This window comes from Mangrovimonas aestuarii (genome assembly GCF_028767185.1).
In the GTDB taxonomy this organism is placed as follows: Bacteria; Bacteroidota; Bacteroidia; order Flavobacteriales; family Flavobacteriaceae; genus Mangrovimonas_B; species Mangrovimonas_B aestuarii.
The window spans coordinates 115344-230686 of the sequence record NZ_JARACK010000005.1 but is presented as its reverse complement, the minus strand read 5'-3'; the positions used below and the strand labels follow the sequence as shown (position 1 = coordinate 230686).

The window sequence follows — 115343 nt, the reverse complement described above, 5'->3', positions numbered from 1 at the left end:
ATTAGTCAATTTATGATTTTTTCCAACTAATTCACCTCCACAATGAATAATCAACCCTTTTAGAATTAGTTCTATTCCATGGAAAAAGTTGAAAAGAATAGGAATACCAATGTTCAGGTCATTCCATTTCGTTCGTTCCGCAAATTCTAATTCAGCATCTTCATCTGATAAGTTTCCATCCATGAATATTGATGTAGCATTTCCTTGCTTATTCATTTCTTCAATTGCATTAATAGATAATTGAAGGAAATTAAAGCCTATTGAAGTAAAATTTGTTCCTTTCATTTTGAATTGGTCATAACTTGGAGTTAAACTATTTCCTGAGAGTTGTTTTTTTAAGAAAGTTTTACTTGACCTACAATATAGCCGATACCCCTTATTAATGGTCAATAGATTCCTTAAATAATTAATAGGAGGTTATTAATGCGAATGCCCCAAATGGCCATTTTTGGATTTGATTGCCTTTAATGCATACACCATTGGGATTTTGTTTTCGAGATGTTTTATACGGTATTTTCCAGGACTATATTCTTCGGTATGGTTAAAACAGTTGTAAGGAGAGTAATCGAACTCTTTAAATTGCTTTAATTCCAGCCTATGGTTTATGAGGGCTTGCAGTACTTCAGCTAAACCGTGGTTCCAACACACATAGTTGTGTTGTGCAGTAGAGGAGGTATCGGCGTAGGTGCCCGTTTCCTGTCCGCTTATGGTTTCTTTATTATCGTAGTTGTAGGCTATTGTATTAAAGTCGTCATCGAACATCCATACTACGGGGTGAAATTCAACGAAAACAAAGGTCCCTCCGGGTTTTAGGAATTGTGATACAATATTAGCCCATTTATCCAGATCGGGCAACCACCCAATGGTGCCATAGCTGCTAAAAACTATATCGTAGGTTTTGTTTAAATGGTTAGGAAGTTCGTATAGGTCACAACAAACAAACTCTGCGTTGAGGTTTATTTCCTCGGCAAGGTTTTTAGCAGCATCAATAGCTTTGTCTGAAAGATCTACTCCGGTTACCTGAGCACCCATTCTTGCCAACGACAAGGTGTCTTGCCCGAAATGGCATTGTAAGTGTAATATACTTTTCCCGCTAACATCTTCTAATAGTTCCTGTTCTATAGACTTTAATGAGGATTCTCCTTTTTTAAACCCTTCAAGATTGTAAAAATTCGATTTTAGGTGACTGCCTACTTTATTGTTCCAAGCTGTTTTGTTGATATTGATGTAGTCTTTCATGGATTTATCCCTTTTGGCATTCTAAATTTAATAACAAACGAGGACATAATAGTTAAGGAGGCAATAAGTAAAATAGCGTATTCAATGCCAAATATATCGGCTGTAATTCCTGAAACTATTGCTCCAAAAGCATAGCCTAGATCGCGCCAAAGTCTGAATGTTCCAATACTTTCTGCCCGCTGTTTTGGACTGGTGGCTTCGGCAATTGTTGCCAAAAAGGTGGGATATACCAATGCTGTACCAAGCCCTAGAGTAGCTGCTAATGTTGCCAGTGTCCAGAAATGACTGGTATATGGAATAAATAAAATGGCCACACCTTGAAACAGCATACCCCAAAACAGCATACCTTTTTTAGAGTAATGATCTGCCATTTTCCCGGTGAACAATTGTCCAATTCCCCATACGGTAGGGTAAATGGCTGTAATGACTCCAATTTTTTCAGTATTAAAGCTAATGTTAGCTAAAATAATTGGTAAAAGTCCCCATATCATTCCGTCGTTAAGGTTGTTGATTAGTCCGGCTTGAGTGACAGAACTAAGGGTTTTGTTTTTAAAGGTAGTTTCCATAAATACATTTCCAAGCTGTTCTGATTTGTTGGTTTTGCTTTCGTGCTTAACAAACCCTCGTGTGTCCCTAACCCAAAGTACAGTTAGTAGGAAACCTATAATAGAAATGCCTATACCTATATAAAAAGGGTAGGGTGTAATACCGTAAGCATTAGCAATATATCCGGAAAGAAAGGCTACTAGCCCAACAGCAAAATATCCAGCAAATTCATTGAGACCCATGGCAAAACCACGATCCTTTTCTCCAACTAAGTCTATTTTCATCACTACAGTGCTGCTCCAAGTCAATCCTTGGCTAATACCCAATAACACATTGGCAAAAATCACCCAACCCCAACCATTGGATAAAATAAGTAGAAAAGGCACCGGAATAGCAATAAACCAACCTAAGAGCAATAAATTGCGTCTCCCAAGTTTATTGGCCAGTTTACCAGTATAATAATTGGCCAGAGCTTTAGAGATTCCAAAAGCGGTGATAAAGGAAAGAATTGCTGTTTTGGAAGCGACACCAAATTCCGATTCAGCAAATTCAGGAAAAATTGTACGTTCCATACCAACCATACCGCCCACAAAAGCGTTTACAATGACAAGTAGGGTGAACTGTTTCCAATTTTCTTTAAGGCCAAGTTGAATGGGCTTATGCTTAGTCATATATAGTTGGATAGTTAGTAGGTTTTTTCAGCCCCAAATATAGAAGATAATAGTTAATATATCACCTCACCGACTTTGTAGGGGTTTATAGTCGGTTAGTTGTGAAGAGAAAAGTGTTTTTTTACTCTATTATATATGATTGGTGTTAAATAAGCTGATTGTCTAGATGACATTATGATTTGAGGCTTTAAACGCTTGTATGTCATGTTTTTAGTTTGGGTTATTCAATGTTGTTATTCGATATTTCCCTAAATTTATAGGAACAAACTTCTCTATATGTATCGATTGAAACTACTTTTCTTAATCTTATCGATTATAATAGTTTCCTGTAAGCAAAAGGATAAACAACAGGTTGCTGCAATAACGCCCATTAATGTTGTGGCTGTTAAAACACAGGAAGTACCAATTTATAAAGAATTTGTAGGGCAAGTTTACGGTATAAAGGATATTCCCATTAGGGCACGTGTTGACGGGTTTCTGGAAGGTGTTTATTTTGATGAAGGTAGCCGTGTAAAAAAAGGGGAGTTGCTTTACAGTATAGATCCCCAACCATTTCAAGCAGAAAAATCAGCACGGCAAAGTGAGGTATCTGAGGCTAGAATATTATTAGCAAAAGCTAAAAGCGACTACAATAGGATAAAGCCTTTAGCTGATTTGAATGCTGTTAGTAAAAGTGATCTTGATGCAGCTACAGCCCAAAGGGATGCTGCCCAGGCACAGCTTCAAGCCGCCCTTGCAGGATTGGAAATTTCTGAAATTAACTTAGGATATTGTAAAATTTATGCGCCTTTAAGTGGAATAATAGGAAAAACATCTGCAAGGGTAGGAGAGTACGTTGGTAAACAACCCAATCCGGTAATCCTTAATACAGTTTCGGATATTGACACGGTTAGAGTTCAATTTTTTCTGTCAGAATCAGAATATCTTAATTTTATGAAACGGTTTATCCGTGAAAGCGGTGACTCCGAGGAAAAATTTAAGGCCTTAACCAGTAAGCAGATTTTAGAGTTAATTCTTTCAGATAACTCTATTCATAAATATAATGGGCATCTAGACTTTATTGATCGTAATATTGATCCTAATACTGGATCTATATTAATTCAAGCATCATTTCCTAATCCAGACAGGCTAATTCGTCCAGGTCAATTTACAAAAGTGAGGGCACTTGTAAAGGATAGAGAGAATACGATTTTGATCCCTCAAAAGGCAGTCAAGGAAATTCAAGGTCAGTTTATGGTTTTTGTGGTCGGTGCAGACGGGGTAGTCGAGACAAGAAATATAGAAGTGTTCAGAAATTATAAAGATTACTTTATTGTCGAAAAAGGTCTTCGGCCAGGAGAACAAGTGGTGATTGATGAAGTTCAAAAAGTAAGATCTAAAATGAAGGTTGCTCCTAATTTAATAGAGTATCAAACTAAGGTGGAAAACTAATTTAAAGTTTATGTCCGATTCTAAGGGGAACTTATTTGTACGTCGTCCAGTTTTGGCCATGGTGATTGCCATTATTATTACGTTGGTTGGAGCCATTACCCTGACAGGACTTCCAATTGAGCAATATCCCAGTTTGACTCCTCCCCAAGTGGTTGTTCGCGCTATGTACCCTGGAGCTAATGCGGTAGACATAGAGGAATCGGTTGCGACTCCTTTGGAACAGCAGATTAATGGTGTTGATAATATGCTGTACATGAACTCCACAAACTCCAACGATGGTACGATGGCCCTAAGAGTATCTTTTGATGTTGGTACAGATCCGGATATGAATGCTGTTTTGGTTCAAAATAGGGCTGCAGCGGCTACTGCAAGACTACCAGAGTCCGTTAAGAAATTAGGTGTTACTACAAAAAAGGCTATGTCTAACGTAATGATGGTTCTTACTTTATCTTCGGATGGTACTTTTGACCAAGACTTTTTAGGGAACTATGCGTTGATAAATCTTCGAGACGAATTATTAAGACTTTCTGGAGTTGGAGATGTTACAGTATTTGGATCTGATTATTCTATGCGGATTTGGGTAAAGCCCGACAGACTTTCCCAATTAGGTGTTACGGTACCTGAAATTGTTAAAGCTATTAACGAACAAAATGTATTGGTTCCAGGGGGGCAACTGGGAGGGGAGCCAGCTCCTAAAGGCACGGAATTTACCTATACGGTAAGAATGCCCTCCAGATTTAATTCGGAAGAGGAATTTGGAAATATTGTTGTTCGAACAAAACCAGATGGATCTCAAATAAAAATTAAGGACATTGCTGAAGTTGAGCTTGGTATAGAAAAGTACAATGCATTTACAAGGTTAAATAAGGAAATTTGTACAGTTATTGCCATATATCAAGCTCCAGGTTCTAACGCTCTAGAAGTTGCTAATGAGGTAAAAGAAGCTATGGCGTTCATGAGCAAACGTTTTCCTGAGGGCATTAAATATGATATTTCTTTAGATACAACCTTGGCCATTACAGCAGGAATTGATGATATTATTGAAACATTGATCATCGCCTTATTATTAGTTGTATTTGTAGTGTTTTTATTTCTTCAGGACTGGAGAGCCACTTTAATACCATGTCTAGCTATTCCAGTTTCCTTAATTGGTGCGTTTATATTCTTTCCCTTACTCGGATTTACTATTAATGTTTTATCACTTTTAGGGTTGGTTTTGGCCATTGGAATTGTAGTCGATGATGCCATAATTGTAGTTGAGGCTGTTCAGGTTAACATTGAAAGAGGCATGGAGCCAAAGGAAGCTACCATCGATGCTATGAAAAAAGTTACGGGCCCAGTAATAGCGACAACCTTGATTTTAGTGGCTATTTTCATTCCAGTAGCAGGCATGTCTGGAATTACAGGGAAGCTTTATCAACAATTTGCTATAACCATTGCTGTTTCTGTAATTGTATCTTCTATAAATGCTTTAACACTATCACCTGCACTCTGTAGTTTGTTGTTAAAAGAACCTAAGCCTTACAAAGGGGTTTTTGGGAAAATTTTTGGTGGATTTAATAATTTCATAAAAAAATCTACAGACGGGTATATGTCTGTAACCAATATAGTTACAGGAAAAATTAAAAGGGGGTTAATTTTTATTGGTGTTTTGGTTATTGGTTTGGGAGTTTTGTCAAAGTTAGTTCCTATGGGCTTTATACCTGAGGAGGATATGGGGTACTTTTTTGTGAATATTCAGCTACCTCCAGCCGCCTCGATTCAACGAACCGATGAAATTACAAGACAAGTAGAACATCTTCTTCTCGAGAAAGAAGATGTTTTATATGTTACCAATGTAACGGGGTACAGTTTGCTCTCAAGCTCCTTTTTAAATAACTCGGCAGTGATGTTCGTTAACTTAAAAGATTGGGACGTGAGAACCTTAAGCGCAAATACGTTTGTAGATAATATTAACCAAGAGTTGTTAAAGATACAAGGTAGCATTAATTTGGCATTTGGCCCTCCACCAATTCCTGGATTGGGTAAAGGGTCTGGATTTAGTATAATGATTCAAGATAGAGGAGGTAATACACCTCAATACCTGTCTGAACATGCCAATGCTTTTACTCAAAAGGCTGTTGAGCGTCCAGAAATAGGTCGTGCCTTTACCCCGTTTAATGCTACTGTTCCCCAGCGTTTGTTGCAGGTAAATAAAGAGAAGGCTCTTAAGTTAGGAGTCCCATTAAATGACCTTTATGCCACAGTAGGAGCTTATATGGGAGGGACTTATGTCAATGATTTCAATCGGTTTGGAAGGCTTTATAAGACATATATTCAGTCTGAACCAGAATATAGGCAGGATGTATCTGGATTATCCAGTTTCTTTTTAAGAAATAACAATGGTGAAATGGTACCAATGGCAACCTTTATTGATTTAGAGAATATTTCTGGTCCAGATTATACCAATCGATTTAATCTTTTTAGGTCTGTTGAGGTTTCTGGGGCTGCAGCTCCAGGCTATAGTACAATAGAAGCGCTTGATGCACTGGAGGAAGTAGCAGCAGAGATACTGCCAAGCGATATAAGTTATGCCTGGAATGGGCTGTCTTTTCAGGAGAAAAAGGCTTCTGGAGGTTTGTTGCCTATATTGACATTGTCTATGATTTTTGTCTTTCTTATTCTTGCTGCTCAATATGAGAGCTGGTCATTGCCAATAAGTGTCTTGGCAGGAACCCCTTTTGCAATTTTTGGAGCTTTTCTTGGATTGTTTTTAGCCAGGATTTTTTCACCGTCTTTTGAGAATAATGTGTTCGCTCAAGTATCCTTTGTAATGTTGATAGGTATGGCAGCAAAGAATGCCATACTGATAATTGAATTTGCTACCGAAGAGTTTCATAAGGGGAAAAGTTTATACGACTCGGCTGTTCTGGCAGCTAAAGAACGCTTTAGGCCAATACTCATGACGGCTTTTGCTTTTATTTTTGGAATAATTCCTTTGGTTATTGCTACTGGTTCCGGGGCAGAAGCCAGAAAGGTGATGGGAATGACTTTATTGGGTGGAATGGTAGTCGCAACATTTCTTGGTGTATTTCTCTATCCGATGCTGTTTGTATTCATTGGAAAGCTATTTGGGTATGAAAAGAAAAGGCAAAAAACTACAGAAAATGAATCTGTACTAAATAGAGAAGAATGATTGAGAGGTTCTTCAAATATGGTATGTTTATTACATTAATTGTAGTGTATTCTTGTGCAGTAGGTCCAAATTTTAAGCCAGCAGAAGTTAACGAACCTGAGGATTTTAGGTTTAGTGTTCAGGAAGATTCTATTATTAATATAAATTGGTGGGAAGTATTCAAGGATCCTGTTTTAGACTCTTTAATTTTTTTGGCATTGGATAATAATAGAGATGTGTTAATTGCCAGTAGTAGGGTAGAACAAGCACGAGCTGTATTGGGAGTGAGTAAGGCAAATTTTGGTCCGGCTATTAGTTACTCGGGTAATATAGCCCGAACAAACTACCTTCAAAATATCAAGCTAGATGAAGTGTCGGGAATATACAGTGCTCAAGCTGGCTTAAAATGGGAAATTGATCTATGGGGGAGAATCAGGAGAAGCAATGAATCTGCAAGGGCAAGTTTATTGGCTTCCGTTTATGGCAAAAGGGCAGTTCAATTGAGTTTAATTAGTGAGATGGCTTCCAGTTATTATGATTTATTAGATTACAGAACCCGATTAATCATTGCAGAAAATACATTCAAAGTAAGGGATAGTGCCTTGGCCATAATTAAACTGCGTTACGAAAAGGGAATCATTCCCTTGCTTGATGTTAATCAAGCAGAAATTCAGAGCGCCACAGCCCAAGTGGCAATCCCCTTTTATCGTCGTCAAATTGCCTATACCGAACATCGTTTGAAAATATTGTTGGGCGATTATCCAGGAGAAATACCAACTCCAACAATGCTGTTAGAAAAAAAACTGCCAGATTCTCTCCCAGTAGGATTGCCTTCTGATTTACTTTTAAGACGTCCAGATATTATGGCTTCACAATATGATTATTGGTCTCAACATGCTAGAATAGGGGTAGCCGAAGCCCTGCGTTTCCCCACTATAAGCTTAACTGGAGTTTTAGGTTATGGTAGCCCAGAGCTAACAAATTTAATTTCTAATGGTTTAGGGTGGGGTATTGGAGGCAGCTTTGTTGGTCCTCTTTTTGAATGGGGAAAAAATAAACGAAGGGTCGATGTTGAACGAGAAGCCACCAAACAGGCTTTAATGACATATGAGAATACAGTGCTTAATGCCTTTAGGGAAGTAGATGATGCGCTTATTGCAGTTCAAACTCTCAAAGAGGAATTGGCAATACGAGAGGTGAGATACAAAGCAGCCGAAAGTGCAAGTTACCTATCAGGCTTGAGGTATGATAAAGGTGTGACTAGTTATTTAGAAGTGGTAGAAAACCAGCGACAAACTTTTGGGGCAAAACTAGAATATTCCCAAACCTATAAAGAAGTGTTTTTAGCTTACATAAATCTTTATAAAGCATTGGGAGGTGGTTGGATTAGTGAACGTGAACGTGATGAATATGCTCGGAAGTATGAACAACAACTTAATTTAGAAGAAGGTAGTGTTAAAAGGGATACGTTAATTTATAAAGGTCAATTTATTGATATTCAGTTGAGTAATGGTAATAAGTGATTTTAACTCAATAAGCATGTCATCGATAAAGTTTTTCTTTGTACGAGAATTAGTGTAAGAATAAATTTGTTTTTCTTATCTTTAGAGAAACCCCGTACCTGTATCTAAGGCTACTTTTTAGAAAATCACTCTAATATGCCATCAGTATTATTGCCGACAGATTTTTCTGAAAACTCAATTAATGCTATCCATTACGCTATTAATATGTATCAAGATAAAGTGTGTGACTTTTACTTACTACATGTTGTAAAGGCATCTTCATATATCTCTGATGATTTGTTGACTAAACAACCAACAACAACCATTTATGCACATTTGGTAAAAGATGCAAGGTTAGCTGTTGAGCGAATAGTTAAGGATATGAAAGCCACATATCAAAATACTAAGCATCGATTCCACACCATAATTGACTATGATAATTTTGTAGATGCCATTAATCAAACTATACCTTCTCAGGATATCGAATTGATTATCATGGGAACCAAAGGAGCAACCAATACAGAAGGAATTCTTTTTGGAAGCAATGCCGTTCGTGTTATGCAACGGGCTGTTTGCCCAGTTTTGACAGTGCCTAATCCATATGCTTTTAGGCCTATAAATAATGTGGGGTTTATGTCTAGTTTTAATATGGACTATGGGAAAGACACTCTGAGTCCGTTGATAAATTTGGCTCAAACCTTCAAGTCACAGGTTTGGATATTACATTTGGATGAAACACCAGAATTATCGGAATCACAAGAAAAAAATAAAGCCATTTTAGATGAAACTCTTTCAGCTACTGATCATGACTTTGTTTCAATAGAAGGTAATAGCTTGTATCAAGCTGTGACCCATTTTATGGAGTTGCGAAATGTAAACTTGTTGAGTATGGTAAACAAGAAACATTCCTTTTTTGAGAGGTTGTTTACCAGGCATGAAGTTGAGAGGTTTGCGTTTAAAATACCTGTTCCATTACTGATTTTACAGCTAAAAGGACAAAAAAAATAGGATCGGTTATCGATCCTATTTTAATCTAAATTAACAGAAAATGTCGAGGCTAAATTATTGCCAGCCTCCTCCTAGAGCTCTATAAAGAGCAACAAGAGCCAATAAACGACTCTGCTTCACTTTAGCTAAGCTCAGGTTAGAGTTTAATGTGTTTTCTTCTGCGCGCAAAACCTCCAAATAATTAGCATAGCCATTATTTAATAATTCTGCGGCATAGTTTCTTGCAGTTGCAAAGGCTTCGTATTCTTTTTGAGTAAATTCTATCCGTTTAGTGGCTGCTTCGTAATTGTACATGGCATCCGAAACTTCTTTGCTGGCTATTAAAAGCGATTGTTTAAACCTTAATAATGCTTGTTCTTGCTGAGCTTGAGATACCTCATATTGTGTTTTTATTTTTCTTCCATTAAGGAGAGGTTGTGCCAAACCACCAATAAATGTTGCAAATAAGGAGTTGGCACTTAATAATTTATCCAATTCCAAACTTTGGAATCCACCAGATGCATTTAGTGTTAAAGAAGGATAAAATTGACTTCGAGCAACATTGGTAAGCTCAAAAGATTCGATTAGAGCATATTCTGAAGCAATTACATCCGGGCGGTTGCGAAGCAATAATGCAGGAGTTCCAGTTTTTATAGGAGTGGTAATTAGTTGTGACTCCAATTCATTCCTTTCTATGGTCTGAGAAGGTTTACCCAAAAGGATAGACATAGTGTTTTCAAGCAGCTTTTCGCGAACTTCCAATTCTATTAATATATTCTCAGCAGTATATACTTGAGCTTCTGTTTGTTTTACAGCTACCTCTGTTAGTAAACCTGCATCTTTTAAGGACTTAGAGGTTTCTAAGCTGGATTTTCGATTGTCTAAAGTTTGTTTAGTAATTACTCTTTGCTCATCTAAAGCAACAAGCTGATAATAAACAGTGGCAATTTGAGAAATCAATTCGGTTTTTACCGCTTGATGGGCTGCTACCGTTTGTAGGTATGAAGCTTGAAATGCTCGTTTATTACTTCTTATTTTTCCCCAGATATCAGCTTCCCAAGAAAGACTCCCACTTAGTTCAAATTGATCCAACGATGAGAACAAACTTCCAAACTGACTGTTGGATGACAATTCCTGATGGGTTGCTGTAGCCTTTCCGTTAAGTGTTGGAAGGTATCCTGCTTTTCCCTGTTTCACATAAGATTCAGCAGTGAGAATCTGTTGAAGTGCAATACGAATATCTATATTGTTATCCAATCCTTCTTGAATATAGCCTTGAAGTAGTGAATCTGTAAAAACTTCTTTCCATGATATTTCAGCTATGGAAATACTATCGTGTTCAATAGAGTCGGTTCTATAATACTGTTCGTCTACAATTTCTGGACGTTCATATTCTTTAGCTGCAAAACAAGAGGCTAAAAGTATTGGCATAGAAGCCAGTAATATTATTCTATAGATTTTATATGTTGATAGTTTCATTTAAATAGTCTCGTTTATAAGGTTCTCTGAAGTATCTTTTTCATCCGTTGGTTTTCCGGAGACTTTTTCCTGAAGCCATTGGAAAATAACAAAAAGAACAGGTATTACGAATACCCCAACGATAGTTCCTACCAACAGTCCTCCAGCCGCCCCTGTACCAATAGAATTGTTTCCTGCCGCACCAACACCTTTAGCCAATACTAAAGGCAAAAGCCCCAGAATAAAAGCAAATGAGGTCATAAGAATAGGACGCAAACGTACTTTAGCTCCTTCAATAGCCGAATTGATTAGGCTGAGCCCTTCATGTCGTCTTTGAATTGCAAATTCCACGATAAGAATGGCATTCTTGGCAAGAAGACCTATTAGCATAATCAAAGCAATTTGGAAGTAGATGTTGTTTTCAAGTCCAGATATATAGGTCGTTAAGTAAGCACCTGCTACACCAATGGGCAATGAAAAAATTACAGAGAGTGGAAGTAGGTAGCTCTCGTACTGAGCAGATAGCAGGAAGTACACAAAAAGAATACTAAGCATAAAAATGATTCCCGCCTGACCGCCAGAAGCAATTTCTTCTCTAGTAATTCCAGAATATTCAATCTTATATCCGTCTGGTAAGGAAGTTTCTGCCAATGCATTTATTTTGGCAATAGCATCTCCAGAGCTGTACCCAGGAGCTGCGGATCCATTTACTGTAACAGAATTGAATAGGTTAAAACGATTTACTGTTTGGGGTCCATAAACCCTGTTTAACGTAACGAATTGTGAAACGGGAGCCATCAGACCGTTAGCTGTTTTCACAAACATACTGTTTAGACTTGAAGTATCTTTACGATTATCAGGTAGGGCTTGTACCAACACTCTAAATTGCTTCCCAAAACGGCTGAAATCAGTAGCATAATACCCCCCTATATATCCTTGCATGGCAGATAATATGCTGCTAATAGGTACACCAGAATCTTTAGCTTTGGCGATATTTATATCCAATTCTAATTGTGGGAAGTTGGTGCTAAAAGAGTTTGACGCAAATGCTATTTCTGGTTGTTGATTTAGTTTAGAAACAAAATCGGTAGCAATATTGTCTAAATCCTTAAGACTACCAGAACGACGGTCTAGTAAACGCATTTCAAATCCATCGGCACTACCAAACCCCGGTACGCTAGGAGGTGTAAAGAAAATGATTTTGGCTTCTGGTATTGATGCCGCTTTTTGGTAAAGCTGACCAATGATGGCTTGGACTGAAGTATCGTCGGTTTCCCTATTTGCCCAGTCTTCCAGAATTACGAATCCCATTCCGTATGAACTACCAGATCCAGAGAAAAAGTTTCGTCCACTAATGACAGAGGCCCCTTTAATTCCCTTGATGGTGGATAGTTGTTCATACATATTCTCGGTTACCTTAAATGTTCTATCCAATGAAGCTCCTGCAGGTAGTTCTATGTTCATGAAAATTACTCCACGATCTTCAGAAGGTACAAATCCTGTTGGGATGGTTTGACTAGCCCTGATAATTCCCAAAACAGAAACAGCTAAAATGACTAACGTGATCCATTTGTGTTTGAGTAAAAATGAAAGTGACTTTGCATACTTGTTTGTAGTCGCTTTAAATGCGATATTAAAACCGGTATAGAATCGTTGCAGCAATGATTTTTTATCCTGTTTTTCATCGCTGTGAGGCTTTAAGAAAATAGCACAAAGCGCTGGGGTTAGTGTTAATGCGTTCAAAGCAGATATAAGAATTGCTATAATAAGTGTTACCCCAAACTGCTCATAAAATACTCCGGAAGGTCCTTTAATGAAAGTAATAGGAATAAATACAGCGGCCATTACCAGTGTAATTGAAACTATGGCTCCTGTAATCTCATTCATTGCCGAAACCGAAGCAGCCTTAGCACTTTTCATACCGCCTTCTAGTTTAGCGTGAACAGCTTCTACCACAACAATAGCATCATCTACCACAATACCAATAGCAAGAATCAATGCGAAAAGCGTAAGTAGGTTTACAGAATACCCTAGGACGTTTAGAAAAAAGAATGTCCCGATTATGGATACAGGAACTGCAATTCCCGGAATAAGTGTAGATTTAAAATCTTGTAAAAAGATGAATACAACCAAGAAAACTAATAGGAATGCTTCTATAAGAGTGTGTTTTACTTTTGTCATAGAAGCCGTTAGGAACTTATTCGTATCATAGTTTATAAGATAATCTATTCCTTCAGGAAAGTCTTTTTTAAGGTCTTCAAGTTTTGTGTATATGTGCTCAATTACTTCTTGGGCATTCGAACCTGGAGTTTGGAAAACCCCGAAGTTCAACCCTGGATAGCCTTTTGAACGTGACAATGAAGAATAAGAGAAAGCATCCAGTTCAATTTTGGCAACATCTCTTAAGTATAGGTATTTACCATTACCCAACGCTTTAATAATGATATCCTCATACTCTTTGGCCTTTTTGTAACGTCCTTTATATTTTATAACGTATTCAAATGATTCGCCTACATTCTGTCCCAAAGATCCAGCAGCGGCCTCCAAACTTTGTTCACCAATAGCTTGAATGACATCGTTAGGTGTTAAGTCATAGTTTGCCATTTTATCAGGATCTAACCATACGCGCATGGCGTAGTCCTTAGCTCCAAATACATTAATAGCTCCAACGCCATTTACCCGTTGTAACTCAGGCTTAACATTAATGTTCAGGTAGTTTTGAATGTAAGTGTCGTCATATTCTGGATTAGTGGAATAAATAGCAGCATAAAGTAGGGCGGAGTTTTGTTGTTTTTGTGTAATTACCCCAGCACGAATTACTTCTGAGGGTAAAAGCGCATTTGCTCTAGCAACCCTATTTTGAACGTTTACAGCTGCAATATCTGGGTCGTAGCCCTGTTCGAAAAACACTTGGATTGAAGCACTACCATCATTGCTGGCACTTGAGGTAATATAAGTCATGCCTTCAACCCCGTTGATTTGTTCTTCGATTGGAATGATAACACTTTCCAAGATGGTTTCGGCATTGGCTCCAGGATAAGAGGCTGTAACCTGAACTGTTGGAGGTGCAATATCCGGATATTGGGTTACTGGTAATTGATTCATTCCCAATAATCCCAACATTACTATAATAATCGATATTACAGTAGAGAGTACCGGTCTTTCAATAAATTTTTTAAGCATAATCTATTTATTTAAAAACCGTACTGAATGATTCTAAAATACTATCGATAGAGGTTGGTAAAGGCTTAATATGCATACCAGGTCTTACTTTGGTAATACCTTTAGCCAGTACATTATCTCCTTGATTTAAACCACTTTCAACGACATAAAGCTTGTTGGTGTTGGAAGTAATTGATATTGGAGTTTGAACAATTGAATCGTTCATTACTGTATATACAAATGTCTTTCCTTGTTTTTCGAATGTAGATTCGGAAGGAACAACAATGGAATTGTTATGAATTTTAGGAATTTTTATGGTCCCGCTACTTCCGTTTCGTAATACACCTTCTTGATTATTGAACTTCGCTCTGAAGGTTACTGTACCTGTTCTTTGGTCAATATTTCCTGAAATGGTTTCTACAATACCTTCTTTTTGATAGGTGCTTCCGTTAGCTAGTTCCAGAGAAACTTTTGGGAGATTCTTGATCTTATCTTCTAAAGTGTTTCCTTTGGAAGAACTGATAAAATCTATGTATTCTTTTTCATTCATTGAGAAAAAGGCATATACATTTTCGATTGCAGCTACTTGTGTTAGAGGAAGACTGCTCTGTGGACCTACTAATGCACCTTCACGGTAATTAATAGTTCCAATAATTCCATGAATGGGACTTGTAACGTTTGCATAATTAATATTTGCAATAATACTGTTGTATGAACTTTTAGCTTGTTCCAATTTAGCTTTGGCAGTTTCCAACTGTACTTGACTAATAATATTTTTATCAACCAGAGGTTTGAGTTTGTCAACTTCTACTTGAGCAGCATTTACATTGGCTTTTGCAGCAGCAGCGTCTTGTGTGAGTGATTGTGTTTCCAGTTTGAATAGTGGCTGACCAGGTTTTACAGTCTGTCCTTCGTCAACAAGTACTTTTTGCACATAGCCTGTTACTTTTGGGCGTATCTCACTGCTTACAACTCCTTCAATGGTCGTTGGAAAAGACTGATATGTGGTAACATCTTGACCTTTTACCGTAATGACAGGAAAAGCAGGGGGAGGGGTAGCTGAATTAGAGGATTGCTCAGCATTTGAGTTACATGCCACTATAGCAAACAATGTTAATATACCTCCAATAACGTTTATAGTTTTCTTTTTCATAGCAGTTAATCTGTTATTGTGGATTGGTTTTATTGATTAATTTTTCTTTTATACTTTTTATAGCTGTTCCAGCCTCATTCAAAAATGAGAGGTAGCCTGTATGAAATTCCAGATCAAAACGAAACTCTTCTTTATTGTTTTTACAATTATTGTAGGTTTCTTTGTATTCCATGATATCAAGATGTAATTGCCTTTCGGCTTCCCATGTTTGAATCATTTTATCCAAAGAATGAATAATGTGGTTTGGGCTCACGGTAAAGTACTTTTTACGATCGCCGGGTTTTGTGTGGTAACAAATTACTTTTTGAGCCTGGAGATTGTTGAGATGTGTAGATATGGTGCTTTTACTTGCGCATAGATTAGTAACTAAATATTCGAATGTAGTTCCTTGCTTTCCATTTAGAATAAGCGTAGATAAAATTCTTGCAGCCAAAGGGGCACGATTATCCCACTCCTCTATATGGACACCCAGACGTTCAATTAGTTTTTCTTTTTTAGATAAAAATTCGTCGGTCATTATTGGAATAATAAGATGAAATACAAAATTACCGATTAGTTCGGTTTAAAACGAACTTAGGGTGTTAAACAAATATTAATTTTGCTTTTGGTTTGTCAGGTTTTTATTTAGGCGATTATTTGTGAATAAGGTTAAATAACAAAGGCTCAAGCTTTATTGTTATAATAAATATTTGAGCCTTTGATAGGTAAGGAAGATTAATTGTGAAGTTAATTAGCCGAATTGGATATAACAATTTTCTTATTGACTATTTTTCCATCTTCAGTAATTAACTGAATTATATAGCTACCTTCCGAAAGATCATTTACAGGTATTCTCATTTCGTTAGAAAGAGTTATGTTGGTTTGGTTCCAAGCCCTAACTGTTTGCCCGAGTGTATTTATCAAGTAAATTTGCTTGGGATTTACTTCTGGGGGCGTTTTTATATAAATAACTTCAGAACTATTGAGATAATTGATTATGGTTTTATTTAATGTTTCCTCTATAATATTGAGGGTTTCATCTTCTGTGAAAGTAATATAGAATCTATTGTTATAGTCTTCAGCTTTTAAATATTTTCTGTAAGGAAGATTATTTATTAATGTATATGTGCCATAGAGGGCATCGTATACGTAAACATTAATGTTTTCATTAAAGTTCTCTAAACTAGTTAATTCAATTTGGATGTTTCCTGAATTTTTCACGGTCATATTCATTGGATATTTTTTTGTTTTATCAAAGTCACCAACTCCTTGAATGATGTAAGGTTTGTTATCAATTACCCAATTCAAATCACTAGGAAAACGTTTTGTATGTTTTGTATCAGAGTCTTTACCAAAACCACCTGAATTTAATCCGTGTGGAGGGCTTATTATGTTTGGTGCATCGTACCCGTAATCCAATTCATCTGAGGCCAAATTATTGGGTAAAAAGCTTAACAGTAATTGTTTGACAGCTCCTTCTGGGGTTGTAAAATTAAACCGGATACGTTTTATAGCATCCGTATTGTCGAGATTCTCGTTATTGGCCGATCTTAGAAATACGGATGTTCCAGAGCCAGTTTCTCTCTCAAACACCCTTTGGTCATTTTCAAACTTAATCTGTCCACCTGTTCCTGGTTGTAATGCTGCAACAAAAAAGCCTTGCGCCACAGGTATATAGGGGCCCGGCTCTAAGGTAGATGTTCCTAAATTACTAATTACATAACCATCATTGGTAATAGGTGGAGTTGTAGGGGCTACTCCTCCGCTTAAATTGTAAGCTGCATAACCTCCTTCATATTCTAATAAAATATGGGAGTTGTTGGATAGATAATGTACCCAGAAATATAAGGTTCCATCAAAAGCATTACTTGAATTTGGGTTTGCATTGGGACCTGGGATATTGTCCCTAATAAACTCATCCGCATCCATGGCAGACGGATAGGGGTTTCCAATCAAGAATTCCTCGCCGTTGGCCAATGTTGTGGCACTATTTTGAATAGAGCCGTTATGTGGCTTACCCTTGAACACATAATTTTGATAGTCACCACTAGTGCCACTTCCTTTCATTGTATATCCATTACCTGTAGGTATGTTACCTGTACTGCCCACGTGATTCCATTCAAGATAAGTATTGGCTAGGGCATTAAAGGTCCATAGCCAATAATTAGGAATTTGAATTGGTGGTCCAGGATTAGCATCATAGCCTCCAATCCAAGTTATAGCTTGGGGGGTATCAGTGAAGGTGCCATCCATTAAAACATCGGCTACGGTATAATCTGCATTATTGGGAGTTGTGTTTTGAAGGCTTACAGGGCTGCTCCAATAGTTATAATTGTAAAGAATAGAAATTCCTTGTTGGTCGCGTTCAACAAAACCACCACTGTTTACATCTAAAATACTTTCACTAACCTGTGATGGCGTATAGCGCTTTTGAACCAATTGAGATTCTCCAATTAAATCTATTGAACCATCCAATTTTAAATAGTGTGAGATAAACAGACCATTTCCTGGATTAGTTTCATCTTGGGGTGAGGTGCTGTCAGTAATGGTCACTTCATTACTGTTCACCAAAAGGCCAAGTAATTGTAATTCCTCATCATCAGGGTTGTAAACTATATCATGGGAAGTAATGACAATGTTCCAGTCTATACGCTCTCCATTAATACCATAGGCATTGGGGTAATCCCAAACACTATGTCCCCAAAGCCAAGGTGAACTCGCAGAAGTATCCCTCCAATTACCATTATTATCTGATGTATATGGTAAAGGCGCATTTTCCTCTTGCCAGGTAGTTATGTTTCGCATGCGTCCATCTTGGGTTCCTGCGTTTGGTAATATATATCCACCAACAATATCTACCGTTTGATTCATTTGGTAATAGCCAATAAAGTTCGCCCAAGTTAGTCCGGGAGCGTCAATTGGAACGACAGAACCTCTTACATTACCTCCGAAGTTTTCAACTTCTTGGTTCATCATAAACCTAATTTGTTCAACAGTAAGCGCTGTATTCCAAATTCGCAATTCGTCCATCCAACCCTCAAAGTAGTTCACTGGATCGGGACTCCCTCCAGTCGCAGCCTGATCCATTGCACCAAGGATACATTCAAAATTATTTTCGATGGGGGATGAACTACTGGATGTAGATCCCACTAAAATTCCATCTACGTATAAATTGTAGGTTCCCCCGTCATAAGTAATAGCAACATGGTACCATCTATTAGTGCTTATCGGATCAGAGGCAGTTACTACTCCAGTATTGTTCCAATGAAATGAGACCATATTGTTTACCAAACGAAGATCATACCCATGCGTAAAATCGGTTGCATCACGTTTAGATATTATTGTTTGTACCGAGCTATTAGAAGCTTCTGATTTTAACCAAAGTTCTATGCTAAATGCTCCATTGGTGCCGCTTAGGTCATTTGGACCACTTAAATTATAATAGTTCCTGAAGGTCACGTTGTCATCCACACCATCAAAGTCCAATGTGCTGCAATTGGTAAGGGTAACAGATATAGAATCCGTGCTGGGCTCACATGGGGAGCCTTCAGGAGGTGTTACTGTCCATGTTAAGATATAGGGGCCTTCTTCTTCACCCGTAAAGGTGGTATTATAGGCTGTAGGATCGGCAAAACTATAGGTGCTTGGGTCTTGACCAGAGGTTACGGTCCATTCACCGGTAGAGACAAGATCAATTGTTTCACCTGGATTGTCAGGATCTGGAATTGGGGTGACCCCGGTTAAAGGGGTCGCGCTGATGGTTACCGTATTAACACCGCATTCTGCTTGTCCGATTATAATATCTTCTCCGGCATCGGCTATATCGTAATCATAAACAGTTAGGTCTACAAATTCTGAGTTGTCCTCAGTAATAGCATATCCACAAGAATTTACCAGATAAGAAGTAACAGCATAAGAATGAACACCTGGAGTTGGAGGTGTAACCATTATTATATTTTCATAGTACATTGTAGTACCAGGAAGTTCTGTCCATACTAAAACATTATCGATTGGAGGTGCTGGAAGAGTAATTCCGTCCATAGCTGCTAAACTTTCATCGGTATGTCCTGAAAATGTAAAACGGATTCGCAAATCTGGTACACCTACAAGATTAATACCGGGATAAGTGGATAGATCGTATGAAAAGTGGTTTGCTGAGAAAGGATCATAATTTCCAGAAGCAGTGGGGCCATTAACCTCCCAAAGAGGGACACTTAAATACGTGGCTCCACCATCTATTGAAATTTCAACAAGAAAATAATCAGAGGCATCAGGTAAAACATAAGCATAATCAAATTCGAAGATAGCATCTTCCAGTCCAAAAGTATTAAAAATAGGTGTTTCCAGTTGTGTTGTAATGTTACCATCAGCTATTGCAAATTTGGGATCTCCAGAATCTAAAAAAACACCTCCACCAAAGGGATGGGGGTTGGTACCGGACCAATCATGAGGAGGATCAGTATTATCTCCATTGGCAGTCCATCCTCCAGGGCTTCCGTCTACTAACCAGCTATCAGGATCTTGAGTGTTTAATTGTCCAGTCTGAAAGTTTCCACCAGTAATAAACTGTCCGTTGGCAATAGAGCTTTCAGCTGTCAAGGTTGACGATTCCCCCAAACAAAGTGTGTATGCAGATGCTGTAACTGGGTCCGGTTTTAAGTCGTTAGGAACGACACTTATTACAGCCAAAGCAGAATAAGTTTGACCACAACTGCCACTATCTATCAAAACTCTATATATTGTTGTGTCTGTAATGCCAGAATAGGTAATTGCATTTGAGGTATCATTAATGATAGTCCAGTTTTGACCATTGTCCGTAGAATATTCCCATTGGATTATATCACCGGACTCCCCGGTTAATTCTAAGCTACCTGTAGAATCAGCACATACTAATACTACAGAGCTTGTAGTGAGTTCTCCATCAGGACCAATAGCAGTACCTTGAACTGTCCCACCATCAGCTACTTCATCTATATTGATGGTTGTAGAATGTGATACTGTATTACAGCCTCCAACACCTAGAATAGTATTTGTAACAGTATAAGATCCTGGAGTACTTGTTGCTAAATCTATTTCACCTGTTGAAGAATTTATAGCTAATCCGCTATTGGCTGTAAATTCACCAGCAACGCCTCCTCCAGAGAAGGTAGGTAATGGATTACTGCTGTTTTCACAATAAGAAGTGGAGCCATAGTTAAATGTTGCTACGGGTAATGGAGAAATAGAAATATCTGTACTAACAATAACTGCCTCACAACCATTAGAGGCTGGGATGGTATAAGTTACAGTGTAATCCCCTACATCACTTTCATCTGCAGAGATTTCTCCTGTTGAGGTATCGATATCCAAACCTGCTGGACTTGCAGAATAAGTTCCACCACTATTGTCTGTTCCAGTTAAATTAACGGTTATTGAGGAGGAATCGGTCTCACAATAAGCAGGCTCGTCATAGTTAATATTTGCAACAGGTAAGGGGGTAATGGTAACATTGGTGGTTACGGGAACCTCTTCACAACCACCCGATGGAGGAATGGTATAGGTAACTAAATAGGTTCCTGGAGTACTTGTGGATGGTATTATAGCTCCTGTTGAAGCATTTATTGACAAACCAGCAGGTGCAGAATAAATACCACCAGCATAGGCATTGGTTCCGGTTAAAGTTACAGCTTGTGCGGTAGAAACATTATCGCAGTAAGGAGAGGTAGCATAATTTATGTTGGCTGTAGGTGGAGGGGTAACCGTTAAGGTGGCTGGAGTTGAGGTTGCACTTGGGCAGGTCCCTCCAGGACCACTTATTACAACATCATAATTACCATTGTCGGAAGGAGTAATGTTGTTTAGAGTAAGAGTTGCATTGTTTTCTCCCGTTAAATCCACTCCGTTTTTACGCCATTGGTATGAAGTGATGGTTCCATCAGCAACTACAATAAAACTTACATTTTCCCCTTGACATAAGGTTTGAGAAATAGGCTGTGAAGTAATATCAATTTCTTGGTTAACGTTTAGGGTAACCTCTGCAGAAGTGATTGTGGGACAAGAAGCGTCTCCCGATATGGTTACATAATAAGTGTCTGCATCACTCATGTTTGCTTGAGCAAAACTCAAGGTACTGGATGTTTGTTCTGGGTTGGAAGTAATACTGATATTGGAGTTTGAAACAATTGGTGTTCCTCCCGGAGCCGTGCCACTATACCATTGAAAGCTTAAATTATCTCCAATACCAATCACGGTAAAACTAGCGGATTCACTTGCACAGACTCCGACATTTTGAGGTTCGGTTGTAATAAAGGGAACTTCCATTATGATAAGAGTCATAGCGTCCGAAACTGCCGTACAGGGTCCGGACGGATCGTCGGTTGTATAGGTAAGGATTACCGAACCATTGTTTATGTCTGAAGGACTAGGGGAATAAACCGCATTGATAGTATTGTTATTGAAAGTACCTGTACCTGAGGAAGTCCATGTTCCAGAGCTAGCTCCTCCTTCTAAGGTAGCGTTCATTGTGGCTGTATCTGAAGAACAAATGGTTTGGTCAGGGCCAGCCTCTACTATTGGTGCCGGAGTAACTGTAATGGTAATGGTATCTGAGTCGCTTTCACATGGCCCTGTAGGATCGTTGGTAGTATAGGTTAGAGTTACGCCTCCATTGGCGATGTCTGCATCACTAGGTGTGTATTCTGCAGAAGGTGTGTTGTTATTGAATGAACCACTACCACTGGTAGACCATGTTCCGGATGAGGCTCCTCCACCTAATGTAGCATCCATTATTACAGTTTCATTAGAGCAGATTGTTTGATCAGAACCAGCATCGACAGTTGGTGTTTCGTAAACATTAATGGTAATCGTATCTGAAACGGTAATACAAGGTCCACTAGGATCATTGGTTGTGAGTGTGAGTGTAACCGCGCCGCTAGCAATGCCGGGGGTATATTCTGTATTAGTGTTATTAATGTTATCAAAACTACCAGAGGGAGCAGACCAAGATGCAGAACTTGCGCCACCACCAAAACTACCCGAAAGAGATACCGTTTCTCCTGCACAAACATCTATATTGGTTCCTGCTTCTACTGTAGGAGTCTCAAATACGGTGATTTCTACTGTGTCACTTATAGCGGTACAGCTTCCATTTGGATCGTTTGTTGTTAATGTTAATATGACAGTTCCACTAGCTATTGAAGGTGTATAAGAGGTATTTGTTGATGAAGCATCAGAAAAAGTACCACTAGGAGCGCTCCAGGTAACAGAACTTGCACTTCCCTCAAAACTACCTGACAGTCCAATTGATTCTCCTGCACAGACGTCTTGTGGGTTACCAGCTTCAACAGTAGGGGCTTGTTCTATTGTAATGGTTCTGGTATCGGAAACGGCCGGACAACTTCCGGGAGCATTTGTTGTTAAGGTAAGGGTTACTGTTCCTGTAAAGTCAGACGCTGGTGTATAAGTGACATTTTGGGGATTTGGGGTTTGAGCCGTTGTACTTAATGTACCTCCTCCCGAAGTGACAGACCATGCTGCAGTAGTAGCATCGCCACCAAAACTTGCACCAGATAAGGTAATAGGAGATGGTGCAGCTGACTGACAGACAGTATCTGGTCCTCCAGCTTCGACAGTATTGAGAGCATTAACGGTAATCGTGGCACTTTCAGTTAATGGAATAGTGCAGCTTGGAGAAGAAGAATATCCAACGCTAACCAAATTATAGGTTGTGGTTGTAGTTAATGCTCCAGTATTAATTGTAGAGATACCACTACCTCCAACTGCTATGGTTTGATTGCTGCCGCCATTGATATTGTAAGTTGCTGTTGTATTTGGAGTTCCAGTAAATGTTATGTTAGTATTACCTCCAGAGCATAGGGTTGTGTTTCCACTTATAGAGGCAGTTGGATCTGCAAGAATGAATATTTGCATACTATCGATCACAGTTCCTCCATCTGCACAGGTATTATTAGTAATGTTTCCAGTCGTAGAAATGGTTATGGTTATAACACCACCAGAAAAGCTATCTGGAATTAAATACACAGGATTTAATTGGGCACTAAGACTGCCGTTTGAAAAGTCAAAGCTCCCCCCAATTCCACCATCTGACCATTCAAATTGATTTTTGCGTTCTACAACGCCTCCTATAAGCCCTGCTAACTGAACGTCCGTTTGGTCTGAACATACAAATTGATCAGGTCCTGCGTTAACATAGGCGTATGTGTCCACAGATATAGGTATACTAATAGAGTCTGTTCCACATGGGTTTGAAAGGCTTACACTTAAATTACCAGAAGTAGCGCTTGGACCTGTTGTTAGGGTGATTTCCTCAGTTCCCTGACCGGAATCTATAGTAAAACCTGGAGGAGCAGTCCATGTGATGTTGGTAACGGTTGAGGGATCTAGAATGGTAATGCTGTATGTTTCAGTAGTTGGTGGACAAATCCCTGTTACCCCCAAAATTTCTGTTGGTGCTGCAGGTGGGCCAGAAAAAACGGTAATGGTACCACTTGAACTGGCCGCACCACAGCCTGTTGTGTTTACTGTGTAGTTATAGGTGCCAGATGCAGCTGTAGCACCTGTAATAGTATAGGTATTGGCTCCAGAATTGTAATTTCCCGAAAATCCTGCAGGCAAACCACTAAAAGTTGCACCTGTTGTACCTCCCCCTAAATTGAATACAATTGGAGAAATGTTAGAGTTTATACATACTTCCTGATCGTTGTTGCCTGATGCTAGTGAGATGGTTGCATCGGGAATAACAGTAATAGTTATTGTGTCTGTATTGAAACACCCATTTTCATCCGTTCCTGTAACTGTATAGTCCTGCGTAGAGTCGGGGCTAAATACAATACCATCGGATACACCATTGTCCCAAGAATAGGTTGAAGCTCCACTTCCTGTTAAGGTAACTGAATCTCCAATACAAATTTGTGTTGACGTGGCATTAGCTACAACATTGGGAAGAGGATCAATAGTAATTTGTAAACTAGTGGTGTTATAACAGCCTGTGCCTAATTCGCTTCTTACCCAGTAAATTGTAGGTGCGGTAGGTGACACAGTTGCAGATATAGCGGATGAGGCATTATTGGCATTGGTTTCACTGGTATAAAATGAAAGTGTTCCTCCTCCACTAATGTTTACTAAATCGTTGAGGTTTATACTGGATTGCCCAGAAGCACAAACAGATCCGTTAGAGGTTGTAAGTTGAGGTAGTGGATCTATTGTTATAGTTATTTCATCTGTTACATAACAACCAGTAGCCAATTCACTTCTTACATAATAAGTTTCAGGACTGGTTGGGCTCACTATTGCACTGATGACTCCAGTTTCGTTATCTGCACCTGTTTGTGTTAGGTGAAAGGTAACAGTTGTACCATTCGTTGTAACCAATGAATTTAAATCGATAGAGGATTGCCCATTGGCGCAGACTGATCCGACTATAGTACTTAGTGTGGGTAATGGGTTAACAGTAATGGTCACTGAATCTGTATTGTAGCAATTGGTTGATGCACTTTCACTTCTTACGTAATAGGTCGTTGTAACGCTTGGGGTAATGTTTGGAGAAATGGGGTTTATCCCATCATTAGCATCTGATTGCGTATTGTGGTAAGTAAGCGGTTCACTTCCAGTTGCAATTGTACTAAGGTCAAAAGAGTCTCCTAAACAAATTGCTTGATCTGGGCCAGCACTAATGGTTGGCAAGGAATCAATATCTATGGTTATTGTGTCCGTTACATAACAACCTGTAGCAAATTCACTTCTTACGTAATATGTTGTTGTCGCAGTTGGGCTGACCAAGGGATTAATTGCACCTGTATCATTATTTGCTGTTGCTAGTGAATTGTGAAAGGTAACAGTTGTTCCATCTGTAGTTACTAAACTGTTTAGGTTGATTGAAGTTTGGTTGCTAGCACATACAGAACCATCATCAGTAGTTAGATTAGGTAATGAGTTTACAGTAACGGTAATGGGGTTATTACTAGTTTGAGGTACTGGTGTAGCACACTGTACAAATGAAGTTACTTCTAGATCAATAATATCACCATCTGTTAAGGAGCTAGTATTATAAGTGCTGGAATTGGCACCAGATATGGCTGTTCCGTTAAGTGTCCATTGAAAACCACTGGACGAACCGCTACCATTTATTATTGCAGCTGGATTTACCGAGAAAGTTGCTGAGTCTCCATTACAGATAGTATTGGGACCACTGATATTGAATGAAACAGGGCGCTCATCGTTTACTGTCATTGTAACGGTGTTACTAGTTACAGTAGTACCACAGGCCGATAGACTAGAAGTCATTTCCACATATACAATATCGGCATTTGCCAAGCCAGAGTTGGTGTAGGTAGGGCTGTTCGATCCAACTGGGATACCATTTAAATACCATTGGTAATTTGGAGCACTACCGCCATTAGTTGGTGTGGCAGTAAAGGTTACAGAAGTGTTTTCGCAAATGGTTGTGCTAGGAGAAGCATCAATTGCTACTTCAGCATCTACTGCCGCATCGTTTACCGTTACCGTAAAACTACAATTAGCCGTATTTCCGCTTGCATCAGAAACGGTATATTCCAAAGTGGTAACTCCTATGGGAAATGCACTGCCAGATGATAATCCGGTAACATCAGTTTGTGTTGTTGTCGCTCCAGAACAGTTATCTGTGCCAACTGGAGGGGCGTAGGTCACAACAACAGCACAAGTAGTAGGGGTGTTGGTTACTTCTATATTGGCAGGGCAGTTGATCGTGGGGAGAGTAATATCATCAATGACAATATTTTGAGTCTGTTGGCTACTGTTACCTTGACTATCTGTATAAGTCCAAGTAACTATAGTTGCCCCTTGAGACGTGATAGGGAGAGTAACATTGTTAATTGCTGTAATTGAACCATCGCAGTTGTCTGTAGCAGTTGGTGCTGTTAGGCTGGTAACTTCACATTGAGCATTGATAGTTGGCAGGCTTGAAACATTTGGTATAGGTGCTAGGTTATCTAAAATAGTAACTGTAGCTGTGCAAGAGTCTGATCCATCGGCATCAGTTACAGTAAGAGTTACCATTACTGGAGTCCCAACGTCATTACAATCAAATTCAGTGATATCAGTATCAAAACTTAAAGCTCCATTTCCTGAACTTCCATTGTTAACAGCATCTTCAGCTATAAAAGCCTGACCAGAAGCATTTAAAAATACGGTAATGTCTTGACAATTCACTGTGGGTATGAAAGAAGTAGAGCTCGATGAAGTGAAATTATCCGCACCCTTATAATCGACTAAAGGAATGACGTATTGAAGATTAATATCTCTTTGAAAAATTGAAGGTCTAGTTTCATGTCCAATAGCATGTAATTGTAAACTACATAATCCAACAAATAAATAAATAAAACCGAGAGTAGTAATCTTCCTCATAATACAAATCAGTTAATAATTGGGACAACAATGACTTCAAAGAAGATTGCGAAGTCAAGTTATCAAACAGTTGCTATTAACCGATTGAATTACGAGTTAAAAGTATTGATAATCAGTATATAGGAAAAATATTATCGGTGAAATACATGTTTGTAGCTATATGCTGAAATGATTTGTTTTATGCCCACAGATAGTAGATTTAACTTGTATGAAAAGTCGTAGTCATTATTGTTGTTATATATTTTTTCTTGATGAATTTTTTTATTACTGAGTAGTGCTGATTTACTAATTTTTGTGTTTTGATATGTATGTCGGTTTATGTTTATTGAGTTGTAGATGAGTTGATTGTGTGTTGGTTTTGTCAGTATTATTGTTTGTGCCTATAAAAGTTTTCGTATTTTAGAATGAGAAAAATGCCAAATGAATTATCGTTTTAAAATTTAATCAGAGCTATCACCTTTTTCTACCCATATCTTACCTACGCAGTTTAAACACATTTTTGAATTTGAATACTTATAATAATTCAATATGACATACCTTAAATACTTTTTATAATGAAAACAATTTTAAAAAAAAGGCTATTAGTATTACTGGCATTGCTAATCGGAACTTTTGGGTTTGCACAGGTGAAAAGTGATTTTGATAAGACTACTGATTTTTCTAAATATAAAACCTACGCATTTGCCGGTTGGGAAAATAACAGTGACAAAATTCTAAACGATTTTGATAAAAAAAGAATTACAGATGCGCTTCAGTCCGAATTCTCTTCAAGGGGCATGACATTGGTAGGCGCTAATTCCATTGCCGATGCCACCATTACACTTTATATAGTCATTAATAAAAAAACAAGTACAACAGCTTACACCGATTTTAATGGAACCATGGGGTATAGAGGCCGATGGGGTTGGGGGATGGGACCAGGGATGGCTACAGCCACTACTAATTATTATGAAAATGATTATAACGAAGGAACTTTTGTTGTGGATTTGTATGATACCTCTCAAAAAAAACTCATTTGGCAGGGAGTGATTACCTCTGTAATTCAGGAAAAACCAGAGAAAAGAGAGAAAACCATTCCTAAAAAGGTTGGTAAGCTCATGAAATCTTATCCGGTAAAGCCTATGAGATAATAGTTTCTTTATCTGTTTAGATTCATATTTATTGTTTTGAATGTAGAATACCGTTTACTATTGAAGACATTTGATGAGATGTTGGATATAGGTAATTTGTCAATCGACTTTCATGGTTTTATACTAATTCAGAAAATAATAATTGAACAGTTTGGTGCTATCGGATTGCTTTTAGTTTTGGTGTTTATTGAGAAAAATTAAGTGCACATAGAACGGTCATCTATTCTACAAATTATCATTGTAGGGTTCATAGATGTATAGGAAATAAGAGAAGGTAGCTATATGTATTGTTCGAGCAATATGATAATAGATCCTATATTTAAATTTAGTATAGGAGCGGACTTGGTAGGTTTAACAACGATTTTGGTTGGTACATTGCGTTTAGCTCTGGTTGGAATATTCGAAACTAAAAATAAACTATTATGAAAAAATCAGTTCACAATTACATTGTTTTCTTAATGTTTCTGGGGTTGGTTTCCTGTAATTCAGGAAACAAAGAAAATACTGATACTGTTTTAGAGGTTGATGAAGTGGTGGAGGTTGTAGATCCGCTATCATCTTGGAATGATGGTGCTGTTAAAAAGGCTATTACAGAATATGTTGAGGATGTAACAAATCCTAAAAGCGTTAATTTCATTCCGGTAAGCAGTCGAATTGCAACTTTCGATAACGATGGAACTTTATGGAGTGAACAACCCATCTATTTTCAATTGTTTTTTGCATTAGATAGAGTAAAGGATTTGGCTGATGACCGTCCCGAATGGAAGAATCAACAACCCTTCAAGGCTGTCTTAGAAAATAATATGGAGGAATTGTTGAAACAGGGGGAAAAAGGACTCGTGCAGATTATGATGGAAACTCATGCAGGAAATACAACCGATGAATTTGAATCTATTGTCAAAAATTGGATTGCCACAGCAAAGCATCCATCAAAAGATAAATTGTTTACAGACTTGGTGTTTCAACCCATGTTAGAGTTGTTGCAATATTTAAGGAATAATGATTTTAAAATCTTTATAGTCTCTGGAGGGGGAATTGAATTTATGCGACCATGGGTAGAGGAAGTTTATGGAATTCCAAAAGATCAAGTGGTAGGCAGTAGTATTAAAACAGAATACGATTATAACGATGGCAGCCCAGTTTTAAAGAGATTGGCTGAAATTGATTTAATAGACGACAAGGAGGGAAAGCCAGTGGGAATTAACAGGTACATTGGAAGAAAGCCAGTTTTTTCAGTGGGGAATTCTGATGGAGACTTGCAGATGTTACGTTGGGCTGATGCCAATAAACTTAAAAGCTTTAAACTTTATGTGCACCATACCGATTCAGTAAGGGAATGGGCTTATGATAGAAAATCGCATGTTGGAGGTTTTGATAAAGGGCTTGATGAAGCCAATGAAAAAGGGTGGTCCATGGTTGACATGGCAAAGGATTGGAAAGTAATTTACCCTTTTGAAAAGGAGTAATTATTACAAGTTTATACTGCCTGTGGCAGTTTTATACAATTAAAAATACACAAGAGATGAAAGATATAAAATATCCAAAATCCTTTTCACATATTGGAATAACTGTACCAGATATTAATAAAGCTGTTGATTTTTATGAAAACGTTATGGGATGGTATGTATTAATGACCCCATCAACTGTGAAAAAAGAAAAAGAAACGGCAATTGGGCAAATGTGCATAGATGTATTTGGAGAGAGTTGGGAGGTGTTTGAAATTGCCCATTTGTCAACTTCTGATGGAATTGGAATCGAATTGTTTTCTTTTCCACAAGGAATAAAAGAAGCTCCTGAATTTAACCCCTTTAATACAGGACTTTTTCACTTCTGTATACAAGACCCAGATATAGAAAATCTGACTAAAAAAATAATTGAGGCAGGAGGAAAGCAGAGAATGCCAATTCGAGAATACTACCCTAATGAAAAACCTTATAAAATGGTTTACGTTGAAGATCCGTTTGGAATTGTATTTGAAATTTATACTCACAGTTATGAGCTAACATATTCTTCTGGAGCATATCAGCAATAAAAATTATAAGATAATATATAAGGAGTATTCTTAAAGTCCGATAAGGTTTTCAGTTTGTTGCTTATAGTTTGAGATAAGAGCTAACTCAATCAACAACTTAAAACAAATGCAGAATTAATAATCATAGACTATTTAACCAAAATCATTTTTAACTGTGAGATAACTATACATTTAGTTTTCAACACAATTCTTAAGCCTATAGACAATTGTTTATTTCCGTAACTTTAATATATCACATTAAGGGTAGAAATGATTGTAGATGTTTACAAATATTTTAAAGAGAATCCAGCCTATAATAAGTTGGTTGGAGATGATTATCTTTTTGTAGAATACAAGTGCCCTTTGGATGTTGAGAAGTTTAAGCTTTGGAGTGCTTCACATTTAATTACCTATGTAATAAACGGAAGAAAGGATTGGATAACAGCTAATGAAACCTATGAAATTACGGCAGGTGATGCACTCTTTATTCCTAAAGGGGTTTATACAACAAAACAATACTTTGAGGTAGAATACTGTGTGATGCTGTTCTTTGTTAACGATGATTTTATTTCTTTTTTTTTAAAGGAAAATCCCAAACTACAATGTGATTCAAGTTCAGAAAGTAAATGGGATTCGATTTTTAAAGTGGATGTAGATGCTTCTTTTGAAGCCTTAATTAAAAGTATATTCGAGTATTTAAAGACAGGTCAAGCTCCACAAGAGTTGGTTGAATTAAAATTCAGAGAGTTGTTTTTCAATATTATGTTGAACCCCAAAAACAAATCACTAACTCGGTTTTTATGCTCTTTAAAAAACAAGACAAAGGAGGATATTAAATCCATAATGTTGCAGAATTTCAGGTATGACCTCAATATGGAAGAGTTTGCTGCGCTCTGTGGAAAAAGCTTGTCCTCATTTAAAAGAAACTTTAAAGAAGAGTTTAATACCACTCCGGGTAAATGGTTGGCCAATCAACGATTGAATTATGCCCAAACACTGCTTTTAGGTTCAGAACTCAACATCAACGAAATATGTTATGAAAGTGGTTTTAAGAACCCTTCTCACTTCATTACACTATTTAAAGACCATTTTAATCTTCCACCAAATCAATATAGAGTAGCTCACCAAACTAAGGCTTAGTCTATTTATTTAAGCTGACCTTTATTCTAAACTATTTGAACTTTAGGGGAAATCTGTTTGTTTCTAATATCATGACCTTTGTAATAGAGGTGATTTAAACCTTATAAATTACAGTTTAATTAATCCAAATAGTCATGAAAACAATAGTTTTAATTTCAGCTTTTATTTTGTCAAGTTATATGGGAACTGCTCAAAACAATCAGGATTTAGCATTGAATCTTGATGAAGGTGTGGTTTTGACTACTTCTAAAATAGAAACATCAAAAAGTGGAAAGCCATTCTTTTTCTCTTCTAAAGCAAATGAAGGTATTTCCAATAGAGTTATCGATTTATATGGTGAAGTAAAAGATTTTGATGTCGCCATAGTGGAGGGGTTCAACTCTAAAGAACCAGCTAAGTATCAGGCAAGTTTTTCAAATTCTTATGGAAGAATTGATGCAAGTTATGATAGCGAAGGAAACTTAACTTCTGCCAAGGGAGAGTTCAAAGGAATCAAAATTCCATCAAAAATAAGAAACCGTATTGCGGTTAAGTATTTGGGGTGGACTTTTGAATCGTATACCTATAAGTTTAAGTACAATAATAGCGATGGACTTGATGAAATTCACAAAGTACTAATTACAAAAGGGAAACAATCAAAGTGGATTCGTTTAAGAGAATAAAACGCTTCAATCGTAACTGAAAGCATCCTATTAGGGTGCTTTTTCATTTTGTATTCGTTTAGTAAATTTTGTAGTTTATAACTTATCTTTGAAAGAATAAAATAATACCTAATTCACAATGAAAAAGTTACTTTTTATAACCTTTGCAGTTATTTTATGTGTTCAAGCCAATTCACAGGTTATGACACCAGAGCTTTTATGGAATCTGGAACGCCTATCTCCCATAGGATTGACCAATGATGGAGAGAGCGTAATTTATAAAATCACGACTTATAATGTGGATAGTAATTCTTCGTCATCAAAGTTATATGTTATTCCAATTTCTGGGGGAGCAGTAAAAGAAATAAATGGATATGATGATATCTATACCAACACAAAAATAAATACTTCTGGAGCATATGAGCTTGTTTCAAAACCTGTAAAAGTTAAAAAGGTTTCCGGAACGGATTTCTATCCCAATATGAAGAAGTCGAACATACTTATTTATGACAATTTGAATTATAGGCATTGGGATACCTGGGAAGATGGGGAGTTTAATCATTTGTTTCTAAAAGATATAAAAAAACCATCAGCTGAACTGAGAGATATAATGGAAGAGGAACCTTTTTCTACACCTACAGAGCCTTTTGGAGGAGCCGAAGATTATGTGTGGAGTAAGGATGGTACTAAGGTATTTTATGTATGCAAAAAGGAATATGGTACCCAATATGCTGTTAGTACTAACACTGATATTTACCAATATGATGTAAATACTAAAATAACTACAAATCTTAGTGAAGGGAATTTGGGGTACGATACCCAACCTGCAGTAGCAATTGATGGATCATTGGCATGGCTTCAAATGGACGAACCAGGCTATGAGTCTGACAAAAACGATATTATCGTTTGGAGAAATGGAGAAAAAACCAACCTTACTAAAAATTGGGATGGAACAGTTAGTGGGTTTTTGTGGAGCAATGATGCTAAGCACATTTATTTTGTAGCTCCGACAAAAGGAACTCAGCAGCTTTTTGTTGTGGATGTTGCTAAAAAAGGAAATCCAAAGGTGTCTCAATTAACCAATGGTCAGTGGGATGTAACTGGAATTGTTGGGCAGTCTGGAAAAACAATGGTAGTAACCCGAACCGATATGAATCATGCTTCTGAAATTTATAAGGTTAATCTTCGTAATGGAGATATGCAACAGCTTACCCATGTTAATGATGAAGCTTACAAGCAGATTAAATTGAGTAAGGTTGAAAAGCGAATGGTTTCAACAACTGATGGAAAGCAAATGGTAACTTGGGTAATTTACCCTCCAAACTTTGACCCCTCCAAAAAATATCCAACATTATTGTATTGCCAGGGAGGCCCACAATCTCCTTTGAGTCAGTTTTACTCCTTTAGATGGAATTTCCAGTTGATGGCGGCTAACGGATATATAGTTGTTGCTCCTAATCGTCGCGGTATGCCTGGTCATGGGGTAGCATGGAATGAGCAAATTAGTGGGAATTGGGGCGGACAGAATATTCAGGATTATCTTTCTGCAATCGATAATGTTGCTAAAGAATCTTATGTGGATAAATCACGTTTAGGATGTATAGGGGCCAGTTATGGCGGTTATTCGGTTTTTTATTTGGCAGGACATCATAATAAACGGTTTAAATCGTTTATAGCCCATGATGGCATTTTTAATACCCGAAGTATGTATGGAACAACAGAAGAAATGTTTTTTGTGAATAAGGATTTAGATGGTCCATATTGGAAATCCCCAACTCCTAGAGCTTATACCGATTACAATCCGGTTAATTATGTGGATAAATGGGATACACCTATAATGATTATTCAAGGTGGGATTGATTTTAGGGTGCCAATCGGGCAGGGATTGGAAGCTTTCCAAGCCGCTCAACTTAGAGGGATAAAGAGTAAGTTGTTGTTCTTTCCAGAAGAAAACCACTGGATTTTATCAGCTCAAAATGGAATTATTTGGCAGAAAGAGTTCTTTAAATGGTTGGAAGAAACCTTGAATTAGAAAATAAAAAAGTCCTTGATATAAGGGCTTTTTATTTGTCATTTATTTATACAAGCATCCCAAATAGGATCTTTTGGTAGGGGAGCGGTAAATTGTAATAATTCCTTTTTTACGGGATGAATAAATTCAAGATACCTTGAATGTAAATGGATGCTACCGTCTTTGTTACTTCTGTCAAAACCATATTTTAAATCGCCTTTGATGGGACATCCAATAGCCGCTAGCTGTGCTCTGATTTGGTGGTGTCTTCCAGTTTCGAGATTTACTTGCAATAAATGGTAGTTGGTTAAAGATCTTATAAGCTCATAATGTAATATGGCTTTTTTTCCATCTTTTACTTCTTGGCTGTAAACAGAAGCTTTATTGTTTTTAGGGTTCTTTTTAAGCCAGTTAACCAAGGTGTCTGTTTCTTTTGGAGGTCTTTGTTTTACAATAGCCCAATAGGTCTTATTGGTTTTCTTTTCAGCAAATAGTTTATTCAGTCTAGGTAATGCCTTGCTGGTTTTGGCAAATAGAACAATCCCTGTGGTTGGTCTATCCAAACGATGCACAACACCTAAGTAAACATTTCCAGGCTTGTTGTCTTTTTTTTTGATATATGCCTTAACAACTTCACTTAAGGGAATGTCACCGGTTTTATCACCTTGAACTATATCGCCAGCACGTTTATTGATTACAATAATGTGATTGTCTTCGTAAAGAACCTGTAGATTAGTAGGTGTCGAAATGACTTTGCCCATCAAAACTAAGCGTTTTAGTACTGTTCTTGGTCGTTAGGGAAGTCGTGACTTTTAACGTCGGTTACATATTGTGAAATAGCACCGGTCATCTCATCATAAAGGTTCATGTAGCGTCTTAGGAAACGTGGATTGAACTCATGGGTCATACCAATCATGTCATGTAATACCAAAACCTGTCCGTCAACACCAGCACCAGCACCAATACCTATTACCGGAATACTAACACTTTCTGCAACTTCCTGGGCGAGCTTAGCAGGGATTTTTTCAAGCACAATTGCAAAGCAACCCGCTTTTTCTAGCATTAAGGCATCTTGCTTTAGTTTTTTAGCTTCTTCTTCTTCCTTTGCACGAACAGTATAAGTACCAAATTTATAAATAGATTGTGGTGTTAACCCCAAATGCCCCATTACAGGAATACCGGCATTTAGAATACGCTTAATAGAATCTTTGATTTCCTTCCCGCCTTCAAGTTTTACAGCATGTCCACCGCTTTCCTTCATAATTCTAATTGCAGAGCGCAACGCTTCTTTAGGGTCACTCTGATAACTTCCAAAAGGAAGGTCAACAACAACAAGAGCACGGTCTACCGCACGGATTACAGAAGAAGCATGGTAAATCATCTGATCTAATGTAATAGGTAAGGTCGTTTCGTGACCAGCCATAACGTTACTAGCCGAATCGCCAACAAGTATTACGTCTACACCGGCACCATCAACAATCTTTGCCATGGTATAGTCGTATGCGGTTAACATGGAGATTTTTTCACCATGTGCCTTCATGTCAACAAGGGTTTTTACAGTGATGCGTTTGTACTCTTTTTTTGCTACTGACATATTATGTGATTTTAAAAGCATGTAAAATTACTAAATAAACGTGGAGTAGGAAATTTAGTTAAGCTTTTATTCTAAGTGCAAGTAAGTCGAATATTACGTTCCGTTTTTTAAGGAAGAATTCAGCTAAAAACTTGTTTTAGTAGAGGGAGTTGATTACTCGTTGGAGTTTATCCTTGACGTCGGTAGCTATGGTGCCTAAATTTTGGTTGCTAACAGCGCTCATGGATGCCAAAGGATTAACTGCAGAAACTTCTATATTGCCATTATCATGAGTTTCAACAATAACATTACATGGTAGCATTACTCCAATTTTATCTTCTTCAGATAGGGCTTTATATGCAAAGTGGGGATTACAGGCACCCAAAATGACATAGGGCTTGAAATCTACATCAATTTTTTGTTTAAGAGTGGATTGTACATCAATTGTGCTTAATACCCCAAAACCTTCTTCTTTTAAAGCTTCGGTTACGGCATTTATAGCATCTTGAAAGTTTTTAGTTTTAATTATCGTGCTGAAATAGTAATCCATCGAGTATATGTGTTATTTTGATGAACTTAAAAATACAAATAACAAATAAAGTAGGAATAGCAACTGGACTTAAATGAGGCTCTAAACTCTAATAGGGAATTCAAAATAATAAGTTCCTTTTGAATTTGCAATCAAAAGGAACTTATGATATTCTTCATTGAATCACAGCTTTTCTTGATCTGAACCTATCTGAACTCTTTTTATTTCCAATAAGTGATAAAGCTCCTTCAGCAAGACTAAATCCTAAAGCAGTTAATTTACGTTTCATGTCTAATGCTTCGTCTGCATTTCCGTAGTTGAAAGATATTGCCGATTTAGTTTTGTCAACTTTTACATTGCTGATTGAAGAAAATTCGGTTAGGTTTGAAGTGATGGTCTTTGCAGATCCATCATCGATTTGGTTTTTTAAAGTGATAAATGCTTTCATATCAATATTTGTTTTAAGATTATACATATGCTTGAGATTTCCCATAAGGGAAACATTTTACGAATAAACTAAGTATTGTAAAAAAACTTTGCTAAGGGTGTATCTTGGGTGAAGATTCAAGAAGGGCTTGAACCAAATACACTATTTTTGCTTTTTTAATATATGGAATTTTTCACCAATCCCAAATGGATTAAGACACTAATTCGATGATAGTATTCAAATAATCTACATAAAGCAACTCTAAGGATTACAAAGGATTTTTAAAGAACTTTTGACTTACCACGTATGAAAATAATATTTCGACATCGCGATAAAAATTAAAATCATTTGGGCAATTCATTTTAATATAGATACGGTGCTAGAAGAGGTTTAGATGTTAGTTAATAATAAATTAACATATTGATTATTAGCGTGTTTTTTAAGCTGAGACAAAAGTAACGGTTAGGGGATAAAAGAATGTCCTAATTCTTGTAGATATTAATGTATGTGTATTTTATTTTCATTATTAAAAATTGTTTTGTGAGGAATTTATAAGGGAAACAAAATCGTTAGATTTTAAGTGGTAGAGCCTCTTTCCTAAAATAAGGCTTTCGTCTTGCATTTTTTTACGAAGATCTTTTATAAGGTTAGTCAGTTCGGATACATGTTCAAAATCTAATGCGTGATTGCTTTCAATCATGAAAATGGTTATTAAATATAAATCTCTATCATGTCCCAAAAGATCTGAGAGTTTATGTAATTCATTTTCCCAGAGAGTTAAAAAGCCTGGCCAAATTGGATTTAAAAATCGAAATTGATATCCTAGATACTTAACGCGTTTTCTCCAATTGTGAAAGTTTTCAGTACTTTTTATATGCTTACAAAGTTTATAGGCTTCCCTGCCACGGCTATAAACTTTTTTTACACCAAGTAAAACTGACTGGAACGATAGGTTTTGTATTTGCAACACATTTAGTTTAGTTGAGCACTCCAAAGCATAACTGTCTAGTGTTTTTACTATACCAAGATGTTTGAAATATGTATCTTCAAATTGTTTCCGAAAAGTAATAAGAGACTCTCGAAACGCGTCGAATGTTTCTTTACTTAGTTTATTATTTTGTTCAAGATACAAAAGGTCGATTGCTTCAATCATGGCAGAGGCATCTCTAATTTGAGCAAATGTTCTACCAAAATCCCTAAAACTTCTATTATAAGACTTATACTCAGGAAACACATATCGGATTAGGCGTAATAGAGCCCTAATCTTTTTAAAACATTTTCTAACTTCATGTACTACATTGTGAAGATTCTCATTTGTGGAGGAACTTAAAAGTACAAGAGCTGCTTTATATTCTAGTTGCAAGGCTTTTGTGAGTTCTATACCAATGGCTTCGTTTGTTGAAAATGTATTTTCCATAAAGTGTTGAGACTACATGTTAATATCCAAAAAACAAACGAGTTAAACAAAAGCTTTGAATAATTCATTTTGAATGTCTTCAGCAGTCTTATTTATTCAGTGAAAATAAATAAGTATTAACTCTAAATGAGAAGATTTGCCTAAATCTAAAGGGAAAAATATTATCCTTTAACAGCTATAACACTTATTTCTACATTGACAAATTTTGGTAGGTTGGCCACCTCTACTGTCTCACGGGCAGGGGCAGTAGCTTCATTAAAATAGGTAGCATAAACCTCATTTATTTTTGAGAAGTTATTCATATCGCTAATGAAAATTGTTGACTTGATAACGTTTTCAAAAGTCATCCCAGCTTCAGTCAAAACGGCTTTAAGATTCTCCATAACCTGTTTTGTTTCGGTTTGAATGTCATCTTGTACCAGATTACCGCTTGTTGGATTTATAGCAATTTGTCCAGAAGTGTAAAGCATATTGCCTACAAGTACGGCTTGATTATAAGGCCCAATAGGAGCAGGGGCGTTGGTAGTATTGATGATAGTTTTCATGATATACAACAGGTTTTAATAGAATATATTATTACAAACGTTGATCTGGTTGACGGCGCTTATCGTATTTAATATCTTTTAACATGCTGGATTTAATCCCAATAAAGAAATACCACGATTTTCTCGAACTAAATGGTACCCAGCTAAAGTTCATACGCCAACTTAATAAGTCACGTTCAAATCGTAATTGTGTATAGGTGAATCCTTTGTTTTTAAAATCGTAACCAGACGACGCGCCAACTGTCCATCTTGGAGATAATTCAATATCACCAGAGAACATTAATGAGTGTGATGAAATTTCATTTTGTCTTGTTGAATTTGCATAATTCACGGCATAGGCTAACCTGAGCGACCAAGGTATTTTCGACTTATATAATTCGGTAGGTTCTTCCTCCTCGTCTTCATCATCACCAAAGGTGCGGTGATCTGAATAGTCTTGGGAAACTCCAAATAAATTATCATCTCGTCCACCACTTCGTACGTTTTCATCTATACCACGTTTATCCTCGTCGCTTTCCTTGAATAAGTCACTTGAAAGAGTGTAGTTCATTGTGATATTAGCTTGAGTTAAGCGAAACAAGCTACCCCCATTATCAATATTGAATTTGTCAATACGTTTATTGTTATTGTCCAAAGCATAAGGATCCATTGTAGCATTAAAGTTAATACTCATTTTATTGTCCAATATTTGGGTACCCCCTGTCATCCTTAATGAGCTCCAACGTAGAGAATCGGCGGCTAAGTTGTATGAAGTTGAGAAATTTAGGTTATTAAGTAAGGTAGTTTTTTTAGCCTCGGTAGCCGTACTGTCCTTGTCCCTTATCTTGGCTTCAATGTTATTAGAAAGACCTAATCCAATTGCGCTTGAATAGGTTCTGTTTGGAGTGCCAAATATTGAGTTCTGGAAACGGGTATATTCTTCTTTAATTGTGGTGCCATCAGCATCAATAACTTCATAAGAATCGTAATATTCATCAAACGAAGGATTAATGTTATAGCTCACTGATGGACGCATTACATGGCGAATAGCCTGAATCTTCGGGTTATTGTCTTTAGTCTTAAAAGGGAACATACCATAAATGGTCGTACCTACGCTAGTATTGAAGTTGTATGTTCTGTAGGAGTCAAAGCCTTTAACATCTTCCCTAACAATACTATCAATTTCTTGTTCGTAGTATTCTTTGGTAGTTTTAAAAACCCAATTTTCTTGAAAGTTTGTGCCAGCAGTTACACTGAAGTGTTTAAAGACTTTAAAGTTGGTGCTTATAGGAATGTTGTGTTGTATTCCGGCACGAGCGTCGTCAAACATTTGTTTTTTAAAGAATAATGAATCGGTTGTTTCAATGCGGTTATCGGCTTTAAGGTTATATTGAAACCTAATGTTTTGAATAATCCCCTTTTTTATTCCATTTTTTGGAGCAAACGGAAACATATTGCTTACACTACCTTGAACTGAAGGAAGTGTCATGTTTATATCTTCTGTATTGGTATTTTGTTGGTGGCTAGCAGTAACAGCAAAGTTTACTTGAGGTTCACCTTGAAAGCTCTTGTTGTAGGAGACTGTAGACTGCATTGTATTATTCAAGAAGTTAGGAGCATTAGTTTGGTTAATAGAGGTTTGGTAATACTTACTACTACCAAAGTTAACCGATGCAGAGAGTCTCGAACTTGGATTCGCTTTGGCATCTTGATTGTGTGACCACCTTATGTTATAAATAGTACTCTTGCTGTAATCTGGAAAACCACGTTCGCTATCGATCAAGTTTTCATACCTAAAGCTTAAGTTCCCTCTGTATCTGTATCGTTTTGCATAATTACTCTCCAATCTAAGGCCATAGCTTCCATTGGTATAATAATCTCCAAGAGTAGCAAAATCAAAATAATCACTAACGGCAAAATAATATCCTCCATTTTGTAAAAAGTAGCCTCTTGAATTTTGCTCCCCAAAAGTTGGGATAATTACCCCAGAGGTTTGTTTGTCTGTTAAAGGGAAAAAACCAAATGGGATTCCCACTGGAGTTGGTACGTTGGCAATAACCATGTTTGTTGGTCCTACTACAATTTTCTTTTTAGGAACGAACTTGATTTTATTTGTCTGAAAATAATACTCGGGGTCTTCAGGCGTTTTTGAGGTTGTGAACCTCGCTTTACTCATAAAAATTACTGAGTCGTTTTCTTTTTTGGTTATGGGGGCAGTAATGTGAAAATCGTTTTGTTCGGTTTGTGAATTGAAAATAATGGCTTTCTTGGTTTCGTAATTAAAACGGATGGAATCTGGCTCAACTACGTTACTTCCTTGAGTAAATACAGGTGCTTGGGAGTATTCCCCTAAAGAATCCTTTATTCTACCGGCATAAACTTCTTTTTTGTTATAATCAATAACGATAACACCTGACTTAATGTCCATATCCTGATATTGGATTTGAGCTTCGTTATAAAGATATAGTTTTTGTTCCTTTCGGTTAAAAGAAGTGTAGTCAGATGCGCTGTAATTTACAATATCTGTTAAAAAGCCTTTCTTGGGCTTTACGCTATCTTGAACGGTAGAATCTTGGTCTCTTTCATTCGTAGAAATTTCGGCGAGGTCACTTACGTTTAGGTTTAGGCTATCTTTTTCTTGTCGGGGTTTTACCTCACCACCTTTGGAAGGTAATTCTTGAGCAAAGCCGAAAGTGTTGATAAACACTGTAAAACTTACAGCAAAAAGTATTTGAAAGTAGTTTGTACGCAATGCTTTTAAGTGTATTTTTGTAAAAGTATGGCTCGGTTTTTGAAAAAGCCAAAATTACATATATTTTTTTGTCGCCAATCCTTTTTAACGAAAAAATAGAATTTATACTAAATACCCTCAATTGCAGTTATATTGCCTATGATACCTAAACTAATTTATACACCTATAGCCCTATTAGTTCTACTTGTCTCAATTCCTGTTAGTTCAGTTTTTTCCCAAGCAAATTCAGAAAAATTTGTTGTGGTTTTAGACGCTGGCCATGGAGGGAATGATCCCGGGAATTTGGGCAATGGTTTTAAAGAAAAAGATATTGCTCTAAAGGTTGTTTTAGCTGTAGGAAAAGCGCTAGAAAAAAACAAGGATATAAAGGTTATCTATACAAGGGAAACAGATGTGTTTATAGAACTTCGTGAACGGGCTGCTATAGCAAATAAAGCAGATGCCGATTTGTTTGTTTCAATACATTGTAACTCGCACAACTCTAGTGCACACGGTACAGAAACTTTTGTACTTGGGCTGCATGCTAACAGTAAGAATTTTGAGGTAGCAAAGAAAGAGAACGAGGTTATCTTTTTAGAGAAAGATTACGAAAAGCATTATGATGGGTTTGATCCTAATTCTCCGCAATCACTCATAGGCCTAACATTGATGCAAGAAGAGTATCTTGACCAAAGTATTGAATTGGCAAGTTATATAGAGAAAAATTTCACTACCAACTTGAAGCGCAACTCTAGAGGGGTAAAGCAAGCGGGGTTTTGGGTGCTTCATAATACTTATATGCCAAGTGTTTTGATTGAATTAGGTTTTTTAACTTATAAAAAGGAGGGAGTGTTCCTTAATTCTTGGAGTGGACAGCAAAAAATGGCAAATTCCATAGAGAATGCAATTTTGAGCTATAAAAAAGTTTTGGATCAGAATATGGGTGAGGAAGTCTATGCAAACATGATTGAGGACGATGAGCTTCCTAATAGTGGATTGCCTGAGATATATAATAATGTAGTATTTAAAGTGCAGATTGCTGCCAGTTCAAAAATGCTTGATCCAAAACCATATAACTTTAAGGGACTTAAACATATGTCTAGAGAAAAGGTTGATGGTCTTTATAAATATTATTATGGATACACATCAGATTATAATCAAATAAAACAAATGCACGAACAAGCCAAGAAGAAAGGGTACGATACTTGTTTTGTAGTGGCTTTTAAAGATGGAAAAGCTGTCAGTTTGGATGAGGCTTTGAAATCATCTTCTAAATAGATTCATTCTTTCTAATTTTATTTCTAATTTTGTTTGTTAACAAAATAACTTTGCTTTGAAACTAACCAGAGAAGTCAAAACAGCCATTCTTGTTATCACGGGCATCATTTTTTTTATATTCGGATTTAGCTTTCTAAAGGGGAAAAATCTACTTAATAACGATAGTACATATTATACTTATTATGATAATGTTGAAGGTATAGGGAAATCTACCCCTGTAACCATTAATGGTCTCAACGTAGGTAAGGTATTAGATATTTCATTTGCTGATGATGGCTCAGGAAAATTAAAAGTAAGTCTCCTTGTAGATACTGATTTCCAGTTTTCTAAAAACAGTAAAGCAGAGCTTTACGAAAATGGTTTGATAGGAGGTAAGGCTATAGCTATTGTTCCAGCATTTGACGATGCCGAAATAGCTGAAAATGGTGATAGTTTGGAAGGAGCTGTAAAGCCAGGTTTGAGTGATTTGGTTAACCAACAGTTGACTCCATTACAAGAAAAAATAGAGTCAGCTATGGTAAGTGCTGATAGTCTTTTAATGAATATTAATGATGTTTTTGATGATACAACCAAAAATAATATAAAGGCTGGTATTGCTGGTTTAGAGGTAACTATGAGTTCGTTTCAAGCAACTTCATATTCTTTAAATAAGTTCATTAAGAGTACAGATGCGCAACTACAAGGTACACTAGGAAACCTTAATTCGGCTTCAGGAAAATTTGACGCCATTGCAGATTCTTTGGCAAATGCGAATTTAACTCAAACAGTAAATAATTTAGAACAGACTTTAGGTAATATAAATAGTTTATTAGCCTCTGTTGACCAAGGTGAAGGTACATTGGGCAAATTGTTTAAGGAAGAAGGCCTTTATGATAATTTAGAAGGGGCGTCTAAACAACTTGAGGAATTGTTACAGGATTTCAAACTGAATCCTAAACGTTATGTGCATTTCTCTATGTTTGGAAAAAAACCTAAAGATTATGACGCAGAAGACAATCAACAAAAAGACAATAACTAATCAAGATCTAACTTACCACAATGAAATTTATACCTAGTATTTTGTTTGCCATTGCATTGATTGCAGGCATTGGGTATTTTACCAGGAACGTTAAAAAACTTGTCCGTAATATTAAACTCGGAAAGGATGTCGATGTAAGTGATAATACCGAACAACGTTGGAGAAATATGATAAGAATTGCATTGGGGCAAGGTAAAATGGTACGCCGTCCTGTTGCAGGTATTCTACATATTATAGTATACCTCGGTTTTATTATAATTAATATAGAAGTTCTCGAGATTATCATAGATGGATTATTAGGAACTCACCGTATTTTTTCAGGTATGGGAACTTTTTATGGAGTATTAATAGGTTCTTTTGAAATTCTTGCAGCCTTAGTGTTTGTATCGGTTGTCATCTTTTGGATTCGTAGAAATATTATTAAGTTACAGCGTTTTTGGAAAGCAGAAATGACTAGTTGGCCAAAAAATGATGCTAACTACATTTTGTATTTCGAAATGGTACTTATGGCACTCTTTCTTATAATGAATGCCACAGATGTTCATTTTCAGGAAATGAATTCAGGTAATGTAATTAGTGGATTGATAGCTCCTTTGTTTGAAGGGCTTTCGGAAGGAACACTTCATTTTATAGAACGTTCTGCTTGGTGGTTGCACATTTTGGGGATTTTGGTATTCCTTAATTACCTATATTTTTCCAAGCACTTACATATTTTATTGGCGTTTCCAAATACATACTTTGGGAAGGTTAAACCAAAAGGAGAATTAGATAATTTAGAAGCTGTTACCAATGAGGTAATGTTAATGATGGATCCAAATGCCGATCCTTTTGCTGCACCAGAGCCAAGCGAAGAAGAAGAGGAGCCATCTAAATTTGGAGCTAGTGATGTTCAGGACCTTAATTGGGTTCAGTTATTAAATGCTTATACCTGTACCGAATGTGGACGTTGTACAAGTGAATGTCCTGCCAACCAAACGGGTAAAAAGCTGTCGCCTCGTAAGATTATGATGGATACTCGCGACAGACTTGAAGAAGTTGGAAAAAATATAGATGCCAACAACGGCGAGTTTAAAGATGATGGTAAGCAATTATTAGACGATTATATCACTAGAGAAGAGCTTTGGGCATGTACATCTTGTAATGCATGTGTTGAAGCTTGTCCTGTAAGTATTGATCCGTTATCTATTATTTTGGATATGCGCCGTTATTTGGTGATGGAACAATCTGCAGCACCAATTGAGCTTAATAATATGATGAGTAATATTGAGAACAACGGAGCACCTTGGCCATACAATCAAATGGATCGATTGAACTGGAAGGATGAAGCTTAATAAATAAAGCCAAAGCCATGAAACGGGAAGAAGCTGATAAATTTTTGCATGATAAAGTAGAAGGTGGAGAAAAAGTAAGTCCAGTATTGCCAAAAGGCATAAAGAATTACTTAATCGATATCGACGGAACTATTTGCGATGATATTCCCAATGAGGAACCAAATCGTATGGTAACGGCAGAAGTTTATCCAGATGCTTTAGCAATATGCAATAAGTGGTTTGATGAAGGCCATATGATTTGTTTTTTCACTTCCCGTATAGAAGAGCATAGAACGATTACAGAAAAGTGGCTTGATGACAATGGGTTTAAATACCATAGATTATTGATGGGAAAACCTAGAGGCGGTAATTATCATTGGATAGATAACCACATGGTAAAAGCCACTAGATATAAAGGACAATTTACAGATTTAGTACAAAAGAATGTGACCATCGAGGTGTTTAATGATGGTCAAAACGAAGAATAAACCTACCAGTATGAGCGAATTACTTAAAGTGCCTACCATGGCAGAATATATGGCCGAAGGCAAACAACCAGAAGTATTATTTTGGGTTGGATGCGCAGGAAGTTTTGATGATAGAGCCAAAAAAATTACTAAGGCTTTTGTAAAGTTATTGAACAAAGCTAATGTAGAATTTGCTGTTTTAGGTACCGAGGAAAGCTGTACAGGAGACCCTGCTAAACGTGCCGGTAACGAATTTTTGTTCCAGATGCAAGCGGTTACTAACATAGAAGTTATGAATGCCTACGAAATTAAAAAGGTAGTAACAGCTTGTCCGCATTGTTTTAATACCATTAAAAATGAATATCCTTCACTTGGAGGGAACTTTGAGGTGATGCACCACACTCAATTTCTAAAAACGCTTTTAGACGAAGGTCGATTAACTGTTGAAGGAGGTAAATTTAAAGGTAAACGTATTACTTTTCACGATCCTTGCTATTTAGGGCGTGCAAACAATGTATACGAAGCACCTCGCGATTTGATTAAAAAGTTAGAAGCCGAATTGGTTGAAATGCGCAAGTGTAAAAGTAACGGTCTTTGTTGTGGTGCTGGTGGAGCCCAAATGTTCAAGGAGCCAGAAAAAGGCGATAAAGACGTCAACATTGCCCGTACAGAACAGGCTCTTGAAACCAAACCGGAAATCATTGCTGCAGGATGTCCTTTCTGTAACACTATGATGACCGATGGGGTAAAAGCAAAGGAGAAAGAAGCTAAAATTGCGGTTATGGATGTAGCCGAGTTGATTGCTAATGCAGAAGAGTTATAGTTTTGAATATAAACAGTAAAGCGATAAAACTAGTAAGGTTTGGTCTTTTCAATGGGATTATCTTTGCGTTGGTAATGGCTGGTTTCGATTACCTGAGAAATACTCCTTTTTCTTGGGAAAAGTTTGTTTTCTTTTCAATGGGCTATGGAGTACTTATGGTAATCATTAACCGAAAGAAATTGCTAAAGGTTTATAAAGCTAAAAAGTAACGTTTTATTGTAACGATAATTAAAAGAAGAGGGCTTAGGGTTCTCTTTTTTTTTTGTTTTGAGCAGGTGTTCAAAATATAGAACATTGGTTGTTTTAGGAGTATTCTTCACTACATTTGCATCATATAATCAGCTGTAATTTATTTTCAGCATTTGGAAAAAAACAAGAAGTGTTATGTTAGTTGATTTTAATGACTTACCAGAAACATCAAGAGTGTGGATATACCAAGCTAACCGTTCTTTTACAGAAGAGGAGTTGGCAGAAATAAGTGATAAACTGAATGTGTTTATAGAGAATTGGACTGCTCATGGTAGTGATTTACAAGCAGGATATACAATAAAATACAAGCGTTTTATTATTATCGGATTAAATCAAAATCTAAATAAGGCAACAGGATGCTCGATTGATGCATCTGTTCATTTTATTCAACAATTAGAGAAGGACTATAGCGTTGATTTAATGGATAAAATGAACGTATCCTATAAACAGGGAGAGTTTGTAGCCTATAAACCTTTGGCTGAGTTTAGAAAAATGGCAAAGGACAAGGCTGTTTCAAAAAACACAATTGTTTTTAATAATCTTGTCACAAATATCGCTGAGTTTAACGAAAATTGGGAAGTGCCTGCAAAAGATAGTTGGCATGGCAGATTTGTAAACTAAAATATCAAATAGGGCAGCTTTTATAACTGCCCTTCTTTTTTAATATAGGCTTATAATTCTATCTTAAAGTCCTTTCTTCTTCATTTTAAAAATACTATTTTGGCACTGTTTTAGTTATATATAACGATATAAACCAGAAGTGATTCATGCGCCAAACGATACTCTTAATTTGTCTTTTAATTTCCGTTCAAAATATATTCAGTCAATCCCCAAAAAATCCATTGCTTACAAAGGATGTGGAGCAGCAGGAACATTGGGTAGATAGTTTGTACAATGAAATGACCCTTCAGGAAAAGATTGGTCAATTATTCATGGTTAGAGCATTTTCCAATAAGGGGCAGGCTCATGAGAACAGTGTTCTTAAGTTAATTGAAAACAATCATATTGGTGGAATTATTTACTCTACGGGAGGACCAGTTGCTCAGGCTAAGTTAAATAATAAACTCCAATCAAAATCTAAAGTGCCTCTATTAATAGGGATGGATGCCGAATGGGGATTGAGTATGAGGTTGGATTCTACCTATGCTTTTCCATGGAATATGACATTGGGAGCTATTAAAGACAATGCTTTAGTAGAGCAAACCGGGAGACAATTAGGTGAACACTGTAAGCGTATAGGTGTACATTTTAATTTTGCACCTGTAGTTGATATCAATACAAATCCTCTAAATCCAATTATAGGTAATCGTTCCTTTGGGGAGGATAAGGACAATGTTACCCAAAAGGCATTGGCTTTTATGAAGGGTATGCAAAGTGCAGGGGTTTTGGCTACGGCTAAACACTTCCCTGGTCATGGTGATACAGATCAGGATTCTCATAAAACTTTGCCAACGGTTAATTTTGATAAAAAGCGTATAGAAGAAGTAGAGCTTTATCCTTATCGTGAATTGATAAAGTATGGACTATCCAGTGTTATGGTTGCCCATTTAAACATTCCAAGTTTAGAATCACGTTCTGGGTATCCATCTTCTATTTCCAGAAAAATTGTTACTGATCTGTTGAAAGATAAGATGCAGTTTCAAGGGCTTATTTATACCGATGCTTTGGAGATGAAAGGCGCTGCTAATTTTAGTGAACCTGGTGATATTGACTTGGCTGCTTTTTTGGCAGGAAACGATGTGCTTCTTATTTCTGAAGATGTGCCAAAAGCTATGTTTAAAATTGAAGAAGCTTTTAACGATGGACGTATAAGTGAAGACCGATTGGCATATTCAGTAAAAAAGATTTTACAGGCTAAATACAAGGTTGGACTAAATAATTTTGAACCTATAGTAATTGACCACTTAGTTGAGGATCTTAATAGGATAAAAGATGATGCGCTAAATGAAGCCCTTTTTGAAGAAGCTATCACTGTTGTTAAAAATGAAGATAATATTCTTCCGCTTCGAGACTTGGATAAAAGATCAATAGCTTATGTGCATATGGGAGACGACTCTGGCAGTACATTTTTAAAAGAACTAAAGAAGTACACCAAAGTTCACGAGATTAAAGGAAATATGTTAGACGATAATTTAACACAGTTAGAGCAGTACAATACCGTAATTATTGGATTGCACCGATCTAACAAAAATCCCTGGAAGAGCTATAAATTTACCGATCAAGAGTTGGTATGGTTATATGAGATTGCTAGAAAGAATGATGTGATTTTAGATGTATTTGTAAAACCTTATGCATTGTTGGATCTATCCACAACTAAAAATATTGAGAGTATCGTTGTGAGTTATCAGAATAGTGATGTGGCTCAGGAAAAATCAGCCCAGATTATTTTTGGTGCACTTTCGGCAAAAGGGCAATTACCAGTTTCAATTGGTGATTTTCCTCAAGGAACTAGCATTACACTAGGTACCCTAAAACGTCTGGGATATAGTATCCCTGAACGGGAAGGCATGAGTTCTGAATTATTAAAAAAAGTCGATTCAGTTGCAGAATACGCTGTAAAAAAAAAAATGACGCCGGGTATTCAGTTGCTCATAGCCAGACACGGTAAAGTTATCTACAACAAAAGCTTTGGAACACACGCTTACGATCCTGAGGAGCCTGTAAAATTTAACGATATTTATGACTTGGCATCGTTGACAAAGATATTGTCTACCTTACCTATGCTTATGGAAATGGTAGACCAAAATATTGTTTCCTTAGACACTAAGCTTTCTGAAATACTCCCTGAGTATAAGTCTTCAAACAAGGCTAAGATTACTCTTAAGGAAATGCTCTCTCACTATGCTAGATTAAAACCCTGGATTCCTTTTTACATGGCTACGATGGATTCAGTTACTAAACATCCTTCACCAAATTATTACAGTACTACCTACGATAAAAACTTTAATGTAAAGGTTGCTAATAATATGTACATGCGTGCCGATTATCAGGATTCTATTCAAAAAATAATAAGGGATAGTGATTTGTTGAGCAAATTACGTTATCGCTATAGTGATTTACCTTATTATATCTTAAAGGAGTATATTGAACACTATTATGATAAGCCTCTTGACGAACTGGTTCATGAACACTTTTATGCTTCTTTAGGAGCTAATTATACCATGTATAATCCGAGTACGACCTTTAGTAATAAAAATATTGTGCCAACAGAGAAAGATGGTTATTACAGATTCCAAAAGGTACAGGGTTATGTACACGATATGGGGGCTGCGATGCAAAATGGAGTTGGTGGTCATGCAGGAGTATTCAGTAATGCAAACGATGTTGCAAAGATAATGCAGATGTATTTGCAGAAAGGATATTACGGAGGGAAACAGTATTTTAAACCTGAAACATTAGATAAATTTAACCGTTGTTATTATTGCCAAGACGATAATAGGAGAGGAGTTGGTTTTGATAAACCCCAGCTAGGAGATGTAGGGCCAACCTGTGGTTGCTTGTCTATGACTAGCTTTGGACATTCCGGTTTTACGGGAACTTACGCTTGGGCAGACCCAGAAGAAGAAATAGTTTACGTTTTTTTAGCTAATAGAACTTATCCCGATTCAGCAGATAATACTTTGCTTAAAGAGGATATTAGGACTAATATTCAGAAATTAATCTACGAATCTATAATTGATTAACATGCGCATAGGAATTGTTTGCTATCCAACTTTTGGGGGTAGTGGTGTTGTTGCCACAGAACTCGGGTTAGAGCTCTCTAAGCGGGGGCACGAAGTTCATTTTATTACGTATAGCCAGCCTGTGCGTTTAGAATTGCTTAATCAGGTGCATTACCATGAAGTTCATGTTCCCGAATATCCATTATTTCATTACCAACCTTATGAATTGGCACTATCCAGTAAGTTGGTCGATACGGTAAAATTGTACAAGATTGAATTACTTCATGTGCACTACGCCATTCCTCATGCTTATGCGGCTTATATGGCAAAAAAGATGCTTCAAGAAGAAGGTGTTAGGTTGCCAATAGTAACAACGTTACACGGTACAGATATTACTTTGGTAGGTAACCATCCTTTTTATAAACCAGCGGTGACTTTCAGTATTAATAAATCTGATGCAGTTACTGCCGTTTCTCAAAGCTTGAAAGATGATACATTACGGTTGTTTGATATAAAGAGAGAAATTAATGTTGTAACGAATTTTATTGATCTTTCTAAGTATCAAAATCAGTATAGAGATTGCCAACGGGTTATGATGGCCAATGAAGAAGAACGAATAGTAACCCACATTAGTAATTTTAGAAAAGTAAAACGAATTGAAGATGTTGTTAGGATATTCTACAACATTCAAAAGGAGATTCCAGCCAAGCTTATGATGGTCGGTGAGGGGCCAGAAAAGGAAAACGCCGAAAATTTATGCGAACAGCTTGGTATAGCCAAGAAGGTTATCTTTTTTGGTAAAAGTCATGAAATTAATAAGATTCTCTGTTTTAGTGATTTGTTTCTTCTTCCTTCAGAGACTGAGAGCTTTGGTCTTGCCGCTTTAGAAGCGATGGCATCTGGAGTTCCTGTTATTTCAAGTAACTCTGGAGGAATACCAGAAGTGAATATCCATGGGATTTCGGGGTATCTCAGTCCTGTCGGGGATGTTGAGGATATGAGTATTAATGCTTTAAAGATTTTAAGAGAAAATAATGACTTGAAAGTGTTTAAAAAGCAGGCCAGAGCTCAGGCAGAGCTCTTCGATATCCATAATATTGTACCTCAATATGAGGCAATTTATAAAAAAACTTTAGCTAAGAGTACTTTACTTTAAACGAGCCTGAATAATAAGTAAAGACAGTCTAGTTTTTATTTTGGTAAGATGTTTAAGATATTTTTCAAAAAGCAATTCTCAAGGACCTAAATAAAACTTTTTAGATAGCTTCTAATTTAGAATTGGTATCGAACACCAAGAGCAATGTCAAGGTCTAGATCATCATCCCTTCCAAAGTTTATTTCTGGCCTAAAATCCAAAGAAAGAAGTAAAGGAATGTTAAAGTTATATTCAATCCCTATATCCCCAGCAATAAAAACAAAGGAGTCACTATCATGGTCATGGCCATGGTTATGATCATGATCATGATTGTAATCGTAAACTCCAAATCCACCACCAGGACCGGCATACCAATTAAAGTTGTTTTCTAAATACCATACCCAGTGGTAAATCCCCGTTAACTTAAATCCGTCGTAATCGTTACCACTACGCCAGCCCAAGTCTGCTTCCAAACGATTATTGGATCCTAATGCACGTTGATAGGATATCTCGGCTCCAAAGCCATCACTATCCCCCAGTCGTAAACCGATGGCATTGTCTGCAATGTCTTGAGAGTATCCAAGAGATAGACACCCAAGTATTAAACTAATGGTTAAAATCAGTCTTTTCATAATCAAAAGTTTTAGTGTCAATAAAATAGTAATTTTCATACATGTTCATGTTGAAATACAATGCGAATTTTTATGTTAAATTGGGCTACAAGTCTTAATTTTAAACGGTGAAGTAGATTAATTTTAATAAAATAGGTGGCTAATTTAATATGAATAGTTTAAATATACTAAAAAGCAATCTTAGAGGAGAACTTTACCATGATGATCTTATGCGAGCATTATATGCAACTGATGCCTCCGTATATAGAGAACTACCAATAGCTGTGGCCTATCCGAAAGATGTTTTTGATTTAAAGCTACTAATTGCTTTTGCAAATGACAATAATGTTTCATTGATACCCAGAACAGCAGGAACTTCTCTGGCGGGACAATGCGTAGGAGAGGGAATAGTTGTTGATGTCTCAAAATATTTCACCAAAATTATATCTGTAGATACAACTACAAAAACAGTTACCCTGCAGCCTGGAGTGGTTCGTGATGAGCTGAATAATTATTTAAAGCCCTATGGTTTATTTTTTGGGCCAAACACGTCTACATCAAATCGGTGTATGATAGGGGGAATGGTTGGCAACAACTCTTCAGGTTCTACTTCCATTCAATATGGTGTAACACGGGATAAGGTACTTAAATTGGAGGTTTTGTTGAGTGATGGCAGTGAAGTTGAATTTAAGTCTATTTCTAACCAGGAGTTTAGGGGGAAACTTGAGTTGCAAACATTAGAAGGAATTATCTATAAATCTATTTTTGACACCTTAGTAAAACCTGGTGTTAAAAACGAAATAGAGAAAGAGTTTCCCAAACCAACAATACACAGAAGAAATACAGGATACGCCCTAGATTCATTAATTGATTCTCAGATTTTTAATGAAAATTCATTAAACCAATTTAATATGTGTGAGTTGTTGTGTGGTAGTGAAGGTACTTTAGCTTTTACCACACAAATTACTCTTCAGTTAGATAATTTACCTCCAACGTATAGCTGTTTGGTAGCGGCTCATTATAATACAATACCAGATTGTATGCAAGCTGTAGTTCTAGCTATGAAGCACAATTTATATATGTGTGAGATGATGGATAAAACAATTATTGATCTTACAAAGCACAATAAAACACAGCAAGACAATCGAAGTTTTATTGAAGGAGATCCAGAAGCTATTTTGATGTGTGAGCTTAGGTCAAATTCAGCGGATGAATCTATTTCCAAGGCGATAGCGTTGAGAGATGAATTATTAGCCTCGGGGTTAGGCTATGCATATCCAATACTACAGGATGATGAAATAGATAAGGCTGTAGAATTGAGAAAGGCCGGACTTGGGTTGTTGGGAAATATAATTGGAGATAAAAAAACTGTTGCTTGTATTGAAGATACTGCAGTGGCACTTCCCGATTTAGCTAATTATATTGAGGATTTTACCAAATTAATGGAAAAATTTGATCAAAAAGCTGTGTACTATGCTCACGCGGGAGCAGGTGAACTCCATTTGCGCCCTATTTTAAATCTTAAAAAAAGTGAAGATGTTAGTTTGTTTAGGGAAATTACCACACAAGTTGCTCATTTGGTTAAGTCTTACAATGGCTCAATGTCTGGAGAGCATGGTGATGGAAGGGTGCGTTCTGAGTTTATACCATTGATGGTTGGTAAAGCAAATTATGAAATTGTAAAGTACATTAAATCGGTATTCGACCCAAAAAATATCTTTAACCCTGGCAAGATTGTAGCTGCTAAACCAATGGATTCATTTCTTCGTTATGAAGCTGATAGGAAAGAGCCAGAAATAGATACCATTTTGGATTTTTCAAGTTCTCAAGGCATTTTAAGAGAGGCCGAAAAATGTAATGGTACAGGAGATTGCAGAAAACTTCCAGAGTTTGGAGGTGTAATGTGTCCAAGTTATCGAGCAACCAGAAATGAAAAGGATACAACAAGAGCCAGAGCCAACGCCTTAAGGGAATTTTTAACGCATTCAGATAAGGTAAACCGATTTGATCATGACGAACTTAAAACTGTTTTCGATCTGTGTTTAAGTTGCAAGGCTTGTTCCACAGAATGTCCTAGTAGTGTTGATGTGGCCAGTTTAAAAGCAGAGTTTCAGTACCAATATCAACAGGCTAATGGGATTCCTGTTAGAACTAAATTGTTTGCCTATAACAATACTATTAACCGTATTGCAAGTTCGTCAGCCGGTATTTCAAATTTTATGTTTAGTAACAAGGTGATTTCTTCAATGATAAAATCCACTTTAGGAGTTGCCAAAGAAAGAAGTTTACCCTTAGTGTCTGGAAAAAGTTTACGGAGTAAAGCAACTCATTTACTAAAAAATAATCCGACTAGTCCATTAAAAAAAGTTTGGTTTTTTGTTGATGAGTTTACTAACTATCTAGATACACAAATTGGTGAAGAAGCGATATTGTTGTTGCAAGCTTTAGGGTACCAAGTTCGATTGTTAGATCATGAGGAGTCTGGTAGATCATTTATTTCAAAAGGTCTTTTAAAAGAAGCGAAAAAATTAGCTAATAAAAATATAGCAATTTTTAAAGCTTTAATTGGAGAGGAAACTCCATTAGTAGGGTTAGAGCCATCTGCCATATTGACCTTTAAAGATGAATATCTTAGATTATGTGATGATAAAGGGGCGGCTAAAGAAATATCAAACAATACTTTTTTAATAGATGATTTTTTAGCAATTGAAATAGACGCTGGACGAATAAAGGCAGATTCATTTACAGATGAGGGCAAAATACTTAAATTCCATGGTCATTGTCATCAAAAGGCATTATCGAGTCAGAGTTCTAGTTTTAAGATTCTGAATCTACCAAAAAATTATAAAGCAACTATAATCCCTAGTGGATGTTGCGGGATGGCTGGTAGTTTTGGTTATGAAAAAGAACATTATAACGTAAGTATGACAATTGGTGAACAAACTTTATTTCCAGCTATTAGGAAAACCAATAAAGAGGTAGAGATAGTTGCAAATGGAACCAGTTGCCGTCACCAAATAAAAGATGGTACCGGTAGATTAGCAAAACATACTGTTACAATTTTATTTGAGGCATTAAAACAAAAATAGCCTTGTAAAAACAAGGCTATTAAAAGTTATTAATAAATTATTTATTTATTCTTCAACAAAATATTCGGTTAGTTCTTGCACATTGGTTCCAGATGAAGAGGTTGGAATAGGCAATTCCCCTCCAAGTAATTCTACAGCAGAAATAAAGTTTTGTGACATTTCGTAATTAATATCAGCTTCAGCACGAACTAAACCAATTTCATTAGCATAATATGCCGTAACGGCCATTACCTCTTGGTTATTAAGCATGTTTAATTGCTGGCCTACAAGAACAGTTGAAACTTCAACATCTAGAGTTAATCGAGTTTCTGTAACGTTATTGTAGTTTTCTCCGTTTAGCTGCATTGATTCATAAGTCGCCACTTGAATAATTTCAGCCGTATAATCGAAAGTCATTGGAAAACCCTGAATTTCTTGTTCAAATGAATCTGTAACAGAACTTAGTGTACTATTGTTATTAGCTTGAATATCGTATAGCTTCACATTATCTAGAGGTATGGTGAAATCTACAAAACCGGCAAGAGGAAGCTGTAAAGTTCCATTAATTGTTAAATCTTGCTCAGAAGCTGTTAATTCACCAGAAGTTAAAATACTACTCATTATGCCATTGGCAATGCCATTGTCATTAGCATTTAGGGAGTAATTATTTCCATTAGCATTATTTACATAAAGCGAGTCAGTACCGTTAAAATCATCAGTAAATTGAGTATTGGTAGCCACTACGTCATATTTCCAATAGTTATTACTGTTTAGAGGGAATATAACGGTAGAACCATCAGTATTGTTGTTATTATTGTTGTTGTCATCATCAGAGGAACAAGCGCTGAAACCTAGGACAATGGAAAGCGCTAAAAGGGTTAGTTTGATTGTTTTCATGGTTATGGTTTAAACTGTTTTTATGTCAAAAGTAGCGTATCCTATTACGATTTCAAACTCAAATTATAATTATTCGATATGATTAAAATAGATATCATTTTACAGCTAATTAAGTGGGAAACCCTTTATCCATGAAAATTTTGGTATATCAATAAATATGTGCTCTATGTTGTACTAAGTAATGTTATTGTTTTGAATTAAAGGCTGTTGGTTAAACTTTTTACATCGTTTTTTTTAACGAATATTTGTGTTTCTAAAAGACTAAAGCAGGTATTTTCTTTCTTTTATTGTCGAGTAAATCTGCTATTGATAGATTCTGTGCATCTTATTTGAAAAAATATATATAAATTTGATTTAAACATATTTAATAATATATCATGAAAAAAATAACTTTACTATTTGTTTTTGCATTACTATGTAGTGCTGCAAATGTTTTTGGGCAGGCTAGAAATGAATTGAATTTTGGCTTAGTGGGTGCTAATTACGAATTTCCAATACACAAAAATATTACTATTGCTCCAGGAGCAGGAACAAGTTTAGATTTTGACTGGTTAAACTTAGGAGTTAAAGCAAACTATTACTTCGATAATCTTTTTGGAATTACAAATACTGCTTGGGATTTTTACGGTGGTGCCAATGCTGGATATTCTATCTATATGGGTAGTGGGAAAGACGACAGCGATATAGATTTTGGATTGCAAGTTGGTGGTCGATGGTTTTGGAATGATAAATGGGGGGTTTATGTAGAGCTTGCTGGAGGAAATGTCGCCGGTTTATCTCCTGGAATAGGACTCACCGTGAAATTATAAGATATATTTATGTTATATTTAAGAGCCTTAAGATTCGTCTTAAGGCTTTTTTATTCCTCTACAACTTTTATAGATTGATCTTGAAAACGAAATAAAAAATCAAGAAGGGTCAAGGAGGTTTCTACGAACGCCCTTTCTTAGAATCACAAATCAAAATCCCAGAAGTTAATTTATTATCCTTTAGATTTATAAAATGGGATTAAGTAAGATACATTGTATCCAAAACCAAATCCAAAATTTCCAGAATCATAGGTTTTGTTATATCCTGGAATGTACAAGTTTTCAAAACCTGTTGGTTGATTTTGTGTAACAATATATTTAAATTGGACGTTAAGGCCAACAAAAAGATTGTGAAGTAATTCGGCTTTTATCCCAACAATTAATTCAGCCCAAAGGGCTGATAGGCTGTTAAACTCCATTTTTTCATCTGAAGAAAGTTGTGGTGTCCAATATTGATTTTGAGAATAAACAGTATAGCTGTTTACAGTTTGCTTAAAAGTACTAGCGCCTATTCGTAAACCTCCGTAAATCATATTTTCCATACCGTACCAATTTTCGTAAGCATTGTAATCTGCTCCAACTTTAAAGTATTGACCAGAAGAGGTAGTGTTTAAATAATCATTGGAAGTGGTTTTTTCTTCTGAACCCAGTTCACCCGCAATAAACCATTTACGGGTAATTCTAAAATCTCCATTTAATTCAAAGCCATTGTAATCATCATCAAATCCGGTACGTAGCAATTTGCTTAGATCCACACCTAATCTTAAACCATAACGTAGCTTATACTTAACAGAATCGATAGGTTGTTGCTTTAGGGAGTCGTTTTGCGAAAACACTGAAACACCACAAAACAAAAGAACTAATAAAGTGTTAATTGTAAATTTTATAGTGTGTCTCTTTTTCATTTTCTATGATAATGTTTTCTTCAACTGGTTCTAAGTCAAAAATCCAATAATTTTCGTCGGCTTCATTTTCTCGAACAATACTGATATTCTCAAATACGGTTTTATAGCCACAGGCTCGGGATACATATTCTTCCCTAGTTGAATAGGAAATGGTTATAGTGTCTGAATTTCCTATGAGAATATCGTCATCAGGATCATTAGGGGTGTCATTATCATCTATGCCGTAATCTTTAGTCAATACAAATTGTGTTGTTCCCATTTCACCTTCGGCTATATCGGTTTTAAGTGGAAGGTATATTAATTGACTAGTATTTTGAGACCCAGTATAATCAGGTAATGGTTGATTGTTGCCAACCCCTTGAACTCTTAAGTTGGCGATATTTTTTGGCGTATCACGATTTGTATTGTCATAAAATTCAATCACCAGTCTTGGTGTTGTGACTTTATCCTGAGAACAAATATCATCGCGTTCACATCCAAAGAAAAAGCCAAAGAGGATTACCCCAAGCAATAATATGGTTTTCTTCATATTAGGAATTAACGTTTTTCCAAAAGTACAACATTTTCTACATGGAAAGTTTGTGGGAACATATCCACGGCTTGTACCTTGATAACTTTATAAGCATGATCCATTAAAGCTAAATCACGTGCTTGAGTAGCACTGTTACAGCTCACGTAAACCACCTTTTCCGGTGCAATATTTAATATTTGCTGAACAACATCTTTATGCATCCCATCTCGTGGAGGATCTGTAATGATCACGTCTGGGTGTCCATGGGTTTTAATAAAGGTATCGTTAAATACCGATTTCATGTCACCAACATAAAAATCTACGTTGTCGATATTGTTAAGCTTAGCATTCTCTTTGGCTGCTGTAATAGCATCTGGTACTGCTTCAACACCAACTACTTTTTTAGCATTTTTGGCGACGAATTGAGCAATGGTTCCTGTTCCTGTATAGAGATCGTATACCAATTCACTTCCTGTCAGTCCAGCAAAATCACGGGCAACTTTATAAAGTTCGTAGGCTTGTTCACTGTTTGTTTGATAGAAGGATTTAGCGTTGATTTTAAACCTTAAGCCTTCCATTTCCTCAAAAATATGGTCGCTGCCGTGATAGCATATAACCTCTTGATCGTAAATAGTGTCATTGGCTTTTCCGTTAATTACATATTGTAAAGAAGTGATTTCAGGGAAGCGCTTTTTGATGAAATCTAATAATAGCTCTCGTTTTTCCTTATCTTCTTTAAAGAACTGGATAAGTACCATAATTTCACCTGTAGTACTTGTGCGGATCATCATCGTTCTTAAAAGTCCGAATTGTTCTCTGGTATTGAAAAACTCTAGTCCGTTTTCTATTGAAAAGCTTTTAACCGCATTTCGGATGTCGTTTGAAGGATCTGCTTGAAGGTGACATTTTTTTATGTCCAGAATTTTATCCCACATTCCAGGAATATGGAAACCTAAAGCATTTTTATCACCAAGGTCTTCACCTGAGTTAATTTCTTCTAAAGTTAACCAACGGCTATCGCTAAAAGAAAATTCCATTTTATTTCTGTAGAAATACTGTTTTTCAGATCCTAAAATAGGTAACACTTCGGGTAATTCTATGTGCCCAAGACGGGTTAGATTGTTTTCTACCTCTTGTTGTTTGTAAAACAACTGGTGTTCATAACCCATATGTTGCCATTTGCAACCACCACAAACCCCAAAATGTTCACATTCTGGTTGTGATCTTTTGCTGGAATATTTGTGGAAATTTACAGCCTTACCTTCGTAATACGCTTTACGTTTTTTAAAGGTCTGTACATCTACAATATCACCAGGTATGGCATTATTTAAAAAAATAACTTTCCCATCAGGAGCCTTAGCAATACTTTTACCCTTGGCACCTGCATCTATCACTTCAAGCTGTTCAAACAGTTGTTTTTTGTTTTTTCTAGACATGCCACAAAAATAGAATAAAAGCCCCGAAATACTCCAATATTTTAAGCAAGATTTAGTAATTTGCGCCCTCTACAAGATTTGGGTGATTTCTCTCCACAAGAAGGAATAGTACAGTAAAAATTTAAAAGTATTAAAATGTCTGTTACAGAGCAATTAACGTCGCAAGAAGCAATTGATTTAGAAAATAAATACGGAGCACATAATTACCATCCACTTCCTGTGGTTTTAAGTAAAGGTGAAGGAGTATATGTGTGGGATGTGGAAGGAAAGCAATATTACGATTTCTTATCTGCTTATTCTGCTGTAAACCAAGGGCATTGTCACCCACGTATTGTAGGTGCAATGACAGAGCAAGCACAAACTTTAACTTTAACTTCTCGAGCTTTCTATAACGATATGCTAGGCCAGTATGAAAAGTATGCATGCGAGTACTTTGGATTTGATAAGCTATTGCCTATGAATACAGGTGCTGAGGCAGTAGAAACAGCTCTAAAAGTATGTAGAAGATGGGCATATCAGGTTAAGGGTATTGATGAGAATGAAGCCGAAATTATTGTTTGTGAAAATAACTTCCACGGAAGAACAACAACAATTATTTCATTTTCTAATGATCCAGTAGCAACAAAGAACTTTGGGCCTTTTACAAAGGGATTCATTAAAATAGAATATGATAATCTAGAGGTTTTAGAGGATGCTTTAAAGAATAATTCAAAAGTAGCAGGTTTCCTTGTTGAGCCTATTCAAGGAGAAGCTGGAGTTTACGTGCCAAGTGAAGGGTATTTGACCAAAGCAAAAGCACTTTGTGAAAAATACAACGTATTGTTTATAGCAGACGAGGTACAAACAGGTGTTGCTCGAACCGGCAAGTTGTTGGCTGTTAACCATGAAAATGTACATCCAGATATTCTTATTTTAGGTAAGGCATTGAGTGGAGGTGTATATCCAGTAAGTGCTGTATTGGCAAACAATAATGTAATGGATGTTATTACACCAGGAAGCCATGGTAGTACATTTGGTGGTAACCCTGTAGCAGCTGCTGTTGCTATGGCTGCATTAGATGTGGTAAAAGATGAAAAATTAGCCGAAAGAGCTGAGAGCTTAGGAAATATGTTCCGTAAAGAGCTTAATAAATATATTGAAACAAGTAATATAGTGAACTTGGTTCGTGGTAAAGGATTGCTAAATGCCATATTGATTAATGATGATGAGGAAAGCGATACAGCTTGGAATATTTGTTTAGCACTTCGCGACAATGGATTGTTAGCCAAACCAACCCATGGTAACATCATCCGTTTTGCTCCACCTTTGGTAATGACTGAAGAGCAGCTTATGGATTGTGTATCAATTATTGTGAAGACTTTAAAAGAATTTGAAGATTAAAACTTTTAGGAGGAATAAATAAAAAAGCGACCATCCGGTCGCTTTTTTATTTGTATTAATTGTGGTTTATGGCTGAGTTTCTGCTTCAATGCCATATTGCTCCATCATTTGTCTAGACTGTTCCATCATTTCGTCCCAGCCAACGGTCGAAATAGTATAAATGGTATAGATTAAATAAAGAAGGTTGATAATAGTTACTACCAGGGCTACTGTTTTTGCAGTATTCATTGCTTGAACATTATCATATTCATCTGGATTAGCAGAGGCTTCTTTTAATTTACTGTTGGCAATAAGCCAACCAATTCCAGAGAGTATAAAACCTAGTCCTCCCATACAGCAGCATAAAAATCCTAGAATCGACAATACGTAAACAATTGTGGGATTGAGTCTTTGTCTTTCCATAAAAAGTTAAGTGTTTAGTTGATTAGTTTAATAATATAGTTGATAACTATAGTTGAAATAATAATAACAACTAGGATAAATTTTGTTTTATCAGCGTACTTAAAAGTAAGAAATGAATTCAAAATAAGGAAAACAATAAAGCCTAAAATGGGATAAATAGCAGGGTACATAAGGAAAGCATTAATCAACTCTCCTTTAAAAATTAAAACAACAGAGCGTTGTAGCCCACACCCCAAACACTCAATACCTAAAAGTTTTTTGTTTAGGCAAGGGAGCATGTACTGTTCTATGGAAGCCATTTTTTAGCTGTTAGTTGTTATTGGAAATTACAACTTTTTTGTTGATAGTTTGGTTATTACCCAAAATAATAGAAGCTACATAAGTTCCATCACTTAAGTGATTTGTAGGCAGTTTGTAACTGTTTGAAGCATTCATATTACTATTACGTAATATTAATTTTCCAGCCATATCGAATAACTGAATTTCTTTTACATTCAATCCATTAGGATTTAAAATAGTCAGCTCTGATTGGCGATTGTTTTGGAAAATATTTAGTGTTTCAGAGGGAATTTCAGCATTATTTAAGGTAGAATCTTGTTGAAATGTAATTTCAAATCTATCAGTATATTCCCCTTGTTCCAAATAAGTACTAAAATCCTGTAGCCTTAAATTGGTATATGTTCCTGTATAAGTATCATGCAGGTAAATTGCTTGTGTGTCTGGAAAATGTTGTATGTCAAGAATGTTGATGTTTACATTTTGGGGTTGGTCAATGTTAACGATTAAGGGGATTGTTAAGTCTGATGTAAAGTTATGAGCTTGTATAACATAAGGTTCGTTGTTAAGTATCCAGTAAGCATCAGAACTTACTCCGCCAGGGCTTTTACCTTCTAGTCCATAATCAAAACCATCAGTAGCATTAGCATGAAAGTTATGCACAAGCTGACGGGTGTAAGTGTTGTTAAATATTATGTTTAGACGGAATCGTTTATATGTGTCTGGAATAATACCGAATCCACTATCACTGGATGTTTGAGATGAATTTACTGATTGTGTTTGGCTTTCATGACCAGGAGAAGCTGTTCTAAAAAAGTAACTGTCGCCAGAAGATTCCTTCACATAGGCCCGGAAACTGTTCTTCATTTTTACCTGCCCAGTTCCAACAATATCTGATTTCCCCTCAACAAAAAAACCTTGTCCTACGGGTATATATCTTCGAGCAACTTTTGTTCCTGTTCCTTGTGGTTCATCAATTACTTCACCACTTCCGTTGTAACTATAAAAGGTAGCGTGAACGAATGTTTCAGCCCCTCCTATATCTATTGTATAAGTAGCGTAACCACCAGCATAATCTGCTAAGTTGTGAGAGTTTGCACCAGGAGCTTGTTCCCAATAATGTAAATAACCAGTTATAACACTTTCGTTTTCTGAATCGTGGATGAATTGCAAAGCGTCAATCCCTGAAGGGTAAGGGTTACCGATTAAAGTTTGTGAATTTGCAATAATATCATTACTAATTGTGCCATTGTTTGGCCTTCCCCTGAAATCATATAATTGATTATTTTCAGGATTTAATATTATATCGTCATAAACTATAGTAGTATTTTCTCCATTAACCCCTTTCATTGAAAACCCTAGACCAGAATTGATATTGTTTGAATTACCTTTATAAGACCAACCAGAGTAATCTGCTGAAGAGGAGAATGTGTAAATCCATTTCTTTGAAATTTGGAAAGGGTTAGCAGTACCATCATAGCTGTTGATAAAGGTTACATTATCACTGGAGGTTTTACCTGTTGGTTTGTCAATTAAACTAGCTAAGAATGGAGTGTTTCCGTTGCTAGCTCCAGTAGTTTGCCCCACAGGTGAACACCAAAAGTTATAAGCGTAACCGTTTACCGTACCTCTTTGGAATATACTTAAATTACCATTACCTGAATTTCCAGTTGTCCCTTCTCCTTGAATAAGTTGAGCTTCATCTCTAAGATATAGATTACTATTTGTGCTAACAAGATTAATATCATCTTCAACAAAAATAACTTCATCGCTGGCATAAATATAACTGTTGTCCTTTACCGTAAGTTGGGCATGTAGACTAACCGAAAAACCAATTAGAGATGCTGCAAAAAATATTTTTTTTACCATAATAATTCAGTTAAGCAGATTATGAAAGAAACCAAAAAAAGTAGGTATTTCTCACAACAAATGTACAATTTTTTAAACTATACATTTTAGACTTCTATATAATATTAGATAAAATGTATGTAATATTAGACTAATTATCTTAACTATCGGTTAAAGCTATGAGTTTGATATTGGGTTTGAAAAAAGGTAATTTGTAATTTTGTTTTATTGATTTTATGGTAAAGTTATTTATTTTGTTTTGAAGAAGAGATTTTCTAAAATATTAAATATGATTTTGGTTGCAACAGGAGCTGTTGTAGCTATCTATGCCCAGGCGGGTGAGAAACAAAATCAGATAGTTCTAATTGTAGGTATTGTATTGTTGATGATAGGGGTTTATAGGATATCCTCAACAATACCAAGTAAGTCTGATAAGGAGGATTTTTTTAGTAAGGATAATGATGAAAATAAAAGTAGGGGATAGAGTTTCGGTATTAGATGATAATATTGAAGGAAGAGTTGTAAAGGTCCTTAATAATCGTGTTTATATCGAGTCTGAAGACGGGTTTGACCTTGACTTTAATCCAGAAGAATTAGTACTGATTGATGACGTGGGGTCTTTAGATATGGAAGCATTTACAACTCAATCTTTAGAGTCGGTTTTAAAGGATAAAAAATCATCCAATAAAACTAAGCCAAAATTGAAAGTAAGTCAAAAAGGGCAGTTACCTCCTATGGAGGTTGATTTGCATATTCATCAATTAACCAATTCTACCAAGGGGATGACCAATCACGATATGTTAACGCTACAAGTAGATACAGCTAGGAATAAACTAGAGTTTGCTATTCGTAACAGAATTCAAAGAGTAGTATTTATACATGGTGTTGGTGAAGGTGTGTTAAGAATGGAGTTGGAATATCTTTTTGGAAGATATGATAATATTAAGTTTTATGATGCCAATTACCAAAAATATGGTTTAGGGGCAACTGAAATTTATATTTTTCAGAATTCTTAATTAAGACTGAGATAAAACAATAAAAGCAGCCTATTGAGCTGCTTTTATTGTTTGTCATATTTTTTTTAATCACCAAATTCAGGAGTCACTTCTCTTTCGTCATGAAATTCAATATCTCCCATATCAAAATAGTCTTGGGTTAGCCCAGGAAGTAAAATATCTTCTACTTCGACTTTAATGGTATATGTTTGGTAAATATTATGTTCGCGATAAGCAGCAGCAGTCACAGTTGTTGCTACTAAAGGATTAAGATAGTCTGGGCCTGCTCCTGGGGTTGTTACATCGTTGGTTGGATTGTTATCTTGAGTTAAGTTTTCTTCATCAATTGTATTGACGTTGTCACCATCGTCGTCAGAATCTAAATAATTTGGTATTTCATCTTCGTCAGTATCGATTAATATCAACTCGTCTGTTTCTTCATCAAAATCTATTTCATCTATTGTGTACACATTGTCGCCATCATCATCTTCATCAAGATAATTTGGAATTCCATCTCCATCAGTATCATCATTATCAAGGTTGCCATCGCCGTTAACATCTTCATCTTCAGAAGGGATACCATCATTGTCGTCTTCAGTTAAAGTAGTTGTGATAGTTGCAAGACCTGTATCGCTAGATAAGTCCTCTTGAATATCTATATTTGAGGGAGGTACATCATTACAGAATACATTATCTGGTTCTGAGCTATAGGTTCGATAATTGAAAGTATTTGAAGTGCCATTTATTGTAGCTAATTTAACTCCTTCACCATTTTCATCTACAAAGAGTATATTGTTTTCTTCAACAGGAATCGTATCATTAACGGGAGCAATAAATGTATACTGAGGATTGGTGAGTTTTAAGGACAGGGTTTCATTGGTGTCATCTTTAGTCTTATAGAATACCAATTCACCACAAGTTTGCAAATTCACATCGTCGAAATCTAGGTAAGTAGTGATGATATCACCATCGTCGCATGAAAGGTTAAAGATGGTAAGGGCTAAAAATACTGGAAAAAACTTCTTCATAGACTTCATAATTAGAGCAAAAATAAGAGAAAACTCAATTTATATGATGTCATCTTGAAAATTATTTTATTTGGTCTATTTTTGCTCGTATGAAACAGGTTTATTTCGATAATGCGGCGACTACGCCAATGAGAAAAGAGGTCATAGAACGAATGACTCAGGTTATGATTAACAATTATGGGAATGCCTCATCTACCCATAGTTTTGGTAGGTCGTCCAAGTCATTGTTGGAACAATCCCGTAAAACAATTGCGAAGTTGTTGAACGCTAATCCTTCGGAGATTGTATTTACATCTGGAGGTACAGAAGCAGATAACTTGGCTTTGAGAAGTGCGGTTAGAGATTTAGATGTTAAACGTATAATAACCTCTAGAATTGAGCATCATGCTGTATTACACACAGCAGAGCAGTTAGAAAAAGAGTATGGTATTACGGTTGAGTATGTGAACCTAACAAAAGGAGGAGTAATAGATTATCAAAATTTAGAGCTCTTATTAAATAATCCTGTAAAAAGCTTGGTGAGTTTAATGCATGTTAACAATGAGGTTGGTAATTTACTTGATTTAAAACGAGTAGCTGATTTATGTAAAACCTACAATACCCTGTTTCACAGTGATACTGTTCAATCGGTTGGACATTTTAAAATTGATGTTCAAGATATTCCAATAGATTTTATGGCAGTAAGTGCCCATAAGTTTCATGGTCCCAAGGGTGTTGGGTTTGCTTATATAAGAAGAGACTCTGGGTTAAAACCATTAATTTTTGGAGGTGAGCAGGAGCGTGGCTATAGAGCAGGAACAGAATCTATCCATAACATTGCTGGTTTGGAAACAGCTTTAAAATTGGCATATGAACATTTAGAAGAAGATAAGCAAAAGGTTTTAGAGCTAAAAACCTATTTTATAAATCAACTTGAGGAAAACATTCAGGGGATAACTTTTAATGGATGTTGTGCAGATACGGTAAGTAGTACCTATACCGTAATTAATGCTTGTTTGCCAATACCACCAGAAAAGGCTCAAATACTAGATTTTCAGCTCGATTTAAAAGGTATAGCCTGTTCCAGAGGAAGTGCTTGTCAAAGTGGGAGTTCTACGGGATCACATGTACTTGCAACAATATTAAGTGAAGAGGATCTAAAAAAGCCATCCGTTCGTTTTTCTCTAAGCCATTTTAATACAAAAGAAGAAGTAGATTATGTGATTGATGTTTTGACATCTTTTTTAGAGTAGTCATTTAGTGAAATACTAAAATCTTATTTAGAAAAAGTACGCCCTTTTCTAAATAAGATTGGTAAGAGGTCTTAAATTTTCCATTATCTTTGTAATCCTATACTTTTGAATTTCTATGAGTAAAAAACTTTTACTTAACGCTAAGGAAGTCAACATTATTCTTCATCGATTAGCTTGTCAACTTATTGAAAATCACAACAATTTTAAAGATACTGTAATTATTGGTTTGCAGCCCAGAGGTACTTTTTTGGCTGACAGGCTAGCCAAGATGCTTCAAGAAGATTACAATATCAAGGATTTAAAATTGGGATATTTGGATATTACATTTTTCAGAGACGATTTTAGAAGAGGGGACAAGCCTTTGGAAGCCAATAGTACGCAAATTGATTTTATTGTTGAAGATAAAAATGTTGTATTTATTGACGATGTACTTTATACTGGGCGAAGTATTCGAGCTGCCCTAACAGCAATTCAGTCTTTTGGTCGTCCAAATGAAATTGAACTTCTTACTTTAATAGATAGACGTTTTAGTAGACATTTACCAATTCAGCCAGATTATTGTGGCCGTCAAGTAGATGTAATTAATCAGGAAAAAGTAATTGTACAGTGGCAGGAGCATGAAGATGAGGACACTGTTTACTTAATTAATAACCAATAAAGAATTATGAGCGAGTTAAGTGTAGACCACTTATTAGGAATTAAATATCTAAAGCCAGAAGATATTCAATTGATTTTTGAAACTGCAGATCATTTTAAAGAGGTAATTAATCGCCCCATAAAAAAAGTTCCTTCGCTCAGGGATATTACCATAGCAAATCTGTTTTTTGAAAACTCGACAAGAACCAAACTATCATTTGAACTGGCAGAAAAGCGATTGTCTGCAGATGTTATAAACTTCTCTGCCGCCCAATCCTCTGTAAAAAAGGGGGAGACATTAATTGACACAGTTAATAATATACTTTCAATGAAAGTGGATATGGTGGTTATGCGTCACCCTAATCCAGGTGCTGGAATATTTCTCTCCAAACACGTCAATGCCAGCATAGTAAATGCCGGTGATGGAGCACATGAACATCCTACCCAAGCCTTGTTGGATTCCTATTCTATCAGAGAAAGGTTAGGGGAAGTAGGGGGGAAAAATGTTGTGATTGTAGGGGATATTCTTCATAGTAGAGTGGCCTTGTCAAATATATTTGCGTTGCAATTACAAGGAGCAAATGTTATGGTTTGTGGACCTAAAACTTTAATACCAAAGTACATAGATAAATTAGGAGTAAAAGTTGAAACAAATCTAAAAAAAGCATTAAATTGGTGTAACGTTGCAAACATGCTACGTGTACAAAATGAGAGGATGGATATCAGTTATTTTCCAACTACTAGGGAGTACACCCAACAGTTTGGGGTAAATAAAGCCTTGTTGGAGGAACTTGATAAAGAAATTACAATAATGCATCCCGGACCTATTAATCGTGGTGTTGAGATCACGAGTGATGTGGCCGATTCTGACCAAGCCATAATTCTAGACCAAGTAGAAAATGGTGTGGCAGTAAGAATGGCTGTTATTTATTTATTAGCTTCCAAAATAAAAAAGTAAATTATGATTTTTGATAAAGACGGAAACATTACAATTATCACCCAAGAACGCGCTACTGTACCTCAATTAGTTCAAAGACTTCAAGAATCCTACCCAAAATTCAAAAACGACAATGTAATTGTAAACCTTAATTCGCTTAAAGATGTTGGCTTACAGGATATTGTTGAGTTTTTACAAATATCTAACGACCATAGGAGAACAAAGCGTTCTTTTGTTATAGTTTCTGATAAGGCTAATATTGACGAGACACCAGACGAAATTGTAGTGGTTCCAACTTTACAAGAAGCATACGATATCATAGAAATGGAGGAAATGGAGCGCGACCTGGAGATTTAACATGAAGCTCACCATTTTAGGTTGTCATAGCGCTACTCCACGAATTAGTACCCATCCTACATCTCAAGTACTTGAAATAAAGAACCATGTTTTTTTAATTGATTGTGGTGAAGGAACTCAGGTTCAATTACGCAAGTACAGGGTTAAATTTTACAGGATAAAACATATTTTTATCTCACATTTACATGGTGATCATTTTTTTGGTTTGGTAGGCCTTATTTCCACTTTTCGTTTATTAACACGTGAGACAGAGCTTCATATTTATGGACCTAAAGGTTTAAAGGAAGTAATTACACTTCAAATGAAATTGGCCGATTCATGGACTAATTATCCTTTGATTTTCCATGAACTGTCATCAAAAGAGTCTGAATTGATTTTTGAGGATGATAAAGTAGAGGTGCACACCATTCCGTTAGATCATCGTGTATACACCAATGGATTTTTGTTCAGAGAAAAAATAGGGGAACGCAAATTAGATATTGGTAAAGTACAAGATGCCAACATTGATATGGCTTATTATAGAAAGTTAAAGCAAGGCCACGATGTTGTTAATGAAGACGGCAGGCTAATCAAAAACACTTCTGTAACAAAAGCCCCCCCTTCACGTAAAAGTTACGCCTTTTGCAGTGATACAGCTTATAACGAAGCTATTGTTCCAATAATTAAAGGCGTAGATGCATTATACCATGAATCTACCTTTTTGGATAAGCACGAAAAATTGGCAAAACCCACGAAGCACAGTACTGCAAAACAAGCAGCAAAAATAGCAAGTCAAGCAAAAGTAAAACGCTTAATCTTAGGGCATTATTCTACCCGTTATGAAGATATCGAACCTTTTAGGCATGAGGCAGAAACGGTTTTTGATACTGTAGAATTAGCAACTACAGGCAAGGTTTTTGAAATATAGCTTTTTGCTACTTATTTTCTGTAAATTCCTTGAACTTCCAAAGCCACTTGTTTACTTGGTTTTTAAACAATCCAGGATACACTTTTGCAATTATTTTTGGAACAAATCCATTAAATTTAGTATAGTGTACAGTAGTCACGTATCTTGTACTATTAACAGTCAAAGGAATCATATGAACCTTCATTGTATTGGTCATGTATTTGTGCTCGTAAAGAGCCTCAAATTCGTCTGGAAGGTCGTCAATCAAAATTGTTTCAATAAGTTCCATGTTGTCATAAATCATTTTCGATTTTGACCCTTTTTTGCCTTGGGCTCCACTTAATTGTTCTTTACTTTTAAAACCTTTTTGAATTAATGCCAAGTTGTTAGGGTCTTTAAAAACCTCACAAACCTTATTAACAGGTTTGTTAATATCTATTGTACAGGAAAACTTCATTTTTTTGGATTTAGTCATTATGTTTCACTCTAAAGATAAGTATTTTTCAAATTCACCGTAACTTGCACATATGAACACAGAACACGATTTAAGTAATTACAGACGATCCTACGAGAAAAAACAATTGAGGTTAAAGGACACTCCAGAAAATCCTTTAGAACTTTTTAGAGCATGGTTTATTGAGGTAGATAAGCATTTTCCTGAAGATGAAACCAATGCCATGACAGTTTCTACAATAGGGCTTGATGGCTTTCCTAAAAGTAGGATTGTGCTTTTAAAACGATATACTTTCGAGGGCTTTGTGTTTTACACTAATTATAACAGTGAAAAAGGACTAGCTATCGAAGCGAACCCGAATGTATGTCTCTCTTTTTTTTGGCCAGGGGCAGAAAGACAAATCATTATCAAAGGAAAAGCAGAAAAGCTAGCAGCAAACCTTAGTGATGGTTATTTTGATACCAGACCAAAAGGAAGTCAATTAGGCGCCCATGTTTCACAACAAAGCTCGGTTATAAAGAGTAGGGACGTTCTTGAAGACGAATTGAAAAAACTTGAAGAACGATATAAAGAAATAGAAATTCCAAGACCAGAACATTGGGGAGGGTTTATTGTTAAGCCTGTTGAAATCGAGTTTTGGCAGGGTAGGCCTAACCGTCTTCACGATCGCGTTAGATATTCGCTTCAAACCGATTTTAATTGGATTAAACAGAGGCTTGCACCTTAATCGTTAAAATGTTTTATTTTAATGACGAAAAGCAGTTTAGGCGTTGAAATGCTTTTTTATTTCGATGAAATACATGTTTTTCGTCGATTTTAACATTTATTTAACACGTTGTTTCGTCATAGCTTGTAGATTTATACAACCAAATCTAAACAAGCTTAACCTACAACGTTATGAAACAACTGACAAAATTTGTTTTGTTGGCACTTCTTGTGACCTTTACATTTTCCTGCTCAACTGAGAGTTTAGACGACAACTCAAATACTGTTTCGGTAGAATTTGAAATACCAGAGACTAAAGATATCGAATTACAAACCTTAAATCTTATCAATGATTACAGAGCTAGTTTAGGGCTAAATGTACTTAACGTAATGGATGTAATTAAAGGTACTGCATTCACACATACAGATTATATGGTAGAAACTCAGAGTGTTTCTCATGATTATTTTTATGATAGGGAAGAGTATTTAAAGAGTTATGCTTCTGCACTTAAGGTAAACGAAAATGTAGCTTATGGCTACACTTCTGCAGAATCGTTGTTTAATGCTTGGTTAAATAGTGATTCGCATAGAGAGAACATAGAAGGCGATTTTACTGATTTTGATATGTCTGCAGAGCAAGACCAAGAGGGTAAGTGGTATTATACAAACATATTTATAAAGCGATAGTGGATATGGATATTGCTATTTTAAAGGAAGAAGCCGCTGAGAAATCAGCGGCTTCTTAGTGTTTAGATTATTCACTATTGGTATTAGTATTAGTTCCTTAGGATAATAAATTTTGAGCGTCTGTTAGCTTGATGTTGTTCTTCAGTACAATTTACTCCATTTGTACAGTCATTAACAGGTTGAGTTTCACCATACCCAATGGCACTTTCAATTCGTTCTGGAGTAATTCCTCTTGATAATAAATAGTCTCTTGTAGATTTAGCACGATGGTCAGAAAGAGCTAAATTATATTGATCGGGACCTCTACTATCTGTATGCGATTCAATTTTAATTACCATACCAGGGTGTGAACGCATTACATCTACAATACTTTCCAGTTCGTAGGAGGCGTCTGGTCTAATATCCCACTTGTCAAAGTCAAAGAATATAGGATTTATTACTATTTCATCTTCAACAATAAGAGGGATTAATCCAAAGTCTAAATTATTTTTATGCCTGTTATTCAAGTCTGTTGAAATAGGTTTGAAGGTTTCTTTATAGTCCTCTTTTTTGGCCAAGATGGTATAAATACTGTTACATTTTATCTTTAAGTTATAATGGCCATTTTCATCTGTTTGAACTTCTTTAACAATTCTACCATCTTCATCAATTAACTGTAATGTTGCCATAGATAAACTGTCTAAACTCTTTGAGTTGATCACAGTTCCTTCTACCATTTGAAAACATTCCATAAAACGGTAAATATCGTCGCTTCCTTCCCCCCCAGAACGATTGGACGATAGATAACCAATTCCTTCTTCTGGATTAATTGAAAAGGCGAAATCATCAAAACCGCTGTTGTAAGGCGCTCCTAGGTTTTGTGGTTGATCATTGGATTGTTTAAGGATATCCGATTTAAATATATCCAAAAACCCTAAACTTAAATTACTGTCTGAAGAGAAATAAAATGTGCTGTCCTTTGCAACAAAAGGAAACATTTCCTTGCCATCTGTGTTTATTGTTGGCCCCATGTTTTCAACAGCTCCATATGTACCATCATCATGGATAGAAACCCTATATATGTCTGTTTGTCCATAACCACCCTCACGATCGGAAACAAAGTATAGGGTTTTGTCGTCAGGACTCAAAGTAGGGTGGCCTGATGAATAAAGCTTGTCATTAAATGGACATTCTTTAATATTAGCCCATACGCTATCAACAAGGCTTGCTTTATAAATTTTTAAATGGGATGTGCCATCTTTATCTGTTTTTAATCTATTTCTTTTGGAAACATTATCCCTAGTAAAATACATAGTTTGACCATCGCTGGTGATAGTAATATTGGCTTCATGGAACTCTGAATTAACCCCTTTTGCATCAAAGGATTTTACTGTTCCATAGGTTTCTTTGTAGCCATCTTCTTCGTTTTTAATACTAACCTGATAAATGTCTAAGAATGGCTCATTATTCCAGCCATATAGTTTGTCTACACCTTTTCTTGCAGAAGAAAAATAAACATGGTCTTTATATTTAAAAGCTCCAAAATCTGAGAATTTCGAGTTTATTGGTAGGTTAACGGTTTCTACGTATACCTCATCTGTGTTAGTTAGTTTTTTATAAAGTTCGATATCAGAAAAATCAAAACCTTTTATTCTGTCATCTTCTGCGTTGGTTTCCTTAAATTTTTCCAACCAACTAATTGCTTCCTCATAATTACCATTACCTCTTAAAGCTTGAGAAAGTTTATAGTAATATTCCGTATTAATATTTTCAGGATATTTGTTTACAGCTTCACCGTACCAATAGGCAGCTTTTTCTGAATTAGAGTTATTGTAATAACAATCACCTAAACGAGTAAGTACGTGTTCGCTACTGTCCCCTTTCTTAACAGCTTCTTCATAAAACTCACTTGCCTTAACATATGAATAATTTTTGAAGAATTTATCGCCAACTTTGGTTTGGTGGCTTTGTGCTTGAAGGCAAGTGTAACCCAGTAGAAATAGTGTAAGTAGTATGTTTGTTTTCATAATTTAGGGATTTAAAAATATCTTGGAGACTTAATACGTTGTTCTTTAAATAATTCAAACATCAGAAGGAATTCATGAGTACCTCCAGAGTAGGGGCGTATATCTGAAATCGGATTTTCATAAGCATAACCAATTCGGAATTGTTTTGAGATTTGGAAATCGACAATTCCACCAATTGCTGCAGCACTTTCGTTAATTCGGTAACCAGCACCAACCCATAGCTTTTCGTAAAAAAGGAAATTAGCAGTTAGATCGTAAGACATAGGGGCTCCATTTGTAGCTTTAACTAAGAATGCAGGTTTAAATTTTACGTTGTTGCTCAAGTCAAATACATAACCTCCAGTAAAATAATAACCTACCCGTTCAACAGCTTCATAATCGGAATTATCATTGTAATTGGTGTTCAATAACCTTGGTGCCGAAAGACCTAGATACCAGCGATTGGTATGCCATAACATTCCAGCTCCAAAATTAGGAGCCCATTGGTCCTCAATTCCCGAAATGTTTGGATCGGTGGCGTTTTGAGTCCTGAATTCAGAATCTAACGTATAGCTTGTAAATCCTCCCATTACCCCAAATGCGAGTTTTGTGTTAGGACCTGTATGGATAGTATAAGAAAAGTCACCATAGATATAGGTGAAGTTTTCATATCCCAATTCATCATGAATAAGAGACGCTCCTAATCCAATCTTTTCATTCCTTAAAGGACTGTGTACTGATACTGTAGGGGTAGTGGGGCCATTATCAATATCCGTCCATTGACTACGATATAGTACTACCGCACTTAGTGTTTCCCTACTTCCTGCATAGGCAGGGTTTATTGAAATGGTATTGTACATATACTGCGTAAATTGTGGTAATTGCTGGGCAATTGTAGCAGTACAACTTAAGAGTACCGAAGCAAATAATATGTTTCTAAGATGTCTCATGGGTAATGGGTTTATTTGGTTCCTACGTAGATTGGTCCACTAAAAGGATCAAGTCCACTATCTTTTAATTTTACAACGTAGTAATATGTTCCGGTTGGTACTTTTTCCGCATTTCCTACCGATCCACTTGGAGCAGCCCCATTCCAGTTGTTTTGGTAGTTTTTAGATTCGAAAATTTTAGCACCCCATCGGTTAAAAATCATAATTTCTATAGTGAAACCACATTCTTCAACACCGGTTACTTCAAAGTATTCGTTCCATTGATCTCCGTTAGGTGTGATTGCAGTGGAAATGTTTACATCTTCGCTTCCACATGGTAATACCACACAATCATCGTTGATGTTGAGCATTACTCGAGTAACACTTAAACAGCTATCCTCTATTACAGAATATTCAAATACATAGTCACCTATTCCACTTTGTGTTGGATCGAAGAAACCACTATTAACTGTAGCATTTCCTGATATAACAACCCATTCTCCGTCTGTGTTGGAAGTGTTGATGTAATCAAACAGATCAATTGTACCATCGTCAATACAGCTGTTCTCAATGACTTCTGTAACCGATTCTTCCATTGTGACATTTACTGTTTGAGAGAATACTGCTGTGTTACCACACTCATCCGTTACAGTCCAAGTGTATTCTATAGAGTAATCATTTCCATCAGCTTGAGAATTGTTAACCTCTTCAAAATTTATGATTAAATTTTCTGAACAGTTGTCTTCAAACATAGGAGTTGGGACGACTGGAATTTCTGAACAGTTTACATCTATAACAGTAGGTAATGAAGAGCCAAGAATAGGTGCTGTAGTATCTTCTACTGTTATGGTTTGTACATGTGACGATTCGTTACCGCATTCGTCAGAAGCGGTCCAGGTTCTTGTCAAGGTATAGGCACCAGGACAGCTTCCTGAAGTGTTCACTTCATCAAATGTTACAATTGCATCACCACAGCTGTCTGTAGCGGTCAAAGTTTCAGCAGTAGGAACAGCATCACATTGCACTGAGATATCTACTGGCAGTGCTTCCACAAAGGTAGGAGCTGTAGTATCCTCTATAATTATTGTTTGCATATGCGAAGTTTGGTTTCCACATTCGTCAGTAGCGGTCCAGGTTCTTGTCAAGGTGTAGGCACCAGGGCAGCTTCCAGCAGTGTTTATTTCGTCAAAGGTTACTGTTGTATTACCACAATTATCTACAGCGGTTAATGTTTCAGCAGTTGGAACAGTATCACATTCTACAGAGACATCTGCAGGTAGGGCTTCCACAAAGGTTGGAGGAGTAGTATCTTGTACAGTTATTGTTTGGGTATGAGAGGTTTCGTTACCGCATTCGTCAGTAGCGGTCCAAGTTCTTATTAAGGTATAGGTTCCAGGACAGTTTCCTGCAGTGCTCAATTCGTTGAAAGTTACAGTAGCTGAACCACAGTTGTCAGTAGCATTCAAAGTTTCAGCAGTAGGAACGGCATCACATTGGACTGAGATATCTGCTGGCAGCGCTTCCACAAAGGTTGGAGGCGTAGTATCCTGAACGGTTATTGTTTGGGAATGAGAGGTTTCGTTTCCACATTCGTCAGTAGCAGTCCAGGTTCTTGTCAAGGTATAGGCTCCTGGACAGTTTCCAGCCGTATTCACTTCATCAAAGGTTACTGTAGCATTACCACAGTTATCCGTTGCGGTTAATGTTTCCGCATTTGGAACGGCATCACATTGTACTGATACATCTGATGGCAGCGTTTCCACAAAGGAAGGAGGCGTAGTATCCTGAACGGTTATTGTCTGTAAATGAGAGGTTTCGTTTCCACATTCATCGGTAGCAGTCCAAGTTCTGGTCAAGGTATAGGAATTAGGACAGCTTCCAGGGGTGTTTACTTCGTCAAAGGTCACAGTTGCCTCACCACAACTATCGGTAGCGGTTAAAGTCTCTGCAGTAGAAACGGCATCACATTGTACTGATACATCTGATGGCAGCACTTCCACAAAAGAAGGAGGTGTGGTATCCTGAACGTTTATTGTTTGTATATGAGAGGTTTGGTTACCACATTCATCGGTAGCAGTCCAAGTTCTGGTCAAGGTATAGGAGTTAGGACAGCTTCCAGGGGTGTTTACTTCGTCAAAGGTCACAGTTGCGTTACCACAACTATCGGTAGCGGTTAAAGTCTCTGCACTAGGAACTGCGTCACACTCAACTGTAGTATCAGCAGGCAGCGCTTCCACAAAAGAAGGAGGCGTGGTATCCTGAACGGTTACAATCTGTACATGAGAAGTTTGGTTGCCACATTCATCGGTAGCGGTCCAAGTTCTTGTTAAAGTATAGGCACCAGGGCAAGCTCCAGCCGTGTTTAGTTCTTCAAAAGTCACAGTAACATTTCCACAGTTGTCTGTAGCGGTTAAAGTTTCCGCAGTAGGAACTACGTCACACTCAACTGTTGCATCAGCGGGTAAAGCTTCCACAAAAGTTGGAGGCGTGGTATCCTGAACGGTTACTGTCTGTACATGAGACGATTCGTTACCACATTCATCGGTAGCGGTCCAAGTTCTTGTTAAAGTATAGGCTCCAGGGCAAGCTCCAGCCGTGTTTAGTTCTTCAAAGGTCACAGTTACGTCACCACAACTATCGGTAGCGGTCAAAGCTTCTTCAGCAGGAACTGTATTACACTCCACGGTTATATCAGAAGGCAGTGCTTCTACAAAGGAAGGAGCAGCAGTATCTTCAATGGTGAAGGTTGCAGCGGTCGATGAACTGTTTCCACAGCCATCAGTAGCGGTAAATGTTACCGTAGCCGATCCGGTAGCACCGCAAAGGTCGCTAAGCTGATTGAAGTCGTTGCTCCAAGAAATGGCACTACAATCGTCAGAGGCAGTAGCTCCAGCAAAGCTGTCCAACCAATCCTGAAGGTCTTGGGTATTTCCGCTTCCGTCACACTCTACGGTAAGGTCTGTTGCAATTGTATCTATGGTAGGAGGTGTAGTATCCTGAATGGCATAGGAAGCCGATGTTGTAGAAACGTTTCCACATTCATCTGTAGCAGTAAATGTTACCACAACAGGGCTTGAACAATCGGATGTAGCACCGTTATAATCGTTGGACCATGTTACAACACCACAGTTATCGCTGGCGGTTGCACCACCATTGGAGTCCAGCCAGTTTTGAATAGCGTCGTTGTTACCGCTACCATCACATTCCACTACGACATTTGATGCCTGAAGGTCAATTGAAGGAGGTGTGGTATCCTGAACGTTTATTGTTTGTATATGAGAGGTTTGGTTACCACATTCATCGATAGCAGTCCAAGTTCTGGTCAAGGTATAGGAGTTAGGACAGCTTCCAGGGGTGTTTACTTCGTCAAAGGTTACAGTTGCGTTACCACAGCTATCGGTAGCGGTTAAAGTCTCTGCATTAGCAACTGCGTAACACTCAACTATTGTATCAACGGGTAGTGCTTCCACAAATGACGGAGGCGTGGTATCCTGAACGGTTATTGTCTGTACATGAGACGATTCGTTTCCACATTCATCTGTAGCAGTCCAAGTTCTGGTCAAGGTATAGGAGTTAGGACAGTTTTCGGCGGTGTTCACTTCGTTAAAGGTTACAGTTGCGTCACCACAGCTATCGGTAGCGGTTAAAGTCTCTGCAGTAGGAACTGTATCACACTCAACTGTTGCATCAGCGGGTAAAGCTTCCACAAAAGTTGGAGGCGTGGTATCCTGAACGGTTATTGTCTGTACATGAGACGATTCGTTACCACATTCATCAGTAGCGGTCCAAGTTCTGGTCAAGGTATAGGAGTTAGGACAGCTTCCAGGGGTGTTTACTTCGTCAAAGGTCACAGTTGCGTCACCACAGCTATCGGTAGCGGTCAAAGTTTCTTCATTAGGAACTGTATCACACTCAACTGTTGCATCAGAAGGCAGTGCTTCCACAAATGAAGGAGCAGCAGTATCTTCAATGGTGAAGGTTGCAGCGGTTGATGAACTGTTTCCACAGCCATCTGTAGCGGTAAATGTAACCGTAGCCGATCCGGTAGCACCGCAAAGGTCGCTAAGCTGACTGAAGTCGTTGCTCCAAGAAATGGCACTACAATCGTCAGAGGCAGTAGCTCCAGCAAAGCTGTCCAACCAATCCTGAAGGTCTTGGGTATTTCCGCTTCCGTCACACTCTACGGTAAGGTCTGTTGCAATTGTATCTATGGTAGGAGGTGTAGTATCCTGAATGGCATAGGAAGCCGATGTTGTAGAAACGTTTCCACATTCATCGGTAGCAGTAAATGTTACTACAACGGGGCTTGAACAATCGGATGTAGCACCGTTATAATCGTTGGACCATGTTACAACACCACAGTTATCGCTAGCGGTTGCACCTCCATTGGAGTCCAGCCAGTTTTGAATAGCGTCGTTGTTACCGCTTCCATCACATTCCACTACGACATTTGATGCCTGAAGGTCAATTGAAGGAGGTGTGGTATCCTGAACGTTTATTGTTTGTATATGAGAGGTTTGGTTACCACATTCATCGATAGCAGTCCAAGTTCTGGTCAAGGTATAGGAGTTAGGACAGCTTCCAGGGGTATTTACTTCGTCAAAGGTTACTGTTGCGTTACCACAGCTATCAGTAGCGGTTAGAGTCTCTGCATTAAGAACTGCGTCACACTCAACTATTGTATCAACGGGTAGTGCTTCCACAAATGACGGAGGTGAAGTATCTTCTATTGTAAATGTGGCAGTTGTTGTAGATGAGTTACCACAATCATCGGTAGCAGTAAATGTCACTAAAGCACTTCCAGTGCCACCACAATCTGCATTCAATGTAGAGTAGTTGTTAGACCAAGTAATTTCACCACATATATCAGATGAAATAGCACCACCATTATTGCCCAACCAATTATTTAATTCTGTAAGGTTACCGTTTCCATCGCATTCTACAGTTAAATCAGAAGCTTGTGTGTCAATAGTAGGAGGTAATAAATCGATAATGGTAAATAATGCGCTTGTTGTATTTGAGTTACCGCATTCATCAGTAGCAGTAAAAGTAACTAAAGCTAATCCTGTTTCGCCACAACCATTACTGAGGCTAACAAAGTTGTTGCTCCAAGTAACTCCAGAACAGTTGTCTGTTGCAGTAGCACCAGCATTTGTATTTAACCATGCTTGTAATTCGGTAATGTTACCCATACCATCACAGGCTACGGTTTGATCTGCTGCAACAGTGTTGAAAGATGGAGGGGTTGTATCTTCAACAGTTATGGTTTGTACATGAGAAGATTGATTACCACACTCATCAGTAGCGGTCCAAGTTCTAGTCAAGGTATATGCACCTTGGCAGTTTCCAGCCGTGTTTACTTCTACAAAAGAAACGGAGGCATTACCGCAGTTATCCGTAGCCGTCAAAGTTACTACTGAAGGAACGGCATCACACTCAACTGTTGTGTCAGCTGGTAAAGCTTCCACAAAAGCAGGAGGCGTGGTATCCTGAACGGTTACAATCTGTACATGAGAAGTTTGGTTGCCACATTCATCGGTAGCGGTCCAAGTCCTAGTTAGGGTATAGGCATCGGAACAGCTCCCTGCGGTGTTTACTTCATTATAAGTAATTGAGGCATTACCACAGTTATCTGTAGCCGTCAAAGTTTCAGCTACAGGAATAGCATCACACTCAACCGTAGTGTCGGCTGGTAAAACTTCAACAAAAGTAGGAGGGGTCGTATCCTCAACGGTTATGGTTTGTGTATGTAACGTTTGGTTTCCGCATTCATCAGTAGCGGTCCAAGTCCTAGTTAGGGTATAGGCACCGGTACAGCTTCCGGCGGTGTTTACTTCATTAAAAATAATTGAGGCGTTTCCACAGTTATCTGTAGCCGTCAAAGTTTCAGCTACAGGAATAGCATCACACTCAACCGTAGTGTCGGCAGGTAGAGCTTCCACAAAAGTAGGAGGGGTCGTATCCTCAACGGTTATGGTTTGTGTATGTAATATTTGGTTTCCGCATTCATCAGTAGCGGTCCAAGTTCTAGTTAAGGTATAGGCATCAGAACAGCTTCCTGCGGTGTTTACTTCATTAAAAATAATTGAGGCGTTTCCACAGTTGTCTGTAGCTGTTAAAGTTACAGCTACAGGAACAGCATCACACTCAACCGTAGTGTCGGCAGGTAGAGCTTCAACAAAAGTAGGAGGGGTCGTATCCTCAACGGTTATGGTTTGTGTATGTAACGTTTGGTTACCACATTCATCAGTAGCAGTCCAAGTCCTAGTTAGGGTATAGGCACCGGTACAGCTTCCGGAAGTGTTTATCTCTTCAAAAGAAACAGAGGCATTACCGCAGTTATCTGTAGCTGTTAAAGTTTCAGCAGTAGGAACAGCATCACACTCAACCGTAGTGTCGGCAGGTAGAGCTTGAACAAAGTTAGGAGGAGTTGTATCCTGAACTGTTATCGTTTGAATGTGTGAAGTTTCGTTACCGCATTCGTCAGTAGCGATCCATGTTCTAGTCAAGGTATAGGCACCAAGACAGCTTCCAGCAGTGTTAACTTCGTTAAAAGAAACGGAGGCATTACTGCAGTTATCAGTAGCCGTCAGTGTTTCAGCAGTAGGAACAGCATCACACTCTACTGTTGTGTCGGCTGGTAGAGTTTCTACAAAGTCAGGAGGAGTTATGTCTTGAACAGTTATGGTTTGTGTATGGATACTATCGTTACCACAATCGTCTGAAGCTGTCCAGATTCTAGTTATTGTATAAGAATCGCTACAGCTACCAGGAGCTGAAGTTTCGTTAAATGTTACTGTTGCATTATTACAGTTATCTATAGCTGTTAAAATTTCGGCTGATGGAACGGCATCACATTCCACGGTTGTATCAACAGGCAAGGTTTCAACAAAGGATGGGGCTGTTGTGTCCGGTAAAACATTGAAAGATTGAGTTACTTCGGTAACACCCGCTATCCATCTATAAGTAATGGTGTATCCAGAACAATCAGGTGTATAGGGATCAACAGAAGCAACTACGGCAACTGGGCCTTCACAGTTGCTTGCGGTTAGTGTTTCTTGAGTTGGTAGAGGATCATCACAGTTTAAATCTGCAATTGCAGCGGGTGATACACCAAATTCAGGAGTAGTACCTCCAGTTATTGTAATAGTTTGATCGCAAGTTATGTTGTTTCCACTGGGGTCTGTAGCTGAGTGGGTTATTGTTGTAACTCCTATTGGATAGGGATCACTAAGAGCTAATCCATCATCACGAGTAGAGGTAACGGTTAGGAATGTAGCAAGGTCATTACCATCACAACCACTATCAGATACGATAGGTACTGGTGTTGATATTGTTGCGTTACAAAGACCTGCATCGACATCCTGTGAAATATTGGCAGGACAGGTAATTGTTGGAGGAGTATCGGTTACAACAATATTAAATGAGCAAGTATCTGTAATTATAGTTCCATCTGCACTTGTGTATGTTGCAGTATAAGTTATAGGTGTGGTTCCTATAGGGAAGAAACCACTATTTGTATCTGGTCCAGAAACAGTGAAGTCTACACCTCCTGTACATGTTCCTTCAACGACTACTCCATCAATACTTATTTTATCAACCAAATTCATGTTACTTGGATTGCCCGACACTTCTTCAAATTCAAACTTTATACGGTATGAGCCATCAGATGGAATATTAGGGTTCATAATAACGGTATGTGTGCCAACTCCAAGAAGGTTAATGGCTTGTGAATTTCCAGAAAACACCTCATTTCCCATTTCATCTATGTAATAAAGATTTAAGTTATAAGCACCATCTGTATAGGTAACGTCTATAGATAAGGGTTCACCAACCTCTAAAAAAAGGTAAGGTGTAATAATATACCCTATATTGTCGTTGCCTAAATCGCTGGATGAAAACAGCTTAACTTCTCCGCCACTTCCCCCTACTCGTTGTACATAGTCGAAATCCCAACAATCGTTACCCAATAGCGATTCGTTGAGTTCAAAATCCATTACAAAGGAATTAGAGCCTGGTCCACCAGAACAGGTTTCTGAAGCAGAAGGCACTTGCCAACTTGCAGAAGCTCCCCATTCATTTGGGTTGTCTGGGTTATAACTATTAGCACATACCACAATGTCTGTTGGACAATTGGTGAAAGTTATACAGTTAGTGGGGTCGCTTTGGGCAAATATTGAACTAGTTCCAAGTAATAGGAAAAGCGCAACAGATTTTAGAAAATCAATTTTTTGGGTAAGTGTTTTCATGAGCTTTTACTTTGTTTACGTAAACAAACTATACAGTATGGTTATAAGTACAGGAGTTAGCTTAAAGTGCTAAATCTTGCATAAGATCATTTATCAAAATTGCTGTTGAGGGATAAAAAAGGCACACAGAGAAACTCCGTAAATCCTCGGGAATTGGATTTGGTAGCATAATTTTTTGGGTATTGATTAATAGCATTTTATGTAACCAAAACAACATATAAGCTGTGATTTTTTCAAAAAAAAGTGTTAAATCACTAAAATATTCGACTAAGGGTGAGATTGTTACAACTTATCGGTTAAAACCATTTTTTTAACGACCCCTATTTTGTTGGTTTTTAATATGTTGTGGGATAATGTTTATTAATTTATTAAATTTAATGTTATTGTTAGCAATATGTTTTGGTATTGGGCTAAAAGGATATTTATCTATTACAAGAATAACTTGGTAAACCAATACAATGATGCTAAACTATAATTTTAGTCATATGAAATGTATGAAGTAACTGAAAAACCACTGTTTTATTGATATTTATCAACTTTTTGAAGGGATTCATTCCTATTGTAAATAAATTGTGTAAACAAGTACTTTTTTTAAATGAAAAAACTAACACTAGTCCGACATGCAAAATCTTCTTGGGATTACGAAGTAGATGATTTTGATCGCCCCCTAGCTACAAGAGGGATAACCGATGCTATATTAATTTCTAACCTTTTAAAAGCTAAGAATTATAAACCTCAAAAAGTGTTTTCCAGTCCAGCTAAACGCGCTTTTCAAACCTGTAATATTCTCATGGCTAATTTAAAGGTGCCTTTGGAATCGGTTAAAACCTCTGAAACACTCTATGATTTTGGGGGACATCAATTAACAAGTTTTATCAAAGATATAAACGATAAATATGATAACGTTATGGTCTTTGGCCATAACCATGCCATCACAGCTTTTTCTAATGCTTTTGGAGATAAAGGGTTTGATAATGTTCCAACTTGTGGCACTGTCATGTTTGAGTTTAATATAGTGCATTGGAAAGACTTGAATAAAGGTATAACGGTGATGCATTATTTTCCTAAAGAATATCGATAGAGCTTTTGTCTTTTTGTGTTGAATTATGAATTACTGAGATAGCTATTTACAGTTTAAAAAAATATATTTGTAAGAGCCTAAGTGTTATTTATGATTACAAGTGAAAAAACAAGCAATAGCTATATAAATAGAGAAGTAAGTTGGTTACAATTTAATGCCAGAGTGCTTCAGGAAGCTGCAGATGAAACGGTGCCACTGATTGAAAGGCTACGTTTTTTAGGGATATTTTCCAATAATCTCGACGAATTCTTTAAAGTAAGGTATGCTACTGTTAAGCGTATCGACCAAGCTGGTAAAGGGGGGAAAAGTGAACTTGGTGGTATTAAGGCAAAAGAATTGTTGGAAGTAATTACCCAAATAGTTATTGATCAACAGAGTGAAAGCTTAAATATTCTCAGTGATATTCAAGAAATGCTCAAGGATGAGAACATTTTTATTATTGACGAAACCCAGATTAAACCTGAACAGCATTCATTTATAAAACAGTATTTTATCCAGAATGTAAGTCCTGCACTAGTAACTATTGTTTTAAGTGATGAATCTGAGTTTCCTCATTTAAAAGACAGTGCAGCTTATTTAGCGGTGAAAATGCAGTTGAAAAATAACGGAAACCAATATGGATTGATAGAAATATCTAAAACAATGGATCGCTTTGTGGTTTTACCTCAGGAAGGCGATAAAAGCTACATTATTTTAATCGACGATTTATTGAGATACTGTTTAAAAGATATTTTCAGCATTTTTGAATTTTCAGATATCACTGCTCATATGATTAAGATTACCCGAGATGGGGAGCTTGATTTTGACAGTGATTTGAGTAAAAGTTTTATAGATAAGATCTCCGATAGTGTAAAACACCGTAGTATTGGTGATCCAGTACGTTTTGTTTACGATAAGATGATTGCTCCAGATACTCTACAATATCTCATGAATAAGATGGGGATACACAGAAGTGATAGTATTATTCCGGGGGGACGTTATCATAATCGTAGAGATTATATGGGATTCCCTAGTTTGGGTAGAACCGATTTACTTTATAGTAAGATTTCTCCTCTTCCAATTAAAAAATTGAGTTTAGAGAAAAGTTTATTTCCTGCTATAGCAAGAAAGGATTATCTGCTTTATGCGCCTTACCATACATTTGCTTACGTAGTCAAGTTTTTAAGGGAAGCAGCTCTAGACCCTAAGGTAAAGACCATAAAAATTACTATTTATCGTTTGGCTGAGATTTCGCATGTGGCAAGTTCTCTTATTAACGCAGCTAAAAACGGTAAAAAAGTAACTGTGTCTATTGAACTTCAAGCTAGGTTTGATGAGCAAGCCAACATCAATTATGCCGAGCAAATGGAAGACGAAGGTATCAACTTGATTTTTGGAGTTCAAGGACTTAAGGTGCACAGTAAAATGTGTATTGTAGAGCGAGAGGAAGAAGGTAAAATAAAGCGTTACGGATTTATTAGTACCGGAAATTTCAATGAGTCTACAGCCAAAATTTATACCGATTATACATTGTTTACTTCAGATGTTAGAATTTTGAAAGATGTAAACAAAGTGTTCAGCTTTTTCGATATAAACTATAAGATATACAAGTATAAGCATATTATAACCTCACCGCACTATAGCCAGAGCGCCTTCTTTAGGTTAATCGACAGGGAAATTGCGAATGTAAGAGCAGGCAAACCTGGTTATATTCGTTTAAAGATGAACAGTATTTCCAGTTACAAAATGGTAGATAAGCTTTATGATGCCAGTAGAGCAGGAGTAAAAATACAGATGGTAGTAAGAGGGATTTGTTGTTTAGTTTCAGGAATTGAGGGAATGAGTGAGAATATTGAGGTAATAAGTATTGTAGATAAATTTTTGGAACATACTCGTTTGTTCATTTTTGGTAATGATGGAGACCCGAAGGTATTTATCTCTTCTGCCGATTGGATGACAAGAAATATTGATAACAGGGTTGAGGTAACTTGCCCTATTTATGATGAGGAAATCAGAAATGAGCTCATAGATACTTTTAATATTTGTTGGAGTGATAATGTTAAAGCACGCATATTGGATGGCTCTGAGCAAAATAAATATAGAAGGAATGATTTACCAAAGGTAAGAGCTCAGTTTGCTACTTACGATTATTATAAAAATAAGTTAGAAAACTAAATGCTTACAATACAAAAATATGCAGCCATAGATATCGGCTCGAATGCCGTAAGATTGCTCATAGCTAATATTATTGAGGAAAAAGGAAAGCCTACAAGGTTTAAAAAAAGCTCTTTAGTTCGTGTTCCTATTCGTTTGGGAGCCGATGTTTTTGTAAAGGAAAATATTTCTGAATACAACACCCAACGTATGTTGGATACCATGTTGGCATTTAAATTACTTATGAAATCCCATAAAGTAATTAAATATAAAGCTTGTGCAACTTCTGCTATGCGAGAAGCCGAAAATGGTAAGAAAGTCGCTGAGATGATATTGGAGCATTCTGGTATTCAAATAGACATTATTGATGGTGAAGAAGAAGCAGCAATTATAGCTGCTACTGACTTACATACTTATATAGATGACAATAAGAACTATTTATATGTTGATGTGGGTGGGGGTAGTACAGAGTTCACCGTGATTCACAACGGTAAAAAAGTAACTTCCCGTTCCTTTAAAATTGGTACAGTTAGGTTATTGAATGATATGGTCAAGAAAGAAACCTGGCTAGAACTTGAAAAATGGATTAAAGCAAATACAGAAGAGTACGATAAAATTACAGTTGTTGGTTCTGGTGGTAACATCAATAAGATTTTCAAGATATCTGGAAAAGCTATGGGAAAACCATTGACCTATTTCTACTTGAGTAACTATTATACCATGTTGCAAAGCTATTCTTATGAAGAGCGTATCTCGGAATTAGACTTAAACCAAGACCGTGCAGACGTAATTATTCCTGCATCTCGTATTTATCTTTCAGCAATGAAATGGAGTAGTGCCAAGCACATATTTGTGCCTAAAATAGGTCTATCCGACGGAATTATTAAAAGTATTTACTACGATACAGTTCCCAGCCAACAGTTTGACAAGGTTGAAGCTTAACCGTGAATGGTTTCAGTTTTACCGAGTTCTTTCATAAGTTCGGCTTCGTAGGATAATAGATCTTGCCATTTTTTATCCACTTCCTCACGTTTACCATACTTTCGGGCAAACCCTAGAAACATGGTATAGTGGTTGGCTTCACTAACCATTAGTTTTCTGTAGAATTGTGCTAATTCTTCATCTTCAAGCTCTTCCGAAAGCAATCTAAAGCGTTCACAACTTCTAGCTTCAATTAATGCAGCAATAAGTAAGCTATCAACCAATTGTTTGGTACGATCGCCTCCTTTGAAGAATTTTCTAATGGCATGAACATATTCGTCTTTGCGTTCACGTCCCAAAACCCATCCACGTTCTACAATTTTGTCATGAACCATTTTAAAGTGACTGATTTCTTCCTTAACCAAAGCGGTCATTTCCTGAACTAATTCGGTATATTCTGGGTAGCGTACAATAAAAGTAATAGCAGTACTCGCTGCCTTTTGTTCACAAAAAGCATGGTCTGTAAGTATTTCTTCAATATTTTTTTCAACAATGTTTACCCACCTTGGATCGGTTGGAAGTTTCAGTCCTAACATAATTCTCTTGTTCTATAAGTATATTGCTTCAAATTTATGATTACCCTGTTCGTCTATTATTAGTCTGTAATCCCAAAGTTTATTTTCTTTAGGTCTTTTAAAGCTGAAAGTAATTGATATATTTCCAGTTAGAGAAGACTCTAATTGCTCAGTGCTAACCGCCTGCAAATTTACAACTTTTAATATTTCTTTTTGGCTTGGAAGTTCTTCAGTGAATACTTCACTATTAAAGACCCTGTCGAATAGAATGGTGTTGTCTTTTTTTACTTGCACCTCTGCCTTGGTTTCTCTATAAAATTCCTTATAGTTTATCGTGTCTTTAGTGTACTCCAAAAGTTTACTGTTTTCCATATCGGTAAACAGCTTTATCCTTACGGAAAAACCATTGCTCAAAATGGTGTCGGTGATGGTTTCGGTATAGTCAACAGGTATATAGCTAACGTTCTCACTAAAGGATTCCAATAGGTTATGCTCCATTAAAACTTCTTTATTGCTCAAGTAGGCACGACCTCTACCATCGCAGCTCACAGCAAAAATAAAAAGGGGAAGTGCTAATAGAAATAGTAATCTCATTGTTATAGATCTAAATCAAAGGAACGTCTTAATACTTCAATATTAGGGTTTTTATCTTTAAGCTTCTCGTACTTTTCTTGTGGAGAATAGGCATATTTCTTTTCCATAGTTTCGTTCACATCAATATGAAGTGTAACGTCGTAGTTGGATAGTGTTTTCCTCAAAAAGCCCATTAATTCATATTGATCACGCTCAACTTCAACTTTGTTGGTGGAGTTAGGATAGGTGACGTGAATTTCAGTATCTTTTAATTTTGGAGTATCTATGGAGAGAATTGATGCTAAATTGTACTTGCCGTCTTCGTTAATTTTATCGATATAAGCTTGCCAAGCATTCTGCATTTCTTCTTCGGTAAAAGCTTCTCTAGGAAGGTTTTCCTCCTTAACAACCTGTTCCTGTTGTTTTATTTGGTGTTCTTTTTTAGCACGGATACTTTTTAGAGATAGTCCAGAAGTACGCTTAGAATCTCTTCTAGAAATTACCTTTGTTTCAGGTTCTTTTAGGGTTGTAGGTTGTTGTTTAACCGATGCAGCCGTTGAAACCACTGTGCTTTTTTGAGTGCTAACTTCTTTTTGCTGAGGTTTAGTTTGTTCAGGAGAATTGGTTGATTTCCTTTCAACTCTGAAGAAAGAAGGGGGAATTATATAGTGTTTGCTATTTTTTTTTTACCATCAAAGTTGATGGAAGCTAATTGCATTAAGCAAAGCTCAACGAGAAGTCGTTGGTTTTTACTGCTTTTGTATTTAAGATCACAATCGTTAGCCAGTGCAATACCTTCCAAAAGGAATTCTTGTGACGCTTTTTTAGATTGCTCTAAGTATTTGATCTTGGTTTCTTCTCCGACTTCAAGAAGTTGAATGGTTTTTTCGTTCTTACACACCATCAAATCCCTAAAGTGAGAGCTTAGCCCAGCAATATAATGGTGACCGTCAAATCCTTTTGCTAATGTTTCATTAAACTGAATAAGCAATTCAGGAATGTTATTTTCCAAAATTAAATCCGTACTGCTAAAATAAGTATCATAATCAAGTACGTTTAGGTTTTCAGTTACCGCTTGCCTTGTTAGTTTTTTTCCAGAGAAACTAACCACACGATCGAAAATAGACAGTGCATCACGCATGGCTCCATCTGCTTTTTGGGCAATAATGTGCAAAGCATCGTCTTCGGCGTTAATACCTTGTTCTTCTGCAATGTACCTTAAGTATTCTTTGGCATCAGTTACAGTTATGCGCTTAAAGTCGAATATCTGACAACGTGACAAAATCGTAGGGATGATTTTGTGCTTTTCAGTAGTTGCCAAAATAAAAATACAGTGCTTAGGCGGTTCTTCCAATGTTTTTAAGAATGCATTGAAAGCAGCCTGCGACAGCATGTGAACCTCATCAATGATATATACTTTATAAGACCCTACTTGAGGGGGTATTCTAACCTGATCGGTAAGGTTTCTTATATCATCTACAGAGTTATTCGAAGCAGCATCCAGCTCAAAAATGTTAAAAGCAAAATCTTCATCAGGATTACTTTCTCCATTTTGATTGATCATTTTGGCAAGGATACGGGCACAGGAAGTTTTACCCACACCACGAGGGCCACAAAACAAAAGGGCTTGAGCCAAGTGATTGTTTTCTATAGCATTTAGCAAGGTATTGGTAATAGCCTGTTGGCCTACAACATCCTTAAAGGTCTGAGGTCTGTATTTCCTTGCCGATACTACAAAATGTTCCAAATTGCTGAATTTTTGCTTTAAAAGTACCCAGTTATAAACCTAAATCAGGGAGCACTTATTGAAGTAACAAAGTTAAAAATTCAAATGAGATTCCGGCATCCAGTTTTCAAAAATTACGGCGAATTATTAACAGTTAAGATTTATTAGGGACTATTGGTAAATATTGTATTTTTGCCGAAAGCAGATCGCCTTATCGCTGTCCCTTTGGGATGGAGGAAAGTCCGAACACCATAGTGCAAGCATAGTGGCTAACGGCCACCAGTCGTGAGGCTAGGAAAAGTGCAACAGAAAGAATGTACAGGTCATGCTGTAGTGAAATCAGGTAAACTCTATGCGGTGCAATGCCATGTAAACCAACGCTTGAGGGCGGCACGTTCAATGTTGGAGGGTAGGCAGCTAAAGTGTGTCGGTAACGGCTCACTCAGATAAATGATAAGGGTTGCGGGGATTCCCACAATACAGAATTCGGCTTATAGATCTGCTTTTTTCTTTTTTACCCCAAAAACTTCGATTGTAATTCTGGTGTCGGAATCATACAATTATCCTTTTTACCATACCACTTATAGCGGTTTTTAGCGATAAAATCGTAAAGGGTATTTCTTATAAAAGAAGGGACGATTAAAAAAATAGACAGCAAATTGTTGGGAAAGCCAAGATGTCTTGCAATTTTTAAAGCTGCTGTGGATTTATAAGAGATTCCCTTTTCGGGATTGTAAAGTAAAATGGAATCCATTTTGTTTGTATCTATACGATACTTAGAGATGATGTTATTACCTACTTCACTCTGTAGAGCAGCAAACATAAAGTGATTGGCTTTATCATGTTTAATAACATATTGAACGGTATTATCGCAAAGGTTGCATACACCGTCAAATAAAATCAGCTGTTTGTTTTTAGGTAAATTGATCATCTTATTTAGCTGCCTGTACCAATTCCAATTGGTCTATATCCACATTAGTCGTAAAGATACCATAATTTACAACGGCTTTGTTTTTTTCAATAGTGTCGATGCTTCCAACTGCCTTTCCGTCCAGTAATCTCACTCTATCGCCTACTTTTAGTGTAGGACGTGGTTTAGGTTGTTCTATTGCTTTTTTCTTTTCCTCCTTTTTCTTTTCTCTGATAATCTCAACCTTTTTCTGAACTTCCTTATTGAGCTTGGCTTCCTTAGCTTTTTTAATGTCTTTTTGTTTTTTGGACTCTCTTTTTCGTTTAGAATTCTCTACAGCTACAATTTTAAGGAACTCGCCAATAAGGTCTTTTTTATCTTTATTTTCGAAATATTTTTCAGAAATGGCATCAAGCTTTTGTCCTAAGTAAATCAAACGCTGATTTGAATCGTAAAGTTCTTGATAACTCTCCAGCTTTTTTTGAACACGAGCGTTTATTTCCTCCAGTTTGTCAGCTTCGGCCATTTTCTTTTGCTCGTTAACTTTTAAAGAACGTTCTGTTTTTTCAAGTTTAGAACGCTCCTTTTGGAGTTTTGCTATAGTTTTATCAAATCGAACTTTACCGCGTTCAATTTTCTTTTTGGCCTTGTTTATTAAACTGTAAGGAATACCATTTTTCTGAGCAACTTCAAATGTAAATGAACTACCCGCTTGACCTATAACGAGTTTGTACATAGGTTCCAGCGAATGCTCATTGAACAACATATTCGCATTTTGAATATGCGGTAATTCGTTGGCAAGAATTTTTAGGTTGGAGTAGTGGGTTGTAATAATACCGAAAGCGCCTCTTTCGTAGAATACTTCAAGGAAAGTTTCAGCCAATGCTCCACCAAGTTCAGGATCACTACCCGTACCAAACTCATCGATTAAGAAAAGTGTTTTGTCATCACACTTTCTTAAGAAATAGTTCATTTGCTTTAAGCGATAACTGTAGGTGCTTAAGTGGTTTTCAATAGATTGATTATCACCAATATCACTTAAAACTTTATTGAAAAGACACATTTTACTGCGTTCGTGAACAGGGATTAGCATACCAGCTTGTAGCATTACCTGTAATAGACCAACGGTTTTTAGGGTGATACTTTTTCCACCTGCATTTGGTCCTGAAATAACAATGATTCTGCTGTCCTGTTCTAAAGTAATTGTTTGTGGAAAGGTGTTTTGTCCTTTCTTTAAGTTAGCAGCATAAAGTAACGGATGGTAGGCGTCACGGATATAGAATTGACGTTCTTCGGTAATTTCGGGTAAAAGGGCATTAATAGAGTTTGCATATTTTGCCTTTGCCGAAATAACATCCAATTGGGTTAAAAACACTTGGTATTGTTCCAAAAGTCTACCAAATGGGAGTATGTATGTAGTAACTTCTTTTAAAATCTTGATGATTTCTTCCTTTTCCTCATACTCAAGATTGTTCAGCTCACGAGAATGCTGCAAGGTGGTTTCTGGCTCAATGTAAACAATACTCCCAGTTTTACTACCACCCATAATGGCACCCCTCACTTTTTTCCTGTACATCGCTTTTACTGCTAGTACTCGTTTGTTGTCTACCACCGTTTCGCGGATATCGTCTAGATATTCCAATTGATGGTAAGTGTTCAAAGCGGATGTAAAACTACTGTTGATTTTTCCTTTGAGAATATTCATCTCATAGCGGATCTGCAACAACCTTTGTGAAGCATCGTCTTTAATGTCACCAAAACGATCTATAATGCTATTTACCTTATCGATAATTAGCTTGGTTACTTCAATATTCGAAGCATATTCATTTAGGGTAGGATAGTATTCTTCAAACTTTTTTAAGAACAGGATAATCTCATTGGCAGTTGCAGAAACAGTACTTAGCTTTCTTAGGCTATGGATTTCGAGATAGTTGTTCTCAATTGTTAATAGCTTAAGTTCTTTGGTTATTTCGTCAAAACCATGGTTAGGTATACGGTTTTCGTTATCAAACGATGCGAGATATTCATTGGTTTTATTCAATTCTACCAATAAATGTTCACGAGTTGAATAAGGCTCTAATTGAAGTACTGCCTCATGACCGAGAGGGGTAATACAATATTCGCTTACTTGGTTTAAAACCGTATAAAACTCTAAATCCTGTAATGTTTTTTTATTAATGTTTATCATTAAAATAGCCTGAAATCTCTATTGCGATTGCAAATTTAGGGAATTAAGCCGTTTTAGTGACTTATAGGTATACCGAAATTGTTAATACAATCATAGTAAATACCAATAGGGTAATTACCAAAGGGGTTACAAAGCGTAACCATTTGTCGTATCCCACTTTTACAATCGCTAAAGATGCTAGAATTAGTCCTGTCGGATTGATAAAAGCGAATAAACCCATCCCGTATTGGTATGTGTTTACAATAATTTCTCTTCCAATACCAACTGTATCAGCTAATGGAGACATAATCGGCATGGTCAATACAGCCATTCCAGATGATGAAGGGATAAAGAATGATAATCCTGAATAGATAAGTAACATCGCATTGGCAAACACACCTTTGTTCATGCCGCTAGTAACATTGCTTGCATAATAAAGCATTGTGTCACTAATAAGCCCATCTTCCATAATCACAGATACACCTCTGGCAATACCTATAATCAAGGCAACACCCAATAAATCTGAAGCACCTCTTACAAAAGCTTCCACAAAGGTTGATTCCTTGATTTTCCCGATAACACCAATAATGATGGTACCTACCAAAAACACGGTGGTCATTTCTGTAAACCACCATCCTAATTTAGATACACCAATAATCATAATAACAAAGCAGGCTCCAAAAATAATTAGTATCAGTCGAAGTCTGGTATTTAGTTGAATTCTGGAGTCGGTCATGATGCCAAACATTTTTTCTATCATTTCTTTTTGATCATATATGATAGATTTACTCGCATTCTGCTTTACTCTACCGGCATATCTCAAAATGTAAACGATGCAAATAATAAGTCCCACGAGAAGCATAATCCCTCTTCCGGTTAATCCTGTAGTCCAATTGATTCCTGCTGCATCGGAGGCAATTATTGTGCTAAATGGATTTACTGTAGAGCACATCGTTCCTATAGACGAACCCAAATATATACAGGCCAGTGCTACCATGGCATCGTATTTCGCCGCCAAAAATATAGGGATGAGGATAGGGTAGAAAGCTATAGTTTCTTCTGCTAACCCAAAAGTAGTTCCTCCAATGGCAATAAGAGTTGTGACCAAAATAATTAAGAGGAATTCTTTACCTTTTAATGCATTTGCCAACCAAGCAATTCCTGCATTGAAAGCTCCTGTTAAATTCATTATACCTATGAGACCTCCAATAATAAGAACAAGAAAAATTATATCGGCAGCCTCAATAATTCCTTTTACCGGTGATTGCATAAAGGCCGTTAATCCTTGAGGAGCTGCTTCAACAGTTTTGTATGTTCCCGGTATAGAAACGGGTTTCCAAATATCTCCATTTGTAAATTTTTCTATAGGGATTTTTATATGCAAACTGTCCAAAGTAGTTTGAGTTGCTGAAACCTGAAAGTTTTCACCGGAACTAGTAATGTTGAATTTATTGATGTCTTTGTTGAATAATAGGCTATCATATTTTCCGGCAGGAATTAACCAGGTTAAAATAGCTACTAGTCCAGCTATAATTAATAAAATGGTTTGGGCGGTTGGGAATTTGAATGCTTTCATATAAGGCAGCTAAAACTTTATATTTTTGTAAGCCGAAAGATAGTACATATTTTAGTTAGCAAAATAAACCTGATAATAAAATGAACGTTGATATACACCCTAGTTGGAAACCGTATCTTCAAACTGAATTTGAAAAAGAATATTTTAAATCACTTACAAACTTTGTTAAGGAGGAATATTCTAATGGGATATGTTATCCTCCGGGAAAGGAAATTTTTAATGCTTTTGAACACTGTACGTTTGAGGATACCAAAGTGGTGATTATTGGTCAGGATCCTTACCATGGCCCTGGTCAGGCACATGGGTTGTGTTTTTCCGTAAATTCAGATGTTGTACATCCACCATCACTTATCAATATTTTTAAAGAAATTGAACAGGATTTAGGAATTCCTTATCCTAAAAGTGGGAGTTTAATGAGATGGGCAGATCAAGGGGTATTGTTGCTTAATGCTACGTTAACTGTTAGGGCAGGTCAGGCGGGAAGCCATCAAAACAAAGGTTGGGAATTGTTTACCGATGCAGTTATTCAAACTGTAAGTGAAAAGAAAAAAGATGTTGTATTTCTACTTTGGGGAGGTTATGCTAAGAAAAAGGTAAAGCTCATAGATAAGTCAAAACACCATATACTCATGTCGGGGCATCCATCGCCATTAAGCGCTAATAGAGGGTACTGGTTTGGTAATAAACATTTCAGTAAAACTAACTCCCTGTTGCAGCAAGCTGCTTTGAATCCAATAATTTGGTAGTTCTTTGGTTTTTAATGTATTTTCTTACTCGTTTAGTGTCCTTTTTAGTGGATTTATTGCAGCTAAAGAACAACAGAAGAAAGTTTATGGCAACCAAAGCGCCAAGTATGCAGATGACTGTAATCATAACGATAAATAGATTAGCCGGTTAATAGTTAATTATCATACTACATAAGATGTAGTTTGTTCTCTAGGGTTGCGTCAAAAATAGTAAAATTTATTAACTTCTTTTTAATCCTTTTTATTGTTAGTGAAGCAGAAATCCGTTAAAAGGGATATTATATCGGTCTAACGAGTTTTTTGTAGGGCCATTTCTGGTCAATGATGTTCAATTCTAATAGCTGGTTCTGTACTTTGTTTATTGTACTCTCCTTAATTAAATCTTGAGACCATTCTGTAATGGACAGCCATTCTTGAACATCTTCTATTTTCTGGGAGTAACGATTGGCGATAGTTTTATCTATACTTGGTATTTCCTTAAAATCTTTAGTCGTGTTATTAATAATATCTAAAATGGTTCTAACCTCTTTAGGGTTGTTTTCTAAGAATTCATCGCGTACAGCGATTACGAAACATGGCCATGGGGTAGGGCAAGTTCCAACCCTTCTAAAAGTATTGTTATCTACTAAAGGTTTTGTGGTAAACTTTTCCCACATAAAATAATCGGCTTGACTATTTGTCAATCCTTCAACAGCACCATTAAGGTCATTAATGACTTCAAATTTTAAATCATTATCTATATCCCAATCGTGATTTTTAGCATTGATATAGGCCATTAGATGGGAGCCAGAACCATAGCGACTAATAGCTGCTTTAGTACCTTTTAACTCTTCGATTGATTGATAAGAAGATTTTTCAGCTACGTGAATTCCCCAAACTAATGGCGACTCTACGAAGGTTTGAACAATCTTGGAGGGGTTTCCTTCTATAATATCTTTGATAATACCCTCGGTAAGAATCACGGCGAAATCTATTTCACCTTCGCGAAGTGCATTACACATAGCACCAGTACCTTCAAAATAATCTTTCCAACGTAGATTGATATTTTCGGCTTTATATTCCCCGTTTTTGAGGGTTAGGTACCAAGCTAAATTAAAATGTTCTGGTACACCGCCAATGTTAACCGTTTTCATAAGCTTATTCAATCAATTTATTAAGCGTATAGATAATAAGATTGTTTACTACCGCCTTAGGATTGCTGCTAAATTGCCCAGTAACTCTATTGGCAATAATAGCGCTTAAAGATACGGCTTTATGTCCTAACAATTCAGCTAGGCCATAAATTCCTGCTGTTTCCATTTCCAAATTTGAGATACAATGCCCCCTAAATTTAAAGGAAGCTATTTTATCGTTAAGGGTATCGTCTTGTAAGTTAAGACGCAGTGTTCTTCCTTGTGGACCATAAAAGCCAACGTTTGTAGCTGTAATCCCTTCAACGGTTTTTTGGGATGTGAAACGATTGAAAAGGGATTCGTCCGATTTCACGAAATAAGGTTTGGATTTTTGTGGTGACCAGTTGCAGTGTTCCATTAGTGCTTCAGAAAAGTCAGCATGAAGTACATTTTTGTTTTCGTAATAATGTAGTAAACTGTCAAAACCAACACTAAATTCACTAACAAAAAAAGAATCTACCGGAATGTCGTCTTGAATAGCCCCCGATGTACCTATTCTAATTATTTCTAGACTAGTCAATTCGGGTCTTACGGTTCTCGTAGGTAAATCTATATTTACCAAGGCATCGAGTTCGTTAAGAACAATGTCGATATTGTCTGTTCCTATTCCGGTGGAGATCACGGTAATATGTTTGCCCTTGTAATATCCAGTATGGGTGTGAAACTCCCGTTTTTGAATTTTGAATTCTATGGTATCAAAATATTTTGATACTTCCTCAACACGGTCTGGATCGCCAACAGTTATTACTGTTTTGGCAATATGCTCTGGTTTAAGGTTTAAATGGTAAACACTACCGTCTGGGTTTAATATGAGTTCAGAGGGCTTAAATGCCATTATTGTTAGTTTTTATGAGGATACTCTCTTTTTCGTGATATTGGAAATCCAATCGTTCAACACCGCCATACATCATTTGATTTTTAGCCATGCCAGATACGTTGTGATGCTTTAAAAGTGCTTCATGTCCGTCACGATTTAGTGTTAATCCAGCGCCATTTTCATAAAAGAAAATGTCTAAGTTATCAATTAGTCTTTGCACTTGAACATCTCCAAAACCATAGTAGCCTTGGTAGTTCATCGCATACCCCAATAATTGATTTTTGGTTTTAATCTCTTCGTTATTAGCTAACTTTAGAATATGGTTTTCTAATTTGCTAAGTCCCGAAACCGGATTAGGAAAACGCTCAAAATGCGCTTTTAAGCATGGTGATAAGTATTTAAAAACCGAAGGCATGGTTAAGTAAGGCTTAAAGAGGTTGTGATCCCGACCACAGTAAATACCCCAAAGTGTTTCGGCTATATCGATGGCCACTCCAGGGAGTCTTATTTTATTGCTGTAATGTTCCAATAATTCTTCATCTGAAAGTTCAGAAAGCCCTTTAAGTTCACTTGAACCCTCAATAGTTCCACTGCATACAAGGTAAACAGGTAATTCAATTTGCTTTTGTTTGATGAGACTTATAGCTGCCAACATATTAATGTGGCAAAACAAGTCGTATTCAAACCAAAGAACAATTTCACTGTAAGATGAAATATCTTTTAGCAGTTTAAGTTGATAGTTGAGTGAGTATTCAGAGCTGCTAACGTTATAATGATCTTTTAGGAATGACTTTCTAAGATCAAAAAAATCATCACAGTCTATAGTTTCAATAGTGGGGCCTTCACATAACATTTCTCTCCAAGTGAGCTTTTCTCCTTTAATGTTAAGCTCGTCAAGGAATTGAGTTAGGCTGTCGCCATTGGTGATATGTAAAGGGGATTGGTTCATTAGCTATCCGCCAACCCGTTTAACATTAAAGCCTTTTTCCTTTAAAATAGCCATGATTTTATCACGGTAATCCCCTTGGATTATAATCTTATCATCTTTAAAGCTTCCGCCTACACTAAGCTTTGTTTTTAGTTCTTTAGCAAGAGTTTTAAAATCTTCGGTGGCACCGGTATAACCTTCAAGAATGGTAATAGGTTTTCCTTTTCGTTTTTCGTATTTACAGATAATAGGATCGTCCTGCATCCAAACTTGATTGTCATCAACAGCGTCTTGTTCTTTAGGTTCTGGAGTATGGTCAGGAAACAGATTTTTTAACTGATCTTGTAAGTCCATGTATTTGTTTTATTTTTTTATTAATCCTAATTCTACCAGACGTTCGTAAAGAAACTCTCCAGCAGTAATATCGTCATATAATTTAGGGTGGTCTTCATCAACGCAATTTTCCAACACATCTAATTTCATATCGCTTATAGGGTGCATGAAAAAAGGAATGGAATAGCGTGACGTTCCCCAAAGTTCACGAGGAGGGTTTACAACTCTGTGAATAGTGGATTTAAGTTTATTATTGGTGTGTCGGGATAGCATGTCGCCAACATTAATCATTAGTTCATCTGGTTGGGCAATAGCATCGATCCATTCACCTTTGTGGTTTTGTACCTGTAACCCTTTACCTTGTGCTCCCATTAAAAGTGTGATTAAATTTATGTCACCATGAGCAGCTGCACGAACAGCTTCTTTCGGTTCTTCGGTAATAGGAGGATAGTGTATTGGTCTTAAAATAGAGTTGCCATTATGAATGTATTCATCAAAATATGTCTCCTCTAAATCCAGATATAAAGCCAATGCACGAAGAACATATTTAGCAGTTTTTTCCAGCATTCTATAGGTTTCCTTTCCAACTACATTGAATTCTGGTAATTCTTCTACTATAACATTTTCTGGATATTTTGCATCCAACTTAGGATTATCGTCTACGTATTGTCCAAAATGCCAGAACTCCTTTAAATCACCTTCCTTTTTTCCTTTCGCACTTTCCTTTCCGAAGGATACATAACCGCGCTGACCACCAATACCAGGAATTTCATATTTTTGTTTAACCTCAAGAGGCAGATTGAAAAAGTTCTTGATTTCACCATAGAGTTTCTTTACAAGTTGGTCGTCAAGAAAATGTCCTTTGAGGGCTACAAATCCAATTTCTTCATAGGCTTTTCCAATGTCGTTGACAAATTGTTGTTTTTTCTCAGGGTCGTCCGATATAAAATCATTTAAATTGACACTTGGAATACTCTTCATGATGCTTTGTTTAAAGGAGTGGATAATACAAATGTACGAAAACAATGCTAAGTTTTTAGGGCGATTTTTTATGAAAAGCAACGGTGTTTCAGTATCTATTTTATACTATATTTGGCAAGCTAACTTTATATTAATATAATTTTGAGTATACCAACTTTAACCCCGATGATCTACAATGATTATTCCTTAGATAATACAATTCTGAAGACGCTTTATAAGACAATGTTGAAGCCTCGAATGATTGAGGAGAAAATGCTCATATTATTGCGTCAAGGAAAGATAAGTAAATGGTTTTCAGGTATTGGTCAAGAGGCTATCTCTGTGGGGGTTACCATGTCCCTAAACAAGGAGGAATATATTTTGCCAATGCACCGTAACCTTGGTGTTTTTACAACACGTGAAATTCCGTTACATCGGCTATTTTGTCAATGGCAGGGAAAAGCCAGTGGTTTTACCAAGGGTAGAGATCGATCATTTCACTTTGGTACTAATGCATACCACATAGTTGGAATGATTTCCCACCTTGGTCCGCAATTAGGAGTAGCTGATGGTATTGCATTGGCAAGTAAACTAAAAAACAAGAATCAAGTTACTGCAGTATTTACAGGAGAAGGAGGAACTAGTGAAGGTGATTTTCATGAAGCCTTAAATGTTGCTTCTGTATGGCAATTACCTGTGATGTTTTGTATAGAAAATAATGGATACGGACTTTCTACACCTACCAACGAGCAATATAATTGTGAGCATTTGGCTGATAGGGCCAAAGGATATGGTATGGAAAGCCATATTATAGACGGAAACAATATTATAGAAGTTTACAGTAGAGTATCTGAAATAGCTGAGAGTATCCGTAATAATCCTAGACCGGTATTGCTGGAGTTTAAAACTTTTAGAATGCGTGGACACGAAGAGGCCAGTGGGACTAAGTACGTTCCACAGGAATTGATGGACACTTGGGCTGCTAAAGACCCTATTGAGAACTTTAAAGCTTATTTGTTTGAACATGGTATTTTAACGGAAGCTGAAGATGAAGCTCTGAAGGCAACAATAAAAACTGAAATTGAAATTGGTTTGGAGGTTGCTTTTGAGGAAGAATCTATCATTCCTAGCATGGAAACTGAATTGGCCGATGTGTATAAGTCATTTGAGTATGCTGAGGTTGCTCCAGGTATTGAAACAGAATCATTAAGACTTATCGATGCGATTTCTGAAGGACTTAAGCAAAGTATGGAGCTTCACGATGATTTAGTAATCATGGGGCAGGATATAGCAGAATACGGAGGAGTATTTAAGATTACTGAAGGTTTCGTAGATCAATTTGGAAAAGAACGTGTTAGAAACACACCAATTTGCGAATCGGCTATCGTAGAAACAGGAATGGGGCTTTCTATTGCTGGAATGAAAAGTGTTGTTGAAATGCAGTTTTCGGACTTTGTAACCTCAGGATTCAATCCAGTGGTTAACTACTTGGCAAAATCACATTACCGTTGGGGACAACAGGCCGATGTTGTTTTGCGTATGCCGTGTGGTGCAGGTGTGGCGGCAGGGCCGTTCCATTCACAAACCAATGAAGCGTGGTTTACAAAAACTCCGGGATTAAAAGTTGTATATCCTGCTTTCCCTTACGATGCTAAAGGACTTTTGGCAACGGCAATTAATGATCCTAATCCGGTATTGTTCTTTGAGCATAAGGCCTTGTACAGAAGCATTCGTCAAGATGTACCTAAAGATTATTATACTTTACCATTTGGACAGGCAGCAACTCTTAAGGGTGGGAGTGATGTTACCATTATTGCTTATGGAGCTGCAGTACACTGGGCTTTAGAAACTTTAGATAAGAATCCGAATATAAGTGCAGATCTAATTGATTTAAGAACATTGCAGCCTTTGGATACTGAGACAATTTTTGATTCTGTTAAGAAAACAGGGAAAGCGATAATTCTACAAGAGGATTCTCTTTTTGGTGGTTTAGCAAGTGATATTTCTGCGTTGATTACAGAAAACTGTTTTAAATCACTTGATGCTCCTGTAAAACGTGTTGCGGGTTTGGAGACGCCCATTCCATTTATAAATCAATTGGAAAAGCAGTATTTAGCTAAAGGACGTTTTGAAACTGCTTTATTGGAGTTATTAGAATATTAGAAATCAGATTTTTTATAATAAATGTATTTAAGAGCATAGACTTTGGTTTATGCTCTTTTTTTTGTTAATCATTTCTAAAATAAAGATGATTCTTCTTGATTTTATAGGAAATATTATGATTTAGTAAGTGTAGGATAAGCCTACTGATCTATTACTTTAAACTTAATTAAACAACTTATGAAAACTAAACACTTTTTTATTGCGATTTTTTTCTTAGTGGGATTAACTACTTATGCTCAATCAGAAAAGAATAATTTTGTGGTAACCAAAACAGCCGTGACTGAGTTAATATTTGAAGCTGAAAGTCTTGAAGATTTAGCAAACTTTGATTGGAAAATTGTAGAGGAGGCTTTTAAAAATAATGATAAAGATGTAGAAGTTACTTTGGTTTTAGCTTATAAAAACAAAGAAGAGGAAGAATCTTCAAAAAGAAAAATAAAAGATTTTAGATTTAAATTTACCGGAGCTACATCTCAATTAGAAATACTTAAACCTAGTTTGAAAAAAATGTTTGCAGAATTTGACGACGTGGATTAATACGCTTCGTTTTGAATTGATTTCCATGAAAAAGAAATCCCAGTTTAATTTTTTATTTATTTATTATGAGACATATTGACATGTTGTTTGGGTTTTAATCGGAAATGTTGTCAGTTTAATTTTGTGTTTTATTGAAATGTGGCTCATGGTATTGGATTTGCTATAAGTTGAATGAAAACAAAAAACGTTTAACTTAAAATATCAGATATTATGAACACTTTAATTCCAACTAAAAGAAAATCGTCAGGATTGGAATCTTGGCCAAGTTTAAGCACTTGGATGGATGACGTATTAGGTAAGGGCCTAGGCTCTGAGTTTATGTCAAACTTTAACACGGGTATTACTTTACCAGCGGTAAATGTTAAGGATACACCTGAAGCCTTTGTAGTAGAAATGGCTGTTCCCGGATTAAGTAAATCAGATTTCGATATTAATATCGATAATCAAGTTTTGTCGGTATCGGCTGAGGTGAAAACAGAAAACAAAGAGGAAAATGAAACATATACTCGAAAAGAGTTTGGATATTCTTCCTTTAAACGATCATTTGCGTTGCCAAATACTGTGGAGGCCAATAAAATTTCTGCTAATTATGAAGATGGTATCCTAAAAATTGATTTGCCAAAACGAGATGAGGCGAAGCAAAAGCCAAAACGAAACATTACCGTTTCTTAAAAGTTTACTTAGATTAATTATTTGAACAATTTCAAAGGACGCTTGTTAAGCGTCCTTTTTTAATGCGTTTTAGCGGAAAATCGTATCTTTAATTAAACATATTTATAAATGGGAAAATTTATTTGGATTAGTTTGGTTATAGTTTTTGGGCTAGTTGATTATGTAGAGGCTCCCCGAAAAACTTCAGACACGGTAAAATGGAAATCAATAGAAGTTATGGCTTCCGCATATAATTCAGTTGAATCTCAAACCAACGAAAAACCAAATTTATCGGCATGGGGAGACACTATTTCTCCAGGAGACAAGATTATAGCTGTTTCTCGTGATTTGATAGACCTTGGTTTAGGCCATAATACAAAAGTTAAAATTGAAGGTTTTGATGGTGTTTATTTGGTAAAGGATAAAATGCATTCAAGATGGACAAAGCATATTGATATATACATGGGGAATAATGTTGATAAGGCCAAAGAATGGGGGCGTAGAAAAGTTACTATAGAATACGAAGTAGATTAGTAAATGTTGGTTTACTATATTATCCTAAATAAGTAAGTGCATTAATTTTTCGTAAGATTTGGTAATTTCATTCTTAACTGTAGTATAAAGACCATCACTGGTTTTAGGGCTAGCCTCTAGAATTATCGTAGATTCTCTTTTCTGGTATTCTTCATGAATTAGGCACGATTTACAGCCCGGTTTTGGCTGACTTACAAAATCATTAATGATTTTAGGAAGTGCGTTAACTGAAACAAATTGTCCGTCAATGATAATAGTATCATCATCGGTTAATAAAATTCTTAATACATGTTCATGGAGTTGTTGGCTTTTTGCGCTTGTAGTTAAAATTGGTAGGGGGCTTTCAGCCTTTCTAAGAGGTTGATAAAATAAGAGGTTAAACAATAGCAAAGGTATAATAGACCACAAGCTGTTTGCAGTAACTGATCTTTCTATACCCTTTGTGTTTGCCATTGAGTTATTAATTTATCTAATTTTATAAACAGTAAAGTCAAAAAAACGCTTTAGGCAATCTGGGGTAATATGCTTAAAGCGTTTTTAGGTTTAGTTCATGCTTAGGTTTTTAGTGTGCGTATCGTTTTGTGCCTAACCAAAGTCCAGAGTTGGTGGTCTCAAACTTAACTACTGGCCGTCTGTTTAGAGGTCGATCTTGCACTAGGCCCTCTAGTTTTTTTGATATTCTGATGATAGTGTGCATAACAATTCGTTTTTTGATTGATGATGATTGATGAAAATTTGATGTTTACTTTGGTTGGCACATGTATTAGTGATAACGGCGTTTACTGTTCCAAGTTTCACTTTTTGCGTTGTGAAATTTTCCCGTTAATTGATTATTGTCTAAAGTTCTCATGATTTCTATGTTTTATTGATTGATGATTAATTGAAGTAAGTCTTTTTTGTCGGTATTAGTGGTAACGACGTTTACTGTTCCATGATTCGCCTTTTGAATGCGTAAACTTACTGGATAACTGATTGCTGTTTAAAGTTCTCATAATATGATGTTTTATTGATTGAATTGTACTGTATAGACGAGCAAGTTTCAAGATTGTTACAGTACTGTGTATAACATAATAGTAGTTTAACAGATTTTAACGTTTTAGATAAAATATTGTATTGGCTAAGAATGTAGAAGACTAGAGGGTTTTGGTGAAAAATTGCTATATGTGGTAGTGTGGTATAAAAAAAAATAATTTTTTTTGAAGGTTGCAAAGTCTAGAAAAAATTAATAGTATTTAAAACATTATTGTCTATCCTATTTTTAATAGTGCTTAGTTATTTGATCTAAGTATTCATTTGGAAAATTTAGTTTTTTGGCTAATTCATGGAGTAATTTTGCATATAACTGATTTGTCCCCGTAAGTAGGTCTGCAGAAAGAATATAACAAGTTGCCATAATATGTTCATTTGAGTCAGTGATAATTTCTACTATTTCAGGTTTATAATTCGAAACACTTTTTTCAGAATATAATTTTATAACCTCTTCATTATCCATTTCCATCATAATACCATAAGCTCTCCCATTATCACACTTAATTAATGAAGCTTTATTTCCAATTTTCAATGTGTAATCTTTTAAATATCCTTTTCTCGGATTAGAAGGGTTTATTCCTTTTTTTGCCAAAGTATCCACATCCATAAATAAACCGTAAAAAAATACATTCATAATATTTTATTAATGTTAATGACTCCCTAGATACTGTAGTTGATTTAGTTATATAAAGTTAGTCAATCATATATAACTACTCTATTTTCTGAAATTTTCATCTCTTTATATTTTTACAAAAAATTACAACTTCGTGATTATGATTATTTGTGTAAAATTGATTAATTTGAATACTATAATCAATTAGGTATACTATTTGCAGCATTCAAAAAAAGAACTATATGTATAACCCTATGAGAACTTTATTGCTAGTTGTTGTCATGCTTACTTTTGCAGGTAATGTATGGGCTCAAATTGATAGTCAAGAAGCCACGATTGTTATTCCTGCAGAAGATACAAACGATCCAGACAATAGCCCTTCTATCGATATTAAGCCTATAGAAAATAAGGGGCTCAGTAATGTCAATAAGGGAACAGTTAACGGACTATCAGTACCTAACAACAGTAATTTAAATACAAATAAGGAATCATTTTCCATGTATAGTGAAAAGTTTGCTGATCCAGGTGAACAATATATGAAACGCCTAAAAAATCATTTGCCTAAGTCAGAAGAAGTAGAGCGTGGAGCTATGGGTAGTACTACCAATCAATATTTCGGAGATGTAAGAAGTCGTTCAGTATTTGTTAATATTGTTTATCGTGATCATGAGTATCCAGATGGTGATAGGATTCAAGTGTTGGTCAATGATGAGATTATACATCCTAATGTTTTACTTATGCCTGATTTTAGAGGTTTCAAGCTAGATCTTAAAAGTGGTTTTAATAAAATTGATTTCTTAGCATTAAACCAGGGAGAATCTGGTCCAAATACAGCAGAGTTTCAAGTAATAGACGATAATGGAAATGTTATTTCAGCCAATAGATGGAATTTATCTACTGGAGTGAAAGCTACGGTAATTGTCGTTAAAGAGTAGTTTATTTTTGGGCAGTTGTTGTCTCTTTTAAAATCTTATGTTTTTTAGTAATTATAGGCTGTAAGCTATTTGACGGTTAGTTAAAAAATAAGATTTAAACCTGTAAATCAATAGATTTTACGCCACCAACTTCTAAATCGTCAAAATGAAATTCACCAATACGTACTCTTACCAACCGCAAAGTGGGAAATCCAACTGCAGCGGTCATTTTCCTTACCTGATGAAACTTACCTTCAGTTAATATAATACTTAACCAAGAGGTAGGGCCATGTTTTTCATCTCTAACAAATCTTTCAGGAATCTGTTTGGGATGGCCTTCAATCAATTGAGCTTTGCATGGTTTGGTGGTGTAGTTTTTTCCGTTAATCCCTATATTTACTCCTCGGCAGAGTTGATTAATCACGTCTTCTGTGATGATGCCGTCAACCATTACATAATATTCCTTTTCTACTTTCGAGCTTCGTATATGTTCGCTCATTTTACCATCAGTAGTAAGTAATAATAAGCCTTCCGATTTTTCGTCCAATCGTCCAATGGCCATAGTGCCATTGGGAAAATCATAAAGCTCTCCCAAAAGTTTTTTATTACGTCTTTTGTTTTGATTATTTACAAACTGACTGAGATAACCGTAAGGCTTGTAAAGTTTAAAGAGATGAGACATTAGGGGTGACCAGATTTTAATATTTCGTATACCAAATCTTTGGTAAGGACTTCTCCGTTAGCTTGTTGTCTGATTTGGTCAAAGCTAACCATAAAATTGCAACCATCTTTATACGCACTACATCCGTATGCAGTTTTTCCTTTAACAACTATTCCTTTCTTGCATTTAGGACAGGTTAATTGATCGTTGGTTGATTGATTTTCTTTGGAAGAAGGTTTTGTTTTCACACTTTCCGATTTTTGTTTCAGAATCAAATTGAATTTTTCATCGAAATGTATTGAACCATCAATTTTACCGGAATCGGTATTAAACCCTTTTAGAGTAACAGTGCTGCCTTTTTCAAGAAGTCTGATTAATTGTTTTTCGGATATTTTCTTATTCTTGAATTTAAATGGAAGCACAAAATCACACCCACTTCTAAAAGCACTACACCCATAAGCCGATTTACCTTTAAGTAAAGAGCCTTCTTCACATTTAGGACAGGTTTGTTTATCTATGCCTTCTGTTTTTTTTGTGTTAGTTTTATTTTGCGTTGTGTTTTTTTTAGGGGAATGGTTCGCGTAACTAATATTGGCTTTTACCGTTTCACTTCGAACTTCATAAACCAATCGGTCTACCATGCGCTTCATATTGTTTATGAAAGTAGCCGCATGGCATTCTCCTTTTTCAATATCCTTTAATTGTTTTTCCCAACGACCCGTGAGTTCTGCAGATTTCAAAAGTTCATTTTGAATCGTATCAATCAGTTGAATTCCCGTAGGGGTAGGGAGGATTTGTTTTTTGTTTCTTATTATGTATTTACGCTTAAAAAGTGTCTCGATAATGCTTGCTCGCGTTGATGGTCTACCAATACCATTTTCTTTCATGAGTTCCCGCATATCATCGTCATCCACTTGTTTACCTGCAGTTTCCATAGCACGCAAGAGAGATGCTTCTGTAAATTGTCTAGGTGGTTTGGTTTCTTTTTCTAAAAAAGCAGGTTCATGGGGACCGCTTTCACCTTTAGTAAAAGATGGGAGGATATTACCTTCGTTTTTATCTTTATTTTCTGTTTGAAATACGATACGCCATCCTGGTTTTAATATTTCCTTACCGGTAGTTTTAAAAGGGACTTCTCCAGCTTGCCCTAATACTGTGGTATTGGAAACTTCACAATCGTCATAAAAAACGGCTATGAACCGCCTAACAATGCTATCGTAAACCAAACGGTGGTTTTCGGGCATATTAATTTGAATGCCAGTTGGGATAATGGCATGGTGATCAGTCACCTTTTTATCATTGAATACTTTCGAAGACTTTTTAATTTTCTTATCCAACAAAGGTAATGTCAATTCTCTATAAGGTGTTAATTGGCCCAGTATACCTGGTACTTTAGGGTATATGTCCGAAGGAAGAAAAGTAGTATCTACACGAGGGTAGGTAACCGCTTTCTGCTCATACAATCGTTGAACGATTTTTAAGGTTTCATCTGCGGAGTAACCAAATTTATTATTACAATGAACCTGCAAGCCTGTCAGATCAAATAACTTTGGTGCATATTCTTTCCCTTTTTTCTTACTAATCGAAACAATTTCAAAAGGATGCTCCTTAACCGTATTTGCTAGAATTTCACCATCTTCTTTTTTAAAGAATCGTCCATCCTCATAACTAAAACGCGTGTCACGGTAAATGGTTTGTAGTTCCCAGTAGGGTTGTGGCTTAAAGTTTTCAATTTCTTTGTAGCGTTCAACAACCATAGCTAGTGTTGGAGTTTGAACACGACCTATGGATAAAACCTGTTTGTATCCACCATGTTTTACGGTATAAAGCCTTGTAGCATTAATACCTAATAACCAATCACCTATCGCTCGGGAAAATCCAGCATAAAAAAGGTTATCATAATTAGCTGAAGGACGTAGATTGTCAAAGCCTTCTTTAATGGCTTCAGTAGTTAACGACGATATCCATAAACGTTCAATTTTACCAGTATATCCAGCTTGATTGATAACCCATCGTTGAATAAGTTCTCCTTCTTGACCGGCATCGCCACAGTTTATGACCACTTCGGCTTGTTCAAACAATTTTTTTACAATGTTGAATTGTTTTTTTATTCCAGAATCATTTACCACCTTGGTCTGAAATTTATCTGGTAGCATTGGGAGGTTATTTAAATCCCAACTTTTCCAATATGGTTTATAATCCTTAGGTTCAAATAAACTACATAAATGCCCAAAAGTATATGTGACAGCATAGCCATTACCTTCAAAATAACCATCACGCTTGGTATTCGCTCCAAGGACTATGGCAATTTCGCGGGCCACACTAGGCTTTTCGGCAATGCAAACTTTCATGGGGATAAGTGGTTGTTTGATTTATTACAAGGGTGCAAAATAAAGAAATTTTGAGATACAATTGGCTTAAGTCTTTTTGAGTTAATATAAATGAAAGATAGATATTACAATGATTAATATTCAATGTTTTCAAGGCTTAAAAAAAGTTGATGTTTGTGTGTGAGAAATCTTGTTTAGGATATAAAGGGTTATAACGTGCATATACAATTATATAACTTTCAATGACCAACCATGTTTGAATTTACTGTAGTTAACTACGTTATATTAATTAATTACTACTACAACGGTTAGGGGTAAATGACTATTAATGAGTTGTTAATCCCTTGTTAAGTCAAAGTCTAAGCCTCATGGCTGCTCGTATATTTAATAACCATTAAAAATGGTGAAAATTTAAATTAACCTTAAAAACTTTTTAGATTATGAATTCAAATGTTTTTAAAACAACAATGTTAGTAGCAGCTTTTCTTTTTTGTGCAGGAGCTTTTGCACAAGATAAGATGAAAGCAGACGTAGCTTCTTTGGAAGACAAGTTCAAATCATTGGATGTTAATGCCGATGGAGCTTTAGACAAGGCTGAATTGGCAGCTGGAGATCATGCAGACTATTGGAGTCAACATTTTGATGAAGCAGATGGTGATAATGATGGACGTATTACTGTAAACGAGTTTGTTGCTTACAAGAAAGAAAAAATGAAAGAAAAAGAGGATAAGGAAGCTGGCTATTAAACATGCATTATAAACTAACTATAAAAAAAGAGCTGGATTACACTAGCTCTTTTTTTTTGTTGAAAACTTAACAAAAGTAACATACTTTTCTTGTAACTTTATTAGGCTATTTTTAACATAGAATACCATTAAATAAAAGCAAATGAGTGAGCAAGTAAAAGCCTATGGTGCTATAAGTGCTGATACAGACTTAAAGCCCTTAGATATTATTCGTAGAGAAGTTGGCCCAAATGACGTAAAGATTGAAATTACTTATTGTGGTGTATGCCATAGCGATATACATACAGCAAGGAACGACTGGAAAGGATCTGTATATCCAGTAGTTCCTGGACATGAAATTATTGGCCGAGTGGTAGCAACTGGTAATGATGTAAGTAAATTTAAGGCAGGCGATTTAGTTGGTGTAGGATGTATGGTTGATTCTTGCCGTAATTGTGATTCTTGCGAAGATCACCTTGAACAGTTTTGTGAAAATGGAGCAACCTTTACTTATAATAGTGAAGATAAACACTTAGGGACACGAACCTATGGAGGATATTCAACTTTAATTGTGGTTGATGAAGCTTTTGTTTTAAATATTCCGGAAAACCTTGATGAAAAAATGGTAGCCCCACTATTATGTGCAGGGATTACCACTTGGTCACCATTGCAACATTGGAATGTTAAAAAAGGGGATAAGGTAGGTGTTGTTGGTCTTGGAGGTCTTGGGCACATGGGGGTTAAGTTTGCCAATGCATTAGGAGCTCACGTTGTTATGATAACTACTTCTCCCAAAAAAGCTAAAGACGCAAAGGATTTAGGAGCACACGAAGTACTTATTTCTAAAAATGAGGAAGAGTTACAAGAGCATAAAGGCACGTTTGATTTTATTCTTAACACAATACCTGTAGCACATGATATGGATCCATATATAGCTCTATTAAAGCGAGATGCTTCAATGGTATTAGTAGGAGCTGTAGAACCGCTTAATCCTTTTCATGGAGGTGGATTAATCTTGGGAAGAAAACGAATTGCCGGATCTTTAATAGGAGGTATAAAAGAAACCCAAGAAATGCTTGACTTCTGTGGTAAACATAATATTTTACCCGATACAGAATTGATTAACATGCAGGATATTAATGAGGCTTATGATCGTGTTGTAAAATCAGATGTCAAGTATCGTTTTGTAATAGACATGGCTTCTTTGAAGTTGTAAAAGCATTTTCCATTAATCTTTAAATTAAAAAGAGCGGCCAAGCCGCTCTTTTTAATTTATTGTTGCATCTTCAAATAATAATCTGCGGAGTGTTTACCAGAACCATAGACCAAAAAGAAAATACATATGGCAAAAACTGATAGTGCCATAAGAAAGTTACCTGTGTTCATTTCTCCAACCAAATTAACTATAATGGCTCCAAGTAAAATTGGTAGTTGTGCAATTACAGCCCATCTGGTAAGCAATCCAAAAGTAATAAGTAATCCACCAATAAAGTGAGCAGGAGCTACATAATGAATGGCCATCATACTACCTGTCCAGTTTTGGAGCGGTTTTATAAGGTCAATCAATATCTGGCTATTAGCCATAAAACTAATACCTTTGATGAACAAAAATATTCCCAAAGCAATACGCAAAAGGTCTAATGGTACATAGGTATGGGCGTTGGCCCATTTGTTAAGCGTTTTGATTGTTCCCATAATAGTATTGATTTTTAATACTTTAAGGTACAAAAAAATGCTTAGCATGACAAATTATACCTGTAATACACCTAGATTAAATGGTTTTTCAATTGGGGCATGGTTGGCAGCTTCTATCCCCATTGAAATCCATTTTCTTGTTGATAATGGGTCAATAATACCATCTGTCCATAATCTTGCCGCAGCGTAATATGGAGATACTTGGTGGTCGTAGCGTGATTTAATTTTATTGAATAATTCGGTTTCTTTTTCTTCAGTAATGGTTTCCCCTTTAGCTTTAAGGGCTGCAGTTTCAATTTGCAATAACACTTTGGCAGCACTATTACCGCTCATTACTGCAAGCTCTGCACTTGGCCATGCAGCAATAAGTCTCGGGTCGTAGGCTTTTCCACACATAGCGTAGTTTCCAGCGCCATAACTGTTACCCACTACAATAGTAAATTTAGGAACTACAGAATTGCTTACAGCATTAACCATTTTGGCTCCATCCTTAATAATTCCACCATGTTCACTTTTACTACCCACCATAAATCCCGTTACATCTTGAAGAAAAATCAAAGGTATTTTCTTCTGGTTGCAATTGGCAATAAAGCGTGTGGCCTTATCGGCAGAATCACTATAGATAACGCCTCCAAATTGCATTTCTCCCTTTTTATTTTTTACTATTTTACGTTGGTTGGCTATAATGCCCACAGCCCATCCATCAATTCGAGCGTAACAGGTTATTAGGGTTTGACCATATCCAGCTTTGTATTCATCAAATTCACTGTTGTCTACCAAACGTTTTATGATTTCGTACATATCGTATTGATCAGCTCGACTCTTAGGTAAAATGCCGTAAATGTCTTCAGGGTTATCTATTGGTTTGGCAGAATCTATTCTATTGTAACCAGCTTTTTCAAAATCACCTATTTTACCTACTATATTTTTAATGGTATCCAGAGCATCTTTATCGTCCTTGGATTTGTAATCTGTCACCCCAGAAATTTCACAATGTGTTGTGGCCCCACCCAAAGTTTCGTTATCTATTGTTTCGCCAATAGCAGCTTTTACCAAATAACTACCAGCAAGGAAAATACTTCCAGTTTTGTCAACAATTAATGCCTCATCACTCATAATAGGTAAATATGCCCCACCTGCTACACAGCTCCCCATAACAGCTGCAATTTGTGTAATACCCTTACTACTCATCACAGCATTATTTCTGAAGATACGACCAAAGTGCTCCTTATCTGGAAATATTTCGTCCTGCATAGGTAAATAAACCCCAGCACTATCTACTAAGTAAATAATAGGTAAGCGGTTTTCCATTGCAATTTCTTGTGCCCGTAGATTCTTTTTACCTGTAATCGGGAACCAAGCGCCAGCCTTTACGGTGGCATCGTTGGCAACAACAATACATTGTTTTCCTTGAATATGTCCAATCTTAACTACTACACCTCCAGAAGGGCACCCACCATGTTCTTGATACATCTCTTCGCCTGCAAATGCTCCAATTTCTATACTCTTACTGTCATCATCAAGTAAGTAGGCAATCCGTTCACGTGCTGTCATTTTACCCTTACTGTGCAATTTTTCAATTCGCTTTTTTCCACCCCCAAGTTTAACCTCGGCTAGGCGTTTTTTTAAATCTGAAAGTAGGAGTTTGTTGTAGTCTTCGTTTTTGTTGAAGTTGATATCCATAGCTGTTTTTTTTGATAGCCGCTAATGTACGAAAGTTTATAAAAATTAGACAAGGGTTCTTTTATAGAGCTTAAGTGGGTAGGAGGTAAAACTTATAAAAAAACGAGAGTAGTTAAATAAAAAAAGGACGGAATTATCCGTCCTTTTTTTATTATTGAAACTTATATTCTTATTTTAGGAATAGTGCTTTTTCTATTTCCCAAGCAGGAATTACAAATCCAATACCTTCAACTCCAAATCCTTGAAGTTTAGCATTAACAACACCAATAAGTTCACCAGATTTTCCAATTAATGGTCCACCACTGTTTCCACCATTAACACTAGCATCTGTTTGGATATAGTTTTCTCCTTCGTTTGTTCTAATTCCAGAGATAATACCTCTACTTAACGATTGACCTAACTCTATAGATTTAGGAGTTCCGATAGCGTAAATCTCCTGACCAATTGAATAATTTTTTTCAGAAGTTAAGGTAAACGTGTTATTAAAGTTGTGTTCAATCTTTAAAAGGGCTAAGTCTTTATCTCCATTTTGTCTAACAACAGTAGCTTTTAAAGTCTCTCCTTGATTAGTAATAACTTCAACCTTCTCAGCATTGGCAACAACGTGAAGGTTTGTAACTATATATCCATCAGTACTTACAGCAAGCCCACTTCCGTGTCCTAAATCTGTTTTAATGGTTACGCTCGATCCCATAGCTTCCTCTATTGTTTTAGGAGCTTTTCCTTTTGTAAGAGCTATGTATTCAAATTTAATTTCCTCATCATTACCTTTGTCCAATAGATCTCTAACTTTTTTATCATCAATAAAATCTAAAAACGAAGCGGTAATTGCATCGTTAAGACAGCTTAAAGCAACATCTTCCGTAAATTTAAAATCACCAGAAGTTCCTTTTACGGATTTTTCATATTGTACTTGTTCGTAAATATCAGTCAACTCCCATTTAATGGTTACATCGGACATTAGATATCTTGGAGTGAACTTACCCAATCTGTCATAGATTTTTTTGAATTCAATCTTCTCAATAGTAGCGTTGATATACTTAGAGTTACCACGTTTCTTTAAAATCGTACCAGTCGTGTCTGTATAATGATATTTTACCAATATGTCGTTTAAAGTGCTGGTAAAAATTGAATTATCAAATTCTATTTTTTCATCATTAGTCTCTATTTCCTTATACTTCTTGGTTTTCTTCTTTTTGAAATGCTTCTTTTTAACTAAGTTGAATTTGAAGTCTTCTTCATCAACGTCAAAAGCAGTGTGTTTTACATAAACGTATTTTTCGTTTTCTCCACGATTGGTGATACTTTGGTCTTTTTTCTTTACATACAAATCCCTTTTGTAATCACGTGTTTTCGATGATGCTGCATCCAACGCAGGAATGTAGTACATGATTACAAAGCCCCAACTAAGATAGTGAAGTGGAGATATATTTGTTTGGTGATATATCTCATAAATGTCTTTATACCCCTCACGTTCAATTTTCACTTGTTGAACTCTACCATCCCTTGGCAATTTAGTTGTAACCGTTTTTCCTGTTCCGGCTTCTTCACCATTAACAAAAACTTTTGAGTCACTGGAGTGAGTGTGAATTCTAACCTTTTGTTGTTTACCATTAAGGATAGTTGCACAACTGGTCAACATAATGGGCACTATTAGTGCAAGACTAATAAAGCGTAGATGTTTTTTCATTTAGTTTAGTTTAGTTTATTATGTTAATAAAGTGCTAAAATAATATTTTCCCACCAAGTTAAAAGGAAATTTCATACGAATTAATTTTCATGGATTTATTTTCCTTGGAAAATAAATTTATTTGTGTTATTTTTGAAGATAACATAAGGTTTTGATTATGAAAAGTATAGTCTCTTTTGCAGGAAGCATTAGCAAAAATTCAATCAATAAACAGTTGGTAAACTATGCAGGCCAATTTGTAAACATAGGACAGGTAAAACTACTGGATCTTAACGACTATGAATTGCCCCTTTTTGGTGTTGATCTTCAAAATGAAAAAGGAATTCCAGATAATGCTTATCGTTTTCTCAAAGAAATACAAAGCGCAGATGGAATTATTCTGTCGCTAGCAGAGCACAATGGAGCATATACTACTGCGTTTAAAAACATTTTTGACTGGATGTCTCGTATCGATGGTAAATTATGGAATGAAATTCCTATGCTCTTGATGGCAACCTCTCCCGGACGCCGAGGCGGGGCCAGTGTGTTGCAAATAGCTAAAAACCGATTCCCGTATATGGGAGGTAATATAGTTGCAGAATTTTGTCTTCCCTCTTTTAATGAGAATTTTAAAGGAGGTAAAATTATTGATAAAGAATTAAACACTGCATTAAAGATATCAATTGAAACATTTAAAGAGGCTATATAGTTATGGAAATTAAGCATAAGCAATATGGGAAGAAGGGAGCTGTGTTTATAGAACGAAATAAAGAACTATTAGCAGAGATGGTTTATTCTATTTCTGGACCCGAAAAGATAATAATAGAGCATACCGAAGTAGGAGATGAAATTCGAGGCCAAGGAGTGGGTTATCAGCTTCTAGAATTTTTAGTGGATTATATGAGGGAAAACAATATTAAAGCAATCCCACTTTGCCCTTTTACTAAAGCAGCTTTTAATAAGAAGCCGGAGTACAGGGATCGACTTATATAAACTAAAATTTATGCCATGAAGCGAATAGACGAGGAGTTAAACACAAGTTTTAGGAACAAGTATGTTGAAGCATTCATTAATTTAAAGTATACAGTCTCTTGGCTTGAAAATATAGAAACAGAGTTTTTCAAGCCTTATAATATTTCACCTCAACAGTATAACATTTTAAGGATTTTAAGAGGGGCAGGGAATCGTTTAAAAGTTCAAACTGTAAAGGAAAGGATGATAGAGCGCTCGCCAAATGCCACTCGTTTAATGGACAAGCTTTGTGATAAAGGATTAATAGTTAGGGAGCGCTGTGAGGATGATAGAAGGGTTGTGTACGTTGAAATTACATCTAAAGGAAAGGAGTTGTTAAAGGAAATAGATATTGATCAATTAGAAGAAAGTATAAATGGGATTTCTGAAAAGGAAGCCGAAATATTAAGTGTCTTACTAGACAAGATTAGAAATTTTAAAAATTAGATTTAAATGAAAACCATTATACATAAAGCAGAAGACAGAGGTCATGCAGATCATGGCTGGCTTAAGGCCAACCATTCGTTTAGTTTTGCGGGCTATTTTA

91 protein-coding genes, 1 other RNA gene and 1 pseudogene (2 of these 93 cut by a window edge) are annotated in these 115343 nt (G+C 36.5%); 47 read left to right on the top strand and 46 right to left on the bottom strand.

Annotated features, from left to right (window positions below):
* From PWU04_RS08505 to PWU04_RS08495, 3 genes are all read right to left on the bottom strand, one after another.
* Positions 1-285: the 5' portion of a HEPN domain-containing protein gene (locus tag PWU04_RS08505; RefSeq protein ID WP_274475610.1), read on the bottom strand. The gene continues 288 nt to the left of window position 1, outside the view; 285 of the gene's 573 nt are visible here — the first part of the coding sequence; it begins with the start codon at positions 283-285; the stop codon falls past the left edge of the window.
* A 135-nt stretch (positions 286-420) separates the two neighbouring features.
* On the bottom strand, positions 421-1239 hold the full coding sequence (locus tag PWU04_RS08500; RefSeq protein ID WP_274475609.1) for a class I SAM-dependent methyltransferase: 819 nt from the start codon (positions 1237-1239) through the stop codon (positions 421-423).
* Positions 1236-2456 (bottom strand): MFS transporter, encoded by a 1221-nt coding sequence (locus tag PWU04_RS08495; protein ID WP_274475608.1) that lies wholly within the window; start codon positions 2454-2456, stop codon positions 1236-1238. The genes PWU04_RS08500 and PWU04_RS08495 overlap by 4 nt, the downstream gene beginning before the upstream one ends.
* 276 nt (positions 2457-2732) lie before the next feature.
* Between PWU04_RS08495 and PWU04_RS08490 the strand changes: the two genes are divergently transcribed.
* The 4 genes from PWU04_RS08490 (at position 2733) to PWU04_RS08475 (ending at position 9551) form a co-directional block, all read left to right on the top strand.
* Positions 2733-3887 carry an efflux RND transporter periplasmic adaptor subunit gene (locus PWU04_RS08490; protein WP_274475607.1) on the top strand — a complete coding sequence of 385 codons (1155 nt, stop codon included), beginning with the start codon at positions 2733-2735 and terminating at the stop codon, positions 3885-3887.
* A 10-nt stretch (positions 3888-3897) separates the two neighbouring features.
* Positions 3898-7062, top strand: coding sequence for an efflux RND transporter permease subunit (locus PWU04_RS08485; RefSeq protein WP_274475606.1), 3165 nt, complete (start codon positions 3898-3900; stop codon positions 7060-7062).
* A complete protein-coding gene (locus PWU04_RS08480; RefSeq protein ID WP_274475605.1) occupies positions 7059-8564 on the top strand; it encodes an efflux transporter outer membrane subunit in 1506 nt (501 codons plus the stop codon). Before PWU04_RS08485 ends, PWU04_RS08480 begins: the two co-directional genes overlap by 4 nt.
* A gap of 135 nt (positions 8565-8699) precedes the next feature.
* Positions 8700-9551, top strand: coding sequence for a universal stress protein (locus PWU04_RS08475; RefSeq protein WP_274475604.1), 852 nt, complete (start codon positions 8700-8702; stop codon positions 9549-9551).
* 54 nt (positions 9552-9605) lie between these two features.
* On the opposite strand, the gene PWU04_RS08470 is transcribed toward PWU04_RS08475, so the two are convergent.
* The 5 genes from PWU04_RS08470 to PWU04_RS08450 all read right to left on the bottom strand — a co-directional run bounded on the left by PWU04_RS08470 (position 9606) and on the right by PWU04_RS08450 (position 26664).
* Positions 9606-11009: an efflux transporter outer membrane subunit gene (locus tag PWU04_RS08470; RefSeq protein ID WP_274475602.1), complete on the bottom strand. Its 1404-nt coding sequence runs from the start codon at positions 11007-11009 to the stop codon at positions 9606-9608.
* Positions 11010-14171 (bottom strand): efflux RND transporter permease subunit, encoded by a 3162-nt coding sequence (locus PWU04_RS08465; protein ID WP_274475601.1) that lies wholly within the window; start codon positions 14169-14171, stop codon positions 11010-11012.
* Between the two features lie 7 nt (positions 14172-14178).
* Positions 14179-15303, bottom strand: a complete 1125-nt coding sequence (locus PWU04_RS08460; protein ID WP_274475600.1) for an efflux RND transporter periplasmic adaptor subunit — start codon at positions 15301-15303, stop codon at positions 14179-14181.
* Positions 15304-15316: 13 nt separating this feature from the next.
* Positions 15317-15820 (bottom strand): GbsR/MarR family transcriptional regulator, encoded by a 504-nt coding sequence (locus tag PWU04_RS08455; protein WP_274475599.1) that lies wholly within the window; start codon positions 15818-15820, stop codon positions 15317-15319.
* Between the two features lie 209 nt (positions 15821-16029).
* Positions 16030-26664, bottom strand: a complete 10635-nt coding sequence (locus PWU04_RS08450; protein WP_274475598.1) for a LamG-like jellyroll fold domain-containing protein — start codon at positions 26662-26664, stop codon at positions 16030-16032.
* 554 nt (positions 26665-27218) lie between these two features.
* Here PWU04_RS08450 and PWU04_RS08445 point away from each other — a divergent pair.
* The 6 genes from PWU04_RS08445 (at position 27219) to PWU04_RS08420 (ending at position 33618) form a co-directional block, all read left to right on the top strand.
* A complete protein-coding gene (locus PWU04_RS08445; RefSeq protein ID WP_274475596.1) occupies positions 27219-27794 on the top strand; it encodes a DUF4136 domain-containing protein in 576 nt (191 codons plus the stop codon).
* 422 nt (positions 27795-28216) lie between these two features.
* Positions 28217-29260: an HAD family hydrolase gene (locus PWU04_RS08440; RefSeq protein WP_274475594.1), complete on the top strand. Its 1044-nt coding sequence runs from the start codon at positions 28217-28219 to the stop codon at positions 29258-29260.
* Positions 29261-29316: 56 nt separating this feature from the next.
* A complete protein-coding gene (locus PWU04_RS08435; RefSeq protein WP_274475593.1) occupies positions 29317-29826 on the top strand; it encodes a lactoylglutathione lyase family protein in 510 nt (169 codons plus the stop codon).
* Positions 29827-30075: 249 nt separating this feature from the next.
* Complete coding sequence (locus tag PWU04_RS08430; RefSeq protein WP_274475591.1) at positions 30076-30945, top strand: AraC family transcriptional regulator; 870 nt, start codon at positions 30076-30078, stop codon at positions 30943-30945.
* 134 nt (positions 30946-31079) lie between these two features.
* Positions 31080-31607 (top strand): hypothetical protein, encoded by a 528-nt coding sequence (locus tag PWU04_RS08425; RefSeq protein ID WP_274475589.1) that lies wholly within the window; start codon positions 31080-31082, stop codon positions 31605-31607.
* 118 nt (positions 31608-31725) lie between these two features.
* A complete protein-coding gene (locus PWU04_RS08420) occupies positions 31726-33618 on the top strand; it encodes a S9 family peptidase (RefSeq protein ID WP_274475587.1) in 1893 nt (630 codons plus the stop codon).
* A gap of 38 nt (positions 33619-33656) precedes the next feature.
* On the opposite strand, the gene PWU04_RS08415 is transcribed toward PWU04_RS08420, so the two are convergent.
* The 7 genes from PWU04_RS08415 to PWU04_RS08385 form a co-directional block, all read right to left on the bottom strand.
* A complete protein-coding gene (locus PWU04_RS08415; protein WP_274475586.1) occupies positions 33657-34358 on the bottom strand; it encodes an RluA family pseudouridine synthase in 702 nt (233 codons plus the stop codon).
* A 14-nt stretch (positions 34359-34372) separates the two neighbouring features.
* Positions 34373-35191 carry a 3-methyl-2-oxobutanoate hydroxymethyltransferase gene (gene panB / locus PWU04_RS08410; RefSeq protein WP_274475584.1) on the bottom strand — a complete coding sequence of 273 codons (819 nt, stop codon included), beginning with the start codon at positions 35189-35191 and terminating at the stop codon, positions 34373-34375.
* A gap of 136 nt (positions 35192-35327) precedes the next feature.
* Positions 35328-35720 carry a DUF302 domain-containing protein gene (locus PWU04_RS08405; protein ID WP_274475582.1) on the bottom strand — a complete coding sequence of 131 codons (393 nt, stop codon included), beginning with the start codon at positions 35718-35720 and terminating at the stop codon, positions 35328-35330.
* Between the two features lie 154 nt (positions 35721-35874).
* A complete protein-coding gene (locus tag PWU04_RS08400; RefSeq protein WP_274475581.1) occupies positions 35875-36192 on the bottom strand; it encodes a hypothetical protein in 318 nt (105 codons plus the stop codon).
* A 460-nt stretch (positions 36193-36652) separates the two neighbouring features.
* On the bottom strand, positions 36653-37543 hold the full coding sequence (locus PWU04_RS08395) for a CHAD domain-containing protein (RefSeq protein WP_274475580.1): 891 nt from the start codon (positions 37541-37543) through the stop codon (positions 36653-36655).
* 161 nt (positions 37544-37704) lie between these two features.
* The gene (locus PWU04_RS08390) at positions 37705-38088 is read right to left on the bottom strand and encodes a RidA family protein (protein WP_274475579.1); all 384 of its coding nucleotides are present in this window, start codon (positions 38086-38088) and stop codon (positions 37705-37707) included.
* A 31-nt stretch (positions 38089-38119) separates the two neighbouring features.
* Positions 38120-40819, bottom strand: a complete 2700-nt coding sequence (locus PWU04_RS08385) for a putative LPS assembly protein LptD (protein WP_274475578.1) — start codon at positions 40817-40819, stop codon at positions 38120-38122.
* Positions 40820-40957: 138 nt separating this feature from the next.
* On the opposite strand from PWU04_RS08385, the gene PWU04_RS08380 reads away from it, so the two are divergent.
* The 9 genes from PWU04_RS08380 (at position 40958) to bshA (ending at position 50761) form a co-directional block, all read left to right on the top strand.
* Positions 40958-42076 (top strand): N-acetylmuramoyl-L-alanine amidase family protein, encoded by a 1119-nt coding sequence (locus tag PWU04_RS08380; RefSeq protein WP_274475577.1) that lies wholly within the window; start codon positions 40958-40960, stop codon positions 42074-42076.
* Positions 42077-42131: 55 nt separating this feature from the next.
* Positions 42132-43094, top strand: coding sequence for an MlaD family protein (locus tag PWU04_RS08375; protein ID WP_274475576.1), 963 nt, complete (start codon positions 42132-42134; stop codon positions 43092-43094).
* A gap of 20 nt (positions 43095-43114) precedes the next feature.
* A complete protein-coding gene (locus tag PWU04_RS08370; RefSeq protein ID WP_274475575.1) occupies positions 43115-44425 on the top strand; it encodes a (Fe-S)-binding protein in 1311 nt (436 codons plus the stop codon).
* A 17-nt stretch (positions 44426-44442) separates the two neighbouring features.
* Positions 44443-44892, top strand: coding sequence for an LNS2 domain-containing protein (locus tag PWU04_RS08365; protein WP_274475574.1), 450 nt, complete (start codon positions 44443-44445; stop codon positions 44890-44892).
* A gap of 10 nt (positions 44893-44902) precedes the next feature.
* A complete protein-coding gene (locus PWU04_RS08360) occupies positions 44903-45694 on the top strand; it encodes a (Fe-S)-binding protein (protein ID WP_274475573.1) in 792 nt (263 codons plus the stop codon).
* 2 nt (positions 45695-45696) lie between these two features.
* On the top strand, positions 45697-45903 hold the full coding sequence (locus tag PWU04_RS08355; RefSeq protein ID WP_274475571.1) for a hypothetical protein: 207 nt from the start codon (positions 45697-45699) through the stop codon (positions 45901-45903).
* 175 nt (positions 45904-46078) lie between these two features.
* Positions 46079-46564, top strand: a complete 486-nt coding sequence (locus tag PWU04_RS08350) for an ABC transporter ATPase (protein ID WP_274475569.1) — start codon at positions 46079-46081, stop codon at positions 46562-46564.
* 146 nt (positions 46565-46710) lie between these two features.
* Positions 46711-49626 carry a glycoside hydrolase family 3 N-terminal domain-containing protein gene (locus PWU04_RS08345; protein WP_274475568.1) on the top strand — a complete coding sequence of 972 codons (2916 nt, stop codon included), beginning with the start codon at positions 46711-46713 and terminating at the stop codon, positions 49624-49626.
* A 1-nt stretch (position 49627) separates the two neighbouring features.
* Positions 49628-50761, top strand: coding sequence for an N-acetyl-alpha-D-glucosaminyl L-malate synthase BshA (gene bshA / locus PWU04_RS08340; RefSeq protein WP_274475567.1), 1134 nt, complete (start codon positions 49628-49630; stop codon positions 50759-50761).
* A gap of 116 nt (positions 50762-50877) precedes the next feature.
* On the opposite strand, the gene PWU04_RS08335 is transcribed toward bshA, so the two are convergent.
* Positions 50878-51372 carry a hypothetical protein gene (locus tag PWU04_RS08335; RefSeq protein ID WP_274475565.1) on the bottom strand — a complete coding sequence of 165 codons (495 nt, stop codon included), beginning with the start codon at positions 51370-51372 and terminating at the stop codon, positions 50878-50880.
* Positions 51373-51521: 149 nt separating this feature from the next.
* Here PWU04_RS08335 and PWU04_RS08330 point away from each other — a divergent pair, with 149 nt between their 5' ends.
* The gene (locus PWU04_RS08330; RefSeq protein WP_274475564.1) at positions 51522-54440 is read left to right on the top strand and encodes an FAD-binding and (Fe-S)-binding domain-containing protein; all 2919 of its coding nucleotides are present in this window, start codon (positions 51522-51524) and stop codon (positions 54438-54440) included.
* 45 nt (positions 54441-54485) lie between these two features.
* On the opposite strand, the gene PWU04_RS08325 is transcribed toward PWU04_RS08330, so the two are convergent.
* The gene (locus PWU04_RS08325; protein ID WP_274475562.1) at positions 54486-55316 is read right to left on the bottom strand and encodes a hypothetical protein; all 831 of its coding nucleotides are present in this window, start codon (positions 55314-55316) and stop codon (positions 54486-54488) included.
* A gap of 377 nt (positions 55317-55693) precedes the next feature.
* On the opposite strand from PWU04_RS08325, the gene PWU04_RS08320 reads away from it, so the two are divergent.
* Positions 55694-56125, top strand: a complete 432-nt coding sequence (locus PWU04_RS08320) for a hypothetical protein (protein ID WP_274475561.1) — start codon at positions 55694-55696, stop codon at positions 56123-56125.
* A gap of 173 nt (positions 56126-56298) precedes the next feature.
* Here the strand turns inward: PWU04_RS08320 and PWU04_RS08315 are convergent, their stop codons facing one another.
* From PWU04_RS08315 to rlmD, 3 genes are read right to left on the bottom strand one after another with little or no spacing between them, the layout of a single operon-like run.
* The gene (locus tag PWU04_RS08315; RefSeq protein ID WP_274475560.1) at positions 56299-57030 is read right to left on the bottom strand and encodes a DUF6048 family protein; all 732 of its coding nucleotides are present in this window, start codon (positions 57028-57030) and stop codon (positions 56299-56301) included.
* The gene (locus PWU04_RS08310; protein WP_274475559.1) at positions 56996-57559 is read right to left on the bottom strand and encodes a DUF6452 family protein; all 564 of its coding nucleotides are present in this window, start codon (positions 57557-57559) and stop codon (positions 56996-56998) included. The genes PWU04_RS08315 and PWU04_RS08310 overlap by 35 nt, the downstream gene beginning before the upstream one ends.
* An 8-nt stretch (positions 57560-57567) precedes the next feature.
* Entirely contained in the window at positions 57568-58977 is a 1410-nt protein-coding gene (gene rlmD / locus PWU04_RS08305) for a 23S rRNA (uracil(1939)-C(5))-methyltransferase RlmD (protein WP_274475558.1), read from the bottom strand.
* A 135-nt stretch (positions 58978-59112) separates the two neighbouring features.
* Between rlmD and rocD the strand changes: the two genes are divergently transcribed.
* Positions 59113-60357, top strand: a complete 1245-nt coding sequence (gene rocD, locus PWU04_RS08300) for an ornithine--oxo-acid transaminase (RefSeq protein ID WP_274475556.1) — start codon at positions 59113-59115, stop codon at positions 60355-60357.
* Positions 60358-60423: 66 nt separating this feature from the next.
* Here rocD and PWU04_RS08295 read toward each other — a convergent pair whose 3' ends face one another.
* Genes PWU04_RS08295 through PWU04_RS08285 form a run of 3 tightly spaced genes read right to left on the bottom strand, consistent with a single transcriptional unit; the run spans position 60424 to position 62904 of the window.
* On the bottom strand, positions 60424-60759 hold the full coding sequence (locus PWU04_RS08295; RefSeq protein ID WP_274475555.1) for a CCC motif membrane protein: 336 nt from the start codon (positions 60757-60759) through the stop codon (positions 60424-60426).
* 14 nt (positions 60760-60773) lie between these two features.
* Positions 60774-61037 carry a DUF2752 domain-containing protein gene (locus tag PWU04_RS08290; RefSeq protein WP_274475660.1) on the bottom strand — a complete coding sequence of 88 codons (264 nt, stop codon included), beginning with the start codon at positions 61035-61037 and terminating at the stop codon, positions 60774-60776.
* A 31-nt stretch (positions 61038-61068) separates the two neighbouring features.
* Positions 61069-62904: a T9SS sorting signal type C domain-containing protein gene (locus tag PWU04_RS08285; protein WP_274475554.1), complete on the bottom strand. Its 1836-nt coding sequence runs from the start codon at positions 62902-62904 to the stop codon at positions 61069-61071.
* Positions 62905-63172: 268 nt separating this feature from the next.
* Here PWU04_RS08285 and PWU04_RS08280 point away from each other — a divergent pair, with 268 nt between their 5' ends.
* Entirely contained in the window at positions 63173-63367 is a 195-nt protein-coding gene (locus tag PWU04_RS08280) for a hypothetical protein (protein WP_274475553.1), read from the top strand.
* Positions 63345-63899 carry a Smr/MutS family protein gene (locus PWU04_RS08275; RefSeq protein ID WP_274475658.1) on the top strand — a complete coding sequence of 185 codons (555 nt, stop codon included), beginning with the start codon at positions 63345-63347 and terminating at the stop codon, positions 63897-63899. The genes PWU04_RS08280 and PWU04_RS08275 overlap by 23 nt, the downstream gene beginning before the upstream one ends.
* A gap of 65 nt (positions 63900-63964) precedes the next feature.
* On the opposite strand, the gene PWU04_RS08270 is transcribed toward PWU04_RS08275, so the two are convergent.
* Positions 63965-64906 carry a hypothetical protein gene (locus tag PWU04_RS08270; protein ID WP_274475552.1) on the bottom strand — a complete coding sequence of 314 codons (942 nt, stop codon included), beginning with the start codon at positions 64904-64906 and terminating at the stop codon, positions 63965-63967.
* An 89-nt stretch (positions 64907-64995) separates the two neighbouring features.
* Between PWU04_RS08270 and PWU04_RS08265 the strand changes: the two genes are divergently transcribed.
* The 5 genes from PWU04_RS08265 to PWU04_RS08245 all read left to right on the top strand — a co-directional run bounded on the left by PWU04_RS08265 (position 64996) and on the right by PWU04_RS08245 (position 68975).
* Positions 64996-66138 carry a cysteine desulfurase family protein gene (locus PWU04_RS08265; protein WP_274475550.1) on the top strand — a complete coding sequence of 381 codons (1143 nt, stop codon included), beginning with the start codon at positions 64996-64998 and terminating at the stop codon, positions 66136-66138.
* A gap of 115 nt (positions 66139-66253) precedes the next feature.
* Positions 66254-66796, top strand: coding sequence for a bifunctional pyr operon transcriptional regulator/uracil phosphoribosyltransferase PyrR (pyrR, locus tag PWU04_RS08260; RefSeq protein ID WP_274475549.1), 543 nt, complete (start codon positions 66254-66256; stop codon positions 66794-66796).
* Between the two features lie 6 nt (positions 66797-66802).
* Positions 66803-67732 carry an aspartate carbamoyltransferase catalytic subunit gene (locus tag PWU04_RS08255; protein ID WP_274475547.1) on the top strand — a complete coding sequence of 310 codons (930 nt, stop codon included), beginning with the start codon at positions 66803-66805 and terminating at the stop codon, positions 67730-67732.
* A 3-nt stretch (positions 67733-67735) separates the two neighbouring features.
* Positions 67736-68068, top strand: coding sequence for a ribonuclease Z (locus PWU04_RS08250; protein WP_274475546.1), 333 nt, complete (start codon positions 67736-67738; stop codon positions 68066-68068).
* Position 68069: 1 nt separating this feature from the next.
* On the top strand, positions 68070-68975 hold the full coding sequence (locus PWU04_RS08245; RefSeq protein WP_274475545.1) for a ribonuclease Z: 906 nt from the start codon (positions 68070-68072) through the stop codon (positions 68973-68975).
* Positions 68976-68982: 7 nt separating this feature from the next.
* On the opposite strand, the gene PWU04_RS08240 is transcribed toward PWU04_RS08245, so the two are convergent.
* Entirely contained in the window at positions 68983-69411 is a 429-nt protein-coding gene (locus PWU04_RS08240) for an SRPBCC family protein (RefSeq protein WP_274475544.1), read from the bottom strand.
* Between the two features lie 70 nt (positions 69412-69481).
* Between PWU04_RS08240 and pdxH the strand changes: the two genes are divergently transcribed.
* Together pdxH and PWU04_RS08230 are read left to right on the top strand one after the other, a co-directional pair.
* Positions 69482-70135 carry a pyridoxamine 5'-phosphate oxidase gene (gene pdxH / locus PWU04_RS08235; protein WP_274475543.1) on the top strand — a complete coding sequence of 218 codons (654 nt, stop codon included), beginning with the start codon at positions 69482-69484 and terminating at the stop codon, positions 70133-70135.
* Between the two features lie 170 nt (positions 70136-70305).
* A complete protein-coding gene (locus tag PWU04_RS08230; RefSeq protein ID WP_274475542.1) occupies positions 70306-70800 on the top strand; it encodes a CAP domain-containing protein in 495 nt (164 codons plus the stop codon).
* 89 nt (positions 70801-70889) lie between these two features.
* Here the strand turns inward: PWU04_RS08230 and PWU04_RS08225 are convergent, their stop codons facing one another.
* Genes PWU04_RS08225 through PWU04_RS08215 form a run of 3 tightly spaced genes read right to left on the bottom strand, consistent with a single transcriptional unit; the run spans position 70890 to position 81963 of the window.
* Positions 70890-72806, bottom strand: coding sequence for an OmpA family protein (locus tag PWU04_RS08225; protein ID WP_274475541.1), 1917 nt, complete (start codon positions 72804-72806; stop codon positions 70890-70892).
* Between the two features lie 11 nt (positions 72807-72817).
* Positions 72818-73735 (bottom strand): PorP/SprF family type IX secretion system membrane protein, encoded by a 918-nt coding sequence (locus tag PWU04_RS08220; RefSeq protein ID WP_274475539.1) that lies wholly within the window; start codon positions 73733-73735, stop codon positions 72818-72820.
* Positions 73736-73746: 11 nt separating this feature from the next.
* Positions 73747-81963 (bottom strand): HYR-like domain-containing protein, encoded by an 8217-nt coding sequence (locus PWU04_RS08215; RefSeq protein WP_274475538.1) that lies wholly within the window; start codon positions 81961-81963, stop codon positions 73747-73749.
* 595 nt (positions 81964-82558) lie between these two features.
* On the opposite strand from PWU04_RS08215, the gene PWU04_RS08210 reads away from it, so the two are divergent.
* The 3 genes from PWU04_RS08210 to PWU04_RS08200 all read left to right on the top strand — a co-directional run bounded on the left by PWU04_RS08210 (position 82559) and on the right by PWU04_RS08200 (position 86119).
* Positions 82559-83044 (top strand): SixA phosphatase family protein, encoded by a 486-nt coding sequence (locus PWU04_RS08210; RefSeq protein ID WP_274475537.1) that lies wholly within the window; start codon positions 82559-82561, stop codon positions 83042-83044.
* A 90-nt stretch (positions 83045-83134) separates the two neighbouring features.
* On the top strand, positions 83135-85198 hold the full coding sequence (gene ppk1 / locus PWU04_RS08205) for a polyphosphate kinase 1 (protein ID WP_274475536.1): 2064 nt from the start codon (positions 83135-83137) through the stop codon (positions 85196-85198).
* Positions 85199-86119: a Ppx/GppA phosphatase family protein gene (locus PWU04_RS08200; protein ID WP_274475535.1), complete on the top strand. Its 921-nt coding sequence runs from the start codon at positions 85199-85201 to the stop codon at positions 86117-86119.
* Here PWU04_RS08200 and miaE read toward each other — a convergent pair.
* From miaE to PWU04_RS08185, 3 genes and pseudogenes are all read right to left on the bottom strand, one after another.
* The gene (gene miaE / locus PWU04_RS08195) at positions 86116-86694 is read right to left on the bottom strand and encodes a tRNA-(ms[2]io[6]A)-hydroxylase (protein WP_274475534.1); all 579 of its coding nucleotides are present in this window, start codon (positions 86692-86694) and stop codon (positions 86116-86118) included. The genes PWU04_RS08200 and miaE overlap by 4 nt on opposite strands.
* A gap of 12 nt (positions 86695-86706) precedes the next feature.
* The gene (locus tag PWU04_RS08190; RefSeq protein ID WP_274475532.1) at positions 86707-87267 is read right to left on the bottom strand and encodes a hypothetical protein; all 561 of its coding nucleotides are present in this window, start codon (positions 87265-87267) and stop codon (positions 86707-86709) included.
* Positions 87268-87269: 2 nt separating this feature from the next.
* Positions 87270-88993, bottom strand: a pseudogene (locus tag PWU04_RS08185) (DNA polymerase III subunit gamma/tau).
* A 177-nt stretch (positions 88994-89170) separates the two neighbouring features.
* Here PWU04_RS08185 and rnpB point away from each other — a divergent pair.
* Positions 89171-89482: RNase P RNA component class A (gene rnpB, locus PWU04_RS08180), an RNA gene on the top strand.
* Positions 89483-89486: 4 nt separating this feature from the next.
* Here the strand turns inward: rnpB and PWU04_RS08175 are convergent.
* The 3 genes from PWU04_RS08175 to PWU04_RS08165 form a co-directional block, all read right to left on the bottom strand.
* The gene (locus PWU04_RS08175) at positions 89487-89903 is read right to left on the bottom strand and encodes a thiol-disulfide oxidoreductase DCC family protein (RefSeq protein ID WP_274475530.1); all 417 of its coding nucleotides are present in this window, start codon (positions 89901-89903) and stop codon (positions 89487-89489) included.
* Between the two features lies 1 nt (position 89904).
* Complete coding sequence (locus tag PWU04_RS08170) at positions 89905-92070, bottom strand: endonuclease MutS2 (protein ID WP_274475529.1); 2166 nt, start codon at positions 92068-92070, stop codon at positions 89905-89907.
* A gap of 61 nt (positions 92071-92131) precedes the next feature.
* The gene (locus PWU04_RS08165) at positions 92132-93625 is read right to left on the bottom strand and encodes a YfcC family protein (protein WP_274475528.1); all 1494 of its coding nucleotides are present in this window, start codon (positions 93623-93625) and stop codon (positions 92132-92134) included.
* An 80-nt stretch (positions 93626-93705) separates the two neighbouring features.
* On the opposite strand from PWU04_RS08165, the gene PWU04_RS08160 reads away from it, so the two are divergent.
* Positions 93706-94371 carry a uracil-DNA glycosylase gene (locus PWU04_RS08160; protein WP_274475526.1) on the top strand — a complete coding sequence of 222 codons (666 nt, stop codon included), beginning with the start codon at positions 93706-93708 and terminating at the stop codon, positions 94369-94371.
* Between the two features lie 278 nt (positions 94372-94649).
* On the opposite strand, the gene PWU04_RS08155 is transcribed toward PWU04_RS08160, so the two are convergent.
* The 5 genes from PWU04_RS08155 to PWU04_RS08135 are packed head-to-tail and all read right to left on the bottom strand — an operon-like array spanning position 94650 to position 98602.
* Positions 94650-95504 (bottom strand): substrate-binding domain-containing protein, encoded by an 855-nt coding sequence (locus PWU04_RS08155; protein WP_274475524.1) that lies wholly within the window; start codon positions 95502-95504, stop codon positions 94650-94652.
* Between the two features lie 4 nt (positions 95505-95508).
* The gene (locus PWU04_RS08150) at positions 95509-96378 is read right to left on the bottom strand and encodes a nucleoside phosphorylase (RefSeq protein WP_274475522.1); all 870 of its coding nucleotides are present in this window, start codon (positions 96376-96378) and stop codon (positions 95509-95511) included.
* On the bottom strand, positions 96368-97309 hold the full coding sequence (locus PWU04_RS08145; RefSeq protein ID WP_274475521.1) for a DUF1835 domain-containing protein: 942 nt from the start codon (positions 97307-97309) through the stop codon (positions 96368-96370). The genes PWU04_RS08150 and PWU04_RS08145 overlap by 11 nt, the downstream gene beginning before the upstream one ends.
* Positions 97310-97312: 3 nt before the next feature.
* Positions 97313-97642: a translation initiation factor gene (locus PWU04_RS08140; protein ID WP_274475520.1), complete on the bottom strand. Its 330-nt coding sequence runs from the start codon at positions 97640-97642 to the stop codon at positions 97313-97315.
* Between the two features lie 9 nt (positions 97643-97651).
* Entirely contained in the window at positions 97652-98602 is a 951-nt protein-coding gene (locus PWU04_RS08135) for an isopenicillin N synthase family dioxygenase (RefSeq protein WP_274475519.1), read from the bottom strand.
* 165 nt (positions 98603-98767) lie between these two features.
* On the opposite strand from PWU04_RS08135, the gene PWU04_RS08130 reads away from it, so the two are divergent.
* The 4 genes from PWU04_RS08130 (at position 98768) to PWU04_RS08115 (ending at position 102466) form a co-directional block, all read left to right on the top strand.
* Entirely contained in the window at positions 98768-100744 is a 1977-nt protein-coding gene (locus tag PWU04_RS08130; RefSeq protein WP_274475657.1) for an alpha-ketoacid dehydrogenase subunit alpha/beta, read from the top strand.
* A gap of 177 nt (positions 100745-100921) precedes the next feature.
* Positions 100922-101281 (top strand): hypothetical protein, encoded by a 360-nt coding sequence (locus tag PWU04_RS08125; protein ID WP_274475518.1) that lies wholly within the window; start codon positions 100922-100924, stop codon positions 101279-101281.
* A 210-nt stretch (positions 101282-101491) separates the two neighbouring features.
* Complete coding sequence (locus PWU04_RS08120) at positions 101492-101953, top strand: Hsp20/alpha crystallin family protein (RefSeq protein WP_274475517.1); 462 nt, start codon at positions 101492-101494, stop codon at positions 101951-101953.
* Positions 101954-102061: 108 nt separating this feature from the next.
* Complete coding sequence (locus tag PWU04_RS08115) at positions 102062-102466, top strand: 3D domain-containing protein (RefSeq protein ID WP_274475516.1); 405 nt, start codon at positions 102062-102064, stop codon at positions 102464-102466.
* Between the two features lie 24 nt (positions 102467-102490).
* On the opposite strand, the gene PWU04_RS08110 is transcribed toward PWU04_RS08115, so the two are convergent.
* Positions 102491-102919, bottom strand: a complete 429-nt coding sequence (locus PWU04_RS08110) for a hypothetical protein (protein ID WP_274475515.1) — start codon at positions 102917-102919, stop codon at positions 102491-102493.
* 805 nt (positions 102920-103724) lie between these two features.
* Positions 103725-104129, bottom strand: coding sequence for a gamma-glutamylcyclotransferase family protein (locus PWU04_RS08105; RefSeq protein WP_274475513.1), 405 nt, complete (start codon positions 104127-104129; stop codon positions 103725-103727).
* A gap of 233 nt (positions 104130-104362) precedes the next feature.
* Between PWU04_RS08105 and PWU04_RS08100 the strand changes: the two genes are divergently transcribed.
* Complete coding sequence (locus PWU04_RS08100) at positions 104363-105043, top strand: hypothetical protein (RefSeq protein WP_274475512.1); 681 nt, start codon at positions 104363-104365, stop codon at positions 105041-105043.
* A gap of 94 nt (positions 105044-105137) precedes the next feature.
* On the opposite strand, the gene PWU04_RS08095 is transcribed toward PWU04_RS08100, so the two are convergent.
* Together PWU04_RS08095 and PWU04_RS08090 are read right to left on the bottom strand one after the other, a co-directional pair.
* The gene (locus tag PWU04_RS08095; protein ID WP_274475510.1) at positions 105138-105704 is read right to left on the bottom strand and encodes a pseudouridine synthase; all 567 of its coding nucleotides are present in this window, start codon (positions 105702-105704) and stop codon (positions 105138-105140) included.
* Positions 105704-108034 carry a type IA DNA topoisomerase gene (locus PWU04_RS08090; RefSeq protein ID WP_274475509.1) on the bottom strand — a complete coding sequence of 777 codons (2331 nt, stop codon included), beginning with the start codon at positions 108032-108034 and terminating at the stop codon, positions 105704-105706. Before PWU04_RS08090 ends, PWU04_RS08095 begins: the two co-directional genes overlap by 1 nt.
* 419 nt (positions 108035-108453) lie before the next feature.
* Here PWU04_RS08090 and PWU04_RS08085 point away from each other — a divergent pair, with 419 nt between their 5' ends.
* A complete protein-coding gene (locus PWU04_RS08085; protein ID WP_274475508.1) occupies positions 108454-108759 on the top strand; it encodes an EF-hand domain-containing protein in 306 nt (101 codons plus the stop codon).
* 142 nt (positions 108760-108901) lie between these two features.
* Positions 108902-109954 carry an NAD(P)-dependent alcohol dehydrogenase gene (locus PWU04_RS08080; protein ID WP_274475507.1) on the top strand — a complete coding sequence of 351 codons (1053 nt, stop codon included), beginning with the start codon at positions 108902-108904 and terminating at the stop codon, positions 109952-109954.
* 56 nt (positions 109955-110010) lie between these two features.
* Here PWU04_RS08080 and PWU04_RS08075 read toward each other — a convergent pair whose 3' ends face one another.
* The 3 genes from PWU04_RS08075 to PWU04_RS08065 form a co-directional block, all read right to left on the bottom strand.
* Positions 110011-110433 (bottom strand): DoxX family protein, encoded by a 423-nt coding sequence (locus PWU04_RS08075; protein WP_274475506.1) that lies wholly within the window; start codon positions 110431-110433, stop codon positions 110011-110013.
* A 54-nt stretch (positions 110434-110487) separates the two neighbouring features.
* The gene (locus tag PWU04_RS08070) at positions 110488-112116 is read right to left on the bottom strand and encodes an acyl-CoA carboxylase subunit beta (RefSeq protein ID WP_274475505.1); all 1629 of its coding nucleotides are present in this window, start codon (positions 112114-112116) and stop codon (positions 110488-110490) included.
* A 169-nt stretch (positions 112117-112285) separates the two neighbouring features.
* Positions 112286-113806 (bottom strand): S1C family serine protease, encoded by a 1521-nt coding sequence (locus PWU04_RS08065; RefSeq protein WP_274475504.1) that lies wholly within the window; start codon positions 113804-113806, stop codon positions 112286-112288.
* 157 nt (positions 113807-113963) lie between these two features.
* Between PWU04_RS08065 and PWU04_RS08060 the strand changes: the two genes are divergently transcribed.
* The 4 genes in view from PWU04_RS08060 to PWU04_RS08045 are tightly spaced (at most 15 nt apart) and all read left to right on the top strand, a layout consistent with a single transcriptional unit that may run on beyond the window.
* On the top strand, positions 113964-114494 hold the full coding sequence (locus PWU04_RS08060; protein WP_274475503.1) for an NADPH-dependent FMN reductase: 531 nt from the start codon (positions 113964-113966) through the stop codon (positions 114492-114494).
* Between the two features lie 2 nt (positions 114495-114496).
* On the top strand, positions 114497-114778 hold the full coding sequence (locus tag PWU04_RS08055; protein WP_274475502.1) for a GNAT family N-acetyltransferase: 282 nt from the start codon (positions 114497-114499) through the stop codon (positions 114776-114778).
* Positions 114779-114793: 15 nt separating this feature from the next.
* Positions 114794-115243, top strand: a complete 450-nt coding sequence (locus PWU04_RS08050; protein WP_274475501.1) for a MarR family winged helix-turn-helix transcriptional regulator — start codon at positions 114794-114796, stop codon at positions 115241-115243.
* A 6-nt stretch (positions 115244-115249) separates the two neighbouring features.
* On the top strand, positions 115250-115343 hold the 5' portion of the coding sequence (locus PWU04_RS08045) for a pirin family protein (protein ID WP_274475500.1). The gene runs 632 nt beyond the window's last position; the window shows 94 of its 726 coding nt (coding positions 1-94); its start codon is at positions 115250-115252; the stop codon falls past the right edge of the window.

Coding starts and splice junctions, on each gene's coding strand:
- PWU04_RS08120 (WP_274475517.1), top strand. CDS start 101,492: ATGAACACTTTAATTCCAACTAAAAGAAAATCGTCAGGATTGGAATCT.
- PWU04_RS08345 (WP_274475568.1), top strand. CDS start 46,711: ATGCGCCAAACGATACTCTTAATTTGTCTTTTAATTTCCGTTCAAAAT.
- miaE (WP_274475534.1), bottom strand. CDS start 86,694: ATGTTAGGACTGAAACTTCCAACCGATCCAAGGTGGGTAAACATTGTT.
- PWU04_RS08135 (WP_274475519.1), bottom strand. CDS start 98,602: ATGAAGAGTATTCCAAGTGTCAATTTAAATGATTTTATATCGGACGAC.
- PWU04_RS08055 (WP_274475502.1), top strand. CDS start 114,497: ATGGAAATTAAGCATAAGCAATATGGGAAGAAGGGAGCTGTGTTTATA.
- PWU04_RS08465 (WP_274475601.1), bottom strand. CDS start 14,171: ATGCTTAAAAAATTTATTGAAAGACCGGTACTCTCTACTGTAATATCG.
- PWU04_RS08475 (WP_274475604.1), top strand. CDS start 8,700: ATGCCATCAGTATTATTGCCGACAGATTTTTCTGAAAACTCAATTAAT.
- pdxH (WP_274475543.1), top strand. CDS start 69,482: ATGAACACAGAACACGATTTAAGTAATTACAGACGATCCTACGAGAAA.
- PWU04_RS08170 (WP_274475529.1), bottom strand. CDS start 92,070: ATGATAAACATTAATAAAAAAACATTACAGGATTTAGAGTTTTATACG.
- PWU04_RS08320 (WP_274475561.1), top strand. CDS start 55,694: ATGAAAAAAATAACTTTACTATTTGTTTTTGCATTACTATGTAGTGCT.
- PWU04_RS08270 (WP_274475552.1), bottom strand. CDS start 64,906: ATGAAGAAGTTTTTTCCAGTATTTTTAGCCCTTACCATCTTTAACCTT.
- PWU04_RS08065 (WP_274475504.1), bottom strand. CDS start 113,806: ATGAAAAAACATCTACGCTTTATTAGTCTTGCACTAATAGTGCCCATT.
- PWU04_RS08265 (WP_274475550.1), top strand. CDS start 64,996: ATGAAACAGGTTTATTTCGATAATGCGGCGACTACGCCAATGAGAAAA.
- PWU04_RS08325 (WP_274475562.1), bottom strand. CDS start 55,316: ATGAAAACAATCAAACTAACCCTTTTAGCGCTTTCCATTGTCCTAGGT.
- PWU04_RS08125 (WP_274475518.1), top strand. CDS start 100,922: ATGAAAACTAAACACTTTTTTATTGCGATTTTTTTCTTAGTGGGATTA.
- bshA (WP_274475567.1), top strand. CDS start 49,628: ATGCGCATAGGAATTGTTTGCTATCCAACTTTTGGGGGTAGTGGTGTT.
- PWU04_RS08415 (WP_274475586.1), bottom strand. CDS start 34,358: ATGGGCAAAGTCATTTCGACACCTACTAATCTACAGGTTCTTTACGAA.
- PWU04_RS08275 (WP_274475658.1), top strand. CDS start 63,345: ATGAAAATAAAAGTAGGGGATAGAGTTTCGGTATTAGATGATAATATT.
- PWU04_RS08285 (WP_274475554.1), bottom strand. CDS start 62,904: ATGGTAAAAAAAATATTTTTTGCAGCATCTCTAATTGGTTTTTCGGTT.
- PWU04_RS08495 (WP_274475608.1), bottom strand. CDS start 2,456: ATGACTAAGCATAAGCCCATTCAACTTGGCCTTAAAGAAAATTGGAAA.
- PWU04_RS08380 (WP_274475577.1), top strand. CDS start 40,958: ATGATACCTAAACTAATTTATACACCTATAGCCCTATTAGTTCTACTT.
- PWU04_RS08250 (WP_274475546.1), top strand. CDS start 67,736: ATGATTTTTGATAAAGACGGAAACATTACAATTATCACCCAAGAACGC.
- PWU04_RS08100 (WP_274475512.1), top strand. CDS start 104,363: ATGAGAACTTTATTGCTAGTTGTTGTCATGCTTACTTTTGCAGGTAAT.
- PWU04_RS08335 (WP_274475565.1), bottom strand. CDS start 51,372: ATGAAAAGACTGATTTTAACCATTAGTTTAATACTTGGGTGTCTATCT.
- PWU04_RS08245 (WP_274475545.1), top strand. CDS start 68,070: ATGAAGCTCACCATTTTAGGTTGTCATAGCGCTACTCCACGAATTAGT.
- PWU04_RS08395 (WP_274475580.1), bottom strand. CDS start 37,543: ATGGAAAATACATTTTCAACAAACGAAGCCATTGGTATAGAACTCACA.
- PWU04_RS08330 (WP_274475564.1), top strand. CDS start 51,522: ATGAATAGTTTAAATATACTAAAAAGCAATCTTAGAGGAGAACTTTAC.
- PWU04_RS08095 (WP_274475510.1), bottom strand. CDS start 105,704: ATGTCTCATCTCTTTAAACTTTACAAGCCTTACGGTTATCTCAGTCAG.
- ppk1 (WP_274475536.1), top strand. CDS start 83,135: ATGATTACAAGTGAAAAAACAAGCAATAGCTATATAAATAGAGAAGTA.
- PWU04_RS08425 (WP_274475589.1), top strand. CDS start 31,080: ATGAAAACAATAGTTTTAATTTCAGCTTTTATTTTGTCAAGTTATATG.
- PWU04_RS08315 (WP_274475560.1), bottom strand. CDS start 57,030: ATGAAAAAGAGACACACTATAAAATTTACAATTAACACTTTATTAGTT.
- PWU04_RS08500 (WP_274475609.1), bottom strand. CDS start 1,239: ATGAAAGACTACATCAATATCAACAAAACAGCTTGGAACAATAAAGTA.
- PWU04_RS08435 (WP_274475593.1), top strand. CDS start 29,317: ATGAAAGATATAAAATATCCAAAATCCTTTTCACATATTGGAATAACT.
- PWU04_RS08110 (WP_274475515.1), bottom strand. CDS start 102,919: ATGGCAAACACAAAGGGTATAGAAAGATCAGTTACTGCAAACAGCTTG.
- pyrR (WP_274475549.1), top strand. CDS start 66,254: ATGAGTAAAAAACTTTTACTTAACGCTAAGGAAGTCAACATTATTCTT.
- PWU04_RS08230 (WP_274475542.1), top strand. CDS start 70,306: ATGAAACAACTGACAAAATTTGTTTTGTTGGCACTTCTTGTGACCTTT.
- PWU04_RS08175 (WP_274475530.1), bottom strand. CDS start 89,903: ATGATCAATTTACCTAAAAACAAACAGCTGATTTTATTTGACGGTGTA.
- PWU04_RS08405 (WP_274475582.1), bottom strand. CDS start 35,720: ATGGATTACTATTTCAGCACGATAATTAAAACTAAAAACTTTCAAGAT.
- PWU04_RS08150 (WP_274475522.1), bottom strand. CDS start 96,378: ATGGCATTTAAGCCCTCTGAACTCATATTAAACCCAGACGGTAGTGTT.
- PWU04_RS08280 (WP_274475553.1), top strand. CDS start 63,173: ATGATTTTGGTTGCAACAGGAGCTGTTGTAGCTATCTATGCCCAGGCG.
- PWU04_RS08115 (WP_274475516.1), top strand. CDS start 102,062: ATGGGAAAATTTATTTGGATTAGTTTGGTTATAGTTTTTGGGCTAGTT.
- PWU04_RS08050 (WP_274475501.1), top strand. CDS start 114,794: ATGAAGCGAATAGACGAGGAGTTAAACACAAGTTTTAGGAACAAGTAT.
- PWU04_RS08460 (WP_274475600.1), bottom strand. CDS start 15,303: ATGAAAAAGAAAACTATAAACGTTATTGGAGGTATATTAACATTGTTT.
- PWU04_RS08200 (WP_274475535.1), top strand. CDS start 85,199: ATGCTTACAATACAAAAATATGCAGCCATAGATATCGGCTCGAATGCC.
- PWU04_RS08105 (WP_274475513.1), bottom strand. CDS start 104,129: ATGAATGTATTTTTTTACGGTTTATTTATGGATGTGGATACTTTGGCA.
- PWU04_RS08370 (WP_274475575.1), top strand. CDS start 43,115: ATGAAATTTATACCTAGTATTTTGTTTGCCATTGCATTGATTGCAGGC.
- PWU04_RS08360 (WP_274475573.1), top strand. CDS start 44,903: ATGAGCGAATTACTTAAAGTGCCTACCATGGCAGAATATATGGCCGAA.
- PWU04_RS08215 (WP_274475538.1), bottom strand. CDS start 81,963: ATGAAAACACTTACCCAAAAAATTGATTTTCTAAAATCTGTTGCGCTT.
- PWU04_RS08440 (WP_274475594.1), top strand. CDS start 28,217: ATGAAAAAATCAGTTCACAATTACATTGTTTTCTTAATGTTTCTGGGG.
- PWU04_RS08365 (WP_274475574.1), top strand. CDS start 44,443: ATGAAACGGGAAGAAGCTGATAAATTTTTGCATGATAAAGTAGAAGGT.
- PWU04_RS08080 (WP_274475507.1), top strand. CDS start 108,902: ATGAGTGAGCAAGTAAAAGCCTATGGTGCTATAAGTGCTGATACAGAC.
- PWU04_RS08130 (WP_274475657.1), top strand. CDS start 98,768: ATGATCTACAATGATTATTCCTTAGATAATACAATTCTGAAGACGCTT.
- PWU04_RS08075 (WP_274475506.1), bottom strand. CDS start 110,433: ATGGGAACAATCAAAACGCTTAACAAATGGGCCAACGCCCATACCTAT.
- PWU04_RS08140 (WP_274475520.1), bottom strand. CDS start 97,642: ATGGACTTACAAGATCAGTTAAAAAATCTGTTTCCTGACCATACTCCA.
- PWU04_RS08060 (WP_274475503.1), top strand. CDS start 113,964: ATGAAAAGTATAGTCTCTTTTGCAGGAAGCATTAGCAAAAATTCAATC.
- PWU04_RS08480 (WP_274475605.1), top strand. CDS start 7,059: ATGATTGAGAGGTTCTTCAAATATGGTATGTTTATTACATTAATTGTA.
- PWU04_RS08310 (WP_274475559.1), bottom strand. CDS start 57,559: ATGAAGAAAACCATATTATTGCTTGGGGTAATCCTCTTTGGCTTTTTC.
- PWU04_RS08485 (WP_274475606.1), top strand. CDS start 3,898: ATGTCCGATTCTAAGGGGAACTTATTTGTACGTCGTCCAGTTTTGGCC.
- PWU04_RS08295 (WP_274475555.1), bottom strand. CDS start 60,759: ATGGAAAGACAAAGACTCAATCCCACAATTGTTTACGTATTGTCGATT.
- PWU04_RS08400 (WP_274475581.1), bottom strand. CDS start 36,192: ATGGGAAATCTCAAGCATATGTATAATCTTAAAACAAATATTGATATG.
- PWU04_RS08420 (WP_274475587.1), top strand. CDS start 31,726: ATGAAAAAGTTACTTTTTATAACCTTTGCAGTTATTTTATGTGTTCAA.
- PWU04_RS08450 (WP_274475598.1), bottom strand. CDS start 26,664: ATGAGGAAGATTACTACTCTCGGTTTTATTTATTTATTTGTTGGATTA.
- PWU04_RS08210 (WP_274475537.1), top strand. CDS start 82,559: ATGAAAAAACTAACACTAGTCCGACATGCAAAATCTTCTTGGGATTAC.
- PWU04_RS08390 (WP_274475579.1), bottom strand. CDS start 38,088: ATGAAAACTATCATCAATACTACCAACGCCCCTGCTCCTATTGGGCCT.
- PWU04_RS08430 (WP_274475591.1), top strand. CDS start 30,076: ATGATTGTAGATGTTTACAAATATTTTAAAGAGAATCCAGCCTATAAT.
- PWU04_RS08165 (WP_274475528.1), bottom strand. CDS start 93,625: ATGAAAGCATTCAAATTCCCAACCGCCCAAACCATTTTATTAATTATA.
- PWU04_RS08240 (WP_274475544.1), bottom strand. CDS start 69,411: ATGAAGTTTTCCTGTACAATAGATATTAACAAACCTGTTAATAAGGTT.
- rlmD (WP_274475558.1), bottom strand. CDS start 58,977: ATGTCTAGAAAAAACAAAAAACAACTGTTTGAACAGCTTGAAGTGATA.
- PWU04_RS08255 (WP_274475547.1), top strand. CDS start 66,803: ATGAGCGAGTTAAGTGTAGACCACTTATTAGGAATTAAATATCTAAAG.
- rocD (WP_274475556.1), top strand. CDS start 59,113: ATGTCTGTTACAGAGCAATTAACGTCGCAAGAAGCAATTGATTTAGAA.
- PWU04_RS08455 (WP_274475599.1), bottom strand. CDS start 15,820: ATGACCGACGAATTTTTATCTAAAAAAGAAAAACTAATTGAACGTCTG.
- PWU04_RS08220 (WP_274475539.1), bottom strand. CDS start 73,735: ATGAGACATCTTAGAAACATATTATTTGCTTCGGTACTCTTAAGTTGT.
- PWU04_RS08445 (WP_274475596.1), top strand. CDS start 27,219: ATGAAAACAATTTTAAAAAAAAGGCTATTAGTATTACTGGCATTGCTA.
- PWU04_RS08470 (WP_274475602.1), bottom strand. CDS start 11,009: ATGAAACTATCAACATATAAAATCTATAGAATAATATTACTGGCTTCT.
- PWU04_RS08190 (WP_274475532.1), bottom strand. CDS start 87,267: ATGAGATTACTATTTCTATTAGCACTTCCCCTTTTTATTTTTGCTGTG.
- PWU04_RS08350 (WP_274475569.1), top strand. CDS start 46,079: ATGTTAGTTGATTTTAATGACTTACCAGAAACATCAAGAGTGTGGATA.
- PWU04_RS08490 (WP_274475607.1), top strand. CDS start 2,733: ATGTATCGATTGAAACTACTTTTCTTAATCTTATCGATTATAATAGTT.
- PWU04_RS08160 (WP_274475526.1), top strand. CDS start 93,706: ATGAACGTTGATATACACCCTAGTTGGAAACCGTATCTTCAAACTGAA.
- PWU04_RS08145 (WP_274475521.1), bottom strand. CDS start 97,309: ATGAACCAATCCCCTTTACATATCACCAATGGCGACAGCCTAACTCAA.
- PWU04_RS08155 (WP_274475524.1), bottom strand. CDS start 95,504: ATGAAAACGGTTAACATTGGCGGTGTACCAGAACATTTTAATTTAGCT.
- PWU04_RS08090 (WP_274475509.1), bottom strand. CDS start 108,034: ATGAAAGTTTGCATTGCCGAAAAGCCTAGTGTGGCCCGCGAAATTGCC.
- PWU04_RS08290 (WP_274475660.1), bottom strand. CDS start 61,037: ATGCTCCCTTGCCTAAACAAAAAACTTTTAGGTATTGAGTGTTTGGGG.
- PWU04_RS08070 (WP_274475505.1), bottom strand. CDS start 112,116: ATGGATATCAACTTCAACAAAAACGAAGACTACAACAAACTCCTACTT.
- PWU04_RS08085 (WP_274475508.1), top strand. CDS start 108,454: ATGAATTCAAATGTTTTTAAAACAACAATGTTAGTAGCAGCTTTTCTT.
- PWU04_RS08225 (WP_274475541.1), bottom strand. CDS start 72,806: ATGAAAACAAACATACTACTTACACTATTTCTACTGGGTTACACTTGC.
- panB (WP_274475584.1), bottom strand. CDS start 35,191: ATGTCAGTAGCAAAAAAAGAGTACAAACGCATCACTGTAAAAACCCTT.